Here is a 103774-nt window from a genome sequence, read left to right as displayed (position 1 = left end):
GATTGCCCTATACAGGGCATAGACCTAACTGCCCGTGAATGCCCGTGATTGCCCTATACAGGGCATAGACCTAACTGCCCGTGAATGCCCGTGATTGCCCTATACAGGGCATAGACCTAACTGCCCGGTAGAGACGGCCAGTGTGTTAACATGTTGGCTTGCTGCGCTCTGGTGCAGCACACAAACACTTTCCAAAGTGATTTTATGCCGCTCTTTCAGGCGGCTTTTTTTTGTCTGAAATTTGACTAAAAATAATGAGGGTATAAAATAATAGAAACAATAATGAAAAAAGGAAATTATGAAACAAGAACATTTGCTTAACGAAATTTATTCTTACACACTCATGATAGAAGGCGTGAAAGAAACCAATTACGAACGTGAAACGGAAGTTGAGTATTTAGAAGAAATAAAGAACAAGGCTCTAGAATTAATTCTGAGAAACAAACAAACGACAATTGATAATTCAATTAGGGTCATAGAAGCTGATAATGACCTAATTGCAATAATGTACACGTCAGAATTTTTAGGCGCGATTGTAGTTTACGAAAAAGGCAAGCGCGAAAAAGAAGCTTTGTTTTCGATTGTTGACGATTCTGCATATCGAAAAGTTTTCGACCTAATCAGCAGATATGAAAAAAGCCCCTTCTGAGGGCTTTTTATTTTGTAGAACTTCACTTGTTTTTTGCGCCTCGCACCTTCATTTTTTCCATAGCTTCTTTTTGAATCTGTGCTGTCTTCTCTTTTTCCTCTGCGGTTGGTTCTGGTTTAGAAAGACTTTCAGATTTAACAGCGGCTGTAACTTCGTTCTTAATGCTGTTGATAGTATCAAGAATTTCTTTACATGGTTTCTCTGTCTGCTTCAACAAAGCTCTATCTGAACTCACTACAGCAGTTTGAAAAGTAGATTTTATCTGGTCTTTTAGTTTTGGGTCGTCTGCAATGAATTGATTAACAGCCATGAGAATAGAAGCTTTATCTAATTTCGATTTCCCGGTGATTGCGTATAGGCTGTATTCTTTTTCGCCGTTTGGGCCACGTTTTTGATTCTCAAGTAAAAACATGTCGTTCGGCAATTTCCTAATTTCCTGCTCTGCTTTAACCTTGATTTCCTCTTTGTCTTTAACAGCTTTTGGTTCTGGTTTTGGTGTTGCAAAGTCAAGAACATTGCTCTTAGGATTTGCTTTAACCGCTTCAATCGTTTTTTCAATAACGTCTTCGACTGGTGCAACAGAGCTAATTGAACCGCCCTTAAGCTGGTCTACAAGGTGCGCGTATTTTTTCGGTATCACAATATCATTAGCAGGTATGCCCGCTGCTTCAAGGGCTTTATGCATTTTGATAATGTAGTTTTCGCCTCTAGCTAATGGTTCTGGAACACTATTGAAATAAGCTTTTTTTGCCCCGGACATTTTAAACGCCAGTGCTTGAGCTTCATAAGCAACAGTATTGTTTTCTTGTTTCGGCGGCATTGAATAAACATTAGAAATAGGGTTGAAATGACCTATTATATTTTCTTGCTGCTTTCCATTTTCCAACTTAACTATCTGTCTAATTTCTTCACCAATGAAAAGTTCAGAAGCTGTACCAAACCCACGGCCTGTTGACATTTGCTTAGACTTATTATTACCGGCAATAATATTATTTTCGTTAATAAACTCTAGATACTTTTGCTGTGCCTTAAGCCTTATGTTGTATTCTTCTTGCGTAATTTTTGGCTTGATACCATTTTCAGAATCAATCTTAATTTCTCTTGCTGATTTGAATACTTCAACATAGTTGTTATTTCTGTTGTAGTATCTATCAAGAATTTTCAATTTGCTTTCTAGCGCTTGCGGCTTTTCGTTTCCGATAACTGCATTTGCATTTGTATATTCAGGCTCAACGGTCGGGTTTGAAGAGATTGAACCTACTAGTTTAGGCTCTGGGTTATTAGTGATAAATCCTGCAATCTGAAATATTGGTGTGCCAGTAAATGCGTCGTTTTTATCGAACTTAATTACGTCATTTAGCAGCGCTTCTCTAGATTCTGTATCTTTGAAACTGTCTCTATATTTACCTAAAGAATCTTTACCAAATGTAATGTGCTGTGCTGACTTTTCAACCGCGTCTATCAATCCATTCTTGTATTTGTCTTTGTTGAATATTGCAAACTCAGGCTTGTTAAGATTCTGTGTTATGTACACAGAAGCAACTGCTGTATCTGATACGTGGTTTGGGATTGAAAACGGTGTATTTAACGCTTCTGAGGATTTTGCTAGATTTAGATATTGCTTGATTAACTGCTTTGCCGCTGGCTTCAATCTGTTGTCTTTTTCAAAATCGAATTGCTCTCTTAGTATTGCCATATTTCTCCTTGTTTTTATTACTTAGATTTGAGAAATCAAAAGATTTCTCTAATATTATTGTATCATTGCTACAGAATTAATCAAATCTTCGCCTTGGATTTTTGGTCAAAACCTTTAGCATTTGTTCGTTTCTCAAGATAATCTTTTTTCTCTTCTGTTGTCATATTATCAAGTTTAAATATTCCATTGAGGTATTTGATTACGCTTTCATTTGTCGCGTATCTATTCAGCAAATAATCTTTCTTTTCTGCGAAGTGCTTAATATCCAAATCTTTGATTTCAACGCCATATTCTGCAAGGTAAGGAAGCATTGCATAGATATTCTCATACGTGAAAACCTTCTGATTAGTCGTCATGAATGGTTTGATATTTATGAGCTTGCTATTTTTATCAACGCATTGCTTATTAAAGCGGTCTAGTTCGTGGGCGTGAGTGCTCATTGCTGTTTCAATCTTGTAGCGCTCTAATTCATGCTTGTGTTCTTCTGTTACAAGCGGGCCAGTGACTTCTATCCCAGCTTTAGCGAAAATGTTTAGTATGCTTTGTAGGTGTTGAGGATTGTCACAGCCTCCCAGTTCTACGCTCTCTATGCCTCTGCTGACGAACAAATCAGCAAGAGCTTTGATAGTGAAGTCATTCGGCTTATAAAGCGTTGCTGTGCCGCGCTGGAAGTCGATTACGAAGGCTTCTATATCACCGTCCTTATAATAGTAGCTGTTGCCTGACTTTCTCATTAGGTTTGAAAATCTGCTGTCGTATTGCTTGAGCCTTTCAAGCCATTGTTCTACTGTTTCGCCGGGTCTTAATTGAAGCTTTGAAGAACTGATTTCAGCATATGCAGCATTAGATTTAATCGCTTGATTTAAGAGTAAATCAAAGTCTTCTTTGTTAGCAAAATCAAGCCCAAAGTGTTTTTTTATTTCAATATCAAAGAATGTTGCATTGGTCTCAAACTTCTTAAAACCTTTGTGTGAGATTTTGAAAGTCTGAAACTTACCGCTTTTGCTGAAGAATTTTGGTTGAACGTCGAAGCCCTTTTCTAAAAGCTTTTCACTGAAATCTTTGTAGTCTGTTGCGTTAGCGTGAATTGCTTTAATGTGATTCTTCATGTCATACAAATCAATACCAAAAAGCTCTGAAATCTTGTCAGCTTCTCTAATAAATTTTAGCTTCCTTTCGGCTTCTATATCTAACAAAGATTGGTCGAACTCAAGCCCCTTATACATTATTTTAAGCTCTTTGATATACGACTTTTTTAAACTGTACTTTCTATTGTCGTAGTCGTCTGCGCCGTATTTGTTCTTTCTAACGTATCTAAACGAAATGTCAGGGTGAGAGAAATCTTTTATTGATTTAAAGTCTGTTGAATTAACCACTGAGGATATAAAATCAAAATCTTTTTTTGATAACTTCCTTTCAGCAAGATTATTGTCAAATTTACCAACCTTAAGATTCTCTGAGATTATCAGGCCGGGAAATTTCTTTCCCGTAACTTTTTGATTATTTTGCCAGCGTTGAGCGTTATTTACATTTTCTAAAAACTCGCCTGTTTTTGAGAATCTTGAAACAAATACATGAACGTCTGTTGTTTTGTCTTTATAGGCGTGTGGCATTATTATAATTTTATAATCTGGCCCAAGCTGCCATTTAACAGAAGCATGAATTATCTTCTCAACTGCTTTCCTCCTTTCGTCAAAAGTATGAGCCTCCATAGACTTTTCAAGTTCTTCATTCGTGAATGAATAGTTGTATTCAATAATCCCAACATTATCGTATCTATCCATGCCGTTATCTATACAATATTTAATTTCAGTCATAATCATTAACTTTGCAAGTTCTTCAGCATACGGCTTACATTTTTCTTGGTAATCCTTGAAGTTTACACCGTCAAATTTTGGAGGTTCTTTACCGAAAGGAATGTTATGACTAAACCCTTTACAGCGATTTTTCAGTATTGATAAGTCTATGTCTTCACCAACTTTCTTTGTAAGAACATACATAATTTTGTCTCTGAATTGACAATAAGCTTTATGTTCTCTGCTTGCGTTTCCCATATCCACGATTTCTTGATTTACGCCCTTTGAAATTTTGTTTTTCTTATATTTCTGCGGCACTGGTATTATTAGCATTACTCTCCTTTTTTTTGTTTTTGTCTTCACACGTTCTGTAAATTTCTATCGTCTTATTTCTGAGCAATGACAAAGCCTCTGTAGTGTCTTGACCGATTTTCAGATTTGTAGAATAAAGCTCTAGAGTGTTGTTGACACTCATGAACAAAACACTAATTTTATCTAAAAATAAATCGTCTTCTTTGAGAATGATTGTTTCAACAGATAAATGTAAAAGACGCCTGCAAAAATATTGGTGAAGCTTCAAATCTCGGACACTTTCTAAAGCTATGCGGTCTAGCTTGAAATCAGCTTTGAACTGCTCAAACGAATTGTAGTCAGAGCCAATATATTTAACTCTTGTATAGTCGCTTTTTTCATATACTGAAACTTGAAATTGCGCGTACAAATCAGCGAACTCATTGCTATATTCAAGCGCTGAAAATGTTTTGCTGAATTTCTGCGCACTGGTCAACAGTTCTTTTCTCAACGTCTTGTCGATTTCGTCTAGCATAACAACAAGCTTTTCGTAGTTTGCGTGCGCCTTTACTTTTGACTCAAATATCTTTCTGAGCTGGCTTCTGTTAGAAGCGGAGTTGCTTACCACAACGCCTATACGAGTTTTCTTCGCTTCACTATCATTGATAGGGATTACTTTGTCAGTAATAGCAAAAGCCACGAAACGGCTTGAGTTAATAAAGCCAAGCGCTTTTGCCATACCGTCAATAAGACGTTTGCTTTTTTGATTCATTCTAAAATCAACACGTCCTTGTTTTTTCATTTAAACAACCTCAACGTCTGTATCGTTAGGGTCAAACTTATAAAGCTCATGAACTGCTAAGAAATGTTCTGCTCCTAAAGACTTAATCAACGCCATGACATGATTAGTCGTCGCTTTGTTTTCAAGCGCTGAAATGTCCTTTTTCAGTGCTGAAATTTCAGACTCAATCTTTTGAAACTTCGGTTCCATTTTTGCAAGTTCTTTTGAAAACAATTCTCTATGATTTTTTCCACCTGCTATCAAAGCTTTTGACTTTTCAGCAAGCTCTTTATTCATTGAAACTATTGCTTCTTCTCTCTTTTCGATTCTGTCAATAAAGCTCTGATACTGAACTGAGCTTCTTACTTCTTTGAGAGCTTCTGCTACAACTTTATCTTTCGCTTTTAAATATTCTTCACTGTTATATCTTATAGCCATTTTTATTTCTCCTATATTTATTATTTTCAAGATTACAAATAATTTATAAACCTGATATTTATCAAATTACTACAAAATACTTTTATGTCAAATATGAGAGATTTTAAAAACAGATAACAATGAAAAAATGAAAAAAGAAAACTAAATATTTAAGCAGAACGGCAGTTTTGCTGGGGAAATGGCGACGCCACTTTTCTCATATCTTGCGTTATAAAGTTATCTCTTATTTAAAGCTTCGTTTTTTAGGCTTTCTGAAAAAAATATTGTGACGTCGATTCGGTGGCGTCGTGGGTGTGGCGTCGTGGTGGCGTCGAATGAAGGGCGTCACAGTGGCGTCGGTGATTTGAGATATGACCTTGAGAGAGCTTCTAGGGGCTTCTCTGGTGTTGTTTAAGAGCGTTAGAGGCTGAGAATATTCAAAGTATTTATTGCCAAATAAATATGCATTTGATTTATTATTTTTTTACATTACAATAATATTAACTAACAATAATAATTATTATGAAATCAAAAATATTGGACTTTCTGTTGCTTAGAAACAATCTAGACGAAAAGATAAAAAAAGAAAAAGAAAACGGTATTTATTACGTTAAGCAAAAAATTCTATTCTTGTGCCTCTTGCCTTCTTCCTTACTAGTAATGATATTGCCTATGCTTGGATTTCCTCAAGCGTTCTCATTTGTCCTTTCTCTTGTGTTTTACGCGCTTATGAGAGCGATTCTAGCTCAAAGAAAACTAAAGGCTAAAAACAAGCTAAAGGCTGTGAATTTAGAGCTAGCAGCCAACGGCGAGATAGAATCTGTTGGCACAACAGAAGAACCTAACGAGCTAAAGGTTTCAGAAAATGAAAAATTTGAATTAGAAGAAGAAAGCATAGCTAAAACAATCTCAACAACTGAGAGTGAAGAAGAATTAGAAAGAAGGGAGCTAATTAGACGAATAAAAGAAAAACAAAAAATGAAAGCTGGTGAATTATGATTAGAAAGACAATACTTTTAATCTTCGGGTTTCTATTCCTTTATTTTTCTGCCACTGCATATGCTAATGACGTGACATTAAATTGCGCTCAAGTTTCCGAAACCATTGGTGATAAAAATTATGCTGTGACTGGTGCAAGCCCGAAGATATGCCCAAAAGACTTTTCAGACAGAATGAAGAACTATCTGTTCTCAATTGGAGATTTTTCTGTAGATAAAGAGAACAATGCTCTAGTAATGCTTGGTGAGTATATAGGAATTATTTTGTGGTATGTGATTGCGCTTACATTAGGACTATACGCTTTATACTGGTTGATTGAGAGCGCAAGGCAAGAAAACGAAAACGCAATCAGGAATCTAATAATTACGTTAGCCGCAATCATTGCAAGCGCAATAATTGCTTATCAACCAATTTCAATGGCAATAAGCAATTACGCCTACAGGGCCTTCATATCTTCTGCAAACTACTCTTTTAGAGAGTCAATACACAATCAAGAAATGTTAACGCTTGCTCCAAAGATTGACACAACAGACAACGTTGTAAACGCTAACGTATTCGCTAACAGATTGATTCAAGTTGCATTAAGAAATGAATTTACTGAAAGATACATAAGCCAAGCAGCCTATGGAAAATTAGATAATGATTATGAATCTGATTGCATATTAATTTGCAGTAGAAAAGAAATCAGTGTGACTGAATACTTCAAGAGAGTTTATTCATGTAACAAGATTCAGCCGTTTTACTTGGTTGAAACAATGAACAACACAGAAAACTCATTGTTAGATTGGAGTCGAACACAACAAAACACAGAGATTCAATTCAATCACATTGAAGAATGTGTAGACAATTATAAGTATCAAAAAGAAATTTATGGACACGCTTACAGCAATGCGAAGATTTTGTATCCAGCTTTGAATCCGATAGGTAAGAGCTATGCTAACAGCGACATAATAGACAACGTACCTGCTGTTGTTCAAATGCTAAATAAAGTGGTTGATACACCAGAAGGCACAGTTAAATCACAGTACGGCGGCTATAAGGGGACTACAGAATCAGAAAGAATGAGTATGGTGAACTCTGGATATGTTGCAGACTATAACAAAGTAAAACCCACAGCAGCAGTTCAAGCCGCTGCTGACTATATGCTCAAGTGCGCAACTGACCTTATCGATTCAAATTCTGGAAGCTCCATTTGGACAACAACATTAAAAGATATTCCCGGCGCTGAGCCGACATTAGGGCTTCAAGCTATCAATAAATGTAGAGATTCTTTACTTGGTTCAAGTAGAACAAGCAAAACTGAGATTCTTCCGATTTATGAAGACGCCTTGAAAGCCGCGAATGAAATTCTAAAGTTGAAATGTAATCTTCCTACAGAATCATTGACAAGACAGACAGCAATTATTAATTCAAACGGTGAAGTACCGTACATGAATTCATACGCTACAAAAGCAACGAATGCTTTTACTTCACTACAAACTAGCTGTGTTTCAATAAATGAAAATGGAATCTTTCCGACTACAAGTTACACAGAAGAAGAAAGAGAGACTTCATTTAAGATTGTACAAGAAATGAAGATAGCTATAACTGGTTGGGTAATGACAGTTTATGACGCTAGAAATTTGGCAGTTGGTATGTTTTATGAAAGATATAAATCAAAATTCATGGCGTCTCAATTTTCTGAATATGGCTACACGTTTCAGTCACTACAATTTTTAGAAAGCCTAAAAGCGAGCGACGGAACTAGTTTACTAGAAGCAAATAGCACGATAATTCCTGAAATAGTTATCGAAGGCGATTTAGATTTTAACACTGCTTCGTCATATCTCAATGAGAAGATTGTTGCTGCCAAAAAAGGAACAGAATAATCTAATCAAGCAATATCTGACGAAAAAATTAACCTGTCTGATTATCTAGATAACGGCATTGCCACAATTCAAAAATCAAAATATAAAATTATCGACCAAACCATGCCAAAAAATACACAAGGCGACATGAACATGGTTAAGCAGAAAATTAGAGAAATAATATTTAGCGTATCTACAACAAAGTTAAATATTGGACTTGGTTTTGATTATGCTGGAAACCTCTTAGACTTAGTTGAAAAATGCAAAGCTTCTTCTGGTAATGATTGTAGCAATCACAAGCAAAATCTAGGTCATGCCGTTTTAGGAAATTTTGAAATGGCTAAGTTAAATTTCACAATTGGCGTGTCATTGAAGATTGTTGAAAAATTAGGCTCAGAAGCGTTAGGCAAATCTAATGAGGTTGTTGGTTCGATTACAGGAAGCTCAAGTTTTGCGGCGCTTACCAATATCATGGCGGCATTACCTAAGTACGTTATTTTAGGAATATTGGCTGCGCTAGGTATCTTGGGAACATATCTACTCTGGGTATCTGGACTTCAAGCATTAATAACTGTAGTTTTCTATGGCCTAGCAATTAAGATTTTTACTACAGCAGCAGAAATGCTAATTAAATGTTTTGTACTACCATTTATTCTAATTGCAAGAATAATAATGTCAGGTCTTTTCTTCAACCTCGACGTTTTCAAATTCTTAGTAGTTGAAACAGTTCTGTTAGTAGTTAAAGGATATATTTTAGGTAAATACATAATTCTAATATCTGAATTCTATTCAACATTTATCACAATATTGATTTCAAGCTTATTTGAAATTGTGTCAAACACTAGAGCAAATGACGGTTTCTTTATTTCATTAGCTGTTGACGCAAGTGTTTTTCCAATCGCGTCAGCAATGCAAGTGGTTTGCGTTCTTTTCGCTGCATACACTGTTGCGCTAATATTGAAATCTTTAATGCAAATATCTGATTTCAAATTTGGTAAAAATCACGACAATGGATTAGCAGCAGCGGCATTATTAGCTGTAAATGCAAACACAGTTAATAGGTCAGCAGATAAAGTTGCTGGCGCAATAAAGACAGCTAAAGGAATAAAATAAATTTAATATAAATAGTGGCCTAGCAAGCCACTTATATTAGTTTAATGATATTGTATTATGCAATAATTGTATTATAATAATAAGATAACAATGAGAATTAAATGTTTAGATTTTTAATTGCAATGACTTTCACGCTTTTCGCAAGCTTTTGTTATTCAGACGAACAGCCTGTTAGCTTTAGCCTTAGCGGCTCTGTTTCTGAACAGTGTGAGCAATTAAGAAACGAAACTAAGCAAATTATAAATTCTCAAAAGAAATCTTTGAGCTGGGCTACAGTTTCTGAGTGTATCGCAAAATTATCTAAAGACGCTTTACCTAAGCGTTATTTAGATAGCCTTCTTTACAAACCTGCGATTGATTTTCCGATTGAATTTATCACAGACCATAAAATCCCTGAAATTGAAAATCCAAGCGAACTATACAAAAACGCAAAAACAATGTTCACCGGCTTGAACTTTATTACTTTTTTTGTGCTATGCGCAATGTTCGTTATTTCGCTAATTTTCTTTATCATGGGTTGGCTTTTTAACTCGCACACAAAGCCAAACGGCGAAGTTATTGAAGACGCAATGCCAACTTTTTTCATATTTATAGCTGCAATTGTCTACATGCCATTTATTAGTGATAATTCTATAAGCCTAGCAATAATTGGAATCTCTGCAATTATGGGCGTTGTCTATCTTTTGGTTTCAATGACTTCAATTTACATGACAACCAATATTTCAACTAGCATATATTCAAATAACTATGAAAAATCACTTTCAAGCGCTCTTATAGAAAGCTCAGACGCAATAATTGAAAATGCGATAAACAACTATCTGGATATAGAAGCAGCTAAAACAAATAGAAAGAATTTAAATATAGAGTTTAATATCGTCAAAGGTCTCAACGGAAGGCCGACAATTGAAAGCGTTCAAAACACTCTAGATTGCTACTCAAAAACCAACGTTAATGTTAACTATAACAACATGCTTTTATCAGCAGATACAATGCAAAACAATAGGTGCTACGGGGAGTGGACTAAATTATCTTCAATGCAAAGTTTTGGCTTTGTTGAAAGCTCTGAGAAAGACATAGTAAGACAAGAAATTGCAAGAATGCTGATAGGATTTGAAAGCGAAATAGCAGCACTACAAGAAGAAGTAAGAAGAAATCAGTGCGTGTACACATTCGACTCAAGAAACAAAGAAAAGAAAGATACGAACTGCTTGGATTATCGAAACAACCAAGCAGTTAATGAAGGCGGCTATGCTGCATTCATTTCAGAATCTATTTCAAATGAAGAATTGAAAAGCAGAAAGAAGATACTAGTTCAAAAAATCAGAATGGCTATTAGCGAGTTAGCCAAGAAAGAAGAAGAAAAAAGTCTAGACGACTACATAAACAGAAATATTATGTTTGCAAAGAATATGATATTACTTGCACCATTCTTGACCTATGTTAATTCGATTTATCAAAATATTGGCTATAGCGATTATTTAGACTACTTCAAAAAAGCGGTAGTAGTGTTCAAAGGATACGAAATCAGCGGCACTAAGACACAGCTTCACTTGCTTGGCGAAACCAGTATGGCAAAGCTTACAATACCTGTAGAAATTGAGGCGTTCAATTTACTGTCTAAGACTTCAATATTCAAACAAACAGATTATTTCAAGCTCATGCTAGTTAAGAACAATAAAGAGTGTTTAGATTCATTCAACGCTTGCGACACATTGAAAATCTCAAATTTCGGTGAGTTTGAAAAGAACGCTAAAGAATCTGTGAGCTATCTTAGCAAGATATTTTTTGTAATGTCTGCGTTTGAAGGAAAGTCAAACAACAACCAAGCGCTTAGCTTTGCGACTATGTTAGTAAAATACAGCTTAATAGGTAGCTTGATTATGATTCTTGCCACTTTTATAGTTCCGTTTTATCACCATTCCAAAAAGCTACTTTACTTTTTTGTACTTATCTTATATTCAATCATTCAGCTAATATTTGTTATACCTTTTAGCGCCGCTCTAAAATGGTGCTTTGGTGGTGAATACGACATAATGCACGAAGTCAAACAACTTGTATTCAACACAGCAATAGAGCCTATTGTCTACCTTTCGTCATATGTTATTTACATAAATCTATGCTTCACATTCTTAGCAATCTTTAGCATAGATTTCACTGCAAGCAGTTCAACTATATCAAGTATTTTTAGTTTTGATATTTCCGCATGGCTAAATACAATAATGTCATTCGCGTTAATGATATATGTATTTGGAAAAGCGCATTCAAAATGTGAAGAAATCACAGAAAACGTATGCACACTATTTGAAGTTGCAAAATACAAAGATATTGAAAGCGAGCTATATGCATATTCAGATAAAGCAGCAAGCAAAGCTAAGAAAATATTATTAAAATAAATCTTGCACCTATTGAATTAAACATGATAAGTGCTATTATGTATAAAGAGCATTATAAAAGAGGTGTAGAAAATGAATAATGAAGTGTTTAAACATAGCTGGGCTTCTGGACTTTTCGTAGTCCTTACGCCGCTTTACTTCTTTGAAAAGTTTGCAGAATTTTTCACTAGTCATGATTTTGGCGTGAATCTTTCTATCGCCTTTTCTACTGTTCTTTGCCTTCTGGCGTCTCTGGCTCTGTTTGCGGCTATCATAGCTATAAGGACGTTCAACTATGCAGGGTTCTTTAAAGCGGTCGGAAACAGGCTTATAAGCGTCATAAAAATCAAAAACTAAACATGGAGATAGGTAAATGAAAACAGGATTATTGACAGCACTTGGCTTTTGCTTAATAAGCACGTCATTTCTTGCAAGCGCAGATACAGTTAAGAAACTCAACCCGGCAGAAGCTATTCCAGAACTTTTAGGAACGTACAAGATTTTTCTTGATAACGATTTTGTTAAAAATGGAACAATCACAAAATACGGCATATCTTTCGGCTTCCCCCTAGATTTATATGCTCATGAAGAAAAAGGCAATATTATCAATCTGTACACTACAAAATCTGGATTAGAGCCTAAACAAGAAGGAAATTGTAAAGAACCTGAAATTGCAAAAGACGGATATTGCTTTAGAGTGATACAAATGTTGAAAACTGGAAATGGTCAATACAACCTAAAAGAAGGTAGAAATGAGATTAAAATTGAAAAAATCTAACCCTGTGAGAAACTGAGAGCCGCTTTGATAGCGGCTTTTTTTCGCCTCAGATTTACCCTCGGGCCGGGGATTTTTAGGGTTCATGACGCGAAGCATAATGAGCGCTGAAAAGACGTGGCAATCATGCACCGAACCACTGACCGAAACCCTTATCCAACAAAACTATAAAAAATACTTTTAAATCAGCAAAATATATTAAATATTATTTTCACCATTTACCAAAAATTACAATTATCAAAAATCATATTTTGCGCCTTATCCATTAAAACATTAAAAAACCCGTCCAAAACAAAATAAATTGAAAATATAGACCTTCACGGATTTACTTTTCATAAATATAATGATATTATGTAATTGAGCTTGTAATTATTCAAGCCAATCATAAACAACAAGAGGATAATTATGAAAAAAGAAAACACTGATTTGGAAAAAGAAGCACAGGAAATATCAGACGCTGATTTTAGAGAGCTGTCAAAACCTAACGCTGAGCCACCAAAGCCAAAAGAAATACCAGCACCAAAAGCAATAATTGGGATTTTAAGAAACTTTCCAATACCACTGACGCTATTTATGTTCCTTCCGCTATGCATTATTGCAAGCATGCAACTAGACAATCTTAATATTGTGAATATCTTCACTATAAATTTAGTTGTGCTATTAATGTTTGGCACATATGCAGCAACAGCAAAATTCTATAAATATATTAATCACTATCATTTCTCACAGCTTATAGCCGCTGTTTTAATGTTTGTGTTTAATTACTGTTTTGTACCAACAGACAAAATAAACGCCGCCTTCGCTGCTACATTCTTCATAGCAATTGCAGTGCCCTTTTTGACATTTAAGCTTTTCTTATACGCAACAAATAAAGCAGAACAGTCAATCAACAAAGCGATAGAAAATAATAAATCGAGAGGGAACCTAATTTTCTTTAGCTTTTTTGCTTGTTGCTTATCAGTAATAGGCTCGTACATATATTTTACAAGCTGATTAAAAATACGCTGATAAAACGTCATTACCTGCTCATGCAGGTTTTGTTGTTTCTGAATCTTTGTTTCTGATTTATATCTACTACAATATTATAGTATTTGTTCTGGGCGGCATTCTGCCGTTGGTGGTTATTTCTTTTGAGACAGAAATAGGGTTTTCAGGCTGTTATTTTTCTCGCTCATGCAATTTAACGTCAGAAAAGATTTAAGAGCTGTAAACGCTCCTTAGAACGTCAAACCTGACGTTCTGCCTTTCATTGCTTCACCAAAAAGCGAAGCTTCCCAGAGGGAGTAATGCTTTATGCTCTAAAATTTCTTTAGCTGCTTTTTTCCTTAAATCAAAAAACAAAAAAACATTTTTCCTTATTCCTCTTATTTGTTTTTATCTTATTAATATATATATAGGGTTTCGGCTGCAACTCAGTTGGATTTCGGCTGCAACTCAGTTGGGTTTCGGCTGCAACTCAGTTGATAATATTTTGTTAGTATTTTCAATATTTCGGCTGGTAATGCATTTGACTTTTAAAAAATACATGCAACAATGATACTAACCTAATAAATTAAGGAAATTATGGAAACTCAAAAAACTACAGATAATATTCAATATCGTAAAGAACATGGCTTAACAACAATAAAAACTGCTGAAAACGTGGTGCCAGTTTTTAAACTGTTCATGCTAGTGTCAATGTTTGGCAAAAGCGCGGGAACGAAGAGAGAACCAAAGGTTTACGGCTCTTTAGGCGAGTTTTCAAATGTTGAAATAGATATGATTAAACTATCTTTCTTTGATATGAAATTCCTTCTTGCGCTATTAAAAGAGATAGACAGTAGGCTAGAAGTAAATTCAAAGCTTAGCTCTGACGCACACCTAAAAATCGAATTCGACAAAATATACACAAGAATGGGCTTAAACCCTGTGATTTATAGGTCTATTGAAAAACGCAAAAGAACTCACGAAACACTTAAAAGACTTGTGAAAATATCTATGCAATATGGATATGACAACAAGCTATACATTTTTAACATATTCTCAGATATTGAAATTGATAACTTCAACGTAAGAGAAGGCTATTCAAAGTCATTTGAAACAATGAGCGTGAATGTCAGTAAAAAGTTTATTGATTCTTCTAGAGAGTCCACGCAAAAATTTATAGGAATGATTGAAATACCATTTTTAGAAAAACTTGGCCCCGTTGCCTCAAATCTGTACATGTACATAATGGCAAATACAGGCTTTAATTTCATACCTAGAAGCGTGTTAATTGATAGGCTTGATTTGTATTCATACGCCGACGAAAAGAATCAGAATTTAGAGATAAAGCGTGCATTTGAGAAACTTCAGATTGAAGGCGTAATATCAAATTCAAAATTTGTTTACGATAAGTTGCATAAAAGACAAATGAGCCACGTTTCTTTCACATACAAAAAACAAAGCAAATTAAGCACAAAAGAAAAATCAAGAGCCAACAACAATCAAGCTCACAGCGATTACTTCACAAAAAGACTAAACCAAGTAAACGAAACAATCGACTCAAACAAAAAGTTTGACATGTTAGAATTTTTATTTGACAAAGATTCAAAGTAGTGTAATTTGAATTAAGTGTTATTTCATATGCACGTTTTTATTATTGTTAGATACAAGCTTTACAGACCGCCTAAACGGCGGTTTTTTTGTGCCTTTAAGGTTGGTTTATGAGTATCGTTTGATAGAGCTTGTGCGCGGCAATAACTCAAGCAATACGGGGGCTTTAAAGCTTCTGAGTGGTACAAGCTTTCTAAAGAGCATGTGACATTTTTAGGGCATAAAAAAAGCCCTGCAATGCCCGCTAGTGCCCGTGAAAGGGCACTGAGAGGCACTACAAGGCTTTATACGTCTAGTATTGAATCAACATAGCTTTCAATCGTGTAGCCGTGCTCCAAGAGATTGATAGGCTCATTTATGAGCGGTGCAGCTTCTTTCAACTTGGTGAAATGTTCGTTGAACGAAAGCACATAACCATTCTTGAAAATTACCGTGAAATGGTCTACTTCTTCAAAATAGACTTTCTTGTTTCTGAAATAAATTGCATGAATGTAGTCATGCAAATGGCTGTATGTCTTCAATCTCAAATCTATGTCGTTTGTTAACTGCTCGATAAAATCAACGTCCACTTTGATAAAGTCTTTAGCCTTTCTATTTTCAGACATGATTTTGAATTCAAGCTTGTCTTTTTCGTCCTTCAACGATTTTATTTTAGCTTCGACTTCAACGATTTTCTTTGTGTAAAGCGCCGGTAGCATTTCACCAGACTCTAACAAGCTGCTTATAGTTTCCTGCAAGCCATTGTAAATACGTTCTTCCTTTTCAAGCTTAATCATAAGCTCTTTTTTGCTTTCTAAATGAACATTTGAAAATGATTCATTGTCATTGTTAAGCAATGAATTAAAGTCAAAGTGGTCACTTGCTTTGAAGAAGTTTCTAATGAACTCGTCATATCTTGTAGTGACAGTTGTAGCAGTGATACACGTTCCAATTTGGCTGGCTGAACAGCTTAAATAGAAGTATTTTTTGCCCCTGCTGGTCAACTGGTGTTGACGTAGTGGGCTTCCGCAAAAACCACATTTTGCTAAGCCTGTAAAAATATTATTTTGCTGCTGCGATTTCTTCCCTCCACGTTTTCCAAGGCGTTCTTTGAACGCCCCACGAACTGCTAAAATTTCTTCTTCTGTGAAGACTGCGGGGAAAACATTTTCAAATTTTTCGCCATTGAATTTGTAAGAGACGCCCCCGGTTGTCTCGCTGTGGCTTGTCTCATATGGGCGGTGGTGCCCAAACAAACAATCTTCGTGAATTAATTTTGTAATGTAGTCGCGATTCCATACCCGTAAAGAATTTTGTGAATTGACTAACTGACAGGCTCTTTTAATCCCGAAACCCTTTGTCGTCATTAAATCTACAATATATTTTATTTCTGCGACTCTTTCCGGGACTGGCTGATAATTCCCTTTTTCGTCAACGCGAAGCCACCACGGGGCACGCTTGGACATAGCAGGGTAAATACCAGTAGCAAGGCGTTCTTCTTTACCAGATACAAAACCTCGCCTTTTTCCAGAAAAATAGGCTTTTTGACGATTGGATTTTTCAAGACTTTCATTGTGTGCGCGCTCATTTATCACAGTAATCATAATGATTTGTTCTAAATGATTTTGAGCTTCAATATCGTAAAGTCTTTTATCTGAAAGCGTGAAAATTTTAATATGCTTATGCAAAATATCAGTAATGATTTTTACTGTATTTAAACCCTTCTGACGTGAAATCCTGTCGAAACCCTCAACGATTAGGTAAGAACCTTTTTCAATTTCACCGTTTTCTACTTTCTGCAAAAATTTCGCGAATTCGGCGGTTTTTAAGTTTTTTGCGTTTTTACCGCGAAAGCTTGAAATCCCTAAGTCTTCAAATGACTTAACAATTTCTGCGTTATGAGTGTCTAGAAAATTCTGAATCAGGTCATTCTGGCGGCGTACAGAATCGCCCCCAAACTGCTCGCCTTGCGCGGCAGACGAATAGCGTAGGTAGCTATATGTTTTGACCTTTCCGCTAGCGGTGAGGTTGTCTGTGTAGATTGTCTTTGCCATGCTGAAAACCCTCAGAGTCAGCGGATTTGCTGACTGTAGCTGTGTTTTGAGAGTTTTACTATGAGGCCGGTTTCAGCGGTTCAACATCGTGCATCAGCAGGCACATTGCCGAGCGCGCTTCTACCTGCGGCCGCCAGGCACACAGGCAATATTCGGGAATCACCCGGCAGCCCGGGCAACGCTCGGCGCGCGAACCACGGTTGAGGAATGGGCGCACGGCCCGCGCCAGCCGTTGGGTACGCAAACGGGAAACGGCATGGCTCATCGGGCGTAACCCGTAGAAGGGAAAATCGACACTGGGGGAACTCGAGACAGGCTTAAGTGGCGGCAGTTTAGCAGAGCCGCCGGCACTTCTGAGCGATACGCCTGGCTGTAGTGGCAGGCGCTCACCTATAATTGCGCGCCACTGAACGCACAGCGCAGTGGCTGGTCTATGCACCAGTAACCGAATCAGGAGATTTTCATGCTGCGTTCCATGCTGCGTCTTGTTGCCCCATCCGTCGCCCTTGCGCTGGTATTGCCCATGGGCGCCCACGCGGCCTCGCTGCTGGAGGCCCAAATGAACAGGAAGCTGCAAAGCGTCGCGGCCGAAAGCAACAAGGACCTACCCCGGGAAATCGACGAAAAAACCCTGGAAGTGGCCTACACCGTTGAAGGCATGCAGCTGATCGATCACCTCAGCGTGCAACCTGACCGGGCCGAACAGATGCGCGCCAACCCCAAGGCCGTGTATTTCCAGCTGGGTCAAAGCGTGTGCCTGAACAAGGGTTACCGCGAGTTGATGGCCAAAGGCGCTGTGATGCGCTATGACATCTCCGAGAACAAGACCAACCGCCCGGTGGCGTCGGTCAAGTTTGTCGAGGCCGATTGCCCGGCACCTGCCGCAGCGAAGAAGAAAAAGTAACGATTGCTCCACCGTCGCGCGCTGCTGTCCTGTGGCGCGCACATCCCTCGCTGTCTTTGCTTGCCAACAACTAAACTGCTTGATGTGCGGCCAATAACCGGTTGCCAGCCAAGGGTTTTTCGGCTCATGATCAAGTCATCCCGACAGCCTGCTCCGCGCATTTTCCAAGCCGTTCTGTAACATTTTCAGGGCAAAAGAGGGTTGCCCTCCTGCGACTTGCAGTGCAAAGGTTTCCAAATCACAAGGAACATACAGAGCCCGCTTTGCCGCTCGGTGCACACCGTGCAATGCCCCTGGCGTGCAGCGACACATGCAGTGTCGTGGCCGCGGACGAATACCTCGCCGAGGGCCCAGGTTCTGTGAAGAAGGAGAAGTTGAATGCCTTACGAATCGAATGACCGCCTGCTCCGTCATTTTGAAGAACACGGGACCGACCTCACTCAGCAGGTCGACGCGCAACTCCAGCTGGTCGCGCCCAGCAGCCCGAACATTCCCCTTTATCGCGACATGATCCTCACCGTTCTGCGCATGGCCCAGGACGACCGCAACCGTTGGAACGCCAAAATCACCTTGCAGGCGATCCGCGAGCTGGACAATGCCTTCCGCGTGCTCGAACAGTTCAAGGACCGCCGCAAGGTGACCGTGTTCGGCTCGGCGCGCACACCGGTTGAAAGCCCTTTGTATGCCTTGGCCCGGGAAGTCGGCGCCCAGCTGGCGCAATCGGACCTGATGGTGATCACCGGCGGTGGCGGCGGCATCATGGCGGCAGCCCACGAAGGCGCCGGCCTGGAGCACAGCCTGGGGTTCAACATTACCCTGCCGTTTGAGCAGCACGCCAACCCGACCATCGATGGCACCGAGAACCTGCTGTCCTTCCACTTCTTCTTCACCCGCAAGCTGTTTTTCGTCAAGGAAGCCGATGCGCTGGTGTTGTGCCCTGGCGGGTTCGGCACCCTGGATGAAGCGCTTGAAGTGCTCACCCTGATCCAGACCGGCAAAAGCCCACTGGTGCCAGTGGTACTGCTGGATGCTCCAGGCGGCGGCTTTTGGCAAGGGGCTCTGGACTTTATCCGCAGCCAACTGGAAGCCAATCGCTATATCCTGCCCACCGACCTCAAGCTGGTCCGACTGGTACACAGTGCTGAAGCAGCAGTGGACGAAATTAACCAGTTCTATGCCAACTTCCACTCCACGCGCTGGTTGAAGCGTGAGTTCGTGGTGCGCATGAACCATCCGCTCAGTGAACGGGCGCTGGCCCATTTGCAAAGCGAGTTTGCCAGCCTGCGGCTGAGTGGTGAATTCCAGCAGCTTGCCTATACCGGCGAGGAGCACGATGAGCCGAGGTTCAGCCATTTAACGCGCTTGGTGTTCAACTTCAATGGCCGCGATCAAGGCCGACTACGAGAGTTGGTGGATTACATCAACTTGCCGGAAAACTGGGCACAGGCTCAGGGGAAAGCGCAGCAGCGCGTAACGCCCGAGCCAGCATGATTTTTTGAAGGCAAAAAAAAAAGGCCCACTATTTTCATAGTGGGCCTTTTTAATTTACCGAGTTCGATGAGGTACAGCAGATTCGATGTGGGAGCTGGCTTGCCTGCGATGGCGTCACCGCGATCCACTGGAAACCGAAGTGTCCGCGTCGCAGTCAAGCCAGCGCCTACATTCTAAATTTCAGCAGCTCGAAAGCTCAGTCTTCCATGTCTCGGCCGCTTAGCAGGCGGCTGATCATGTCCATCGAAAACCCGCGATAACTCAGAAAGCGACCTTGCTTCGCACGCTCCCTGGCATCAATCGGAAGATGGCCGGCAAACTTGCGGCGCCAAGTATCTTCCAACTGCGACTGCCAACTGATACCGCACTCACGCAGGGCGAGGTCGATATCAGCGCGTTGCAGACCGCGCTGGCTCAGCTCTTCGCGAATTCGCGCCGGGCCGTAGCCGGAGCGCGCGCGGTAGGAGACAAAGCTTTCCAGGTAACGCGCTTCCGACAGAAGCCCTTCTTCCGTTAAGCGGTCGAGGGCAGTTTCGATCATCTCGGGCTCTGCGCCACGCTGACGCAGTTTACGCGTCAGCTCGACTCGACCATGCTCGCGTCGAGCGAGCAGGTCCATCGCAGTGCGCCGAACGGCGACGAGTGTATCCAGTACAACAGTCATCGTTTGCTTCAGATGTCAGTATCAGCTTCTTCGACTTCTTCCACCGGCTCGCGATTGGCAGCAGCTTTCACGTCTGGCGCTGCGGTCAGCAACTTGTCGCGAATCTGCTTCTCGAGCGTGGCGGCGATATCCGGGTTGTCTGCCAGGAACTTGGCCGAGTTGGCCTTGCCCTGACCAATCTTGCTGCCGTTGTAGGCATACCAGGCGCCGGACTTCTCGACGAAACCGTGCAACACGCCCAGGTCGATCATCTCGCCGTTCAGGTAGATACCCTTGCCGTAGAGAATCTGGAACTCAGCCTGACGGAAAGGCGGAGCCACTTTGTTCTTCACGACTTTAACGCGGGTTTCACTGCCGACAACCTCGTCACCTTCCTTCACCGCGCCAGTACGACGGATGTCCAGACGGACCGAAGCGTAGAACTTCAACGCGTTACCACCAGTGGTGGTTTCCGGGCTGCCGAACATCACGCCGATCTTCATACGGATCTGGTTGATGAAGATCACCAGGCAGTTGGCGTTCTTGATGTTACCGGTGATTTTACGCAGCGCCTGGGACATCAAGCGGGCTTGCAGGCCCACGTGCATGTCGCCCATTTCGCCTTCGATTTCAGCTTTCGGTACCAGGGCTGCCACGGAGTCGACCACGATCACGTCGATGGCGTTGGAGCGCACCAGCATGTCGGTGATTTCCAGGGCTTGCTCACCGGTGTCTGGCTGGGAAACCAACAGGTCGTCTACGTTGACGCCCAGTTTGCCGGCGTATTCAGGATCCAGGGCGTGCTCGGCGTCGACGAACGCACAGGTGGCGCCCATTTTTTGCGCCTGGGCAATCACCGACAGGGTCAGGGTGGTTTTACCGGAAGATTCAGGGCCGTAGATTTCAACGATACGGCCTTTTGGCAGGCCGCCAATGCCGAGTGCGATGTCCAGACCCAGAGAGCCAGTGGAAATAGCCGGGATCGCCTGACGGTCGTGATCGCCCATACGCATTACGGCACCCTTGCCGAATTGACGTTCGATCTGACCCAGGGCCGCAGCCAAGGCTTTCTTCTTGTTGTCGTCCATTAAAGTCCTCACGTAATCAATAAGGCCTGACGGCCAACACCTGTATAAGTAGACAGTATTGTTCCACAAAGATCGAAGATCGCCTACCCCTGTTTTTCTATTTCTAGTGCAGCTCGTCGCAACAAGCCCTCAAGCGCGGCCTTTACCGTTTGTCGGCGGACCTCGTCGCGGTTGCCGGGGAAGTGCGCAAGCTCGGCCGTCACCTCTTCGCCAACGCCAAAAGCCAGCCAAACGGTGCCGACCGGTTTGTCCGGCGAACCGCCGTCAGGCCCGGCAACACCGCTGACCGCCACGGCAAAGCGCGACAGGCTTTTTTCCTGTGCACCACGGACCATCGCCTCCACCACTTCCTGGCTGACAGCGCCGACTTTGCCGAACAGCTTCTCCGGTACGCCCAGCTGCCGGGTCTTCTGCCGGTTGGAATAGGTGACATATCCCGCCTCGAACCAGGCCGAACTGCCCGGAATCCGCGTGATGGCTTCGGCGATACCGCCGCCGGTGCACGACTCGGCAGTGGTGACGTGGGCGTTAAGCACCTGCAAACGGCGACCCAGTTCAGCGGCCAGTTGAGTGATTTCCTTCACGGTCGACTCCAGAAGTAGGCGGGGATTTGCCTACCCTACAGGAGCAAATCGCACACGCAAGCGACAGACTGGATCAAGATGCTAACGCCCGACGGCGCGCACGTACGCTTGGCAGGCACGTAAGGCGATCAGGGCGTTATCGCCGTCGTCGGTGATGGCGATAATTCGCTGAGCATGCGCCGGGTCAAGTTGGGCTCGCGGGGTTGCATGAACCACGCCGCTGGCGGTGGCGGCGGTTGGCACTGAGCAATTGAGGCTGCGGTCGGTGGCGTCGAGAAGGACTGACAACCGCACATCAGCAGTGGCCAGGCGGTCGCGCAGAGCAGCTTGGTTATGTTGGGCATCGTTCAACTCCTGTACGTGTTGCTGATCGTTGGCGCTGAGCTGCTTCTCCAACGCCAACCGTTCTTTTTGCTCAGCCAGGTGTTGAAGCAAAACCGCCTGTGCCTGTACATCCGCCTGGCGCTCGAGCTGCGAGCCATAACGCCACGCCTGCACTTGCCAGGTCACGACCACCAGCAGGCAAACGCCGATCAGCCGTAATGCGCCTAAGAAACGCATAACACCGCCTTAGCCCGCGCCCACACTTGCAAACGGTCCTCCAGCCCGTTCAGGCCGCCATTGATGCGGCGGGTAATGGTGGTGAACTGGTCTTTGTCGGCCAGCTCATTCAAGCCGTTGCTCTGCCAAAACCACGCCGCGGACTCACATGCCCACTGTGGCTGTTCCAACAGCTGCGGCTGTCCGAGCAGGCGATCGTCGCCGAACAATGCCTGGCTGCACGCCAGGTAGTTACGCCGCCCGGTGATCTGGATCAGTCCCCTGCCCCGATACTTCTGGCCATCGCCGTCCGCTTCGGGGGTGTTGCCAAGGCGCGCGGCCAAAATGCCGGTGTCGTATTTGCTGAGGTATTGGTCGCTGCCCAGTTCGCGCACGTAGCGCAGCTCACCGGATTCGTGGCCGACCTGCGCGAGGAACGCAGCGATGCGCTTGGGTTGGCCGATCTGGAACCTGGACATTGCAGTGTTCAATGCGGACAAAAAAAGGCCCGCAACAGGGCGGGCTCCGGGCAGGATTTGAACCAGTTGAGAAAGCGTTATAGCCATGGGTCCTCACTCGGCCGCGGATAAACCGTTGGCCATAATCGTGCATCGATAACTCTCGCTGCGCTTGCCACTGGAGGTCACCGTCTTGATCGACCAACGGCCGCGCATGAAGTCGGGCCACGATTCGTCCAGCAGCAACAGGCCTTCAGCGCCGAACAAGGGGTTTCCGGGGCAGATCACATTAACTTGCATCCCTTCGCGGCCCACTCGGCGCATCTCGCCCTCCGCAGCGGTTCTGGCTTCGGCCTCGTTCTGGTAGCGCTGCGTCACCACCTTGAACGGCGCGATGCCCACCTGCACCACCCGTTGTTTACCGGCTGCCGCGTCCCACCAGGACGTTTGTGCGCCCAGGTAAGTAGCGCGGCTGGTTTGGGTAAAGCTGGCGGTGATAAACGCGCGATCACCCGGACGATTGTCGCGGGTGATCGACAACGGCACGACCGGCAAGACCTTGCCCGACAGCGATTTTGTCTGCCCTTTGCGGCCCAGCACATACAGCTCGTCGACAGGCTTGGCCACGGCATCGAGGCGATTGGCCAGACGCGTGAGAAACGCCATGTCACTTTCATTGGTCTGGTCGATGTGCGGGATATGCTCGCCTTCCAGATCAGGCGCCACGCGCGGTGAAAAACCGTAGCGCGTGGTCAATTGGCGAAACAGCGCACCCAGGCTGATCGGCCCGTGACTGGCGGTGCGCCGCTTCTTGAATTCGGGCTCATCAAAGGGCGCCGCCGTCGCCACCAGCACCAGACGCAGCGGGAACAGTGACGGTGTGCGCTGGGTGATTTTGAAGCGGCCCTTGTCCACCAGGCCCGACTCCCGATACCCGATGCGCAGGCCGATACGCCCGCCCAGGCTGGGCAGCCCTTCAAGGCCCTCGATGTCGAGTGTCAGCTTGAGCTGGTCGGACGTAAAGCCGGCCATGTCGGTATGCTCCCACTCCAATAGCCGCTCATTGAGGAGTGCGGCATTGGCACCGTAAATCTCCACCACGGGTGTAAATCCAAGTGTCATGGTTGCTCCTTAATCCCAGGCCGTAACCGGCTGCCTGGCCACGGGCTGGGTATCCAGCTCAGGCACAATCACATTGACGCCTGCCGGCAATACCGCGCCCTGTTCGGCCAACTGCGGATTCAAGCGCCACAGCACCTCTTCGGCGGCATCATCACAGCGACGGAGCTCGCGATAGAGCAACAGGTTGACCGAGTCACCGGCAATACTTCGAACCTTACGCATTGACGAATTCCTCCAGTACCAACACCCAATTGACCACCATGGCCGTGCCGTCATCGATCACACAGGACTGTTTTTCGTCCACCGATTTGATGGTCCACAGCCCCCAGTTCAGGCCTACGCCATCGACCAGCGGCAACGGCACACGCTGGGCTTGCAGCGCACGCAATTCGTCCATCCGCGCCATGCCCAGCGCGCGTGCAGCCTTGCCGCCGAATGACAGCGTTTCGAGCGCCTGGCCAACTTGGGTGGATTTGGGCTTGCCGGAAACGATATCCAGGCTGCCCCACCCCCCACTGCTCAAACGGTCCAGGGTGTCGTAGGCAAACCCACGGGACAGCCCGAAAATAAACGGGCCCAACGCCATTTGTTGTCGCATCACACCACTCCTGTATCGGTCAGGGCCGAGTCACGTCGCGTCGCCAGCAGGCTGTCCATCGACAGCGGCGAGAATTGCGCCTCGATCTGTTGCACCACGATCGCGGCCAGTTGTTGTGGGTTGGCCTGCTCGGGTGCGTTGATGGTGATTTGCGGCGCGAAGTTGACTTGGCGGTTGTCGGCTTGAGCGCTACTGAGTTTTTTGCTGGTCTCGCCGGGTGATGGCAGACGGTCATCGGAGCCCATCAGTTTTTCACTCAGCCAGGCGCCGATATCACTGCCGGCAAACGTACCCAGCGCGCCGCCGACCACTTTGCCGATGGCACCGCCAGCGACACCGCCCATGACCCCGCCCAGCACTGTGCCAGCCCCCGGCACCACCGAGCCGATCGCCGCCCCGGCGAGCGTGCCGAGCGCGCGGCCAACGGCCATGCCCGCAAATTCGCCAGCAACGCCACCGGCAACGCCGCCGCCGACTGACCCTACCGTGGTGCCGACGGCTTTACCCAGGTTCCCCGACATCGCGCCCTGGACAAGGTCAATGCCAGCACCCGCCAGCACCACGCCAAGGGAGCCTCTTCGTGCGACCTTACTGGCTCTCGCAGTTCGTGAAGGCTTGTCTGCGGAGTGATCACCGCGCGGCGTTTCGTTGCCTTTAGGTGTGTTCTGGCTGGCTGGCGCGCTCACCTTGCCTGGTGTGGTATCGCCGCCTCCGAGAACCTTGCCGGCGACCTTCTCGAACACCTTGTCCTTCACCGCATCGAACACACCAGAAAACACCGGCCCCAGCGCCGCGCCAGCCAGCGTTACAGCGGCCGTGGTCTTGGGCAGCGCCTCGGCCAACCAGCCCACGCCCGTCACCAGCCCGGTCATCGCGGTCAACGAGGTGTCCACGATCGGCGCCAGCGCGGCATCCTTGGCGGTATCCAGCCGCGTGGTGCTGGCCTCGAAGGCTTGACGACGTGCCTGTGTGGAGTCTGCGCGAACCGCTGCCGAACGCAGGACCGAGCCTTGTTCGCCAAGTGTCGACGTCGCGTACACCGACTTGTCGGCCACCAGCGTAAACGCCTGCTTTACCGTGTCGATGGCGGGCACCAGGCTCAGAATCGACTGGTTGCCATCGAACAATTGAGTGGCCAACGCCGCTTGTTTCTCAGCCGGTTGCGCCTTGAGCGCTTCAAGCACCGTGAGCAGGGTCTGGGGCGCATCCTGCTGCATCCCGCCAGCGAGCAACGTGGGATCAAGCTTGAGCGTCGCCCACGCGTTGCGCTGGCTTTCAGAAGCGCTGTCGCCTTTGGCCAGGGTGCTGCTGATTTTTTCCAGCCCGACACCCGCTGCACTCTTGCTGTTGCCGGCACTGAGCAATGCCGCCGAAAGCGCCGCTGCCTGCTCGGGGCTCATGCCCGCGGCGGTGGCCGTACCCCCTGCGCGCTGCACAATCGCGCCGATATCCGCCGCTTCTGCCTTGAGCGAAACATGGGTGCCCAACACATTGGTCGCGTCAGCCAGGTCCCGGGTTTGCTCGCGGTCGATTTTCATCGACTCGCGCCAGCCGCCCATCATGTCGCCGGCATTTTTGACGTCGACCTTGAAGGCCGTCGCCATGATGGCTGCGTCGCGGGCGAACTGGGTCAGGTCGTCCTGACGAGCCGCGCGGTCGATATTGCCCGAGGCATCCTTGCGGTCGCTGCCGATGCCGGACCGGGCGGCCACATACTCGACCTGTGCCAGGTCCACGGCGCTTGCACCGCTCGCCGCTACCATCGGTTCCGACGCCATGGCCAAGTTGGTTTCGCGCAGTTGTTTGCGCTGGCGGCCGACAAACATCAACAACTGATCCAGGTCAGTCATCGCGGCATCCAGTGCGTGCGAGGGTTTGCGCGCCTCAGCGGGGGCTGCAGCTTTTGCTGCTCCCGCGCCTTCGCCAGCTTCAACTTGCCGGGCGTCCATCATCTTGAGCAGTGAGGCGTTGAACAGCTCGAGGGTATTCACCAGCCGATCCTGCCCCGCCGCCAGGAGATTGATCTCAAGGCTGGCAGTCGCCAGGGCCAACCCCAGACTCGCGGCCTCTACCGGCATCGCGCCCGAGGGCCCGGCGAGTGTTGACGCAATGGGTTTGATACTGGCCTGCGCCACTGCGGTGTCACGTGAGCCCAGCGTCAGCTCGCCTTCCGTGGCGATGGCTGACGGGCTTGCATGGTTATTGCCTGCCATACCGCTCTACTCCTGTTTGACGCCAAGGCGAGTGATCGCGATGTCGTAGCGGCGCAATGCTTTTCCGGCGTCCCAGTCGAGGATCTCCGCCTCATTGACCGAGTAAATCAGTGGCACCACATCGAGGATCACTTCGATGTCGCGCTCCGAAAGAAGTCCGCCGGTTTGTTTAAAAAATCGTCGATGCGCTCCTGCAGTTCCGTCCAGTCGGGAACGGTCAGCCCGGCCAGATCGGGGATCATCAGGCCGGTGCAGTGAGCGGTGATGAATTCGGCGCGTTCTTTGTTGGTGGCGAGTTTCTTCATGGCCTTGGTAGCGCGCAGGGCGGGCATTTCCAGGCTCAGTGCGGTCAGGTTGCGGCCGGCGGCATCAAGAGGCAGCAGCAGGTGCACCTGTTCATGCTGCGACGGTTCATCGCGTTCGCCGAGGAAGAACGACGCAGGCCGCGTCGACATTTCATGTACGTGTTGAGCAATGCTCACGTAGTCCGGGCGCTTGAGCTGATCGAGTTCTTTTTCCGACAGGCCGGTGGCGAGTTTCGCCAGTTCAAAAAACTGGTCGTCCTCGTCATCACCGGCCCGGGCCAGCGCGGTTTTTTGCGCGGCGTAGAACAGCGGCTTGAGTTGAATCTGCTGGATCGTCGCGCCGGTGTCGGCGGTGATCGGAGACAGCAGAATGTGCAGCGGTGGCATCCAGGCCATGGGGCAATTCCTTGTTTAAGCGTTGTTGAAAGCAGCGCGAATCTAAAGCTGAGCGCGGTCGATGTGGGAGCTGGCTTGCCTGCGATGGCATCAGCTCGGTACACCAGGCACACCGAGTCGCCTGCATCGCGGGCAAGCCCGGCTCCCACATTGACTGTGCTCACTTCAGGTCACGGTAGCCCTTAAGGCATCAGCACCGCGCGGCGCGCATCGCCGAGAATGTCGACACCGTTGAGCATGAACTTCTGGGTGCGCACGTCGATGTCGATCACCGAAATGCCGTTTTCCAGACGATTGTAGGTACGGCAGGACAGTTCCAAAGTGGTGGTGACCTTGTCGCCCATCTTCAGCTTCGCCTCCTCCAGGGATTTGAGTTTGCCGCCGACGGTGTGGTAGGTGAAATAGGTCTTGCCATCCTGGTCCTGACCGGCTTCACGCACGTTCAGCAGAATGTCGTCGCCCATACGCACGCCCAGGGCCAGCATGATTTCCGGCCCGGCACCTTGCAGAACCAACTTGGCATTGAGCACCTTGCCGCTCTTGGCCATCTCTTCGGCGATGAAGCGCCCGCCGGACATGGATTCCATGTCGAACTCGATCTTTGGCGGGGTGAACTCCTCCACCGTCGCGGACAACGGCAGGCCTTGAAGGGTGGCCGCAATGGCCTGTCTTACACGGTTGGTAAACATTAGAGAACGTCCTCCAGGAACTGCTCGATGATTTCATCGCGGGCATTGAGTTGGTAAATCATGTGTTCGTTCGGCGCGTAGCGGCCGTAGTCGATGACGATGAACCAGGTGCCGTTCTTGTACTTCTCGACACTGTTGAGCTCCGGGTGCAGGTACACGCTGCCGCCGGGGATGGTTTCGTCGGCGACCAGGGTTTGCAGCCAGTCGTTGATGCGCTTGACCTCCTGGTCCATGAACGACTTGGTGAGGTTCTTGGCCATGGCTTTCTGGCCGGCCTTGACCAGCTTGCGGCTGATGGCATCTTCCAGGCCGACGTAGCTGATGAACTTGCCGGTGATGGAGCGGTTACCCAGCAGCGAGAAGCCGCCGAGGATGGTGCGCGCGTAGTAGCTCACGCCATAGCGGTTGAGCAGGTCGCCTTCGGTGGAGGTGTCGAGGATGTTGTACTCGACCACGCGGGAAACGTCCTCGGCGAAGGTCACCTGGTTGCCCGGGCTTTCCCATTGCTTGACCTTGGCCAGTGCAGCGATGGCCAGCGAGGACGGCGACAGGAACACGTTCTTTTTCGCCGCTTTGGAGTATACCGACGGCATGTTGTGCACCAGCAGGCAACGGTCGAAACCGAGGTCGGCACCGCCCAGCTCGCCGCTGTAGGTCACTTGGTCAGCAACCGAAGCATCCTTGCCATCCAGCACCACACGGGCCTTGATGCGTTTGCCGAAAGAGGCGAACTCACCGGCCACGGCTTTGGTGCCGGTGAAGCCCGGGGCGCCGATGATGGTCAGGTCTTCAGGGACGCTGCTCAGGGCAGCCAGGCCCAGTTTGCGTCCAGTGGTCGGCTCGTTGCCACCGATCACATTGTTGAGGGTGTCGGCCGGGGTTGCGCCCTCCTCCACGATCACCACGTAAACCGGCACCTTCACCACTTTGAGGATCTGGTAGACGGCCTGGAACAGCGTGCCCGACTCGGCGCCGGTGGGGTCCAGCAACGCCTGGGTGGTGAAGCTGTTGATGCGAAACGGCGCGTTTTTCGGGATCGACGCGTGGGCATTCGGCGCAGTGCCGACCAGGCCGATCACGTTATCGCCAAGGCCACCCATGGCCTCGGGAGATTCAGTGGCATTCACGGTGATGCCGTTGTGCTCGAAGTTAAGAACCTCAGCCATGGTTAGTCAGCCTTCTTGGGGGTGGAATTGAGGACGCTGGTCAGTTCCAGGCGGCCGGCGGTGCGCAGGGCGGATGCTTCAACGTCCAGCAGTTCCAGTTCTTCGCCGGCGGTGGACCAGTGGCCACCTCCGAGGGGGAATGGGATGAGGACGGTGTATTTCTGGCGATTAGACGTAGCCATTTTTTTGAATCTCCAGGCATAAAAAAAACCGCAACGCGGCTCTCGGGGGATGTTTCAGATATCGGGTTAAGCATTACGCGCCAAGGCGCGAGGTTATTTCTTCGGAAGTTCGGAGGGATCGACGCCCTGAAATGCCTTCACTTCAGGCTCGGATGGCGGTGTGTAAATGAAAGGGCTCGCGGGCTGTTCCGGCCAGATCACTGCCTGTGGAAAATCAGGTTGGCCCTCCATCTGTGCAAGATGCACGCGGTACAGGCGCCAAGCCGCCACCTCAGCTTGCCTGGCGGGCAATTCGTCCGCCTCCTCTCCCGCCAAACCAGCTGCGATGGTGTCCTGCAATACCTCAACAGCCGTCAGCAATTCGTTGATTTTCTGGGTAGCGGATGCAGCCTTATCCGTACGCATGCACATCACCAGCGCGAGGATCATTTCACGCGTAGGCTCTTGAACCTCTCCAAACTCGCCAGCCTTCGCACGCTCGAAAAGCTCAACACCGTGAGGCTCAGCGTCATTAGGAGATGCCGCGAAGGGCTGTTCCCCAATGGTCTCTTTGGTTTGTTCAAAAACCACGTTCAGCACTATTGCGCTATGCGCCTGGTCGGTCCAACGTGGATTGTTTGCACTTAGAACGGTAAACATTTGATCACCTTATATTTTAGTTAAGAAACACGTTGCCACAACGAAGCGTTGTAGCCAGTCAAAGCGCCATGCAAGCGCCACTGCCCTACGTTGAGCAGGCCTGAATTATTGCCTGCACCGTCACTTACAGTGAGCGATGTATAGAGCAACTGACTGCCCGCCAATATCGTGCCTTGGTTAGAGGCAGGCTGCGCAACCAGCGGACGCGCAAATGCATATTGTCCGACTGCACTTAGGCCAAGGGCAGCCACTTTTGCACCATGATTTGCGTCACTGATCAAATCGCCAAAATCTGTTGCATCTACCGTTAAACGCAGACTCCCTGCCGAGTTAAAGCCCAGTTTGATTTTGTTATTAACCTGCCCCACGCCACCGCCCTGTTGTATCGGCGTGTAGCCCAAACGCGGCTGAATGTAATAAACGACACCGTCTGTCAAACGGCGCATGTACATGAATTCAGGGTTATCGGACGCCATTCCCACCGTGGTGATGGCATCGCGAATTGGCCTGGACAAAACATACTCTTCGCACTTGGCAATTGTTTCGTCTTTTGTATACGCGTTGGTAATGCCATAGGCGGCAAGCGTAGAGCCCCAATTTGCCTTGGTGTCAGGCGAAAAGTTTCCGGAATACCAAAAATTGCCAAGATCCGTTGTATCCACCGTCGCCTTCAAGCCGACAGGGGACCAGCCAATGTTAACCCTTGATCCCGTCTGTCCCACCCCGGTGCCTTGCGCGACGGGTGTGTAATCCAGTTTTCTCTGGATAAAGTACAACGCGTTATCCGATTCACGGCGCATGTACATAAGCGCTGGATCATTACCGGCCATGCCGATGTTGGTAATACCATCGCGCATGACGCGTTGTGCAACCAAGTATCCTGTTTCATCTTTGGTATAAGCGTTGGTAATGCCATAGGCGGCAAGCGTCGACCCCCAATTTGCCTTGGCGTCGGGAGAGAAGTTTCCGGAATACCAAAAATTCCCCAGGTCTGTTGTATCAACCGTTACTTTCAAACCAGCGCTGGACCATCCAATGTTTACTCTTGAGTTATTTTGGCCTACGCCGGTCCCTTGCGAGACGGGTGTGTAATCCAATTTCTTCTGTATGAAATACACCAGGTTATCTGTTTCACGGCGCATATACATAAGTGATGGGTCATTACTGGCCATGCCTATGTTAGTAACACCGTCGCGCAAAGCACGTTGCCCGACCAGATAATTGGTTTCGTCCTTGGTAAATGCGTTAGTCACTCCATAAGCGGCAAGCGTCGACCCCCAATTAGCCTTGGTATCGGGAGAGAAATCAGAAGACGTCCAGATTTTTCCGAGATCGGAATTATCGATGGTCAACTTCAGATTATTACCTGACCACCCCAGCTTTACCGTGTTTTGGAGCTGGCCAATACCCGTGCCTTGCTGAACAGGGAGGTAGGTCAATTTTGACTGAAAGCGCACGTCGCTCTCGGTTTTTGTGAAAGCATCCACAATACCGAAACCCGCGAGACTGGTTGGGTTGGTGCCACCGATCACAAAACCTCGACGGTCAACCGAGACACTCCGATACGTGCCAGGAATGACCCCACTCGGGCCATAAATCTGCTCGAATTCGAGCGCTGTAGTGCCCAGGATAATCGGTGCGTTCGTGGTCAGTTGCCACAGCGTGTCAGCGTACTTCGTGCCCTCCTCAACACTGACTATCAAGTTAGGTGTTACTTCACCACTGACATCTGCATCAGTACGGCGAAACCAAGTGCCATTGGCAACAGTGTAAATACCATTATTGGCCGCAATCGCCTGGAACGTTACCAGTACGCTGTCGCCCGCAACAACGGCAACGCCGTCGAGCATTTGAGCACCGCTCAACACAATTGGCCCAGTTGCAGCGGCTCGCACGGACTTTTTAGTGTCCAGTTTCGCCAGCTCGCCTGCCACGTAATCGGCCACCCAGGCACGCGTGGCCTTGACGATCGAGTCATCGATCGACAGCACCACATTCGACGCGTTGCTTGTTTGAAAAATAGCACGCAGATAAAACTCTTTGCCTGCGCCTTGATCGGCCATTACCGGTTTGAATGACTCTGGATACTTAATGACCGCATAGAGGATACCGGTGTCAGTCCATATGGCGGCTTCACGCACATACCAGCCACCCACCTCATTAGGAATCGTCACCTCAGCCAGTAACCAGCTTAAGTTTTTTTGATCCTGCATCAATGCGTTGATGCTGCCTCGCCATACCTCACGGCGCAAAGCGACCGCGGTCGCGTCGGGGTTATAAACAGAACCGCCGCCATCGCCGACCGACATATGCGTCAACTTGATAGGCGTCCCGCTTGCCTTGCAAGCGGTCTCGTGCGCGATCCCTGCGTTTGTTAACAGTGTGTAGTAATCAGCCATTTTTACTCCAACGGGTAAAGGGTCATGGTCTCGACGGTGTAAATACCCGCCGCCATATAAAGCGGCGAAATGGATGAGAGGCCTTCCAACTTGAAGGGGTAAATCGTGGTCAGTTCCCCACACACAGTGACCGCACTGATGCAGTGATTGCCTGATGCGGATAACCCGACACTCACCGCCAACGTGTCACGCTCGCTTTTTGCATCCGCGAGGCGCTTGTCGAGCCGAGTGTTTATCTCTTCGCTGTAAGGCCGATCAGTGAAAGCTCTAACGGTGAAACTGTATGGCGCACCCGTAGGAGACTTCTCATGCCACGCCTGTATCTGAGGCGATAATTCAAGCCCCCGGACCGCATTTTCGAGCGCAAGGCGCGTGCCTGCCTGGCGTTTTGTTGGCCAAGAAAACCCGACGGTAAGACGCTTTTCAGACTCCGCAGCGTTAGCACTCCATTCCGCCACACCGCGATCCGCAGCCAGGTAGGGTAGAAACTCCGTAGGCGTTTCATTAGGGTTCATCAGACTCGGAAAAGGCGGCGTAATACGGTTGACCAGCTTTGCGAAGCCGAGATCCAGCGCCCTCTCCAGTGCCGAGCTATTCGTTGGCAGGAGGCTATGATCGATTTGCTCTTCACTCATAAGATTCGCACCTCAATCTCGATATCGGTGCAATAGGGAGCCTGAAAGGCCGTTGCCTGAATCGGAGAAACGGGCTCAAGGATTTGCAGTTGCGCAGCGCCGGCGCTGTGAATCGCATAATCAATCCAGCTCGGGTCCACCCTCCCTTCCAGCCGGTGACAAGACTCCGCGTAGTCCTGCAGCAGCTTTTGAGCGGCGACTTGTGTAAGCCCCGAATCCGGGCCAGCGTTGATCTTGGCGACCACGCGGATTTTGTACGGCAGGATTTGCGCGCCTTGCACACTGACCAGATCCGTCTCCGGCCGTACATCCGGCCGTGCGAAATGGCGACGAACGCCGTCAAGCAAATCGGCAGAAGGCGTGCCGTCGCCCTCACGGGAAAGCACGGTGACCATGACTTCGCCGGGCGCTGTTCGACGCCCATTGCCGTCTTTGACCTGGGCCGCATAGCCGTCCGGGTCAAAGGTGTAGCTGACGGTTACCACACCTGGCGTAGCGCTTTGCACCTTCACCGACGGCCGTTCGCCTAGAGTGAAAACCTCACGCCGATACTGCATTCGCGAACCTGCGGCCGGGGCATGTGGCGCCAGGTAGTAACGCAGGCGAGCGTCGTCATCGCTCTCCAATGTTGGCGGCACAGGCGGAAATGCCGCCGGGTCGCCAGGGTCGAGCACTTGGCGTTCCAGGCCCATATCCGCCAGACGTGCATCCAGGTTGCTGCCGGTGGCCCACCACGCCAGCATCTGCTTGATGCGTGCATTGTATTTGCGCTCGTGGGTTTGCAGCCGCACACAAAACGCTTCCAGCGCCAGGGTCAGTAGCTCGCTTTCATTGTCGAGGCTGACCTTGAGTTTGGCCGCGCTTTGCGGCGCTCGGGTGGCGACGTAGTCAACGACAAACGCCTTGAATTCGGCCAGCAACGGTTCGAACTCATCCACCGCGATGATGGCCGGTTCAGCCAGTTGGTTCTGGCCGGGGATCAGCATGCTCATGTCACGACCTCAAAGGATTGTTGGCGGTTTTTCCAGGTGCCGGCAAAGCGCAGCAACAGGCCGGCGCCCTGGCGGGTCGCGACGATGACCTGGGGTTGGAAATCGCCGATGCCGTTCTGCGCGTTATAGAACGCTTGGGCGGCATGGCTTTGGGCGAGAATCAGCAGGTCGTCGCCGAGGTTCTGGCCGAGCAGTTGCGGGATCTGCGAGCCGTACAGCGGGCGTTTTTGGCGAGTGCCCACGGGGGTGGTCAGCGCTCGGGTGGCGCGCTGCACGAATTGCAGCCAGTCATCAACGGCTGCGCCGGTGTTCCTGTCGATTCCGATCATGCGGTGTCCTTATCGGGGGCTGATGACGCGTCCTTGGTGGTCCACTACGGGGCCGCTGAAGTGTGCGCCGCCGGCATCGAGCAACAGGCGGGTGCCGCCGATTTGCAGGGTGATGCCCTGGGCGCTCATGGTCAGGCTGGCGGCGCCGACCTTGACGTCGACCTGTTCGCGGGAGCCGGTAAAGGTGGTGGGGCCGTTGACCCAGTTGAACGTGTGGCTGGCGTCGTCGTAGTCGCTTTGAGTGCCGTCCTGATGGCGGCGCCGGGTCAAGCTGGCAACGCTGGAGACCGGCGGAAACTGACTAGTGTTCAGGCCGAACAAGGCCACAGACTGGCCGCCGCCTTCGCCGCCGCCGTAGTTGAGCAACAGGCATTGTTCGCCCACGGACGGAATGCGCGTTTCAGTCTGTGCACCGGCGCTGGGGTTGAAAAAACGGATGGCCGGCGTGAGCAACTCACCGTGGCTGACCTTGCAGGTATTGCTGGCGGCGTCGACCTCCTGACACACGCCAATGCGGCAGAAGCTTTCGGCACGCCGGTAAAGGTCTTCAAGCTGGGTTTCCATTTCCACCAGGCGCTCTACGATCGGCCCCAGTTGCATGCGTAACAGCGCGTCGAACATGGGCTACTCCGCCAGGGGTTTGTATTGATCGGGGTCGTTGATGTTCGAGACTTCCCAGGTGCGAGCGAACAGCGGTTGGCCTGTGGGATCGGTGAGTAATACAGGTCCCAAGTAAAGGGTTTGGGTGAAGGAAACGGTCCAGGTGTCGTAGTCCGTTTCCGCCGTGGTGCGCACAGACGGCGCGGCGACGATATTCATCGGCAAATCACACTGTGACTGCGGCAGGTTCCAGCGGTTATCCAGCACCAGGTCCATCAGTTGGCTAGCCAGGTCGCAGGCATCAAATGGCAATGCCCCGGGCGCAACCATGGCCTTGAGCGAAAGGGTCAACGCGTGAGCCTTGCGCCCTTCTCGGGAGCGAATGCCGGGGCCATTGCCCTCGACCGTGATCAATACGCCGGTGTTATCCCCGGTGCCGTTAAAGTCCTGGTGATTGCCGATTTTCAGGTCCGGGAAGGCCGCTTGCAGCGCCTCGCCAATGGCGAGGGGCAGTTGAGAGGGCTTTTCGATGAGCATCATTTTAAGTAGCGTCCTTGCAACAGTTACTGCGGGTCCTGACGGGAGTTTTCGTTGATTCCGATGCGCTTGGCCGCCCACCGCTCATAAAGGCCGATGGCCACATCGGCACCCGCCATCGCGGTCAGGCAGCCGATGGCGCCGGCCGTCCAGATCGACATGCCGGCGGCGTAGCACAGCATCAGCGCTGAAACGCCGCACACCATGCAGGCCCCGGAGCGCAGGGCCAGACGGCGGATCAGCGACCAACCCCGTGCGCCCTCTTTGTCGGCGCGCCACATTTCGCCGGATACCCCGCCGATCACTGCCAATACGATGACCAGCCAGATAGGCATTTCCGCTAACGCTTGCTGTTCATTTGTCATGTCACGCCTCCTGGCTGAGCAATAGATAGTCCGTTTTTCATTTACAAATGCTTCGATAGGTAGGCATTCCAAAAAGCCCGGTCGCCCGGGCTTTTCAGTAATGCGGTCCAGATTCGGTCTTTCGGCGCTACTGGCGCGGTACGGACCTTTCCTAAGATGTTTTTCCGACCACGATCCCTGTCTGCCGGATAACTGCTTCTGGTGCTTTACGCTGCACACCCGGGTCAGTTGCCAACCCTCTGAACCGTTATTAGGCCGGTTCATCGCTGCCTGTTTTTGAAGCGTTGAAACTAAAGAGCGTCGGCATCCTTGCCGGTGTTGCCTGGCATCCCTGCCATCGCTTGGATGGCGTCCTTGCCGATGTTGCGTGCCGTCCTTGTCACTTTCCTTGGCAGCATCCTTGCCGCCTCCACCACCTTGTTGGCTGGCTTGAGACAAATAATATGCACGTATGCATATACAGTCAATGCACAAATGCATTTATTTTTGCCGTGGAAATGCATGCGTGCATTCGCGGCCTTGCGGGCAGAGGGCTTGGTGGTTTTCTGCAGGCGAAAAAAAGCCCGCGCAATGGCGGGCGTTGTCTTACGTAAGGAGGTTAACGGGCGTACATGCCCCACCAGAACACATGACCGAGGATGCTGATCTGCTCATCCTGGATATCCTGGAAACTGTAGTCCTCGTCCGGGTGTTCATCGCGATTGAAGCTGCGCAAGCGAATCCCGGTAGGCAGGCGGTAGAGCTGTTTCACCCGTAACTGGCCATTGTGGTTGATGGCATACAAATCGCCATCGACGATATCGCCAATGCCACTCTTGCCTGCGTTCACCCCGACCGTGGCGCCGTCGCGCAGCACCGGCAACATACTGTTGCCGCGCACCGTCACACACTTGGCCTGGTCGAACTGCACGCCGTTATGCCGCAAGCTGCGCTTGCCGAACCGCAGGCTGGCCTTCTCGCTTTCCTCGATGACGAATCTTCCTGATCCAGCAGCCAATTCAACCTCGCGCAGAAAGGGGATCGACACCTCGTCATCATTAACGGGCGTGTCGTCGTCCCACAGGCTTATGTCCTTGAGTTCCGAATGCATCGGGTCGCGCCCGTCATCGCGCAAAGCCCCCGCCGCCGCGCGCCCGCGCAGGTGGTCGGTGCTGACGCGAAAGTACTCGGCGATGCGCGAGATGTGCTTGTCCGACGGGTCAACGATCTTGCCGCTGAGGATCCGCGAGAGTGTGGATTGAGGCACGCCGGTACGCCGGTGAAGCTCCGTGGGGGAGATCCGGTCGCGGCCCAGCAGTTCTCTTAAGACGATAGAAACGTTGCGTTTTTGCATAACGCGGATAGTGCCGGGAGTTTTAGGGGTTGGCAAATGCTAATTTGCATAATTTATGCAAATCAGAAAGCGACAGCCAAAAGCAGTCATTCATCTGATCTTCAAACAAGAGGTATTTATACGGAGAACGACAATCGAGAAATTATGAGGCACCGGCGGTCGGACTCGTCTCAAGCACCGCTCTGGAAGGCCGATACCACAGGTGTTAATTTGCGCGGCTCCGGCCACGAACCGGAACCGCAGACAGGGATGTTTGGACGTCTTTCACGCCCAACCAGGCGTGCCTAATTTCTGTCATGAGTATCATCCGATGCTGCAAAGATCCCTAAGAACCCAAATTCTCGCGCTGCTGAGCGGCAGCCTGTTGGCGATGTTGCTGATTGCTTTGGCATGCTTTCATTTCCTGTCCAGCGGGGTGCAAAACTACGCCAACCTAATCGAAGGTCCGCTGCACACGTCGCAATTGATCGACGAGGCCAACCTGCAATTCAAGGTGCAGGTGCAGGAATGGAAAAACGTATTACTACGGGGCAAGCAGCCGGCAGACCTGGATAAATACTGGAAGCAATTCGAAGAACGTCAGCGCGACGTACAGGGGATCCTCGGCGAACTGGCTAACCAAAATGGCCTGGACGGCCAACTCAAGGCCCGCATCGAACGCCTGCGTGACGAACACCGCCAGCTGGGCAGCGCATACCAGAAAGGTCGCGATGCCTATATCGCCGCGGGTGCAGACCCCACCGCAGGCGACGCCGCCGTTAAAGGCGTCGACCGTGCTACCAGCGACCAGATGAGCGAACTTGTCGGCGAACTGCGCAAACAGGGCACCGAGCAATCGACGCTGATCAGCGCTGCTGCAAAACGCACGGTGATGCTGGGGATTATCGTAATGCTCGGCTCGGGTCTGTTGATCGGCCTGTTGAGCCTGTGGCTCATCAACCGCAACTTGGTTGACCCCATTCGCAAGCTGATCGACTACGTGGCGCAACTGAGCCAAGGCAAATTGACCGAACGCGTGGTCAGTAGCCGTGAAGATGAGTTGGGCAAACTGGCCATGGCCGCCAACACCTTGCGCGACTTTCTCGCCGAAACCTTCAACCGCTTGCAGCGCAGCGCCAAGGATCTGGACAGCGCAAGTGGCGAGTTAAATGCCATCGCCGGTCTCATGGCCAGCGGTACCAACGAGCAGTTCAACCGTACCGATCAGGTGGCTACGGCGATGAACGAAATGTCCGCCACCGCCCAGGAAGTGGCTCGTCACGCAGCCGATGCCGCACGCGCTGCCGATGATGCCGACCAATCCGCGCAGCAGGGCGAAAAAGTCATGCGGGGCACCATTCACACCATCACCCAAATGCGTGGCGAGATCGCCAACACAGCCACGGTGATCCGTCGCCTGGAAACCGACAGTGGCCGCATCGGCAAGGTGCTGGAAGTGATACGCGGCATCGCCGAACAGACTAATTTGCTGGCGCTGAACGCGGCGATCGAAGCGGCCCGCGCCGGTGAAGCCGGACGCGGTTTTGCGGTCGTGGCCGACGAAGTGCGAAGCCTGGCCCAGCGCACGGCGGCGTCGATCATCGAAATCAACCAGATCATCCAAACGGTGCAAACCGGCGCGGTGGACGCGGCTCAGGCGATTGAAAGTGGCCAGTCGCGCAGTGAAGAAAGTGTCGCGCAAGTAAATGAGGCCGGCGCCATGCTGGAGCGCATCACCCATGCCGTGGAAGCCATTCGCGACATGAACCGCCAGATTGCCACCGCCGCCGAAGAGCAAACCTCGGTGGCGGAAGACATCTCGCGCAACCTCACCGAAATCACCACGATTGCCAGCACCAACCTGGACAACATGCAGCGCACCGAAGCGGCAAGCCGCAACCTTCACGGGTTGTCAGGGCAGTTGAATGAAGTGACGGCACGCCTGAGTGCGTAGCCGGACCGTTAGCGGTTAGATCGGCTTCAGGCTGAGCAGTGTTGGAAGATCGAGCCCCGTATTTAGTCATAGCCTGACACGGGGCAAATGCTCAGACCAAAGACTCTCAGCATTTGCGTGACCTTGCGGCGGTGATACCTAATCGACGAAACGTAGGCTTTTTTTGCGGGCACGCTGGACAGCTTTTTTGCCAGGCACTTTTGGCAGCAACTGCGTTAGATCCGATAATCGCGTCTCCGCTTTTTCGAGCGCGTTGATTGAGTAGCGCTGCCAAACCTTTTCAACTGGCCGCAGGTCAGGTTCAGTCGAGCTCTCGCGACGGGCATCTTTTGTCCGTTTCCACTTGATCAGTCGATTGATCGGCAGTGGCCTAAAGCTGCTTTCACCTTTAAGCCACTGACCAGGGCTCTTATCTTCAGGTGATCATTGGCGGGGCGTATCCCCCGCATGGGCCCGCTGGCAACTGGCAAAGCAAAGAGGCTTCCCTTTTCCCAGTTGCACCCACCCCAGCACCACGCTACCCTCCTTCCCGTCGCTGCCAATTCAGCGATCGGGCCTGAGAACCCGGCAAGATGCAGGCGCACCAAGCGCCCCCAAAACTCGATTTGCAGGCGTTTTTTTTCGCCTCACAATTCGTGCAATGGCGGCTGTGCGTGGGAGACCTTCGGGTCTGCCGGGTTCCTGTATCTCCGGTTTCTCAGCCTGCGCATAGCTGCCACCCATTCGCCTGAGAACGAACGTGGTAGCTCTCCACTGATATGGGAGTTTTACCGATGACCGCTACAGATCCGTCTGCGTTAACCACCCTCGGCGTCACCCCCTTCTCCTTTCATTCCGACCAACCGCTCTTCCGTGTCAACAGCGGTGTTTCCCTGCACGATGCCTTGCACCATGCCTCCGACCTCCTCCATGTCGCCAAGCAGCTCGCAGAAGATGCGGCGATGACCAGGGAGACGGACCGTTACGCCTGGGCGTCGCATTATTTGCAGGAGATGGTGAAAGCGGTGGTTGATGATGCAGTGAAGGTGTTGGATTCGCCCGGCAACATTCAGTAAGGGGCGACCGTAAAAAAGGGCGGCACTTTATATAAAGGCGCCGCCCTTTTTTGTGTTTTACCTGGCCGTTTGCGACCTGCGAAGGGCCGACTTCACGTGTTAACCTTGCGCCCATCGCAACAAATGCTGGGCCAAGCGCCCAATGCCGTTTAGTTAAGCGCCCCCGATTGGGCACGATGTTGAGCTTTCGAACTTCAGCGATGCAGGGGCTGCGGCCTGCAGGTACAGCGCGGCGATCCCTTCGCAGCCTCGCTAAGGCTCGACAGCTCCCACATTCGGCCTGCGTCGTTTGGAAGCCTGCGCTGCGCAACTGATCGACACTGGACCACGCGCGCCCTTTGCCCCATCACTTTCAACGAATTTGCCTACTATCCAATGAGTAAAAACACCGCCGATCTGTCCTCCCACACGCCGATGATGCAGCAGTACTGGCGTCTGAAAAACCAGCACCCTGATCAGTTGATGTTCTATCGCATGGGCGACTTCTACGAGATCTTCTACGAAGACGCGAAGAAGGCCGCCAAGTTGCTGGACATCACCTTGACCGCGCGCGGGCAGTCGGCGGGGCAGTCGATTCCGATGTGTGGGATTCCTTACCATTCGTTGGAAGGCTACTTGGTCAAGCTGGTGAAGCTGGGCGAGTCGGTGGTGATCTGTGAGCAGATCGGCGACCCGGCGACCAGCAAAGGGCCGGTTGAGCGTCAGGTGGTGCGCATTATTACGCCGGGCACGGTGAGTGATGAGGCGTTGCTGGACGAGCGTCGTGACAACCTGATCGCGGCGGTGTTGGGCGATGAGCGTTTGTTCGGCCTGTCGGTGCTGGACATCACCAGCGGCAATTTCAGCGTGCTGGAGATCAAGGGCTGGGAGAATCTGCTGGCGGAGCTTGAGCGCATCAACCCGGTGGAGTTGTTGATTCCGGATGATTGGCCGAAGGACTTGCCGGCAGAAAAGCGTCGTGGGACCAAGCGTCGTGCGCCGTGGGATTTTGAGCGTGATTCGGCGCTGAAAAGTCTGTGCCAACAGTTCTCGGTGCAAGACCTCAAAGGCTTCGGCTGCGAAACCCTGACCCTGGCCATCGGCGCCGCCGGTTGCCTGCTCGGTTATGCCAAGGAAACCCAGCGCACCGCCCTGCCGCATTTGCGCAGCCTGCGCCACGAGCGCCTGGACGACACCGTGGTGCTCGATGGCGCCAGCCGTCGCAACCTGGAGCTGGACACCAACCTGGCCGGTGGCCGCGATAACACGCTGCAATCGGTGGTGGACCGTTGCCAGACCGCCATGGGCAGCCGCTTGCTGACCCGCTGGCTGAACCGTCCGCTGCGCGACCTGAGCGTGCTGCAAGCGCGCCAAACCTCTATTACCTGCCTGCTGGATGGCTATCGTTTTGAAAAGCTGCAGCCGCAGCTGAAGGAAATCGGCGATATCGAGCGCATCCTGGCGCGGATTGGCCTGCGTAATGCGCGGCCGCGTGACTTGGCGCGTCTGCGCGATGCCTTGAGCGCCCTGCCGCAGCTGCAAGTGGCGATGACCGAGCTGGACACTGCGCACTTGCAACAACTGGCCGTGACCGCCGGCACATACCCGGACCTCGCGGCGCTGCTGGAAAAAGCCATTATCGACAACCCGCCGGCCATCATCCGTGACGGCGGCGTGCTGAAAACCGGTTACGACACCGAGTTGGATGAGCTGCAGTCGCTGAGCGAAAACGCCGGGCAGTTCCTGATTGATCTGGAAGCCCGCGAAAAGGCCCGCACTGGCCTGGCCAACTTGAAGGTCGGTTACAACCGCGTGCACGGCTACTTTATTGAGTTGCCGAGCAAGCAGGCCGAGTCGGCGCCGATCGACTATCAGCGTCGTCAAACCCTTAAAGGTGCTGAGCGTTTCATTACGCCGGAGCTGAAAGCGTTTGAAGACAAGGCGCTGTCGGCCAAAAGTCGCGCTCTGGCGCGCGAGAAAATGCTTTATGAAGCGCTGCTCGAAGACTTGATCAGCCGTCTGGCGCCGCTGCAGGACACCGCCGCCGCCCTGGCGGAGCTGGATGTGTTGAGCAACCTGGCCGAGCGCGCGCTGAACCTTGATTTGAACTGCCCGCGGTTTGTCAGCGAGCCGTGCATGCGCATCGTGCAGGGTCGTCACCCGGTGGTGGAGCAGGTGTTGACCACGCCGTTCGTCGCCAACGACCTGTCGCTGGATGACGACACCCGCATGCTGGTGATCACCGGTCCGAACATGGGCGGTAAATCCACCTACATGCGCCAGACCGCGTTGATCGTGCTGCTGGCGCATATCGGCAGTTTTGTACCGGCAGCCAGTTGCGAGCTGTCGCTGGTCGACCGCATTTTCACGCGGATCGGTTCCAGCGATGACCTGGCCGGTGGCCGTTCGACCTTTATGGTGGAAATGAGCGAAACCGCCAACATCCTCCACAACGCGACCGAGCGCAGTTTGGTGCTGATGGACGAAGTCGGCCGCGGCACCAGCACCTTCGACGGGCTGTCGCTGGCCTGGGCGGCAGCCGAGCGATTGGCGCATCTACGCGCCTATACCCTGTTCGCCACGCACTATTTCGAGCTGACCGTGCTGCCGGAAAGCGAGCCGCTGGTGGCCAACGTGCATCTCAATGCCACTGAGCACAACGAACGTATCGTGTTTCTGCACCACGTGCTGCCAGGGCCGGCGAGCCAGAGTTACGGCCTGGCCGTGGCGCAATTGGCCGGTGTACCGGGCGATGTGATCACCCGCGCTCGCGAGCACCTCAGCCGCCTGGAAACCACGGCCTTGCCCCATGAAACCGTGGTGGCAAGCCCGAAAAAAGCCAGCAGCAAACCCGCTGCGCCACACCAGAGCGACATGTTCGCCAGCCTGCCTCACCCTGTCCTGGATGAGTTGGCCAAGCTGGACCTGGACGACATGACGCCGCGCAAAGCGCTGGAAATGCTCTATGCACTAAAGACACGGGTCTAACGCAGACGCTTGCAAGCTGATAGAATCTCGCGCGGTTTGGGATGCTGCGGGCTTTTAGCCTGGCCTGCAGACTATCGCTCCCGAACCTCGCGAGCCCCACCACAAGGGGTTTCGCTGCCGCCGCCTGAGGAGAGAATTAGAAATGACCTTCGTCGTTACCGACAACTGCATCAAGTGCAAGTACACCGACTGCGTCGAAGTGTGTCCGGTGGACTGCTTCTACGAAGGCCCGAACTTCCTGGTTATCCATCCGGATGAGTGCATCGACTGCGCCCTGTGTGAACCAGAATGCCCGGCCGTCGCTATTTTCTCCGAGGACGAAGTCCCGGCAGAGATGCAGGAATTCATTCAGTTGAACGTCGAATTGGCGGAAATCTGGCCCAATATCACCGAACGCAAGGATCCGATGCCGGATGCAGCGGAGTGGGATGGCAAAAAAGGCAAGATTGCAGACCTCGAGCGCTAAAGCGCCGCCGCCCAATAAAAAAGGCCCCTTGCGGGCCTTTTTGCGTTTCTGCAGGGCAGGTTTCACTTTTCTGCAGGCAAAAAAAAGGGGCGGTATGACCCGCCCACATTTTTTCCCTAGTCCCTGTATTCCTTTTTCATCATCCTGATGAATCGCATCCTGCGACGTTCCTTCAACCATCGTTCCTTGATGGCTGTGTCAATCCGTGGACACAGGGCTGATCTTAGAGAGTTCCAAGGGAAGTTCAACGAGATCCAACGGCTGGGCTGAAGAGCTTCATTGCTAAAACAACAATAAATAATTGTTATATTTCAATAAGATAGAAAAGTCTCTCGCCATTTCGAGATGTCCACGTCTGGTAAAAAACCCAAACACTTACGAAAAAGTAAGTGAATGCTTACACGCGCAAATGCGTAAAAGCGCAACAGCGCCCGGTTGACCTTCCTGAGGACAAGAAAAAGCCCCGACACTGTCGAGGCTTCTTTTCCTTCAGGCTGATCAGTCGTCGCTGACCGTAATCGTCGGCATTGCCGGCGCGGCCGCTTCCTGCAGGACGATGCGCGCGCCTACATGACGGGCCAACTCCTGATAGATCATAGCGATCTGCCCGTCGGGTTCAGCCGCCACGGTCGGCTTGCCGCCATCCGCCTGTTCACGAATCTCCATCGCCAGCGGCAATGAAGCCAGCACTTCAACGCCGTATTGCGTGGCCAGCTTCTCACCGCCGCCTTCGCCGAACAGGTGCTCGGCATGCCCGCAATTGGAGCAAATGTGCACCGCCATGTTTTCCACGACGCCCAGCACCGGGATGTTGACCTTGCGGAACATCTCGACGCCTTTTCTCGCATCAAGCAGCGCCAGATCCTGCGGCGTGGTCACGATCACCGAGCCGGCCACCGGGACTTTCTGCGCCAGGGTCAGCTGAATGTCGCCGGTGCCTGGCGGCATGTCGATCACCAGGTAATCCAGGTCGCCCCAGGCGGTCTGAGTGACCAATTGCAGCAAGGCGCCGGACACCATCGGCCCGCGCCACACCATCGGCGTGTTGTCATCGGTGAGGAAGGCCATGGACATGACCTCGACGCCCATCGATTCAATCGGCACGAACCACTTCTGATCCTTGACCTTGGGACGGGTGCCTTCGGCGATACCAAACATCACACCTTGGCTTGGGCCATAAATGTCGGCGTCGAGAATGCCAACGCGGGCCCCTTCCCGGGCCAGCGCCAGTGCAAGGTTGGCGGCCGTGGTGGATTTGCCCACGCCGCCCTTGCCGGATGCCACGGCGACCACGTTCTTGACGTTGGCCAAACCCGGGATCTGCGCCTGGGCCTTGTGCGCGGCGATCACGCACTGGATGTCGACCTTGGCCGAACGCACACCGTCGAGACCCTCGATGGCCATTTGCAGCATCTGCGCCCAACCGCTCTTGAACAGGCCGGCGGCATAACCCAGCTCCATCTGGACCGAGACCTGGTCGCCCTGGACGTCGATGGCGCGTACACAGCCGGCGCTGACCGGGTCCTGGTTCAAATAGGGGTCGGTGTATTGGCGAAGAACGGCTTCCACCGCTGCGCGATTGACGGCGCTCATGGGCTACTCCCGAAAAAAGACTGACTGAAACAGGCGGCTATCCTAACCGTTCCAGCCGCCAAGCGGCATGCTTTCGCGCCCCGGGAGGATTCAGAAACAGCGCCACGGGGTGAAATATATTTCCCGGCGCTTTATAGTGGCCGACCTCCGTTTCATCAAGTAGCCGAGCCCCATGTCCGAGCCACGCAAGATCCTCGTCACCAGCGCCCTGCCCTATGCCAATGGTTCTATCCATCTTGGCCATATGCTTGAGTACATCCAGACCGATATGTGGGTGCGCTTCCAGAAGCATCGCGGCAATCAATGCATTTATGTCTGCGCAGACGACGCCCACGGATCGGCCATCATGTTGCGCGCCGAAAAGGAAGGGATTACCCCGGAACAACTGATCGCCAATGTGCAGGCTGAACACAGCGCCGACTTTGCCGAGTTCCTGGTTGATTTCGACAATTTCCACTCGACCCACTCCGACGAAAACCGCGAGCTGTCGAGCCTGATCTACACGCGCTTGCGCGACGCCGGGCACATTGCCACGCGTTCGATCACGCAATATTTCGACCCGGAAAAGAAAATGTTCCTGGCCGACCGCTTCATCAAGGGCACCTGCCCGAAATGCGGCACTGAAGACCAGTACGGTGACAACTGCGAGAAGTGCGGTGCCACTTATGCACCGACTGACCTGAAGAACCCGCGCTCGGCCATCTCTGGCGCCATTCCGGTGCTCAAGGATTCCCAGCACTTCTTCTTCAAGCTCCCGGACTTCCAGCAGATGCTGCAAACCTGGACGCGCAGCGGCACCCTGCAAGACGCCGTGGCCAACAAGATCGCCGAATGGCTGGATGCCGGCCTGCAACAGTGGGATATCTCCCGCGATGCGCCGTACTTCGGTTTCGAGATCCCGGACGAGCCAGGCAAGTATTTCTATGTGTGGCTGGACGCGCCGATCGGTTACATGGCCAGCTTCAAGAACCTGTGCGACCGCACGCCGGAGCTGGACTTCGATGCGTTCTGGGCCAAGGATTCCACCGCCGAGCTGTACCACTTCATCGGCAAGGACATCGTCAACTTCCACGCCCTGTTCTGGCCGGCGATGCTTGAAGGGTCGGGCTACCGCAAGCCAACCGGCATCGCCGTGCACGGCTACCTGACGGTCAACGGCCAGAAAATGTCCAAGTCCCGTGGCACCTTTATCAAGGCGCGCACCTACCTGGACCATCTGTCGCCGGAATACCTGCGCTACTACTACGCCTCCAAGCTGGGCCGTGGCGTCGACGACCTCGACCTGAACCTGGAAGACTTCGTACAGAAGGTCAACTCGGACCTGGTGGGCAAAGTCGTCAACATCGCCAGCCGTTGCGCCGGGTTTATCCACAAGGGTAATGGCGGTTTGTTGGTGGCCGAGAACGCCGCACCGGAACTGACCGAGGCCTTCCTGGCCGCCGCGCCAAGCATTGCCGACGCCTATGAAGCGCGCGACTTCGCCCGCGCCATGCGCGAAATCATGGGCCTGGCCGACCGTGCCAACGCGTGGATCGCCGACAAGGCGCCGTGGTCGCTGAACAAGCAGGAAGGCAAGCAAGCTGAAGTCCAGGCGATCTGCGCCACGGGCGTCAACCTGTTCCGCCAGCTGGTGATCTTCCTCAAGCCGGTGTTGCCATTGCTGGCCGCCGACGCCGAGGCGTTCCTCAACGTCGCGCCGCTGACCTGGAATGACCACGCTACCTTGCTCAGCAACCATCAATTGAACGAGTTCAAGCCGCTGATGACCCGTATCGACCCCGTCAAGGTGCAGGCGATGACCGATGCTTCGAAAGAAGACCTGGTCGCCAGCCAGACCGACACCGGCGAATCGGCACCGGCCGGCAATGGCGAGTTGGCCAAAGACCCGCTCTCCCCGGAAATCGACTTCGACGCTTTTGCCGCCGTTGACCTGCGCGTTGCGCTGATCATCAAGGCCGAAGCCGTGGAAGGTGCCGACAAGCTGCTGCGCCTGACGCTGGACATCGGTGATGAGCGACGCAACGTATTCTCCGGAATCAAGAGCGCTTACCCGGACCCGTCCAAGCTCGATGGTCGTCTGACCATGATGATTGCCAACCTCAAGCCACGGAAAATGAAGTTCGGTATTTCCGAAGGCATGGTGATGGCGGCGGGCCCTGGCGGTGAAGAGATCTACCTGTTGAGCCCTGACAGCGGTGCCAAACCGGGTCAACGGATCAAGTAAAACGATGTGGCAAGCAGCCTTGTTGTGGCGAGCGGGCTTGCCCCGCGTTGGGGCGCGTAGCGGCCCCTGAACCAAACACCCGGTTCTACCTTTGGAAACCCGGTGGCCTTGGTGGGGCCGCTTCGCAGCCCAACGCGGGGCAAGCCCGCTCGCCACAACAGCCCGGCTCGCCATAGAAAAGCCGCCCGGGCTCCCCCCTACAGGCCCTGTTTGTCTAACCGGCATGCCAATGATCACCCCATGACTCTGATCCAACGTATCGACGCGCTGCTGCCGCAGACCCAATGCGGCAAATGCGGGCACCCGGGCTGCAAGCCTTACGCCGAGGGCATTGCTCAGGGCGAGGCGATCAACAAGTGCCCGCCCGGTGGGCAGGAAACCATTGCGGGCCTTGCGCAGTTGCTGCGCGTGCCGGTGCTGGAACTGGACACCAGCCGAGGCGAGGCTCCCGCCCAGGTCGCCTATATTCGCGAGGCCGAGTGCATCGGCTGCACCAAATGCATCCAGGCTTGCCCGGTGGATGCGATTGTCGGCGCCGCCAAGTTGATGCACACCGTGATCATTGATGAGTGCACCGGTTGCGACCTGTGTGTGGCGCCCTGCCCTGTCGATTGCATTGAGATGCGCCCAGCGACGAGCGTGCTGCCGATTGTCGGCGGCCTGGCCGCCAATGATCAGCAGCGCCATGCGCGTGCCCTCAAGCGCGACCGGGCGCGGCGGCGCTATGAGCAACGCAACGCGCGGCTGCAACGCGAAGATGCACATAAACTCGCCGAGCGCCTGGCGCGAGCCAAACGTCCGACACCCAGTGTGCCTGTGCACACCGACAGTGCTCAGGTAGCCCAGGATGCAGCGGTCAAGAAAGCCAAAATCACCGTGGCAATGAGTCGTGCCCAGTTGCACAAATCCTTGAAGGCGTTCGGTCATCCGCCGACGTTTGAGCAACAGTCGCAGCTGATCGTCCTGCAGCAGCAGTTCGAAGCGGCAGAGCAGGCGCTCAGCGCACTGGAGGCGAACAGTCCGCCTCCACCGCCGACCGCCAAAGACCCCGAACTCAAGCGCGCGAAAATCCAGCTGGCGATGCGCCGCGCCGAATTGAAGAAGGCCCAGGACCGCAATGCTGACGAACAGCAATTGGCAACCTTGAGTGCCGCGCTGGTCACCGCAGAGCAAACCCTGCATGACGCCGAGGCTGTCAGTGAGCAGCCAAGACCTGAGTTGCAGCGTGTGGAAAAACGACCCATCGACACTCAGCTGCGCCAGCTGAAAACCGCCTTGGCGTACGCGCGCGCAGACGTCAGCAGGTTGCTACGCCAGCCGCAAACCACCGCGGATGAGCTCAAAGCCGCACAACACACGCTCGAGCAAGCGCAGCGCCAAGTGGACGCGCACACCGGCGATTGATCCGCGACAGTCGCTGCCGGGCAGAGTGGCGATGGTTTATCCTGCAACGCCTGCACTTTTGAAACTACGACGACAGCCTGCAAGGAAATACCCGCCCCATGAACGCCGCAAAACGCCTGGAAATTTTCCGCAGGTTTCACGAAGACAATCCGGAGCCCAAAACCGAACTGGCCTACTCGTCGCCATTCGAGTTGCTGATTGCGGTGATTCTGTCGGCCCAATCCACGGACGTTGGCGTCAACAAGGCCACCGCCAAGCTATACCCGGTGGCCAATACGCCAGAGGCTATTTACGCACTGGGTGTGGACGGGTTGTCGGAGTACATCAAGACCATCGGTTTGTACAACAGCAAGGCCAAGAATGTCATCGAGACCTGCCGCCTGCTCGTCGAACTGCATGGCAGCGAAGTGCCCCAAACTCGCGAAGCCCTTGAAGCGCTGCCGGGTGTGGGGCGCAAGACGGCCAATGTGGTGCTCAACACTGCGTTTCGGCAACTGACCATGGCAGTGGACACGCATATTTTTCGTGTCAGCAACCGAACCGGCATCGCTCGCGGCAAAAACGTCGTTGAGGTGGAAAAACAGCTGATGAAGTTCGTGCCCAAGCCCTATCTCCTCGATTCCCACCATTGGTTGATCCTTCATGGACGTTACGTTTGCCAGGCCCGCAAGCCTCGCTGCGGCAGCTGCCGGATCGAAGACCTGTGCGAATACAAGGACAAGACGTCCGACGATTGAGCGATCATTGGTTTCTCGATCAGTCGATTGAAAAAATCTTTTTTACCCGTTCATGGATTATCGTTATAAGGAGCGCCAATGGCAGTCTTAGCCTGGAGTGAACCTTATGAGCACTGGCAAAGAACAACTGGATGTAGAAGACGACCTCGTCGCAGAGTCGGATGACGATGGGGACGCACCTGTTGCAGAGGTGGCCAAGACCAATTTGAGCAAACGCCGCACTATCGATAACCTTCTGGAAGAGCGACGCCTGCAAAAACAACTGGCCGATTACGATTTCGACCTCTGATCAGCCCGTTTACGACCGGAAGCCTCCCTGATGGAGGCTTTTTTTGCCGACTATTTCTGCGCCCCGCTCTAGACCAGACCGTTGCGTTGAGCCAGCTCGATCAGGTCCACAAGGGACCGGGCATTGAGCTTGAGCAACAGGCGAGTCTTGTAGGTACTGACGGTCTTGTTGCTCAGGAACATGCCGTCGGCGATTTCCTTGTTGGTTTTGCCACGGGCCAACTGCTGCAGCACCATCATTTCGCGCCCCGACAAACGCTCGACCATGTCCGCCTCGCTGGCGTTGCCCATGGTTGAACGCACGGAATTGAGCGCCTGGTTGGGGAAATAGCTGTAGCCGGAGAGCACGGCCTTTATCGCGCTCAGCAATTCGGTCAAATCCTGCTGCTTGCACACGTAGCCCGCCGCTCCCGCCTGCATGCAGCGCATCGAAAAATGCCCGGGCGCCTGGGACGTCAGCACCAACACCTTGAAAGGCGCGGGCTGCTTGGCAGACGCCAGGCGGCAAATAACTTCCAGCCCATCGAGTTTGGGAATCCCGATATCCAGTATGACAATGTCCGGTACATGTTCCCGTGCAAGTTGCAACGCATCGACACCGTTATCAGTCTCGGCAACGACTTCATAACCATGACGCTCCATTAGCATGCGCACAGCAAGACGAATGACGGGATGATCATCCACGATCAGCACTTTATTCATGAGAAAGTCCAATTTCGCTGTTCGAATTATTTAGAGCAAGCACAATAGCGTAGTCGTTTCCTAGTTGGCATAGCATTACCCCCCAAGCAACAGCAAGCAGAGACCCACCCCACAGCGATATAGGAATTAACCTACAAAAAAACATTAACTCGGACAGTTTGGGCTTTATGGCGCCTTTCAGACCTTTCCGGGGGCTGACATGTTTTGAGTGAAATAACCGCCGCGCAAGGGGTTCAGGGTAAACGTGCCGCACAGGACTTTCAGGAAATACCCATTGCTCATCACTCACAAGCGAATGAGCAGACGCAAAAAAACCGCCTGTATTAGTTCCTTTGAACATATTCATTTACACCCCTGCTTCCTACAGAACTTTCCATGTCTTACATACCTTTCTTACTTGTGTAGTGAATTTTCTGTAAGACATAGTTCCTAGTCAGGTGTTAAAAATTCATTCAACAACGCAAAACATGAATTCGAACTGAAAAATAAACCCATCAACTTTCCTGACCGACAAAAACTTAAACATCCCCCTGAGTTTTTAAACATTGTGTTCGGTTCAAGCCCCGCGACTTAATCGGCAGGCAAAAAAAATGGCCCCTTAACAGGGGCCATTTCTAACAACGCAGATCACTCAGAACAGCTTGCGACCCTTGTTGGCAGCAATGCGCATGCGCAGTGCGTTCAACTTGATGAAGCCTGCAGCATCCGCCTGGTTGTAGGCGCCGCCGTCTTCTTCGAAGGTAGCAATGTTGGCGTCGAACAGCGATTCATCGGACTTGCGGCCGGTGACGATCACGTTGCCCTTGTACAGCTTCAGGCGCACAACGCCGTTCACGTGGGCCTGGGAGGCGTCGATCATCTGTTGCAGCATCAGACGCTCAGGGCTCCACCAGTAGCCGGTATAGATCAGGCTGGCGTATTTGGGCATCAGCTCGTCTTTGAGGTGAGCCACTTCACGGTCCAGGGTGATGGACTCGATGGCGCGGTGAGCGCGCAGCATGATGGTGCCGCCTGGGGTTTCGTAGCAACCACGGGACTTCATGCCCACGTAACGGTTCTCGACGATGTCGAGACGGCCGATACCGTGTTCGCCACCGATACGGTTCAGGGTCGCCAGCACGGTAGCCGGGGTCATTTCGACGCCGTCCAGCGCGACGATGTCGCCGTTGCGGTAGGTCAGTTCCAGGTATTGTGGCTTGTCAGGAGCGTTCTCCGGGGAGACGGTCCATTTCCACATGTCTTCTTCGTGCTCGGTCCAGGTGTCTTCCAGCACGCCGCCTTCATAGGAGATGTGCAGCAGGTTGGCGTCCATCGAGTACGGGGACTTCTTCTTGCCGTGACGCTCGATCGGGATCGCGTGCTTTTCAGCGTAATCCATCAGCTTTTCACGGGACAAAAGGTCCCACTCACGCCACGGAGCAATCACTTTCACGCCTGGTTTGAGCGCGTAGGCGCCCAGTTCGAAGCGCACCTGATCGTTGCCCTTGCCGGTCGCGCCATGGGAAATGGCGTCGGCGCCGGTTTCGTTGGCAATTTCGATCAGGCGTTTGGCGATCAGCGGACGTGCGATGGAAGTACCCAGCAGGTACTCGCCTTCGTAGACGGTGTTGGCGCGAAACATCGGGTAGACGAAATCGCGGACGAACTCTTCGCGCAGGTCGTCAATGTAGATCTCTTTCACGCCCATGGCTTGCGCCTTGGCACGTGCAGGTTCGACCTCTTCGCCCTGACCCAGGTCAGCGGTGAAGGTCACCACTTCACAGTTATAAGTATCCTGCAGCCACTTGAGGATCACCGAAGTGTCCAGGCCGCCGGAATACGCGAGAACGACCTTGTTTACGTCGGCCATGCCATCACTCCACGGGGTTGTACGGAAAGGCGTCGATTCTACCGACCAAAACCGTGAATTTACAGAGGCGCGACAGCAAATGAAGATAAAGCGACAGATTATGTCGAGCGGGCGACCGAGGGTCGCACCTTAAGACGTGTGTGCCGGGTTGCTCGGTGCAGTGGCCTGCGGCGCCGGTTTCTCGGGGGCTGCCACGCGTTCCAGCTGGATATTCACGCGGCGATTGCGCGCCCGGTTGGCGGCATTGGTGTTGGGCGCCAGTGGGTAGCTCTCGCCGTAAAACCGCATGGAAATCTGCGATTCCGGGATGCCATTGGCCTTTAAGTAGTCCGTGACCGCCAACGCCCGGCGGCGCGAAACATCACGGTTGGTCAGGCGATTTCCGCTGTTGTCCGAATGGCCGTTCAACTCGACATGGTTGACGGTAGGATCGGCTTTCATGAACGCCACAATCACGTCCAGCTTCTTCTTCGCGGCCGCGTCCAGTTCAATGCCGCCACCGGGAAAGCCGACTTCGGTCTGTTTGACCTGGTCGTAATTCATCGGCAACAGCTTGGTGGTGCACAATTGGTAGTCGTTGTAGGCCTTGTTGAACTTGACCGGCAACAGACGAATTTCCGAGTAGCCGCCTTCGCGCCCGTAGTGCCGCACGGTCGGGCTACGTCCTTCCAGCAAACCGGTGAACAGCCGCCCGGCCTGAGCTTGGGAGCTGTTGAACAACACCTCGCCACTGCCGGCACGCACGGCGCCAAGGTTGATGTCCCCGCGGCCCGGCTGCCAGGGCGCAGCGGCGGCCAACAAGGCCGCCGAGCCCGCACCCAGCGCGCCGTTGTAGGCTTTCAGACGAAACGTCGCCTGCTCGCCGGCCCGGCGCACGAACTCACCCGAGCCGAAATCGGTGATCGGTTGGGTCAAGCGGCATTCGAACTGGTCGCCTTCCACCTTCCACTCAATATTCTCCAGACGTGTCTGGAACGTGAGGGCCATCGCAGGCAGGCTGGCGAACACACTGAGCAGGGCTAGATAATGCTGGCGCACGGGAGGCTCCACTGGTTTCTACAACACTTCAAAGCGTCATACGTCGTTAAGGCATACCCAGGGATATCGGTAGCGTCCTGCAAAACTTGATAGCGAGTGCCTGCAAGAGTCTTTTCCGGTAGCATTCCCACCAGATTGACCCGCCTGGAATCCCCAATGTCCGACCGCCTGACCCTGCTGCGTCCCGACGACTGGCATATTCATCTTCGCGATGGTGCTGCGTTACCCCAAACCGTGGCCGATGTAGCGCGCACATTTGGCCGCGCCATCATCATGCCTAACCTCGTTCCTCCGGTGCGTAATGCCGCTGAAGCCGACGCCTATCGCCAGCGCATCCTCGCTGCACGGCCGGCCGGCAGCCGCTTCGAACCGCTGATGGTGCTTTACCTCACTGACCGCACCCAGCCTGACGAGATTCGCCAGGCCAAGGCCACCGGCTTCGTGCACGCCGCCAAGCTGTACCCGGCGGGTGCGACCACCAACTCCGATTCCGGCGTGACCAGTATCGACAAGATCCTGCCGGCCATCGAAGCCATGGCTGAAGTCGGTATGCCGCTGCTGATTCACGGTGAAGTCACGCGTGGCGATGTCGATGTGTTCGATCGCGAGAAGGTCTTCATCGACGAGCATATGCGCCGCGTGGTCGAGCTGTTCCCGACGCTTAAGGTAGTGTTCGAACACATCACCACGGCCGACGCCGTGCAGTTTGTGACCGAGGCTTCGGCCAATGTCGGTGCGACCATCACCGCGCATCACCTGCTCTACAACCGCAACCACATGTTGGTGGGCGGGATTCGGCCGCACTTCTATTGCCTGCCGATCCTCAAGCGCAACACTCACCAAGTGGCCTTGCTGGACGCCGCCACCAGCGGCAGCCCGAAGTTCTTCCTCGGCACCGACTCCGCGCCGCACGCTCAACACGCCAAGGAAGCCGCGTGTGGCTGTGCCGGCTGCTACACCGCTTATGCGGCGATCGAGCTGTACGCCGAAGCGTTTGAACAGCGCAATGCCCTGGACAAGCTCGAAGGCTTCGCCAGCCTCAACGGCCCGCGTTTCTACGGCCTGCCGGCGAACACCGACCGCATTACCCTGGTTCGTGAAGACTGGACCGCCCCTGCCAGCCTGCCGTTTGGCGAGCTGACTGTTATCCCGCTGCGCGCCGGTGAAACACTGCGCTGGCGCCTGCTGGAGGAAAGCAAGTGAGTGAAGACCATTACGATGACGAACACGAGCACAGTGGCGGCGGTTCCCGTCACCCGATGGCCGAGCGGTTTCGCGGCTATCTGCCGGTGGTCATCGATGTAGAAACCGGTGGCTTCAACTGCGCCACCGACGCCTTGCTGGAAATTGCCGCGACCACCATCGGCATGGACGAGCAGGGTTTTGTGTTTCCCGAGCACACCCACTTCTTTCGTGTCGAGCCGTTCGAGGGCGCGAACATTGAAGCAGCCGCTTTGGAATTCACCGGCATCAAGCTCGACCACCCGCTGCGCATGGCGGTGAGTGAAGAAGCGGCGCTGACCGATATCTTCCGTGGTGTGCGCAAGGCGTTGAAGGCCAATGGTTGCAAACGCGCGATCCTGGTCGGCCACAACAGCAGCTTCGACCTGGGCTTCCTGAATGCCGCCGTGACGCGGTTGGACATGAAGCGCAACCCGTTTCACCCGTTCTCCAGCTTCGACACTGCTACCCTCGCGGGCCTGGCGTATGGCCAGACCGTGCTGGCGAAAGCCTGTCAGGCGGCCGGTATCGACTTTGACGGGCGTGAGGCCCACTCGGCTCGCTACGACACCGAGAAGACGGCCGAGTTGTTCTGCGGCATCGTCAACCGCTGGAAGCAGATGGGCGGCTGGGAAGACTTCAACGACTGAGGCCTGCCCGAGCGCTGTTGTGGCGAACGGGCTTGTTGTGGTACGGGCTTGTTGTGGTGAGCGGGCTTGCCCCGCGTTGGGCTGCGAAGCGGCCCCAGAACCAAACAACGCGGTGTGCCAGGTAAATCGTGGCGGTCTAATTGGGGCTGCTTCGCAGCCCAACGCGGGGCAAGCCCGCTCGCCACAACCTACTCACTCACCACAACAAGCCATTTGCCACCACGACCCGCCAGCCGCTGAACACCAGTCGCCACAAGGTCATTTCCCGCGCACAAAAAAACCGGCCTTCTCAGGCCGGTTTTTTTTGCTTCGAACGTGGCTTACAGCTTGCCAGCGTTCTCGGTCAGGTAAGCCGCAACACCTTCGGTGGAAGCGGTCATGCCTTTGTCGCCTTTTTTCCAGTTGGCAGGGCAAACTTCGCCGTGCTCTTCGTGGAATTGCAGCGCGTCGACCAGACGGATCAGCTCTTCCATGTTACGGCCCAGCGGCAGGTCGTTGATGATCTGCGAGCGCACAACGCCCTTGTCGTCGATCAGGAACGCGCCACGGAAAGCCACGCCGCCTTCGGACTCAACGTCGTAGGCCTTGGCGATGTCATGCTTCATGTCAGCAGCCATGGTGTATTTGACTTTGCCGATGCCGCCATCATTGATCGCGGTGTTGCGCCAGGCGTTGTGAGTGAAATGGGAGTCGATGGAAACGGCTACCACTTCAACGTTGCGCGCCTTGAAATCGTCCATGCGGTGGTCCAGAGCGATCAGCTCCGACGGGCAGACGAAGGTGAAGTCCAGCGGGTAGAAGAACACCAGGCCGTATTTGCCTTTGATGGCTTCAGACAGTTTGAAGCTGTCTACGATTTCGCCATTGCCGAGGACGGCAGGTACGTCGAAATCCGGGGCTTGTTTGCCGACGAGTACGCTCATTGGTTATCTCCTGATGCAGGGGTGACGATTGAAGTAAAAGGACCGGCCCAGTCTGACGCGAATAAGCGACAGCCCTGTGACGCGGTCACGCTTCGTGAAGACCGACCATCATACACTGAAAAAACCGTTCGTCAGCGCACGGGCAGTGCCGGGCAATACCCTACGAATCTACTTTGACAATCATTCTCGTTAACATTAAGATCCATCGCACTTAAGCCTTAACCCGCGATGGTTCTCCCTTATGTATGTCTGCCTCTGCACTGGCGTCACCGACGGACAAATCCGCGAAGCAATCTACGAAGGTTGCTGCAGCTACAAGGAAGTACGTGAAACCACCGGCGTTGCCAGCCAGTGCGGTAAATGTGCTTGCCTCGCCAAGCAAGTGGTACGGGAAACCCTGACGCAGCTGCAAACCGCTCAGTCAGCACTCCCCTACTCAGCAGAATTTACACACGCTTAAATAGCGTGTTTTGAAGAACCGGACTTAGTGTCCGGTTTTTTTATGCCCGCAATTCAATTAGTTAGCGTCAAGACGCGGAACACAAACATTCTTATTCCGATTAATTTTCATTTATTATTCAATAACTTAGGTTTGACACTAGGGATTTCGCCGCTCAAACTCCGCCTTATATACAGCTAATACAGGGCAGGACCCCAGTCATGAAAGGCGACATCTCAGTCATCCAGCAACTCAATAAAATCCTTGCCAATGAACTGGTCGCGATCAATCAGTACTTCCTGCATGCGCGCATGTATGACGATTGGGGCCTGGAAAAGCTCGGCAAGCGCGAATACAAAGAATCCATCAAGGCCATGAAAGACGCGGACGCGTTGATCAAGCGCATCCTGTTCCTGGAAGGCCTGCCAAACGTGCAGGACCTGGGCAAGCTGAACATCGGCGAGCACACCCAGGAAATGATCATCAGCGACCTGAAGTTCGAACAGAAGAGCCACAGCGACCTCAAGGCCGCCATTGCGCACTGCGAAACCAAGGGCGATTTCGGCAGCCGTGAACTGCTCGAAGACATTCTGGAAGACCAGGAAGAACACATCGACTGGCTGGAAACCCAACTGGGCCTGATCGACAAAGTCAGCCTGGAAAACTACCTGCAATCGCAGATGGGTGAATAACCCGTAGTCAACAGGCCATAAAAAAGCCCCGCTCTCTTTCGAGAAGCGGGGCTTTTTATTGACTGACGCACTGAAGGCGCCGGCTAGCCGGCGCCTTCAGGGTTACGCGTCGGTCTTGGCGGCGGCGTTTGCCGCTGCTTCTTTGATCAGCGCTTGCAGCGAACCATCCGCAGCCATTTCAGTGATGATGTCACTGCCGCCGACCAGCTCACCGGCGACCCACAGCTGCGGGAACGTTGGCCAGTTGGCGTACTTCGGCAGGTTGGCGCGGATTTCAGGGTTTTGCAGGATATCCACGTAGGCGAATTTCTCGCCGCACTGCATGATGGCTTGGGAAGCCTTCGCGGAGAAACCGCACTGAGGAGCGTTTGGCGCGCCCTTCATGTAAAGCAGAATGGTGTTGTTGGCAATCTGCTCTTTGATCGTTTCGATGATATCCATGGAACACCTCGGCTGGAACTTTGCGACTCACAGGTCGGCACGGTGGCGCATTGTAACGCAAAATTCCAGCCCGGTGGTCGGGCGCCTCAGGCAGCCGCTACCTGCACCGGCACACCGTTGAGCGCAGCATTGCCGGATAATTCGTCCAACTGCCGCTCGTCGGTCAAGTCATTCGCACTCGCCCCCGGCTGCCCGCTGGCAATGCTCATCTGCACGCCTGGGCGTCCATGCCCCCAGCCATGGGGCAGGCTGACCACGCCGGGCATCATGTCCAGGCTGGCCACTACTTCCACTTCGATCATGCCGATGCGCGAACTGACGCGCACCCGCTGACCATCGCTCAATTGTCGACTGGCCAGGTCATCAGGGTGCATATGCAACTGGTGCCGAGGCTTGCCCTTCACCAGACGATGATAGTTATGCATCCACGAGTTATTGCTGCGCACATGACGACGGCCGATCAACAGGAGTTCATCCAACACCGGCACGGGGTGTGCTGCGAACCGCGCCAAGTCAGCCAGGATCACAGCCGGCGCTGCCTGCACCCGGCCGTTGGCGGTCTTCAAGCGCGCGACAAGATTGGGCTTGAGCGGCCCCAAATCCACGCCGTGCGGATGGTCGGCAAGCATCGCCACCGACAACTTGTGATCGGAAGCGTCACCGTAAGCCCCGGCACGCAAACCGAAGTCAATCATCTGCGCCGGCGCCATGGTCGGTTTGAGCGCCACGCCTGTCTGCGCCGCGAAGGCCTTGGCCAGGCCGACAAAAATTTCCCAGTCGTGCAGCGCGCCTGCGGGCTTGGGCAGGATCGCGTGGTTGAACCGAGTGACGTTGCGCACGGCGAACATATTGAACGTGGTGTCGTAGTGATCGTTTTCCAGCGCCGAGGTGGACGGCAGGATGAGGTCAGCGTAACGCGTGGTCTCGTTGATATAGAGGTCGATGCTGACCATGAACTCAAGCCCGTCCAGCGCCTGCTCCAACTGGCGACCGTTTGGCGTCGACAACACCGGGTTGCCGGCCACGGTCACCAGGGCGCGGATCTGGCCTTCGCCTTCGGTGAGCATTTCCTCCGCCAAGGCGGACACCGGCAATTCACCGCCATATTCCGGGCGCCCGGACACGCGACTCTGCCAGCGATTGAAATGCCCGCCACCGGTTGACGCCACCAAGTCCACGGCCGGCGAGGTGCACAAGGCGCCGCCGACACGGTCCAGATTGCCGGTCACCAGATTGATCAATTGCACTAACCAATGGCACAGCGTACCGAAGGCTTGGGTGGACACGCCCATGCGCCCGTAACACACCGCCTTGTCCGCTGCGGCAAAGTCCCGCGCCAGCTGGCGGATCTGTTCGGCAGGCACTGCACATTGGCGGCTCATGGCTTCAGCGGTAAACCCGGCAATCGCGCGACGCACGTCTTCAAGACCGTCGACCGGCAAATGGCTTTCACGCGTCAGGTTCTCGCTAAACAAGGTGTTGAGCAACCCGAACAACAACGCCGCATCGCCTCCGGGCCGCACAAACAGATGCTGATCGGCGATCGCCGCCGTCTCGCTGCGTCGTGGGTCAACCACCACCACGCTGCCGCCCCGCGCCTGAATGGCCTTGAGACGCTTCTCTACGTCAGGCACGGTCATGATGCTGCCGTTGGACGCCAACGGGTTGCCGCCCAGGATCAGCATGAAATCGGTGTGATCGATATCCGGAATCGGCAGCAGCAGGCCGTGGCCGTACATGAGATGACTGGTGAGGTGATGAGGCAGCTGGTCCACCGACGTCGCGGAAAACCGATTGCGCGTCTTGAGCTGGCCAAGGAAGTAATTGCTGTGAGTCATCAGCCCATAGTTGTGCACGCTGGGGTTGCCCTGGTACACCGCCACCGCATTCTGCCCATGCCGGGCTTGGATACCCGCCAGGCGCTCAGCGACCAGCGTGAATGCCTCGTCCCATGGGATCGGCTGCCATTCGCTGCCCACGCGCAACATGGGCTGGTGCAGGCGGTCCGGGTCGTTCTGGATGTCCTGCAATGCCACCGCTTTGGGGCAGATGTGCCCACGGCTGAAGGTGTCCAGCGCGTCACCCTTGATTGAGGTGATCGCCAGGCTGCCGTCGTCGGCCCGGGTGGTTTCCAGGGTCAGGCCGCAGATGGCTTCACACAGATGGCAGGCACGGTGGTGGAGAGTCTTGGTCATGGCCAGTCTCTTTATTGGGCTTTGAGCCAACTATGGCCCGTCACCTGAGCGCGTACCAGTAAGGTTCGCCCCGTGAATCGAGAGGCATCAGGCCAGACCATGAGCAAATGTTTCAAAACCTTGCGAAGAGCCGCCGAAACCGACCCGGCCTAGCCTGCGCCCGCCCCCACGCATTGCAAAAGGTCTCAGCGCCAGTGTACAAATGGCCCGCTGCTGTCAGGAATCAGTCTTCAAAAGCGCTTCAGCGCCCTTCTTGAACACCCTTAAAAACCGTAGCCCTATTGGTAAGACGCGACATTTAATTATAAGATCGCGCCTTCCCCTATTTCGTCGCCCCGTGCGGCTTTCGCCGCAGGTCTCGCCCGTTGTCACAATAAACAAGGCTTTGAGTATCTGCGGTCTGTTGCAAAAAGGTAGTTAATGATGAGCGCAAGGCACTTTCTCTCCCTGATGGATTGCACGCCCGAAGAGCTGGTCAGCGTGATCCGTCGAGGCATTGAGCTTAAAGACCTGCGTAACCGCGGCGTACTGTTCGAGCCTTTGAAAAACCGTGTGCTCGGGATGATTTTCGAGAAGTCGTCGACGCGCACCCGCGTGTCGTTCGAAGCCGGCATGATCCAGCTGGGTGGCCAAGCCATCTTCCTGTCCTCGCGCGATACCCAACTGGGCCGTGGCGAGACAATTGCCGACAGCGCCATCGTGATGTCGAGCATGCTCGATGCGGTGATGATCCGTACCTTTGCCCACAGCACCGTAACCGAATTTTCCGCCAACTCCCGAGTACCGGTGATCAACGGCCTGTCCGATGACCTGCACCCGTGCCAGTTGCTGGCCGACATGCAAACCTTCCTCGAGCATCGCGGTTCGATCCAAGGCAAGACCGTGGCCTGGATCGGCGACGGCAACAACATGTGCAACAGCTATATAGAAGCGGCGATCCAGTTCGACTTCCACCTGCGCATCGCATGCCCGGAAGGCTACGAGCCTGACGCGCGCTTCCTGGAACAGGCCGGCAGTCGCGTCACTGTCGTGCGTGACCCGCGTGACGCGGTGATTGGCGCCCATCTGGTCAGCACCGACGTCTGGACCTCCATGGGCCAGGAAGAAGAAACCGCCAAGCGCCTGGCCCTGTTCGCGCCGTTCCAGGTGACCCGCGCCCTGCTCGACCTGGCCGCGCCGGATGTGCTGTTCATGCACTGTCTGCCCGCCCACCGTGGCGAGGAAATCAGCCTCGACCTGCTCGACGATAAGCGTTCAGTCGCCTGGGACCAGGCTGAAAACCGCTTGCATGCGCAAAAGGCGCTGCTCGAATTCCTCGTCGCGCCTGCGTACCACCACGCATGAGCCAGCCATTACTGCTGAACCTGCGCAATCTGGCATGCGGCTATCAAGATCAACGCGTGGTGCAGAACCTCAACCTGCACCTTAATGCCGGCGACATCGGCTGCCTGCTCGGCTCATCCGGTTGCGGCAAAACCACGACCTTGCGCGCGATCGCCGGGTTTGAACCGGTGCACGAAGGTGAAATCAGCCTGGCCGGCGACGTGATCTCCAGTGCCGGCTTCACCCTCGCGCCGGAGAAACGCCGGATCGGCATGGTGTTTCAGGACTACGCGCTGTTCCCGCACTTGAGCGTGGCCGACAACATCGCCTTTGGCATTCGCAAACACCCGCAAAAAGACCGCGTGGTCGCCGAGTTGCTGGAACTGGTCAACTTGAAGAACCTCGGCAAGCGTTTCCCCCACGAGCTTTCCGGCGGCCAGCAACAACGCGTCGCCCTCGCCCGCGCTTTAGCGCCGGAGCCGCAACTGTTGCTGCTGGATGAACCGTTCTCCAACCTCGACGGCGAACTGCGGCGCAAGCTTAGCCACGAGGTGCGCGACATTCTCAAGGCGCGCGGCACCAGTGCGATTCTGGTCACTCATGATCAGGAAGAAGCCTTTGCGGTGAGTGATCAGGTGGGGGTTTTCAAGGAAGGCCGTCTTGAGCAGTGGGATACGCCCTACAACCTCTATCACGAGCCACAAACGCCTTATGTCGCCAGCTTTATCGGCCAGGGCTATTTCATCCGTGGCCAGTTGAGCTCACCGGAGTCGGTCAGCACCGAACTGGGTGACCTGCGTGGCAACCGCGCCTACACCTGGCCCACAGGTGGCGCGGTGGATGTACTGCTGCGCCCGGATGACATCGTCTACGCGCCGGACAGCGCGTTGAAAGCGCGGATCGTCGGCAAGACCTTCCTCGGCGCCTCGACCTTGTACCGCCTGCAACTGCCGACCGGTGCACAGCTGGAGTCGATTTTCCCCAGCCACGCTGATCATCAGGTGGGTGTGGACGTGGGGATTCGGGTGGCGGCTGAGCATTTGGTGTTGTTTCAGGCTTCGGGCAGCGTTGCGGCGCAGATTCCTAAAGCCGACTCCGGCGTAAGGCGCTACAGCCCCGCCAACTGAGTAACTGACGAAACCAGATCAAAATGTGGGAGCGGGCTTGCTCGCGAATGCGGAGTGTCAGTTAACGAATTTATTACTGAACCACCGTTTTCGCGAGCAAGCCCGCTCCCACATTGGATCTCGTCATATTCAAAATGCGAGTTTCAGGCCCGTCCAATCGGCGCGAATGTGGCCTGGGTATGCTCAGCCAGCACCGCCGCCGGCAGCTCAACTTCCAAACCCCTCCTCCCGGCACTGACAAAAATCGTCGCGAACGGCTGCGCCGTCACGTCGATAAATGTGCGCAAACGCTTCTTCTGTCCCAATGGGCTGATGCCGCCCAACAAGTAACCGGTGGAGCGTTGCGCCGCTGCTGGGTCGGCCATTTCGACCTTTTTCACCCCGGCCGCATGGGCGAGCGCCTTTAAATCCAGACTTCCGACGACCGGCACCACTGCCACCAACAATTCCCCTTTCTCACTGCTGGCCAGCAAGGTCTTGAACACCTGTGCGGGGTCAAGCCCCAACTTTTCCGCAGCCTCCAGCCCATAGGAGGCTGCCTTGGGGTCATGTTCGTAACTGTGGATGTGATGTTCGGCACGAACTTTTTTCAACAGGTCCAGTGCGGGGGTCATGGCTACTCCGGGCATGGCAAACAGAGGGCCAATTCTAGGCCAAGCGTAAGCAAAACGCTCTAGTGCGCCACTCCCGCGAGACGTACCAATCGGCGTAAGCGTGATCATTCACCAGACCAATAGTTCGAAAATGACCGATGGTTCACTTTCGACCTTTGACAGCCGTCATTCTTGTCTATATTTTTTCGTTTCCGAATACTGTAGGAATAGCACCTGCGGTACTCCAGCAATAAGCCATGTCCTGGATGGGGATCCTCGCCACGGTGAAAATCGCGCAACAGCCCGTTGAGGCCGCGCGCCAAACAAGAACAACAATTGAGGTTTTCCATGACAACTGCTCTTCAACAGCCTTCACTTTCGAGCCAATGCATGGCCGAATTCCTGGGGACTGCGCTTCTGATCTTCTTCGGTACAGGATGTGTCGCTGCGCTCAAGGTCGCGGGTGCCAGCTTTGGGTTGTGGGAAATCAGTATCATCTGGGGGATCGGCGTCAGCATGGCGATCTACCTGAGCGCCGGTATTTCCGGGGCTCACCTCAATCCGGCGGTGAGCATCGCCCTGTGCATTTTTGCCGATTTCGAAAAACGCAAACTGCCCTTCTATATCCTCGCCCAGGTCGCCGGCGCCTTTTGCTCCGCCGCGCTGGTGTACACGCTCTACAGCAATCTCTTTTTCGATTACGAACAAACCCACCACATGGTTCGCGGCTCCCAGGCCAGCCTGGAGCTGGCGTCGGTGTTCTCCACCTACCCGCATGCCCTGCTGAGCACAGCCCAGGCGTTTCTGGTGGAAATGGTCATCACCGCCATCCTGATGGGCGTGATCATGGCCCTTACCGACGACAACAACGGCCTGCCACGCGGCCCGTTGGCCCCGCTGCTGATCGGCCTGTTGATCGCGGTGATTGGCAGTGCCATGGGCCCATTGACGGGCTTTGCGATGAACCCGGCGCGGGATTTCGGGCCCAAGCTGATGACCTTTTTCGCCGGCTGGGGTGAAATGGCCTTTACCGGTGGCCGCGATATTCCTTACTTCCTGATTCCGATTTTCGCGCCGATTGTCGGCGCCTGCCTCGGTGCTGCGGCCTATCGCGGGCTGATTGCCCGTCATCTGCCGAGCGCCGCACCTGCTATAGATGAAACACCTGACACGGCTGTCAACGGCAAGACGCGTATTTCCTGATAGCGCCAGCCTGGTCCCTCTGCCCCTTTGCGGCCCAGGCTGATTCCTTACTCTCTTATTTTCCGTCCAAGGCAATCGACATGACCGACATTCAGAATAAGAACTACATCATTGCCCTTGATCAGGGCACCACCAGTTCGCGGGCGATCATCTTTGACCGTGACGCCAACGTGGTCTGCACCGCCCAGCGCGAATTCACTCAGCATTACCCGCAAGCCGGCTGGGTCGAGCATGACCCGATGGAAATCTTCGCCACCCAAAGCGCGGTGATGGTCGAGGCCCTGGCACAAGCCGGCCTGCACCATGACCAGGTCGCCGCCATCGGTATCACCAACCAGCGTGAAACCACCGTGGTCTGGGACAAGATCACTGGCCGTCCGATCTACAACGCGATCGTCTGGCAATGCCGACGCAGCACCGAGATCTGCCAGCAGCTCAAGCGTGATGGTCACGAGCAGTACATCAATGACACCACCGGGCTGGTCACCGACCCGTACTTCTCCGGCACCAAGCTCAAGTGGATCCTCGACAACGTCGAAGGCAGCCGTGAGCGTGCGCGCAACGGCGAGCTGCTGTTCGGCACCATCGACAGCTGGCTGATCTGGAAATTTACCGGCGGCAAAACCCACGTTACCGATTACACCAACGCCTCGCGCACCATGCTCTTCAACATCCACACCCTGGAGTGGGATGCGAAGATGCTGGAGATTCTCGACGTGCCGCGCGAAATGCTGCCGCAAGTCAAATCGTCTTCGGAAATCTACGGCCGTACCAAAAGCGGTATCGCCATCGGCGGCATCGCCGGTGACCAGCAAGCGGCCCTGTTCGGCCAGATGTGCGTAGAAGCGGGTCAGGCCAAGAACACTTACGGCACCGGCTGCTTCCTGCTGATGAACACCGGCGACAAGGCCGTCAAATCCCAACACGGCATGCTCACCACCATCGCTTGCGGCCCCCGCGGCGAAGTGGCCTACGCCCTGGAAGGCGCGGTATTCAACGGTGGTTCCACCGTACAGTGGCTGCGTGACGAGCTGAAGATCATTGCCGATGCAACCGACACCGAATACTTCGCCGGCAAGGTCAAAGACAGCAACGGCGTATACCTGGTCCCGGCCTTCACCGGCCTGGGCGCGCCTTACTGGGACCCGTATGCGCGTGGCGCGCTGTTCGGCCTGACCCGTGGCGTACGGGTTGATCACATCATTCGTGCAGCCCTGGAGTCGATTGCCTACCAGACCCGCGACGTATTGGACGCCATGCAACAGGACTCCGGCGAACGCCTCAAAGCCCTGCGTGTGGACGGTGGCGCAGTCGCCAACAACTTCTTGATGCAGTTCCAGGCCGACATCCTCGGCACTCGGGTCGAGCGCCCGCAAATGCGCGAGACCACCGCGCTGGGCGCCGCTTACCTGGCCGGCCTGGCCTGTGGTTTCTGGGGCAGCCTGGACGAGCTGCGCGGCAAGGCCGTGATCGAGCGTGAATTCGAACCCACGCTGGACGAAGCCGCCAAAGAAAAACTCTACGCCGGCTGGCAGAAAGCGGTAAGCCGTACCCGCGATTGGGAACCGCACGAAGGCGCTGAATAAGCCAAGCGCCGGACCCACATAGGGTTGTAACTGGCGGGGAGCGGCGTGCTGCGTCATCATGGGCCACTTTTGTATGGCAGCCCAAAGGACGCCCCATGAATCTGCCTCCCCGCCAGCAACAAATCCTCGAACTGGTCCGCGAACGCGGCTATGTCAGTATCGAGGAGATGGCGCAGCTATTCGTTGTCACCCCGCAAACCATCCGCCGCGATATCAATCAGCTGGCGGACGCCAATCTGCTGCGCCGCTACCACGGCGGCGCGGCCTATGACTCCAGTGTCGAGAACACCGCGTACGCCATGCGTGCCGACCAGATGCGCGATGAGAAACAACGCATCGGCGAAGCCATTGCCGCACAAATTCCTGATCATGCCTCGCTGTTCATCAATATCGGCACCACCACCGAATCGATCGCGCGTGCGCTGCTCAATCACAATCACCTGAAAATCATCACCAACAACCTCAACGTCGCCACCATGCTCAGTGCCAAGGACGACTTCGACGTACTGTTGACCGGCGGCAATGTGCGCCGTGACGGTGGTGTAGTCGGTCAGGCGAGCGTCGATTTCATCAACCAGTTCAAGGTCGACTTCGCCCTGGTGGGCATCAGCGGTATTGACGAAGACGGCAGCCTGCTCGACTTCGATTACCAGGAAGTGCGGGTTTCCCAGGCGATCATTGCCAATGCGCGCCAGGTGATCCTGGCGGCCGACTCAAGCAAATTCGGGCGCAATGCCATGATTCGTTTGGGGCCGATCAGCCTGGTGGACTGCTTGGTGACCGATCAGCAGCCGGTGCCGGCGCTGGTGCAGTTGTTGAACCAGCACAAGGTTCGGCTGGAAGTCGTTTAGCGCCGTTACTGGCGCTATCGAGGGCAAGCCTCTCCCACACTGGAATGCGATCAATCTGTGGGAGGGGGCTTGCCCCCGATGGCGATCTATCTGCCACACTCATGTTCACAAATTTTCCCTTTGCCCCCCTTCGATGAGTTTTTTCAATCGAAGTCGGCTGGCTGTGCGCGCGTTTATCAGCTACCATTTTCGTAAATGAACATTAATGTTCGAATTCCAAGACGAAAAGATCGCGAGGCTAGCCGATGAACCCTTCCACCTTGCCTGCTCCACCGCTTGCCGAAGTCTATGACGTTGCCGTAATTGGTGGCGGGATCAACGGCGTCGGCATCGCAGCAGACGCAGCCGGTCGCGGTTTGTCGGTATTCCTTTGCGAAAAAGACGACTTGGCCAGCCATACATCCTCGGCCAGCAGCAAGCTGATCCACGGTGGCCTGCGTTACCTCGAACATTACGAATTCCGCCTGGTGCGCGAAGCCCTGGCCGAACGTGAAGTGCTGCTGGCCAAGGCCCCGCATATCGTCAAGCAAATGCGTTTTGTGTTGCCACACCGCCCGCACCTGCGCCCGGCGTGGATGATTCGTGCTGGCCTGTTCCTGTACGACCACCTGGGCAAGCGTGAAAAACTCGCCGGTTCCAAGAGCCTCAAGTTCGGCCCTGACAGCCCGCTGAAAAGCGAAATCACCAAAGGTTTCGAATACTCCGACTGCTGGGTCGATGACGCCCGCCTGGTGGTGTTGAACGCCATGGCCGCTCGCGAAAAAGGCGCGCATATCCACACCCAGACCCGTTGCATCAGCGCGCACCGCAACAACGGCATGTGGGAAATGCACATGGAACGCGCCGATGGCAGCCTGTTCTCGATCCGTGCCCGCGCCCTCGTGAACGCCGCCGGCCCATGGGTCGCCAAGTTCATCAAGGAAGACCTGAAGCTGGATTCGCCTTACGGTATCCGCTTGATCCAGGGCAGCCACCTGATCGTGCCGAAACTGTATGAGGGTGCCCACGCACACATCCTGCAGAACGAAGACCAGCGCATTGTCTTCACCATTCCGTACCTGAACCACCTGACCATCATCGGCACCACCGACCGCGAATACACCGGCGACCCGGCGAAAGTAGCGATTACCGAAGGTGAAACCGACTACATGCTTAAAGTGGTAAATGCCCACTTCAAGAAGCAGTTGAGCCGCGACGACATCGTCCACACCTACTCCGGCGTGCGCCCGTTGTGCAACGACGAGTCGGATAACCCGTCGGCCATCACCCGCGATTACACCCTGTCGCTGTCTGGCGGCACTGGCGAGGCGCCAATCCTGTCGGTGTTCGGCGGCAAGCTGACCACCTACCGCAAACTCGCCGAGTCGGCGATGGCGCAGCTGGCGCCGTTCTTCACCCAGATGCGCCCAAGCTGGACGGCCACGGCCAGCCTGCCGGGCGGCGAGAACATGACCACGCCAGAAGCGCTGGCCGAGGCAATTCGCGCCAAGTTCAACTGGGTCCCGGCCGAGATCGCGCGTCGTTGGTCCACCACCTATGGCAGCCGCACCTGGCGCTTGCTCGAAGGTGTGCAGTCGCTGGCTGACCTGGGCGATCACCTGGGTGGCGGCCTGTACACCCGCGAAGTCGATTACCTGTGCGCCGAAGAATGGGCAACGCAACCGCAGGACGTGTTGTGGCGCCGTACCAAACTTGGGCTGTTCACCACCCCAGAGGAACAGGCCAACGTGCAGCGTTACCTGTCCAAGGTCGAGCAGAACCGCGCGAAGATCGAAGCAGCCTGATCAAACCGTCGTGAAAAGCCCCTGTGCCGAAAGGCCAGGGGCTTTTTTTATGCCTGCTGCGCCTGGCGCTGATACCGCAGGCCCATGTCACGAATGCCGCTGAGGGCGGAGCCCAGCAACACCGGATAAGCCGCCTGCAAAAACCCGGGTGTTGCCGTTGCCAGCGCGCGCTCCAGCCACAGGCAGGCCTGCGACTCATCGCCGGTTTCGGCCAGCTCGGCAGCGTGGTTGTATTGCCCGCGAAAATCGCCCGCCTCGGCTGAGCGCTGATACCACTGCCGCGCCAGTTGCACATCCTTGGGCACCACGACGCCTTCATGGTGGAACCGCCCCAGCAGGTTCATCGATTTGGCATGCCCTTTGGCCGCCGCCTGCTCGAACAACACATACGCGGCGACAAGGTCGCGCTCGACACCGCGACCGCGCGTCAGCAACTGGCCGTGGTTATACAGCCCCCAATCCAGCCCAAGGTCGCCCGCTTTGCGGTAATGCTCGGCGGCGTCCGGCAGGTCGATTTCGCAGCCCCAGCCGTTTTCAAGGCAGCGCCCGATCATGTTGATCGCCATCGGGTGGTCCTGACGTGCGCTGATGCGAAACCAGCTCAGCGCCAACGCTTCGTCCTTTTGTATGCCCCGACCCTCCAGCAACAACTGACCCAAGGTCGCCTGCGCATCGGTATCACCCAATTGCGCAGCGTGCATCACCCATCGCGCATACGCGCGCGGGTTATCACCGATTTCACCCGATTCATTGCCTGGCCGCGCGCTCTGCATGCTCGTCTGCACTCTCTCAAGCTGACAAAAATTTCATGAATGATCCTGTTACAAACTATTACATTTGAGATCGTTTATCAATTACGATCACCTCTCAATTCCAACAACACGAGACTATTCAATGGCTACCGGGATCAGTTCTGCCCCCCATTCATCGCGGCATTTGCTCGCGTCGGCGGTGGGTTTGGCAGTGGCTGCGCAAGGAGGATTCAGCTATGCAGCGGAGACTGCAGATGACGGCACAGGGGTAATTCAGCTCGGCGCGACCAGTATCGAAGGTCAGGCCCCAAGCCAGAGCGTTTACAACCCCGTAGCGCCTTCCTCCCCCAAGTACACCGAGGCGCTGCGTGATACACCGCAGACGATTACCGTGGTGCCCAAGGAAGTCATTCACGATCAAAACCTGCTGACCCTGCGCGACGTGCTCAGCACCGTGCCAGGCATTACCTTCGGCGCCGGCGAAGGCGGCAGCGGTTACGGCGACAGCATCAACCTGCGCGGTTTCTCGGCCAGCGGCGACATCTACGTCGACGGCGTGCGCGACAGCGCGCAGTACAGCCGCACCGACCCGTTCAACCTGGAACAGGTCGAAGTCGTCAGCGGCGCGAGTTCGGTGTACTCAGGTTCCGGCGCGGTCGGCGGCACCATCAACCTGGTGTCCAAGCAGCCGGAATTACGCGACAAAACCACGATCAGCGCCGGCATCGGCACCGATAACTACAAGCGCACCACGCTGGATACCAATCAGCAACTCAACGACACCACGGCGTTCCGGCTCAACCTGATGGCGCATGGTAACGATGTGCCGGGCCGCGATTATGAAGATTACTCGCGCTGGGGCATTGCGCCCTCCATCGCCTTTGGCCTGGGCACGCCGACCCGCGTTACCGTCAGTTATGAACACCAGAAAGATGACAACACGCCGCAGTACGGCATCCCCATCTACAACGGCAAGCCAATGCCGGGTGTGGGTTGGAGCGACTATTACGGTTACCACAACATCAATGACCAGCAAATCACCTCGGACGCGTTCAGCCTGAAACTCGAACACGACTTCAACGACGCCGTGTCAGTGCGCAACTTCACCCGCGTCGAGCGCGTGCGCCAGGATTTGCGCGCCTCCGGCCCCGAAGGTGCCCAGGCCGGCTGCCTGGCCAGCGGCACCCAGATAACGGGCGCGCCTTGCGCCGCCGGCCTCAAGCCAGGCTATTTCCAGCCAAGCGGCGGTTCGCTGGGCAACGAGCGCAACACCCAGAACAAAATGTTCACCAACCAGACTGACGTAACCAGTCACTTCAGCACGGGCTTTATCGACCACACACTGGTGACCGGCATCGCCATCAGCCGCGAGGAATACGAGGCGGATACCGGAAAATGGCTGACTAACAGCAACGGCAGCACGATCGTTCCACCGCCGGTCAGCTTCAGCGACCCCAACTCGGACTGGACCGGCCCCGTCAACTTCACCCGCGCAGCCCACGTTGACGGTGCGCTGAACAACCGCGCCGCCTACGCCTTCGACACGCTCAAACTTAATCCGCAATGGGAAATCAACGGCGGTTTGCGTTACGAGCACAATGCCGGCAGTTCGGTCACCAATGCCTACTCCAGCACCGGCGTGGAAACGCCCGGCGTTCGCTACGGCCAAGCGGATGACCTGACGTCCTATCGCCTGGCGCTGGTGTACAAACCGGTGGAAAACGGCAGTTTTTATATCGCCTACGGCAACAGCAAGACGCCGTCGCAAGCCAGCGTCAATGGTGGCTGCTTTACCCCGGCGAAAACGTCCAGCGCGCCCACCAACAACTGCAACGTTGCCCCGGAAACCGCCGTCAGCTATGAGATCGGCACCAAATGGGACTTCCTCGACAATACCTTGTCGGTCACCGGCGCGATCTTTCGCAATGACCGCACCAACTACAAAGTCGCCGATCCCGACCCGACCAACCTGAGCGGCACGCAATCGCTCGACGGCAAAGCACGCGCAGACGGCGTGGCGCTCGGCCTGAGCGGTGCGATCACGGATAAGTGGAAGGTCTTTGCCAACTACACCTACCTGGATACCCGCGTGTTACGCAGCGCCAGCGACTTCACCCTGGCCACCACCGGCTTCGACGCCCAGAAAGGCGAGCCGCTGCCGTTTACGCCGAAACATGCGGCCAGCCTTTGGACGGTGTACGACCTGCCCTACGACTTTCAGGTGGGCTACGGCATCACGGCGCAATCCAAGCAGTACCTGGTCAGCGCCGCCGGGGCACCGACTGCGCCGGGCTACGCCGTGCAGCGCGCGATGCTCGGCTACAAGGTCAACAAACAGTTGAACCTGCAGTTGAACGTTAACAATCTGTTCGACAAGGAATACCTGACGCGCATCCGTAACAACGGTTGGGCGGTGCCGGGTGATGGGCGTGCGGCGGTTGTTTCGGCTGACTATACGTTCTGATTGTGGGGGGTGTTTTGGGGGGCATATCCGGTGCTTGGGTGATGGCGGGTATGGGTTCCGCCCTTACGGCGGGTCACTTTGGAAAAGCCCCAAAGTAACCAAAGGGCTCTTGCCCCACCACTCGGCACCTCGCTTGGGCTCGGTGTGCCTTCACTCCGGCTTGAATCCGTGGGCCGCCGTGACGGGCCATCCATGGCCCAACACGGCTAACCCGGCGTCCTGCCGGGTTACCCACGGATTCAAGCCTGCGTTCGGCCAGCGTGGTTTAACGGGGCGCCTAAGATCAAGATCAAGATCTACATCACGGCGGCCTAGTAGCCGACCTGAGTGGTTAGATCAAAAACGAAGGCGAGGCGGCGTGACAGCCGACCTGATTTTAGAAGCTGAACTCAATCAAATGTGGGAGCTGGCTTGCCTGCGATGGCATCGACTGGTTATGCCTGATAGACCGAGTTGTCTGCATCGCAGGCAAGCCAGCTCCCACAGAAAAGCAAAAGCAGTGCGGTGCTGGAGGCTTAACTCGGTCAGCTTGTGGGAGCGGGCTTGCTCGCGAAGGCGGTGGGTCAGTCAACTCATGTGTAGCTGACACACCGCCTTCGCGAGCAAGCCCGCTCCCACATTTGGATCGCAGTGCATCAGATAGAGATGTGTTGCTGTGCTCTTGATCTGCTTCTGCTTCAACCACTCAGGTCGGCTACTAGGCCGCCGTGCTCTGCTTTTGATCTTGATCTGACAGGCCCCGTCAACCACGCTGGCCGAACGCAGGCTTGAATCCGTGGGTAACCCGGCAGGACGCCGGGTTAGCCGCGTTGGGCCATGGATGGCCCGTCGCGGCGGCCCACGGATTCAAGCCGGAGTGAGGGCACACCGAGCCTAAGCGAGGTGCCGAGTGGTGGGGCAAAGACCTTTTGGTTACTTTTGGGGCGTTTGCCAAAAGTGACCCGCTGTAAGAGCGGAACCCCAAGTCGCCGTTACCGCAGCAACGGATATACCCCCCCTCCCACCGCAGCCATTCGGTTTTCCGAACACCACACCCCAAACCATTCGGTTTGCCGGACCAAACCGCCAAACCCCTCCCGTCATACAAACTTAATACCCATATAAATCAACCAGATAACCTTTTACCCCTGGTATGGCACGACTCATGCTCTACACTCCCTGACGATTGCCTGCGACGCTTCAGGAGCCGTCACGGGCATTCGCTGTACAAAAGAGAGCCGTCTAGCCGGCTTCATAAAAAAAACAAATGTCGAGGAAGTATTGATGCGCATCGTTCCCCATATCCTGGGCGCAGCTATCGCTGCTGCTCTGATCAGCACTCCAGTTTTCGCCGCCGAACTTACCGGCACACTGAAGAAAATCAACGACTCCGGCACCATCACTCTCGCTCACCGCGACAGCTCCATTCCGTTTTCCTACATCGCGGACGGCTCGGGCAAACCCGTGGGCTACTCCCACGACATTCAACTGGCCATCGTTGAAGCCCTGAAAAAAGACCTGAACAAACCCGATTTGAAGGTCAAGTACAACCTGGTCACCTCGCAAACCCGTATCCCGCTGATCCAGAACGGCACCGCGGATATCGAATGCGGCTCCACCACCAACAACGCCGAACGCGCTCAACAAGTTGATTTCACCGTCAACATGTTCGAAATCGGCACCCGCCTGCTGGTCAAGAAAGACAAGGATGGCAAGCCGTCCTACGCTGACTTTGCCGACCTGAAAGGCAAAAACGTCGTGACCACCGCTGGCACCACGTCCGAGCGCATCATCAAAGCGATGAACGCCGATAAGCAAATGAGCATGAACGTCATCTCCGCCAAAGACCACGGCGAATCCTTCCAGATGCTGGAAAGCGGCCGCGCCGTCGCCTTCATGATGGACGACGCCCTGCTCGCAGGCGAAGAAGCCAAGGCCAAGAAGCCGGACGACTGGGTCATCACCGGTACGCCACAGTCTTTCGAAGCCTACGCGTGCATGGTGCGTAAAGACGATCCAGCCTTCAAAAAAGCTGTCGATGACGCCATCGTCGGTCTGTACAAATCCGGCGAAATCAACAAGATCTACAGCAAGTGGTTCGAGAGCCCGATTCCTCCAAAAGGCCTGAACCTGAACTTCCCGATGAGCGACAAGGTTAAGGAGCTGATCGCTAACCCAAGCGACAAACCAGCCCCTGACGTAAAAATCTGATACCTGACTAAGCTTATCTCCTGAGGGAGCCAACCCTCCCTCAGGCGTCTGTTACTACCTGCTGGCTTTAATTTGGAACACTCGACCTGGCGGTTTTCGAGCCGATCGCGTGTGCCTGACGTTCAACGTCGGGCGGGAAAGGATCTTCCCCAAGCGGGTGCTTGTACATCGATCGATCTCGAGGGGAGACCCTAATGAATTACAACTGGGACTGGGGCGTGTTCTTCAAGTCCACTGGCGTGGGCAGCGAGACTTATCTCGACTGGTACATCGCCGGCTTGGGCTGGACCATAGCCATCGCTGTCGTGGCATGGATTATCGCCTTGTTGCTGGGGTCCATTCTGGGCGTCATGCGCACCGTGCCAAACCGCATCGTATCGGGCATCGCGACCTGCTACGTGGAACTGTTTCGTAACGTGCCGCTGCTGGTTCAGCTGTTTATCTGGTACTTCCTGATACCCGATCTGCTGCCGCAAAACCTGCAGGACTGGTACAAACAAGACCTCAACCCGACCACCTCGGCCTACCTGAGCGTCGTCGTGTGCCTGGGCCTGTTCACCGCCGCCCGTGTGTGTGAACAAGTGCGTACCGGCATCCAGGCGCTGCCACGCGGCCAGGAATCTGCCGCACGCGCCATGGGCTTCAAGCTGCCGCAGATCTACTGGAACGTGCTGCTGCCTCAGGCTTACCGCATCATCATTCCGCCGCTTACCTCGGAATTCCTCAACGTGTTCAAGAACTCCTCCGTGGCGTCCTTGATCGGCTTGATGGAACTGCTGGCGCAAACCAAACAGACTGCCGAGTTCTCGGCCAACCTGTTTGAAGCCTTCACCCTGGCCACGCTGATCTACTTCACCCTGAACATGAGCCTGATGCTGCTGATGCGCGTGGTCGAGAAGAAAGTCGCGGTGCCCGGCCTGATCTCCGTGGGGGGTAAATAATGGACTTCGATTTCAGCGGCATCATCCCCGCCATTCCTGGCTTGTGGAACGGCATGGTCATGACCTTGCAGTTGATGGTCATGGGTGTGATCGGCGGTATCGCGCTGGGTACGATGCTGGCGCTGATGCGCTTGTCGTCCAGCAAACTGCTGTCGCGTCTGGCCGGCGCCTACGTGAACTACTTCCGCTCGATCCCGCTGCTGTTGGTGATCACCTGGTTCTACCTGGCGGTACCGTTCGTGTTGCGCTGGATCACCGGCGAAGACACCCCGATTGGTGCGTTCACCTCCTGCGTCGTGGCCTTCATGATGTTCGAAGCCGCGTACTTCTGTGAAATCGTGCGGGCCGGCGTGCAGTCGATCCCCAAGGGCCAGATGGCCGCCGCACAGGCGATGGGCATGACCTATGGCCAGACCATGCGTCTGATCATCCTGCCCCAGGCGTTCCGCAAGATGACCCCGTTGCTGCTGCAACAGTCGATCATCCTGTTCCAGGACACCTCGCTGGTTTACACCGTGGGCCTGGTGGACTTCCTCAACTCCGCCCGCTCCAACGGCGACATCATTGGCCGCTCCAATGAGTTCCTGATCTTCGCCGGTGTCGTCTACTTCATCATCAGCTTTTCCGCCTCGCTGCTGGTCAAGCGTCTGCAAAAAAGGTTTGCCGTATGATCTCTATCAAGAACATCAACAAGTGGTATGGCGACTTCCAGGTGCTGACCGATTGCAGCACCGAGGTTAAAAAAGGCGAAGTGATCGTGGTGTGCGGGCCGTCCGGCTCGGGTAAATCCACCCTGATCAAGTGCGTCAACGCACTGGAACCGTTCCAGAAAGGCGACGTGGTGGTGGACGGCACGTCCATCGCCGACCCGAAGACCAACCTGCCGCAACTGCGCTCGCGCGTGGGCATGGTGTTCCAGCACTTCGAACTGTTCCCGCACCTGACCATCACCGAAAACCTGACCATCGCGCAGATCAAGGTGCTTGGCCGCAGCAAGGAAGAAGCCACCAAAAAGGGCCTGCAACTGCTTGAGCGCGTCGGCCTTTCGGCACACGCGCACAAGCACCCGGGCCAGCTTTCCGGCGGCCAGCAACAACGGGTGGCGATTGCCCGCGCCCTGGCCATGGACCCGATCGTCATGTTGTTCGACGAACCGACCTCGGCGCTGGACCCTGAGATGGTCAACGAAGTGCTCGACGTGATGGTGCAACTGGCCCACGAAGGCATGACCATGATGTGCGTAACCCACGAAATGGGGTTTGCGCGCAAAGTGGCCGACCGTGTGATCTTCATGGACGCCGGCAAGATCATCGAAGACTGCCCGAAGGAGGAGTTCTTCGGCGACATCAGCGCCCGCTCCGAACGCGCGCAGCACTTCCTTGAGAAAATCCTGCAGCACTAAGCCCTACAGAGCTTCCACTGCAAAAAACCGAGCCCATGTGACTGTGGGCTTGTGTGGGAGCGGGCTTGCTCGCGAAGGCGTAGTGTCAGTCGGTACATTTTTCATTGACCCACCGCATTCGCGAGCAAGTCCGCTCCCACACTGGACTGAGCAGGCCGACAAGCTCTGGTTGACCCAAGGCAACTGTGATGAAATGCGACCCCAACCAATTTCGCGCCGCACCGCCATCACTTGCCGTGAAACCTCGTCTGATTCGCCAACTGTTCCTGCCGCCGTTGATCATCGCCCTGATGATCGGCTTGGGTTATATCGGCTTCTGGGTCAGTGAGTACTATGGCATTCGCACCCTCAGCGACAACGGCGAACGCCAGTTGGAGCTGCACGCACGCACCGTCGAAAGTGAACTGAGCAAATACACCTACCTGCCCAGTCTGCTGGAGCTCGAATCCAGCGTCTCCACGCTGCTGGCCGACCCGAACCAGGAAACCCGGCAGACGGTCAATGATTACCTCGAAGGCCTGAACCGACGCAGTCGCAGTCGGGCCATCTACGTGATGGACACCACCGGCCGTGTGCTGGCCACCAGTAACTGGCGCGATGCCGACAGCTACCAGGGTGAAGACCTGTCCTTTCGCGCCTATTTCCAGAATGCCGTGCGCGGCCAGCCGGGCCGCTTCTATGGCATCGGCAGCACCAACGGCGAGCCCGGCTACTACCTGGCCCACGGCCTGGAAGAGCACGGCAAGATCATCGGCGTCGCCGTGGTCAAAGTGCGCCTCGAAGCCCTCGAAGAGCGCTGGCAGCGTGCGCGCCTCGAAGCGTTCGTGAGCGACGAGAACGGCATCATCATCCTCTCCAGCGACCCCGCCCGCCGGCTCAAGGCCGTGCGCCCGCTGAGCGACGACACCAAAGAACGCCTGGCCCACAGCCTGCAATATTACTGGGCGACGCTAAACGAACTGGAGCCGCTGGCCCGTGAGCGACTCAATGAGGGCACCGAAAAACTGACCTTCCCGGCCAACAGCGAAGTGGTCAACGACGAGCACGAGGTCAGCTACCTCGCCCAAACCCGCCCGCTCAACGACACGCCGTGGAATTTCACCCTGCTGACCCCACTCAATGACCTGCGCCGCGCGGCGATCAACCAGGGCATTCTGGTCGCTGTCGCATTCGGCCTGGTGGCGTTTTTGCTGATCGCCTGGAACGAGCGCCGCAAGGTGATCGCCACCCGCCTCGCCGCGCGGGAAGCCTTGCAGGAAGCCAACAGCCAGCTGGAGCGTCGGATTGCCGAACGCACCGCCGACCTGCGTGCCAGCAACGAACGGCTCAAGGGCCAGATTCGCGAACGGCGCCAGGCCGAAGAAACCTTGCGCCGCGCCCAGGACGAACTGGTGCAAGCGGGAAAACTCGCTGCCATCGGCCAGATGTCCACCAGCATCGCCCACGAGTTGAACCAGCCGCTGGCGGCGCTGCGCACGCTGTCGGGCAACACGGTACGCTTCCTCGAACGTGGCGCCCTCGACACTGCCAGCGCCAACCTCAAAACCATCAATGAACTGATCGACCGCATGGGCCGCATCACCGCTAGCCTGCGCTCCTTTGCCCGGCGCGGCGATGACCAGGGCGAAGCCAACCTCGGTAAAGCCGTGGACGCCGCGTTCCAGGTGCTCGGCGCTCGTCTCGACGGCCTGCCGTTGACCGTGCACCGCGACTTCGCCAACGCTCAATTGCAAATCGACCAGACGCGCCTGGAGCAGATCCTGGTCAACCTGATCGGCAATGCCCTGGACGCGATGCAGGCGCAACCTGCGCCCGAACTGTGGTTGGATGGCCACGTGTTTGAGGGCAAGTACCGCCTGCACGTGCGCGACAACGGGCATGGTATCGACCCCGAAACGCGCAAGCATTTATTCGAACCGTTCTTCACCACCAAACCCGGCGAACAAGGCCTGGGCCTGGGCCTGACCCTTTCCGCCAGCCTCGCGGCGGCCACCGGCGGCAACCTTGCCGTGGAACACCCGGCCAGCGGTGGTACTGCCTTTGTCTTGTGCCTGCCGCTGGTGGGCACTCAAAAAGCTGAGTCGACATGAATACAGACACCACAGCCGCAAAAGACGAACTCACCGTTCTGATCGTCGAGGACGATCCCCATGTGCTGCTCGGCTGCCAACAGGCCCTGGCGCTGGAAGACATTCCCAGCGTGGGCGTGGGCAGTGCTGAAGAAGCCCTCAAGCGCATTGGCGAGAACTTTGCCGGCATCGTCATCAGCGACATTCGCCTGCCGGGCATCGACGGTCTGGAGCTGCTGACCCGCCTCAAAGCGCTGGATAAAAGCCTGCCGGTGGTGCTGATCACCGGGCACGGCGATATTTCGATGGCCGTCGGGGCCATGCGCAATGGCGCCTACGACTTCATGGAAAAGCCCTTCTCCCCCGAACGCCTGGTTGACGTCGCGCGCCGCGCCCTGGAGCAACGCGGGCTGGCGCGAGAAGTGTGGTCGCTGCGCCGCCAACTGGCCGAACGTGATTCGCTGGAGGGCCGCATCATCGGCCGCTCGCCGGCGATGCAGAACCTGCGCGAATTGATCGCCAACATCGCCGACACGTCGGCCAACGTGTTGATCGAAGGCGAGACCGGCACCGGCAAGGAACTGGTCGCGCGCTGCCTGCATGATTTCAGCCGGCGCCATTCCCATCAGTTCGTTGCCCTGAACTGCGGCGGCTTGCCGGAAAACCTGTTCGAAAGCGAGATTTTCGGCCACGAAGCCAACGCCTTTACCGGCGCCGGCAAGCGTCGCATCGGCAAGATCGAGCACGCCCACGAAGGCACGCTGTTTCTCGACGAAGTGGAAAGCATGCCGATCAACCTGCAGATAAAACTGCTGCGGGTGTTGCAGGAACGCACCCTTGAGCGGCTGGGCTCGAACCAGAGCGTGGCCGTGGATTGCCGGGTGATCGCCGCCACCAAATCCGACCTCGATGAGCTGAGCCGCGCCAGCCAATTTCGCAGCGACCTTTACTACCGCCTCAATGTGGTGACCCTGGAACTGCCGCCGTTGCGCGAACGTCGCGAAGACATCCTGCAGTTGTTCGAGCACTTCCTGCAGCAATCCTCCCTGCGCTTTGATCGCACCGCGCCTGAGCTGGACAACCAGACCGTGTCGACACTGATGAGCCACGACTGGCCAGGCAACGTGCGCGAACTGCGCAACGTCGCCGAGCGCTTTGCCCTGGGCTTGCCCGCCTTCAAGAAAAGCGGCAACGGCAACAGTAACCACGGCCTGGCCTTCACCGAAGCGGTGGAAGCCTTCGAGCGCAACCTGCTCAACGATGCCCTGCAGCGCAGCGGCGGCAACCTGACCCAGGCCAGCCTGGAACTGGGAATGGCCAAGACCACCCTGTTCGACAAGGTCAAGAAATACGGGTTGAGCCACTGATGGATCTATTCTTGAAGGCCGCCATTGGCGCGGCGGTGGTGTTGGTCCTGGCGGCGTTGGCCAAGACCAAAAACTATTACATCGCGGGGCTGGTGCCGCTGTTCCCGACCTTTGCGTTGATTGCGCACTACATCGTCGGCAAGGGCCGCTCGGTGGAGGACCTGAAGACCACCATCGTGTTTGGGATGTGGTCGATCATTCCGTATTTTGTGTATTTGGCGACGCTGTATGTGATGGTCGACCGCCTGCGCCTGGAGGCGTCACTCGCCGTGGCGGCGGTGGCATGGTTAATGGCAGCGACGGTGTTGGTGAGCGTGTGGGTGCGCCTGCATAGCTGACAACCGCGGTCAAAAACGGGCAAGGGTGACCTGACACACCTCAATCAAAAATGTGGGAGCGGGCTTGCTCGCGAAGGCGGCGTGTCAGTCGATATATCCGCTGACTGAATCACCGCTTTCGCGAGCAAGCCCGCTCCCACATTCAGAGGTGCGAATCACCCGAATCTCAGCGGACGATCTTGTCGACCTGAATCCCCAGCTTTTTCAACCGATACCAGAAGCTCCTTTCTGAAATCCCGATTTTCGCCGCCGCGGCAGCCTGCACGCCGTTGCTCTCGTGCAACGCCGCCAGGATGTAGGTTTTCTCGACGTCCGCCAGCGCCGCGTCCAGGTCCGCAGGCACGCCAGGGTTGTCCCCAAGCAACGCCGTGACGCCGTCCTCTGCCGGTTTTGAAGCAAACAGGTAGGCCGGCAGGTCGATGTCTTCGATCACCGGTTTGGCGGCGACGATGGTTGCGCGCTCCACGCAGTTTTGCAGCTCGCGGATATTCCCCGGCCAGCTGTACGCGGCCATGGCCTGCAAGGCCTCCGGGCTGAACCCGGTGATGCGTTTGCCGGCGGTGGCGCTCAGGGTCTGGGCGAAGTGCCGGGCCAGGGGCACGATGTCCTCGGCGCGTTCGCGCAGGGCCGGCAGCGGGATCGGGAACACATTCAGGCGGTAATACAGGTCTTCGCGAAACTCTTTATTGGCCACCGCGTCCAGCAGGTTTTTGTTGGTGGCGGCGATCACCCGCACATCCACCTTGCGCTCGCGCGGGTCGCCCACCGGCTCGATCACCCGCTCCTGCAACGCGCGCAGAATCTTGGCCTGCAACGCCAGGGGCATGTCGCCCACCTCATCCAGAAACAGCGTCCCCTTGTCAGCCTGCATAAAGCGCCCGACCCGATCCGCCACGGCGCCGGTGAAGGCGCCCTTGCGATGGCCAAACATTTCGCTTTCCAGCAAGCCTTCCGGAATCGCCGCGCAGTTGACCGCTACAAATGGCTTGTCGGCACGGCTGCCGTGCTTGTGGATCGCGCGCGCGACCATTTCCTTGCCGGTGCCGCTTTCGCCAGTCAGCAGGATAGTGGCGTTGCTGTCACGCACCGAATCGATTGCATGCAGCACCTGGCGAAACGCCGGGCTGTCACCCACCAGGCTGTCAAACTGCGCATGGTGATCGAGTTCGGCGCGCAGCCGCGCGTTGTCGCGCATGATGTCGCGAAACTGCAAGGCCTTGGCTACGGTGATGTCCAGTTCGTCGATGTCGAACGGCTTGGCAATGTAGTCATAGGCGCCGTTGCGCATCGATTGCACGGCGTTTTTCACCGTGCTGTAGGCGGTCATCACGATCACCGGCAAATCCGGGAAACGCACCTTGATCTCGGCCAGCAGCGCCGGGCCGTCCATGCCGGGCATGCGCCAGTCACTGATCACCAGGTCGATGTCTTCCTGTTCCAGCACCTTAAGCGCGTGCAGGCCGTTGCTTGCGGTAAATACCTGAATGCCGTTCTGGCTCAGGGCCGACGACAGCAAGTCGCAGAGCTTGGGCTCGTCGTCGACTACCAATACGTTATGCGTCATGACCATCCTCATCGTCGCCGTCGTCAGCACCCTGGGCCGGAATGTACAGGCTGAAGGTGGCGCCGGCATCTTTCTCACTGGCACATTCAATGCTGCCGTCGTGACTTTCCATGATCGAATAGACTTTTGCCAGGCCCAGGCCCGTGCCCGAGGCCTTGGTGGTGACGAACGGTGTGAAGATCCGCTCGATCATATCCGCCGGGATGCCCTGGCCGGTGTCGGCGATGCTGATCACCGTATTGCCGTCGACACTGCGGATGCCCAGGGTCAGACGCCCGCCTTCGGGCATCGCGTCGATGGCGTTGAGAATCAGGTTGAGGCACGCCTGCTTGAGTTGTTTGGCATCGGCATAGATCGTCGCACCGGGTGCCTGGTCGTCAATCTGCGCGTCAATGTTATGCGTGGACAGTTCCGGGCTGCAGAAACCGAGAATCTCTTCCACCAGCGCACGCGCCGGCTGCAGCACGCGCAGCGGCGGGTTGGGTTTGGCGAAATCGAGGAATTCGGTGATCAGGTCGTTGATGCGGCTGACCTCGCTGATCACGTATTCCAGGTGGCGCTTGTCGGTTTCCGCCAGGTCGGCGCGACGGTGCAACAATTGGGTCGCGGTTTTGATGATGCCCAGCGGGTTGCGGATCTCGTGAGCCAGGCCCATGGCGACTTCGCCCAGGGCGTGCAGCCGATCGCGGCGGCGTAACTGGGCTTCAAGGTGATGCAGTTCGCCCAGGCGCTCGGTCATGTGGTTGAAGGTGCTGCTCAACTGCGCCAGCTCATCGCCGCCAGTGACCAATACGCGGTGTTCGTAATGACCCGAGATCACCGCGTCCACGCCTTGGGACAAATCGCGCAACGGTTTGGTCAGGCGCCGCGACACCAGCACCCCGGCGCCAAGGGATAGCGCCGAGCTGAGCAGGAAAATCAGCACGAACAGGTTGCTCTGATTCACCAGCCCGACCAGGCTGGTATGGCGTAGCAGACCGCTGAAGATCACCCCTTGCAGGTCGCCGGCATCATTGAAGATTGGCCAATACAGACCGCTGTAATTGTTGGTGAACTGCTCGCTCGGCTGCTTGGTGGCGCGCATGGCCGTTTCGACGTCCTTGGGAATGCGCGAGGGGTGGTTTTCGAAACGCTGGGTCGAGAAGATTTCGTTAAAGCCCGACGGATTGGCCAGGTACAGGCGCAGGTCGAGTGAATGCACATCGGCCACGCTGGTGAGGAAACTGCTGTCCAGGTACGTCGCCACCAACAGCAGGTAGTCGACGCCTTCCTGGGTGGTTTCGAAGGTCGAGACCACGAGGCCCGTACTCACGCCCGCCACCTGCACGGTTTGCAGCACCGCGTTGCTGGTCAGGTCGATCTGCTTGACCACATCGTCGGAGGCCGTGCTGAACACGACCTTGTGATCACTCACGCGAATCAGCGCGACCACGTCGATGTCCGTGGCGTCGGCAATGTCGGCGGTCAGCCGGTCGTGCTTGGCGGCCTGCTTGGTCGAAGGCGGGCTGGTGTAGCGCAGGAACAGCTTGGCCATGCGCGCGTTGTCATGAAGGATGTCGCCGATTTCGTCCTTGACGATCTTGGTCGACTCTTGCAGCCAGATACGCACGTTACTGTCGAAAATCTGCGACAGCGTGGTCGCTGCCAGCTCGGCGGCGATCATGGTGGGAATAACGCTGACCAGCCAGAACGCCAGCACCAGCTTGCGCTGGACGCTCCAGCGCGAAATGGCAAAGGGGCGGGCTTTCTGGCGGGTTTTGGTGATCATCAGGTTTCGCTTATCGCAGCAGCCATGGCAGGGTCGGAACGGTCCGGTCTCAGGTACATTTTCACGAGCTTGAGCAGGCTGTTGACCAGCCGGTTACGGTGACGGAAGAACATGCTGTTGCCTTGGAACTCGCACCCCAGGCGCAGCTTACTGGCATACCCTTCCTGACCGCACTCGTACACAGGGATTTTGTGCTGAATACAGTAGTCGACGTTGGTCAGCCAACTGCGAAAGTACAGGTTGTATTCGCGGCTGAATGCCATGTCGTGCCCAAAGAACTTGTCGATCAGGCGGTGCTGGTCCAGCAGGATCAGATTGAACGCCACCAAATGCTCGTCCACCCAATAAAGAACACAGACCGCGCGCCCTTCAAGCCGTTCGAGGATGCCGGTGAAGTAACGCGCCGGCAAACGTTCGAACTGCAGCTGCGAGCGCGCGAGCGTGGCCTCGTACAAGCGCATGACCTGCGGCAACACATCATCAATATTGCGCCGCCACTCCACGCGCGGGCCCGGCGCACGCAGTTTACGGCGCAGGTCCTTGCGCGTCGATTTGCACAACGAGCCAAGGTAGGCGTCTACCGAACCGTAGGGCACCGTCAGCAGACCGCTGGGCAAGCTCGGCATGCTCTGGAAACCTGCGCTGCGGCAACTGGTCGCCCAGTGCGGGTCGTCGGTCGGTACATCTTTGACCGCCACCAGGCCAATCCCGAAGGCATTGGCATCCTGTCGCGCGGCTTGCAGCAACTGCTTGAGCAACACTGGGCGCCGCGCCTGGGGTATGGCGCTTGCAATACCAGCGTCGCAACGCTCGGCTATCGGCGAGCCAATGGCATACAGCGGCAACCGCAAAACACCCGGCCACAGTCGCTCCAGGCGTTCGGTAAAACGCTTGCCGGCACCCGACACCGTGGTGTCGAGGCGATAATGGGTGATGAACGCAGCGGCCACTGCCACCAGTGTTTCATCTTCGTAAACGGCCAGGTAACGCCATTTGAAGTCATCAATGGCCGCGTTTTCCACGGCGACGTAAAAATCCCAATCCTCCAGGGCACCGGGAAAACAGTCGTTCCAGGCACTGCGCTGGATGGCCCGGATAGTCGAGAAGGCTTGAGCGGTGATCACGGGTTTCCCTTTTTTTCTATTTCTTGTGGCGAGCGGGCTTGCTCCGCGGTGGGCGGAGCAGCCCCAAACCCAGGCACCTCGGTTCTAACTGGAAGCATGCAGTGTCAGTGATGGGGCGGCGGCGCCACCCACCGCGGGGCAAGCCCGCTCGCCACTGGCCGCGCGCGTGCGACTGACGCAGGCATGTTGCTCGACAAACTCGGCGCTCAACTCGATCACGCGTCGGTATTGCAGGTCGACGGTGATCATGTGGTAGCAGTTGTCCAACAGGATCTTGGTCACGGGGCCGCCCAAATGGCGCTCCACGTAATCGGCGTTCCAGCGGCTGGTGATGTCGTCCTCGATGGAGTGCAAAACCAGCGCCGGTACCTTGACCTCGGGCATGCGTTTCTTGACCACGGCGTTCATGCGGTGCAACTCGCGCACCGTAATGCCTTCCATGGTCAGCAAACCGGCTTCGCTGCTCTCCCCTTCCTTCATCTGACGTTCGACGATGGCCCGCAGGCGCTCGTTCTTGATGCCGTAAGGCGGCTTCTCTTCGAAGCGACAGATGTGTACGCCGAACGGAATCTTCATCAGCAGTGGCGTGAGAAACGCCAGCTTATGAATACTCCAGCCGTCATATTTCAAGGTCGTGGAATACATCAACAGCCCGGCGACTTGCCCAGGGTGTTCGGCGGCCACGTACATCGACATCACCGCCCCCATAGACAAGCCACCGACAAATACCTGCTCGTGGCGTTGCTTGACCTGCACGAAGGTATTGCGCACGCCTTCGTACCAGTCCAGCCAGCCGGTGGCTTGCAGGTCGCTGTTGTCGCCGCAATGCCCAGCCAGGGTGGGCACGTACACCGTGCAGTTACCCGCCTTGGCCAAGCCTTTGGCGACTTGACGCAATTCCGTCGGGGTGCCGGTCAGGCCGTGGATCAACAGGATCCCGACCGGACCTTCACCGAGAACGAAGCCGGCATCACCTTCACCGAGGTCGATCCCGGAAGTGCTCACCGTTTAGTCGCTCGCACCAGCAGTTGCTCGAGCAGCTTCAGGCCCAGGTCGATTTCCGGGTAGCTGATTTCCAGCGACGGCGCCAGGGTGATCACGTTTTTGTAGTAGCCGCCCACATCGAGGATCAAGCCGAGTTTCTGGCCATCGACGACCATGTCGCCCTTCATGCCTTCTTCAACCATGTAGTCCAGGGTCGCCTTGTCTGGCGTGAAGCCATCCGGGCCACAGATTTCGCAGCGCAGGGCCAGGCCCAGGCCATCGACGTCGCCGATGATCGGGAAACGTTTCTGCAGGTCCTGCAGGCCTTCCAGGAAGTATTTGCCCTTGGCCATGACCATCGCGCCGTAGTCGACTTCGCTGGTCATCTTGAACATTTCCAGGCCAACCGCCGTCCCCAGTGGGTTGGAGGCGAAGGTGGAGTGCGTCGAACCTGGTGGGAAGATCTTCGGGTTGATCAACTCTTCACGCGCCCAGATGCCGCCCAGCGGGTTCAAGCCGTTGGTCAGTGCCTTGCCGAAGACGATCACGTCCGGCTGCACGTCGAAGTGCTCGATCGACCACAGCTTGCCGGTACGGTAGAAGCCCATCTGGATTTCATCGGACACCATCAGGATGCCGTGCTGGTCCAGTACATGCTTGAGTTCGCGGTAGAAGTTCATCGGCGGGATCACGTAGCCGCCGGTGCCCTGGATCGGCTCGACGTAAAACGCTGCGTATTCGCTCTGGCCGACTTTCGGGTCCCACACGCCGTTGTATTCGGTCTCGAACAGACGGGCGAATTGCTGCACGCAGTGGCTGCCGTACTCTTCCTTGGTCATGCCTTTGGGGCCACGGAAGTGGTACGGGAACGGGATGAACTGCGCGCGCTCGCCGAAGTGGCCGTAGCGGCGACGGTAGCGGTAGCTGGAAGTGATCGACGACGCGCCGAGGGTACGGCCGTGGTAGCCGCCTTCGAAGGCGAACATCAGGCTTTTGCCGTTGGTGGCGTTACGCACAACCTTCAGAGAGTCTTCGATGGACTGCGAACCGCCGACGTTGAAATGCACGCGACCGTCGAGGCCGAACTTCTTCTTGGCATCGACCGCGATCATTTCCGACAGCTCGATCTTGCCTTTGTGCAGGTACTGGCTGGCGATTTGCGGCAGGGTGTCGATCTGCTGTTTCAGCGCGTTGTTCAGGCGCGGGTTGGCGTAGCCGAAGTTGACGGCCGAGTACCACATTTGCAGGTCGAGGTAGGCCTGGTCTTCGGTGTCCCACACGTAGGAGCCTTCGCAACGGCTGAAAATACGCGGCGGCTCGATGTAGTGAACAGTGTCGCCGTAGGAGCAGTACTTGGCTTCTTTATCCAGAAGGATCTGGTCTTCGGCAGTGGCGATACGGATATCAGACATGGTGGAAGAGTTCCTGGTTGTCAGCAGTAAAGGTGGTAGCGTTGGCCGCGATGCCCTGAGGCAGCTTGGCCAGCAATGCGCTCACTTCGGCGAAGGTGTCGAAGCGCGCGTGAGGAATATCGTTGGCCTGGCAATAGTCGGCCAGGCTGCCCTTGGCGAAGACGAAGTCGGCGGTGGAGGCCACGCACATGTCGGACTTGCCGTCGCCGATCACCAGCACGCGCTTGTTGCGCGGGGTGGATTTGCACTTGCAGTTGCCGGAAGCGGCACGGCAGGCATCGCTGGAATACGGGAAGTCGATGCGCCAGCTGTTCTGGTCGACCTGGCGCAGGCGGTTGGCGAGGATCGGCAGCAAGGTCACGTAGTTGCGCGACAGGATGCGCGCGATGCCTTGTTCGATGCCGTCGCTGACCACTTCGATGGTCGCGCCCAGGCCCATGACGTGATCGACGAAGTCCGGAAAGTCCGGGTCGATCTCGACGCTGTCGAAGTACGCCAGCAGTTCAGCCGGGGTTGCTTTGATCAGCGCCAGTTGACGGCTCAGGCATTCGCGGGAACCGATATGCCCATCCAGCCATTCCTGTTCGATGGTTTCCCACTCGGGGCCGGCGAAGCGTTGGAGGACGTTGTCGATGACGTCGGTTGGGGTGATGGTCCCGTCGAAGTCACACACGATATGCCAGTGGATCATTGCCTTTCCTTGAGTTGGAGGGCTTGAAGAAAATCGCGCTCTTTGCGCTTGCAGGAGGGGTAGAGCAGAGATTGTGCCAACTGGCTAAAAGCCCGCAGGGCTGGGGTTTTGGCCGAAAGCCCGGGTGTTTTGTGTCGCAGGAGCTACAATTTTTGTAGCTTGCTACAAACAAGATGAGTGCTTGCGTCAGGGATGCCCTTCGCGCGTGAATGCGCGCATGTTCAGATAAGGAAATGGCTCCATGTTCAAGGTTACTTCTGCTGTATTCGCCGGTTTGCTGGGGCTGTGGGGCTTTTCCAGCACGGTATGGGCCGACGGCATTACCGGCGAAGTGGGTGCGGGTGTCAGCTATCAACCCCACGACCCTACCGGCAGCCGCTACGAAACCCGGCCGATTCCCTACTTCGATCTGGACTGGGGCAGTGTCAGCCTGGGCACCGACGACGGCCTGACCTGGAGCGCGCTGAACACCAACGGCATTACTGCCGGCCCTTACATCAATTACCTGTCGGGCCGCACGGCCAATGGCTCACTGCGCGGTTTGCGCGATGTGTCGGACATGGCGGAAGTGGGCGGTTTCATCCAATACGCTCCGGCCGAGTTCTGGCGCGTGTACGCGCAGGTCGGCCAGGCCGTGGGCGGCGGGCGTGATCAGAGTGGCGTGTTGGGCAAGCTCGGCGGTGAGCTGGGTTACCCGTTGGGCGGCGGCATCATCGGCAGCACCGGCCTGATGGCGCACTTTGCCGATGCGCGCCAGACGCAGACTTTTTTTGGTGTGGATGACAAGGAGTCGGCGGCTTCGGGCATTCGGGCCTATAACGCCAGCGCGGGTTTCCAGAACCTGACGCTGACCCAGAGTTTTGAATTTCCGCTGGATACGCATTGGTCGTTATTGACCAGCGCCAGTTGGACGCACCTGGTGGGGTCGGCGGCCAACAGCACGATCGTCAAGCAGACGGGTGATGTGAACCAGGGGCAGGTGCAGACGGCGATCAGTTACAAGTTTGAGTGATGGGTTGGTTCTGGGTGGCTGGCGGCCGTCCCGCCGCCTTCGCGAGCGAGCCCGCTCCCACACTTGAAGCTCAGTGCATCAGGTGTACTCGGTCAAATGTGGGAGCTGGCTTGCCTGCGATAGCATCAACTGGGTGCGCCTGATGTACCGAGGTGCCTGCATCGCAGGCAAGCCAGCTCCCACAGAAAGCAGATCTGCTGTTGCTGCAATCACTCAGGATAGGTACACAAGGCCCCGAAGACCTATCAGCCCTTGGCCTCACTGATGATCTGACGAATCGCCCCAACAAAAGCCTCAGCCGGCTGCCCCCCACTGACCGCATACTGGTCGTTAAACACAATAGTTGGCACCGAAGTCACCCCTCGGGAAATCCACAGTTGCTCTTGCTCACGCACCTCTGCGGCGTATTCATCAGAGGCCAGAATCTGCGCAGCACGCGTGACATCCAACCCAACACTTTCAGCAATAATCGCCAAGGTCGCAGGGTCGGACGGGTCTTGCCCATCACTGAAATAAGCCTTGAACAGTGCTTCCTTCAGGTTGTACTGCAACCCTTCCAACCCAGCCCAATGCAGCAAGCGATGCGCATCAAACGTGTTGTAGATACGACTCTGCCCGTCAGTGCGAAACGCAAAGCCCAACGCCGCACCCAAGTCACGAATACGCGCACGGTTAGCCTGCGATTCCTCTGCCGTGGAGCCGTATTTTTCAGTGATGTGCTCAACGATGTTCTGCCCGATAGCCGGCATATTCGGGTTCAGCTCAAACGGCTGGAAATGAATCTCGGCCTGCACCTCAGCGCCCAGCTGGTCCAACGCCTCAGTCAGCCCACGCAGGCCGATAATGCACCAGGGGCACGACACGTCGCTGACGAAATCGATTTTCAGGGGAGTACTCATGGTAGGCAACCTCGCTGGCATTGATGCGCCGTAAAAGTTGCACGATACACCAACTTCACAACACCTTCGAAGGCTGCCCCAAATCAATCTGCGCCCAGTGCGCGGCATCTTCGCGATGGGCTTGCAGGTACGGCAACACCGCCGCCAGCAACGGCGCCTTGAACGCCTCCTGAAAACGATGCGCCAGGCCGGGAATCAACTTCAACTGGCTGCCCTGGATATGCGCGGCCAAATGCACACCGTGCATCACCGGCAGCAACGGGTCGGCAGTGCCATGCACCACCAGCGTTGGCACACGCAATTGATTGAGCAGCGGCACACGACTGGGCTCGGCGAGGATCGCCATGATCTGGCGCTTGACCCCGTCCGGGTTGAAGGCGCGGTCGTAGGACAGCGCGGCCTGATGCAGCAATACCTGGCGATCGTCCTTCACATTCGGGCTGCCCAACGCCGCCAGCAAGTCGGCCTGTTGCTCCAGCGCCACTTCACGGTTGGGCGCGCTGCGCCGCGACAGCAACTGCACCAACGCCGCACTCGGCGCCGGCAAGCCTTCGGCGCCGGAGCTGGTCATGATCAACGTCAGGCTCTCGACCCGTTGCGGCGCCATGGCCGCCAGGTGCTGGGCGATCATGCCGCCCATGCTCGCACCCAGCACGTGGAATTGGCGGATCTGCAATGCGTCCATCAAGCCCAGGGCGTCGTCGGCCATGTCGGTCAGCGTGTAAGGCGCCGCCACCGGCAGGCCGAGTTTGTAGCGCAGCACTTCGAAGGTCAGGTTGGCACTGGCCGGTGCCTGGCGCCACGTGGACAGGCCGACGTCACGGTTGTCGTAGCGAATCACCCGAAACCCTTGTTCGCACAGCGCCACGACAACTTCGTCCGGCCAGTGGATCAACTGCCCGCCCAGGCCCATGACCAGCAGCAATGCAGGGTCGGACGCACGGCCGATGCTCTGGTAGGCAATGCTCACCTGAGCCAGGTCGACCGTTTGCGTCGGGACATTGACGTCACATCGAGAAGCCGCAAAAGACGGCAGGCCGAACAATAGAGCGGCCAGTAAACACAACACGCGCATGAAAAACACCGAAACACAGAACCCCAGTAGAGCGCGAGTCTGATGAAGTTTGTTCAAGCGCGCTGCCACAGTTGCGTGACAGTTTGATGAACGGCGCCCAGCGGTCATGATCGACACGCCTTGCAACATGAGACAAACTCACGCCATTGCTGTTTTTCACAAATCGTCTTCATGGAGAGCCCGTGCTCGAAATCCGTCACCTCAAGACCCTGCACGCCTTGCGCGAAGCCGACAGCCTGGTCGAAGCCGCCGAGCGCCTGCACCTGACGCAGTCGGCACTGTCCCATCAGTTCAAGGAGCTGGAAGAGCGCTTGGGCATGCAGCTGTTCGTGCGCAAGACCAAGCCACTGCGCTTTACCAGCGCCGGTCTGCGTTTGCTGCAACTGGCCGACGCCACCCTGCCCTTGCTGCGCGGCGCCGAGCGCGATATTGCGCGTCTCGCCGGCGGCACCGCCGGGCGTTTGCACATGGCCATTGAGTGCCACAGTTGCTTCCAGTGGCTGATGCCGACCATCGACCAGTTCCGCGATGCCTGGCCGGAAGTCGAGCTGGACCTGGCCTCCGGTTTCGCCTTCGCGCCACTGCCGGCGCTGGCGCGGGGCGACCTGGACCTGGTGGTGACTTCCGACCCGCTGGAATTGCCGGGCATCACCTACGTGCCGCTGTTCACTTACGAAGCCATGCTGGCCGTGGCCAACCAGCACGCACTGGCGAACAAATCGTACATCGTGCCCGAAGATTTGCTCACCGAGACCCTGATCACCTACCCGGTGGAACGCGATCGGCTGGACATTTTCACGCGCTTTTTAGAGCCGGCCGACGTGGAACCGGCCCAGGTGCGCACCTCGGAACTCACCGTCATGATGATGCAGCTGGTGGCCAGCGGCCGTGGTGTGTGCGGCATGCCGCATTGGGCGCTGCATGAGTACAGCTCGCGCGGTTACGTGAAGGCCAAACGGTTGGGCGAGAAAGGGCTGTTCGCAACGTTGTATGCGGGGATTCGTGCAGACATGCTGGACGCGCCGTACATGCGCGACTTTTTGCTGACGGCCAAGGACACGTCGTTTTCCACGCTCGATGGCGTCAGCGCCGTTCGCTAAACGACACAGATTAAAAATGTGGAAGCTGGCTTGCCTGCGATGCAGACGACGCGGTCTGACTGCAGCACCGAGGCGATGTTATCGCAGGCAAGCCAGCTCCCACATGGGATTGAGTTCCCACCTGGGACTTCAGTCGACCTTGAGTTCACGCCACATGTGGATCTTGTCGAAATAATCCTCGCCCACCCGCACCGCCAGTGGCTCCAGGCCGTACTGGATGAAGCCGCAGCGCTGGTACAACGCGAACGCGGCATCGTTGCCAGCGGTCACCGTCAGCTGAATCAACTTGAGGCGTGAGTGGCGGCGCGCCTCGCTGAGCGCCGCTTCTACCAGCTGGCGGCCCACGCCCTTCTGCTGATAAGCCTCGTTCACGTACATACCGAACAAGGTCACCTTGTGCCGAGCTTTCTCACGCGGCTCGAACGCCAGGCCGACAATGCCCACCAATGCGTCCCCCTCAAAAGCCCCGAGCAGCCGATCCAGCGGGCTGTCGACGCGCTTTTCCCACCAGCTCAAGGGCATCAGCGCGCGCTCCGCCACGCTGGAGGTGAACGCCTGCGGATAAGCGCCGTACGCCTCAAGCATCAACGCCCGATAAGCCTCGGCGTCGTTGGCGCCAAGTGAACGAATCATCATGCGTCGCAGGTCAGCGATGCGCGGTAAAACGGCAGGATCACATCGCGCGTCAACGGCGCCAGTTGCAGGCCACCGTCACCAGCAGGGTCGATCCAGCGCACTTCTTCGATTTCGGCCGCGGGCGTCACCGCTACGTCGATGTGCACCTGGAACAGCTCGGCGTCCACGGTGAACCCAGGCTCATTGGCGGCGGGGGCCGAGAAGTGGCCAAGATAGACAGCCTGACTTGGCTCGATGCGCAGGTTGAGTTCCTCAAACAGCTCACGGGCCAGGGCTTGGGCCGGTTGTTCGCCGGCGTCAATCTTGCCGCCCGGTTGCATGAACGCCTGGGTGCCGCGCTTGCGCACCAGCAGGGTTCGGCCGTCGCTGCCAATCAACAGCGCAGCGGCGATGCGGATAGTGGATGTCATGTAAAAACTTCCTTCAATGCAAAGGCGCAAGGATCACAGATAGCGCGTTATTCGCAAAGCAATCCTTCATGCCGCTCTTTGATAAACACGCTGTACCTGGCGCCTTCCATGGTCTCAAAGGCGATCAACTTGTCCACCAGCGGCAGGTTCAGCACCTTGCCGGCGTTGAGCAACAACATGCCGTTATCGGCGTTGAGGTTGCGCGCCAGCACCATGCCCTCCTCCAGCTCGCGGGTGCCCAGCACCCTGACACTGGGGTCGCCCAGGGTCACGTCATTGAGGTACGTGGCGCAGACTGAAACAAAACTTTCCACCATGTCGGGGTCGTAAAGGCGACCGGCGTATTTGCGGATATAGAGCAGCGCTTCGTCGCTGTTCATCTGGCGTTCGAGGATCAGGCCTTTTTGCAGCTCGATAAAATCCACCGCCAGTTTCAACAGGCGCGAACCTGCGGGAATCGCGTCACCCTTGAGGTGATCGGGAAAACCGCTGCCGTCCCAGCGTTCCTGATGATGGCGGATAAGCCGCGCTGCGTCTTTCATCGGTTCCAGGGTCATCAGCAACGATTCGCTTTGGGTGGCGTAAGCGCGATAACGCTCACGGTCGCTGCTGTGCAACAGGTCTGAAGGCGAGGCCATCATGCTGTCGCTCCAGCTCAATTTGCCGATGTTGTAGAGCGCGGCAGCCATGGTCAGGTCGCGGTTACTGGCCTCATCTACGCCATGGGCCACACACCAGGTGCGCACCAATTCGATGATTTGCCGGTTGGTTTGCTTGGCGCGCGGTAAGCGCAGGTTGGCCAACAACGAGAACACCTCGGTGCCCGTGGCGTAGCTGTGTTTGAGCTCTTCGTAGGCCAGGTCGAGCATATCGGCGGTTTGCTGCAATTCACTGGTGCGAGAGGCAACACGTTTTTCCAATGTGGCGTTGAGCTGCTTGAGTTCATCGTTCTGCGCCTGGATCAACAGCTCCAGGCGCCCACGTTCGCGCTCCGAATGCTGATGGGCCAAGGATTGACGCAGGGCCAGCAGCAGTTCTTCATCGTTCCAGGGTTTGCTCAGGTAACGGTAGATCTGGCCTTCGTTAATGGCTTTGACGATCAGCGTCAGGTCGGTCTCGCCGGTCAGCAGAATGCGCACCGTGTGCGGGTGGTGTTGGTGGATGTGCGCCAGCAACGAGGCACCATCCATGTCCGGCAGACGCGCGGCGCTCATCACCAGGTCAATGGGTTGAGTGGCGAGAATGCCCAGGGCATCAGCGGCGCAAGTGGCGCTGTGCAGTTCGAAGGGCTCCAGGCTGAGCAATCGCTTGAGGCTGTGCAAAACGTCCGGGTGGGCGTCGATCAACAGCAGCACTGGACGGTTGGCATCGATAAAGGTCACTGACTCTCCCATGGGACACCTCGGATCGTCGATCTGCGTTCCTTACGGTCTGGGACAATGCCTCCTGGCGATTAACAAGGAGTTTAGTTGGTTTTTACCAGATGATGGCCTTGCGATATCAACGCATAAAAAAAGCCGCTCCAAATGCTGGAGCGGCCTTTGAGGTGAAACGTGAATCCCTCACGCCTCGGCGTTTTTTGGGCTGGTGCCAAACGAAGCAAAACGCTTGTTGAACCCGGCAATCCGGCCTTCGACCTGAGTCTTGCGTTGCTGGCCGGTGTAGATCGGGTGCGAGGCGCTGGAGACGTCCAACGGGATGTAAGGGTACGCGTTGCCATCGCTGTGTGTGTGGGTGCGATCACTGTCGGCCGTGGAGCCGATCAGGAAGAACACGTCAGCGGCGGTGTCGTGGAACAGCACGGTGCGATAGTCGGGATGGATACCAGTTTTCATAGTGCCTCCGGGGCGTTTGAGCGCGATCAATGTGTTACACAGTAACACAATTCATGCACCCAAACGAGAACCGATTGCAATAAGGATAGACCTGTTGCGTCTATGCAGCTTCCTGAAAGTCCATTTCCGGCGGCTGTTGCGAGAAGCCGCGCGTCAGGAACCCCAGGTAAACCAGGCCGATCGCCAACCACACCACGCCCAGGTAAATTGCCAGATGATCGAGGCTGACCATCAGCCACACGTCCGCCGCGAGGCCGATGGCCGGGAACAGCAGGAACAACATCAACTCACGCACGCCACGCGCTTTCGCGCCGATCCAGTAGTGAAAGATCACCGACAGGTTCACCAGGCTGAACGCCAGGAATGCACCGAAGTTGATGAACGAGGTGGAGGTGGTCACATCCAGCTTCAATGCCAGCAACGCCACAACCGCACACAACAGGATGCTTTTGACCGGCGTGCCGAAGCGCGCATGCAAGGTGCCAAAGAACGACTTGGGCAACACGCCGTCGCGCCCCATCGCGAACAACAAGCGCGAACCGCTGGCCTGGGCCGACAGCCCCGAGGCGAACTGGCCGACGATCAAGCCGATCAGGAAGATCGACACAAACAGGTCACCGCCGACATTGCGCGCAATTTCATAGGCCGCCGAATCCACATCGGCAAACTCGAACGAGGGATGCGCGATCTGCACAAAATACGACACGCCAACGAAGATCAACCCGCCGATCAAGGTGATCAGCATGATCGCCCGCGGAATGGTCCGGCGTGGGTCGCGGGTTTCTTCAGTCAAGGTACTGACCGCGTCAAAGCCCAGGAACGAATAGCAGGCAATCGCCGCCCCGCTCATGATCAGCGGCATGTGCATCTGGCCGTTGAAGAACGGCGCGACGGTCCACAGCGGCTTGCTCGCGTCGCCCCCGATGTAATGGATGCACAGCGCGACAAACGCAATCAGCACCAGAAACTGCACCAACATCAGCAGCGCATTAATGCCGTTGGCCAGTTTCAGACCGATGATATTGATCGCCGTGGTGACGCCGATAAACGCCAGCACCCAGATCCATTGCGGCACCGCAGGGAATGCCGAATGCAGGTACGCCGCCCCGATCAACCAGATGGCCATGGGCAAGAACAGGTAGTCGAGCAACACCGCCCAACCGGCGATAAAGCCCAGTTTCGGGCTGATCGCCTTGCGCACGTAGCTGTAGGCGGAACCGGCCACCGGAAAGGCCGACGCCATGCGCCCGTAACTCATGGCGGTAAAGAACATCGCCACCAGGGCGGCCAGGTAAGCGGCCGGCACCATGCCGCCAGTGGATTGCGCGAGGATGCCGAAGGTGCCGAGCACAATGATCGGCGTCATATAGGCGATGCCAAACAGCACCACCGACCCTAACGACAGGGTGCGTTGCAAACGAGCCATGAGCGATTCTCCGCTGATTTATTAGATTTATGGCAGAACTGAAGTCGGTGAAGCGGATGTCATTTTTCTTATGATCAAGCGTATTTACTGTGGCGAGCGATGCTTGATGTAGCGAGCGGGCTTGATGTGGCGAGCGGGCTTGCCCCGCGTTGGGCTGCGAAGCGGCCCCATTACATTCGCTGTATTTCTCCAGACGAACTGCGGTTGCAGGTTTTAGGGCCGCTGCGCAGCCCAACGCGGGGCAAGCCCGCTCGCCACAAAGGGTCAGCCTTAATTGTGTGGAATCAGCAGTTCACGCGTCCCATCCGTGCGCTCGATCACCTCACCCGGCAATTTCAAGCGCTGGTCGTCGAGGTAGCGGTAGTCCTTGCGAGCCGCCACCAGTTGGTCGAGGTCCAGCTCGACGGTAAATTGTCCTTCCTCGCGCCCGGCTTCGAACAGCAGCGTGCCGATCGGGTCGACCAGCGCACTACCGCCGGCGAACAACAGGCCGCCATCGCCTTCTTCCACCCGATTGACCATCAGTGCAAACGCCTGGTTTTCCTGGGCGCGCGCCATGATCGCGGTGCGGTGCGTGGGACCGTAAGGGTCCATGTTGCCGTTGGTGACAATCAGCAGTTCGGCGCCCAGTTGCGCGTTGGCGCGGGCGGTTTCCGGGAACTCGATGTCGTAGCAGATCAACAGGCCGACACGCACACCGTTCCACAAGCAAGTGGCATAGCGGTCACCGGGCGTGAACACGCCGCGATCCGAGGCCCACAGGTGGGTCTTGCGATACCGCAGGGCGATGCCTTCGGGGGTGATCAGCAACGTGGTGTTATAGAATTGGCCGGCGTCGCTCTCGGCCATGCCGATCACCACGGCGATATTGCCTGCGCGAGCCGCCTCGACAACGGCCTGCACGGTCGGGCCATCCACCGGCTCGGCGATGTCGGCGACGGTCTCGGCTGACGGGAAGCCCATCAGGTGGGTTTCCGGAAATACGATCAGTTGCGTGTCGGCGGCGCAGGCAGCAATTGCCGCCAAGGCGCGCTCAAGGTTGTAAGCTGTGCCGTTATCACGACCTGCCAACTGGGCAAATTCGACCTTCATGGGAAGTCCTGTTGTTTTATCTGTGGCGCAGTATGCGCAGCCGCACCCGTCGGGGAAATCACGCCGCCGGGGTAACCCTATGGGGGTAGACGAATGACAGTCTCGCTACAAGACATCGCCTGGCACCGTTCGGTGGGGCAAATGATAGACGCCCTCGACCAGGCCAACTTCTGGACCCAGCTCGTGCGCTTGCTGGACAACTACGTGCCGTTCGACAGCTGGGTGGTATTGCTGTTCAGCAGCGCGCACCGCCCGCTGGTGTTCGCCGAATGCCCGGGCGTCGATGGCACGCCGGACCAGTTGTTCCAGGACTACCTCAACGGCCTGTACCTGCTCGACCCCTTCTATATCGCCAGCCGCGAACACTCGCGCACCGGCCTGTTTCGCCTGGCCGAAGTCGCGCCGGAGCACTTTGAACTCACCGAGTACTACCAGCGCTACTTCCGCCTGAACGTGGTGGCCGATGAAATCCAATTTAATTGCCAGTTGGCGGATGGGCGTACCCTGTGCCTGTCCCTGGGCTCGAAACAGCGTTTTGACCCGCAGCAGATCGCTTTGCTGTCGCTGATCCAGCCTTGGGTGCTGAGCCTGCTGCGCCAGCGCCTGCCCTTTGAACTCAAGCAGGTCAGCGCGCCGCAGCCGCCGATTCAGAATGATGACTGGGGCGCGCAACTCACCGCCCGCGAGCTGGATGTGGGCCGCTTGATGCTCAGCGGTTGCTCCAGCAAGGAAATCGCTCGTAAGCTGGAAATCTCTGTTGAAACCGTGAAAGTCCATAAGAAACACATGTACAGCAAGCTAGGGATCAAATCCCAGTCGGAGCTGTTCTCGATCTTTCTACAGGCGCAAAACGCCTAGCCGATGAGTGAACCCAAGGAAAACCGTATGAGCCTGTCGTTACTAAGCCGTTACGCCTTCTTTGCCGTGTGCGTCATTTTTACCCTCGCCAGCCTCCCCTTTATCGAACATGAATGGCTGTGGCCAATCACCGTGGTCACCGGCGTGCTCAGCTTGATCGGTCTGTTCGACCTGCTGCAAAGCCCCCACGCGGTGCGCCGCAACTACCCGATCCTGGGCAATATCCGTTACCTGGTGGAGGCCATCCGCCCGGAAATCCGCCAGTACCTGCTCGAATCCGACAGCGACGCGCTGCCCTTCTCACGCGCGCAACGCTCACTGGTTTACTCGCGCGCCAAGAACGAAACCGCCGACAAACCCTTCGGCACCCTGATCGACGTGTATCAATCGGGCTTCGAATTCATCGGCCACTCCATGCGCCCTGCGCCGTTGAGTGACCCGAGCGCGTTTCGCGTGATGGTCGGCGGCCCGCAGTGCAAGCAGCCGTACTCGGCGTCGGTGTTCAATATCTCGGCCATGAGCTTCGGCTCGTTGAGCGCCAACGCCATTCGCGCGTTGAACCAGGGCGCCAAGCTCGGCAACTTTGCCCACGACACCGGCGAAGGCAGCATCAGCCCTTACCACCGCGAAAACGGCGGCGACCTGACCTGGGAACTGGGCAGTGGCTACTTCGGCTGCCGCACCAGCGACGGCCGCTTCGACCCGGAACGCTTCGCCGCGCAGGCGCAGAACCCGCAAGTACGCATGATCGAAATCAAGATGAGCCAGGGCGCAAAACCCGGCCATGGCGGGATCCTGCCCAAGCACAAGGTCACCAAGGAAATTGCCGAGACGCGCGGCATCATGATGGGCGAAGACTGCATCTCGCCGTCGCGCCACAGCGCGTTTTCCACGCCGATTGAAATGATGCAGTTCATCGCCCAACTGCGCGAACTGTCCGGCGGCAAACCGGTGGGCTTCAAGTTTTGCCTGGGCCACCCGTGGGAGTTCATGGGCATCGCCAAGGCCATGCTCGAAACCGGCATCCTCCCGGACTTTATCGTGGTCGACGGCAAGGAAGGCGGCACCGGCGCCGCGCCGGTGGAGTTCACCGACCATATCGGTGTGCCGCTGCGTGAAGGTCTGCTGTTTGTGCACAACACGCTGGTGGGCCTCAATCTGCGCGACAAGATCAAGCTCGGCGCCAGCGGCAAGATCGTCAGCGCGTTCGATATCGCCAGCGTCCTGGCCATTGGCGCCGACTGGGCCAACTCCGCGCGCGGCTTCATGTTTGCCATCGGCTGCATCCAGTCGCAGAGCTGCCACACCAACAAATGCCCGACCGGCGTCGCCACCCAGGACCCGCTGCGCCAACGTGCGCTGGTGGTCCCGGACAAAGCCCAGCGCGTGTTCAACTTCCACCGCAACACCCTCAAGGCCCTGGCGGAAATGCTCGCCGCAGCCGGTCTGGATCATCCCTCGCAGCTGTCGGCCAAGCACCTGGTGCGACGCATGTCGGCGACTGAAATCAAACTGTTCTCGCAACTGCATGTGTTCCTCAAGCCCGGTGAGCTGCTCACCGGTGAAGTGAACGGCGAGTTCTATTCGCGCATGTGGCAGATGGCACGCGCGGACAGTTTTGAGCCGAATGAGCTGGTAGCCGCGTAACCCGATGAAAACTATTCACTGCTGAACCGGACCACCGACGGCATCGTTGAAACCAGGAGATTCACATGCCGTTACTCGACTTCGCCGCCCTCGCCGGGCAACTGCCTGACAGCTGGAAATCCACGCGCCTGGGCCAGGTAGGCCCGGCGCGGATCAAGGTGTTGCGCATGGATGAGCAGGCCTACGAGGCAGAAACCCACGCTTACAACGAAGGCCTGCTGGTGATCAGCGGCCTGCTGCGATTGAGCATCGGTGACGAGGAAATCCGCGTGGAAGCCGGCCAGATGTACCTCGTCCAAGCCGGTATCGCCCACGCGGTCCTTGCCGGTAGCCAAGGCACGTTGGTGATCATTGATGTCTAGAGACATTCAGTAATACCCAGCCTTTGCAATTGCTTATAAATACCGCCAACCTGCGCCCGCCCGACGTGCGGCGTGCGACAACGTTGCCGTGCACCTGTCATTACTAAACTATTTGTTCAAGAGCCCGCTGCCATGCTGAACGGACGCGACCCGCGCATCGATTTTTTTCGGGGCCTGGCGTTGATCTTCATTTTCTGGGATCACGTCCCCCACAATCCCCTCGGCCAGATCACCCTGCGCAATATCGGGTTCAGCGACGCAGCTGAAGTCTTCGTGTTCCTTGCCGGCTACGCCTCGGTGCTGGCGTACGGCAAGGTCCTGCAGCGCGAAGGCTACTGGATGGCCTGCTTGAAGATCCTGCGGCGCACGTGGGTGCTGTACGTGGTGCACATCTTCCTGCTGGCAATGCTGATGGGCATTGTGTTCTTCGCCAACAGCCATGTCGAAACCCGCGACCTGGTCGAAGAGATGGGCCTGACGCATTTTGTCACCCATCCTCAGCAAGCGCTGGTGGACGAATTGCTGTTGCGCTTCAAGCCGAACCTGATGGACCCGCTGCCCCTGTATATCGTGCTGTTGGCGGGCTTGCCGCTGGTACTGCCACTGCTGCTGCGCAAGACCTGGGCGGTGGTCGCGGTGTCGATGGCGGTGTACCTGCTGGCGCCGTACCAGGGCTGGAACCTGGCCGCCATTGCTGACGGCGTGTGGTACTTCAACCCGGTCACCTGGCAGTTTCTGTTTGTCCTGGGTGGCGCGGCGGCCATTCACGGGCAACAACCCCGCGCACAGGATAATCGGCCATTGCTGCGCCAGCCTTTGTTCGTCACGGCGGCGGTCTACGCGCTGGCGGCGGGTGTGCTCACCCTCGCCTGGCGTTGGCCTGAGGTGCACGACGCATTGATGCCAGCGGCCTTGAGCGAACTGCTCTACCCGATCAGCAAGACCGACTTGTCACCGGTGCGACTGTTGCACTTCCTGGCGCTGGCCTACGTCACCGCCAAACTGTTGCCTGGGCGTGCCTGGACACAAAATTGGCTGGCCCGGCAGACCTGCCGGATGGGGCGTTATTCTTTGGAAGTCTTCTGCCTGGGCGTCTTACTGGCGCCGTTGGCGGATATGCTCAACGCCCTGGCTGGCGATGCCTTGACCATGCAAATCGTCACCGCACTGGTTGGCGCCGCCCTGATGGCCGCGCTGGGCGCCTGGCTGGAATTCAACCAACGCCTGAGCCAATCGCCTCGCGTGGCCACCGCCTGAAAAACAAAAAGCCCCGATCCCGGGGCTTTTTGTTGTGCGCCTGAACGTCAGGCTTGAGCACGCGCCGCAGCCTGGGTGGGCTGCAACTTGAACACGTAGAACAGCACTGTCAGCAGCACCAGGAACACCGGGCCGACATACAGCGCGACACGCGTGTCCGGGAAGTACGCCATCAGCCCTACCACCAGCACCAGGAACGCCAGCGCCAGGTACGAACTGACCGGGTACAGCCACATGCGGTACTTGAGGCCGGCTGCCTCGGCCGGGCTCAGGCTTTTACGGAACTTGAGCTGAGCCAGCAGGATCATCAGCCAGGTCCAGATCGCGCCGAAGGTGGCGATGGACGTCACCCAGACGAAGACTTTCTCGGGGACCATGTAGTTGAGCAACACGCCCAGCAGCAGCACGAAAATCGACAGCAGCAGCGCCTTGCGCGGCACGCCATTGCTTGAGGTGGTGCCGAAGGCGGCCGGGGCCTGACCGTTCTGCGCCAGGCTGTAGAGCATGCGGCCGGTGCTGAAGATGCCGCCGTTGCAGGAGGACAACGCAGCCGTGATCACCACAAAGTTGATGATGCCGGCGGCGGTCTTGATGCCCAGTCGCTCGAAGGTCATCACGAACGGGCTGCCCTGGGTGCCGATTTCATTCCATGGGTAGATCGACAGAATCACGAACAGCGCGCCCACGTAGAACAGCAGGATGCGCCAGAACACCGAGCCGATGGCGCTCGGGATAGTCTTCTGCGGGTTCTTCGCTTCACCGGCGGTAAGGCCGATCATTTCCACGCCCAGGTACGCGAACATCACCATTTGCAAGGACATCAACACACCGGTCACGCCATTGGGCATGAAGCCGCCGTGGGCCCACAGGTTGGAAATCCCCAGTGCCACGCCGTCGTTGCCAAAGCCGAACGCGATGATGCCGACGCCACCGATCACCATGGCAATGATCGTGACGATCTTGATCAGCGCGAACCAGAACTCGAACTCACCGAATGCCTTGACCGCAATCAGGTTGATCGTGCCCATGCTGACCAGCGCCGCCAGCGCCCAGATCCAGCGCGGCACATCGGGAAACCAGACACCCATGTAGACGGCAACGGCGGTGATTTCTGCCACGCAGGTCACCAACCACAGGAACCAGTAATTCCAGCCAGTAAGAAAGCCCGCCAGCGGGCCGAGGTAATCCTGGGCGTAACGGCTGAACGAACCGGCGACGGGGTTATGCACCGCCATTTCGCCGAGCGCGCGCATGATCACCAGGATCGCCAGGCCGCCAATGATGTAGGAGAGCATGATCGCCGGACCGGCCATTTCGATGGCCTTGGCGGAACCCAGGAACAGGCCCACACCGATACAGGCGCCGAGGGCCATCAGGCGAATATGCCGTTCGCCCAGTTCACGTTTCAGCGGGCCGCCCTGAGCGGTCTCGCCATGGGGCAGGTGATTGCCAACTGGCATAGGGGTACAACCTCGTCTTGTTATTGGATATGAACCACCGAGCGTTGCGCACGCCAAGCCGGTAAGCCGGGGGCGCACTTCAACCAGGCCTGTTTCGTGGACAGGCACGTCCGGCAGCGCACAGCCTGCGGGATCGGCGGGGGTGCAGTATAAAAAGCCGACACTAGGGTCTTTCACTCTAAAAATGACTAAATTCAGCGATAAGTCTGGGTAAATAAGCCTTTTACAAGGAAGCATTACCTGCCTTTACGCATTTATCAGGTCATCGCGAGGGCCGTGAGTATTGCACAGTGATGGTGCAGCGTCATGCCTGGGCCGACGCCCTCCGCCCGTCAACGAAGGCTCTGGCCCAAGGCTTCGAGCTCGGCCACAGGTAAATCGGAACCGTCATGATCCCCCTGCCAGCGGCACTCCCTCAGGATGAGGGAACAGCCTCCATGCACAGGGAAAATCAATGGACACGCCTACCGAACGACTCGAGCAGGGCCGCACCCGACGCCAGGAGGGTGATCAGCACATGGTCACTGCCCTGATCAATCATTTGAATGGCACCAGCGCCGCGCCGCTGCTGATACCGCCCCATTCTTCGCCAGGTTGCTGGCTGCAACTCTGGCGCCAGGCCATTAACCGCCCGCGCTTCATCGCCTGGGCCCGGCAACGGAACATCGACCTCGCCAGCCTGACCCTGGCCAATGGCAGCCTGACAGACCAGACCCAAAAAACCTGGACCCTGTGGGACGACGCGCAAGGGTGCGCCCTGGCCCTTCCCCTCCTGACCATCGCCGACATCCTGGACCCAGCGGC

The 103774-nt window shown here is 55.7% G+C and carries 98 protein-coding genes and 1 pseudogene (1 of these 99 only partly in view); 44 read left to right on the top strand and 55 right to left on the bottom strand.

Features of this window, described 5'->3' with window-relative positions:
- The first annotated feature begins 298 nt into the window (after positions 1 to 298).
- Positions 299 to 649 carry a hypothetical protein gene (locus AACW30_RS07485; protein WP_200624615.1) on the top strand — a complete coding sequence of 117 codons (351 nt, stop codon included), beginning with the start codon at positions 299 to 301 and terminating at the stop codon, positions 647 to 649.
- A gap of 22 nt (positions 650 to 671) precedes the next feature.
- Here AACW30_RS07485 and AACW30_RS07480 read toward each other — a convergent pair whose 3' ends face one another.
- The 4 genes from AACW30_RS07480 to AACW30_RS07465 form a co-directional block, all read right to left on the bottom strand.
- Complete coding sequence (locus AACW30_RS07480; protein ID WP_200624614.1) at positions 672 to 2345, bottom strand: hypothetical protein; 1674 nt, start codon at positions 2343 to 2345, stop codon at positions 672 to 674.
- An 80-nt stretch (positions 2346 to 2425) separates the two neighbouring features.
- Positions 2426 to 4474 carry a hypothetical protein gene (locus AACW30_RS07475; protein WP_200624613.1) on the bottom strand — a complete coding sequence of 683 codons (2049 nt, stop codon included), beginning with the start codon at positions 4472 to 4474 and terminating at the stop codon, positions 2426 to 2428.
- Positions 4443 to 5234 carry a hypothetical protein gene (locus AACW30_RS07470; protein WP_200624612.1) on the bottom strand — a complete coding sequence of 264 codons (792 nt, stop codon included), beginning with the start codon at positions 5232 to 5234 and terminating at the stop codon, positions 4443 to 4445. Before AACW30_RS07470 ends, AACW30_RS07475 begins: the two co-directional genes overlap by 32 nt.
- Positions 5235 to 5651, bottom strand: coding sequence for a hypothetical protein (locus AACW30_RS07465; RefSeq protein WP_200624611.1), 417 nt, complete (start codon positions 5649 to 5651; stop codon positions 5235 to 5237). It abuts the gene before it with no gap.
- Between the two features lie 501 nt (positions 5652 to 6152).
- On the opposite strand from AACW30_RS07465, the gene AACW30_RS07460 reads away from it, so the two are divergent.
- The 8 genes from AACW30_RS07460 to AACW30_RS07425 all read left to right on the top strand — a co-directional run bounded on the left by AACW30_RS07460 (position 6153) and on the right by AACW30_RS07425 (position 15313).
- Positions 6153 to 6629 carry a hypothetical protein gene (locus tag AACW30_RS07460; RefSeq protein WP_200624610.1) on the top strand — a complete coding sequence of 159 codons (477 nt, stop codon included), beginning with the start codon at positions 6153 to 6155 and terminating at the stop codon, positions 6627 to 6629.
- A complete protein-coding gene (locus AACW30_RS07455) occupies positions 6626 to 8497 on the top strand; it encodes a hypothetical protein (RefSeq protein ID WP_200624609.1) in 1872 nt (623 codons plus the stop codon). The genes AACW30_RS07460 and AACW30_RS07455 overlap by 4 nt, the downstream gene beginning before the upstream one ends.
- Before the next feature lie 132 nt (positions 8498 to 8629).
- Entirely contained in the window at positions 8630 to 9589 is a 960-nt protein-coding gene (locus AACW30_RS07450) for a hypothetical protein (RefSeq protein WP_200624608.1), read from the top strand.
- Between the two features lie 101 nt (positions 9590 to 9690).
- On the top strand, positions 9691 to 11982 hold the full coding sequence (locus AACW30_RS07445) for a hypothetical protein (RefSeq protein WP_200624607.1): 2292 nt from the start codon (positions 9691 to 9693) through the stop codon (positions 11980 to 11982).
- A gap of 72 nt (positions 11983 to 12054) precedes the next feature.
- Positions 12055 to 12318: a hypothetical protein gene (locus AACW30_RS07440; protein WP_200624606.1), complete on the top strand. Its 264-nt coding sequence runs from the start codon at positions 12055 to 12057 to the stop codon at positions 12316 to 12318.
- 16 nt (positions 12319 to 12334) lie between these two features.
- On the top strand, positions 12335 to 12739 hold the full coding sequence (locus AACW30_RS07435; protein WP_200624605.1) for a hypothetical protein: 405 nt from the start codon (positions 12335 to 12337) through the stop codon (positions 12737 to 12739).
- Between the two features lie 402 nt (positions 12740 to 13141).
- Positions 13142 to 13729 (top strand): hypothetical protein, encoded by a 588-nt coding sequence (locus AACW30_RS07430; RefSeq protein ID WP_200624604.1) that lies wholly within the window; start codon positions 13142 to 13144, stop codon positions 13727 to 13729.
- Positions 13730 to 14299: 570 nt separating this feature from the next.
- The gene (locus tag AACW30_RS07425) at positions 14300 to 15313 is read left to right on the top strand and encodes a hypothetical protein (protein ID WP_200624603.1); all 1014 of its coding nucleotides are present in this window, start codon (positions 14300 to 14302) and stop codon (positions 15311 to 15313) included.
- A gap of 281 nt (positions 15314 to 15594) precedes the next feature.
- On the opposite strand, the gene AACW30_RS07420 is transcribed toward AACW30_RS07425, so the two are convergent.
- A complete protein-coding gene (locus tag AACW30_RS07420) occupies positions 15595 to 17343 on the bottom strand; it encodes a recombinase family protein (protein WP_200624602.1) in 1749 nt (582 codons plus the stop codon).
- A 61-nt stretch (positions 17344 to 17404) separates the two neighbouring features.
- A pseudogene (locus AACW30_RS07415) lies at positions 17405 to 17608 on the bottom strand (DTW domain-containing protein); the annotation flags it as partial.
- 198 nt (positions 17609 to 17806) lie between these two features.
- On the opposite strand from AACW30_RS07415, the gene AACW30_RS07410 reads away from it, so the two are divergent.
- Together AACW30_RS07410 and AACW30_RS07405 are read left to right on the top strand one after the other, a co-directional pair.
- Positions 17807 to 18247 (top strand): PA3611 family quorum-sensing-regulated virulence factor, encoded by a 441-nt coding sequence (locus tag AACW30_RS07410; RefSeq protein ID WP_106577233.1) that lies wholly within the window; start codon positions 17807 to 17809, stop codon positions 18245 to 18247.
- 378 nt (positions 18248 to 18625) lie between these two features.
- Positions 18626 to 19738: an LOG family protein gene (locus AACW30_RS07405; protein ID WP_106577234.1), complete on the top strand. Its 1113-nt coding sequence runs from the start codon at positions 18626 to 18628 to the stop codon at positions 19736 to 19738.
- Positions 19739 to 19934: 196 nt separating this feature from the next.
- On the opposite strand, the gene recX is transcribed toward AACW30_RS07405, so the two are convergent.
- The 24 genes from recX to AACW30_RS07285 all read right to left on the bottom strand — a co-directional run bounded on the left by recX (position 19935) and on the right by AACW30_RS07285 (position 37560).
- Positions 19935 to 20402, bottom strand: coding sequence for a recombination regulator RecX (gene recX, locus AACW30_RS07400; RefSeq protein ID WP_017137076.1), 468 nt, complete (start codon positions 20400 to 20402; stop codon positions 19935 to 19937).
- An 8-nt stretch (positions 20403 to 20410) separates the two neighbouring features.
- Positions 20411 to 21469 carry a recombinase RecA gene (recA, locus tag AACW30_RS07395; RefSeq protein ID WP_003189042.1) on the bottom strand — a complete coding sequence of 353 codons (1059 nt, stop codon included), beginning with the start codon at positions 21467 to 21469 and terminating at the stop codon, positions 20411 to 20413.
- An 83-nt stretch (positions 21470 to 21552) separates the two neighbouring features.
- Positions 21553 to 22053 (bottom strand): CinA family protein, encoded by a 501-nt coding sequence (locus AACW30_RS07390; RefSeq protein ID WP_106577235.1) that lies wholly within the window; start codon positions 22051 to 22053, stop codon positions 21553 to 21555.
- Positions 22054 to 22134: 81 nt separating this feature from the next.
- Entirely contained in the window at positions 22135 to 22614 is a 480-nt protein-coding gene (locus AACW30_RS07385; RefSeq protein ID WP_200624601.1) for a lysis system i-spanin subunit Rz, read from the bottom strand.
- Positions 22602 to 23159 carry a glycoside hydrolase family 19 protein gene (locus tag AACW30_RS07380; RefSeq protein WP_179678119.1) on the bottom strand — a complete coding sequence of 186 codons (558 nt, stop codon included), beginning with the start codon at positions 23157 to 23159 and terminating at the stop codon, positions 22602 to 22604. The genes AACW30_RS07385 and AACW30_RS07380 overlap by 13 nt, the downstream gene beginning before the upstream one ends.
- A gap of 6 nt (positions 23160 to 23165) precedes the next feature.
- Positions 23166 to 24173: a contractile injection system protein, VgrG/Pvc8 family gene (locus AACW30_RS07375; protein ID WP_200624600.1), complete on the bottom strand. Its 1008-nt coding sequence runs from the start codon at positions 24171 to 24173 to the stop codon at positions 23166 to 23168.
- Between the two features lie 9 nt (positions 24174 to 24182).
- Complete coding sequence (locus AACW30_RS07370) at positions 24183 to 24395, bottom strand: tail protein X (RefSeq protein ID WP_200624599.1); 213 nt, start codon at positions 24393 to 24395, stop codon at positions 24183 to 24185.
- Entirely contained in the window at positions 24388 to 24771 is a 384-nt protein-coding gene (locus AACW30_RS07365) for a phage tail protein (RefSeq protein WP_145161628.1), read from the bottom strand. The genes AACW30_RS07370 and AACW30_RS07365 overlap by 8 nt, the downstream gene beginning before the upstream one ends.
- On the bottom strand, positions 24771 to 26984 hold the full coding sequence (locus tag AACW30_RS07360; RefSeq protein WP_200624598.1) for a phage tail tape measure protein: 2214 nt from the start codon (positions 26982 to 26984) through the stop codon (positions 24771 to 24773). The genes AACW30_RS07365 and AACW30_RS07360 overlap by 1 nt, the downstream gene beginning before the upstream one ends.
- 6 nt (positions 26985 to 26990) lie before the next feature.
- The gene (locus tag AACW30_RS07355; RefSeq protein ID WP_017844653.1) at positions 26991 to 27116 is read right to left on the bottom strand and encodes a hypothetical protein; all 126 of its coding nucleotides are present in this window, start codon (positions 27114 to 27116) and stop codon (positions 26991 to 26993) included.
- The gene (locus tag AACW30_RS07350) at positions 27113 to 27685 is read right to left on the bottom strand and encodes a phage tail assembly protein (protein ID WP_200624597.1); all 573 of its coding nucleotides are present in this window, start codon (positions 27683 to 27685) and stop codon (positions 27113 to 27115) included. Before AACW30_RS07350 ends, AACW30_RS07355 begins: the two co-directional genes overlap by 4 nt.
- 182 nt (positions 27686 to 27867) lie before the next feature.
- Positions 27868 to 28374, bottom strand: coding sequence for a phage major tail tube protein (locus AACW30_RS07345; RefSeq protein ID WP_119738655.1), 507 nt, complete (start codon positions 28372 to 28374; stop codon positions 27868 to 27870).
- Positions 28374 to 29540 (bottom strand): phage tail protein, encoded by a 1167-nt coding sequence (locus tag AACW30_RS07340; protein WP_106577244.1) that lies wholly within the window; start codon positions 29538 to 29540, stop codon positions 28374 to 28376. The genes AACW30_RS07345 and AACW30_RS07340 overlap by 1 nt, the downstream gene beginning before the upstream one ends.
- 2 nt (positions 29541 to 29542) lie before the next feature.
- Positions 29543 to 29722: a hypothetical protein gene (locus AACW30_RS07335; protein ID WP_200624596.1), complete on the bottom strand. Its 180-nt coding sequence runs from the start codon at positions 29720 to 29722 to the stop codon at positions 29543 to 29545.
- 93 nt (positions 29723 to 29815) lie between these two features.
- Entirely contained in the window at positions 29816 to 30361 is a 546-nt protein-coding gene (locus tag AACW30_RS07330) for a phage tail assembly chaperone (protein WP_119738648.1), read from the bottom strand.
- A gap of 20 nt (positions 30362 to 30381) precedes the next feature.
- Complete coding sequence (locus tag AACW30_RS07325) at positions 30382 to 32760, bottom strand: phage tail protein (RefSeq protein WP_200624595.1); 2379 nt, start codon at positions 32758 to 32760, stop codon at positions 30382 to 30384.
- 2 nt (positions 32761 to 32762) lie between these two features.
- Positions 32763 to 33395, bottom strand: a complete 633-nt coding sequence (locus AACW30_RS07320; RefSeq protein WP_200624594.1) for a phage tail protein I — start codon at positions 33393 to 33395, stop codon at positions 32763 to 32765.
- Positions 33392 to 34387 (bottom strand): baseplate J/gp47 family protein, encoded by a 996-nt coding sequence (locus AACW30_RS07315; protein ID WP_200624593.1) that lies wholly within the window; start codon positions 34385 to 34387, stop codon positions 33392 to 33394. Before AACW30_RS07315 ends, AACW30_RS07320 begins: the two co-directional genes overlap by 4 nt.
- Positions 34384 to 34716: a phage baseplate protein gene (locus AACW30_RS07310; RefSeq protein WP_106577249.1), complete on the bottom strand. Its 333-nt coding sequence runs from the start codon at positions 34714 to 34716 to the stop codon at positions 34384 to 34386. The genes AACW30_RS07315 and AACW30_RS07310 overlap by 4 nt, the downstream gene beginning before the upstream one ends.
- Positions 34717 to 34725: 9 nt before the next feature.
- Positions 34726 to 35337 (bottom strand): phage baseplate assembly protein V, encoded by a 612-nt coding sequence (locus AACW30_RS07305; RefSeq protein ID WP_124416550.1) that lies wholly within the window; start codon positions 35335 to 35337, stop codon positions 34726 to 34728.
- A gap of 3 nt (positions 35338 to 35340) precedes the next feature.
- Positions 35341 to 35856, bottom strand: a complete 516-nt coding sequence (locus AACW30_RS07300) for a hypothetical protein (protein WP_169368319.1) — start codon at positions 35854 to 35856, stop codon at positions 35341 to 35343.
- A gap of 23 nt (positions 35857 to 35879) precedes the next feature.
- Complete coding sequence (locus AACW30_RS07295) at positions 35880 to 36218, bottom strand: phage holin family protein (protein WP_106577252.1); 339 nt, start codon at positions 36216 to 36218, stop codon at positions 35880 to 35882.
- Positions 36219 to 36508: 290 nt separating this feature from the next.
- A complete protein-coding gene (locus tag AACW30_RS07290) occupies positions 36509 to 36838 on the bottom strand; it encodes a hypothetical protein (protein ID WP_200624620.1) in 330 nt (109 codons plus the stop codon).
- The gene (locus AACW30_RS07285; RefSeq protein ID WP_200624619.1) at positions 36817 to 37560 is read right to left on the bottom strand and encodes a LexA family transcriptional regulator; all 744 of its coding nucleotides are present in this window, start codon (positions 37558 to 37560) and stop codon (positions 36817 to 36819) included. The genes AACW30_RS07290 and AACW30_RS07285 overlap by 22 nt, the downstream gene beginning before the upstream one ends.
- Positions 37561 to 37861: 301 nt before the next feature.
- Here AACW30_RS07285 and AACW30_RS07280 point away from each other — a divergent pair, with 301 nt between their 5' ends.
- The 4 genes from AACW30_RS07280 (at position 37862) to fdxA (ending at position 43972) form a co-directional block, all read left to right on the top strand.
- Positions 37862 to 39484 carry a methyl-accepting chemotaxis protein gene (locus tag AACW30_RS07280; protein ID WP_200624592.1) on the top strand — a complete coding sequence of 541 codons (1623 nt, stop codon included), beginning with the start codon at positions 37862 to 37864 and terminating at the stop codon, positions 39482 to 39484.
- 773 nt (positions 39485 to 40257) lie between these two features.
- The gene (locus AACW30_RS07275) at positions 40258 to 40539 is read left to right on the top strand and encodes a DUF3077 domain-containing protein (RefSeq protein ID WP_200624591.1); all 282 of its coding nucleotides are present in this window, start codon (positions 40258 to 40260) and stop codon (positions 40537 to 40539) included.
- 375 nt (positions 40540 to 40914) lie between these two features.
- Positions 40915 to 43506 carry a DNA mismatch repair protein MutS gene (gene mutS, locus AACW30_RS07270; protein ID WP_169368316.1) on the top strand — a complete coding sequence of 864 codons (2592 nt, stop codon included), beginning with the start codon at positions 40915 to 40917 and terminating at the stop codon, positions 43504 to 43506.
- A 142-nt stretch (positions 43507 to 43648) separates the two neighbouring features.
- Positions 43649 to 43972, top strand: coding sequence for a ferredoxin FdxA (fdxA, locus tag AACW30_RS07265; RefSeq protein WP_003208688.1), 324 nt, complete (start codon positions 43649 to 43651; stop codon positions 43970 to 43972).
- A 498-nt stretch (positions 43973 to 44470) separates the two neighbouring features.
- Here fdxA and apbC read toward each other — a convergent pair whose 3' ends face one another.
- Positions 44471 to 45565: an iron-sulfur cluster carrier protein ApbC gene (gene apbC, locus AACW30_RS07260; RefSeq protein WP_145161584.1), complete on the bottom strand. Its 1095-nt coding sequence runs from the start codon at positions 45563 to 45565 to the stop codon at positions 44471 to 44473.
- A 172-nt stretch (positions 45566 to 45737) separates the two neighbouring features.
- Between apbC and metG the strand changes: the two genes are divergently transcribed.
- From metG to AACW30_RS07240, 4 genes are all read left to right on the top strand, one after another.
- On the top strand, positions 45738 to 47789 hold the full coding sequence (gene metG, locus AACW30_RS07255) for a methionine--tRNA ligase (RefSeq protein WP_179678125.1): 2052 nt from the start codon (positions 45738 to 45740) through the stop codon (positions 47787 to 47789).
- Between the two features lie 240 nt (positions 47790 to 48029).
- A complete protein-coding gene (gene rsxB / locus AACW30_RS07250) occupies positions 48030 to 49193 on the top strand; it encodes an electron transport complex subunit RsxB (protein ID WP_200624590.1) in 1164 nt (387 codons plus the stop codon).
- Between the two features lie 98 nt (positions 49194 to 49291).
- Positions 49292 to 49930 carry an endonuclease III gene (gene nth / locus AACW30_RS07245; protein ID WP_106577263.1) on the top strand — a complete coding sequence of 213 codons (639 nt, stop codon included), beginning with the start codon at positions 49292 to 49294 and terminating at the stop codon, positions 49928 to 49930.
- Between the two features lie 106 nt (positions 49931 to 50036).
- On the top strand, positions 50037 to 50219 hold the full coding sequence (locus tag AACW30_RS07240; protein WP_106577264.1) for a PA3496 family putative envelope integrity protein: 183 nt from the start codon (positions 50037 to 50039) through the stop codon (positions 50217 to 50219).
- A 68-nt stretch (positions 50220 to 50287) separates the two neighbouring features.
- Here the strand turns inward: AACW30_RS07240 and AACW30_RS07235 are convergent, their stop codons facing one another.
- The 4 genes from AACW30_RS07235 to AACW30_RS07220 form a co-directional block, all read right to left on the bottom strand.
- Complete coding sequence (locus AACW30_RS07235; protein ID WP_106577265.1) at positions 50288 to 50920, bottom strand: response regulator transcription factor; 633 nt, start codon at positions 50918 to 50920, stop codon at positions 50288 to 50290.
- A complete protein-coding gene (locus AACW30_RS07230) occupies positions 50913 to 51266 on the bottom strand; it encodes a hypothetical protein (RefSeq protein ID WP_200624589.1) in 354 nt (117 codons plus the stop codon). Before AACW30_RS07230 ends, AACW30_RS07235 begins: the two co-directional genes overlap by 8 nt.
- 285 nt (positions 51267 to 51551) lie before the next feature.
- The gene (locus tag AACW30_RS07225; protein WP_065886002.1) at positions 51552 to 52769 is read right to left on the bottom strand and encodes an argininosuccinate synthase; all 1218 of its coding nucleotides are present in this window, start codon (positions 52767 to 52769) and stop codon (positions 51552 to 51554) included.
- 129 nt (positions 52770 to 52898) lie between these two features.
- Positions 52899 to 53807: an OmpA family protein gene (locus tag AACW30_RS07220; RefSeq protein WP_200624588.1), complete on the bottom strand. Its 909-nt coding sequence runs from the start codon at positions 53805 to 53807 to the stop codon at positions 52899 to 52901.
- Positions 53808 to 53963: 156 nt separating this feature from the next.
- On the opposite strand from AACW30_RS07220, the gene pyrC reads away from it, so the two are divergent.
- Together pyrC and rnt are read left to right on the top strand one after the other, a co-directional pair.
- Positions 53964 to 55010, top strand: coding sequence for a dihydroorotase (gene pyrC / locus AACW30_RS07215; protein ID WP_106577267.1), 1047 nt, complete (start codon positions 53964 to 53966; stop codon positions 55008 to 55010).
- Entirely contained in the window at positions 55007 to 55678 is a 672-nt protein-coding gene (rnt, locus tag AACW30_RS07210) for a ribonuclease T (RefSeq protein WP_017137041.1), read from the top strand. Before pyrC ends, rnt begins: the two co-directional genes overlap by 4 nt.
- A 320-nt stretch (positions 55679 to 55998) precedes the next feature.
- Here the strand turns inward: rnt and AACW30_RS07205 are convergent, their stop codons facing one another.
- Positions 55999 to 56601: a peroxiredoxin gene (locus AACW30_RS07205; RefSeq protein ID WP_057724790.1), complete on the bottom strand. Its 603-nt coding sequence runs from the start codon at positions 56599 to 56601 to the stop codon at positions 55999 to 56001.
- A gap of 241 nt (positions 56602 to 56842) precedes the next feature.
- Between AACW30_RS07205 and AACW30_RS07200 the strand changes: the two genes are divergently transcribed.
- Positions 56843 to 57061: a bacterioferritin-associated ferredoxin gene (locus AACW30_RS07200; RefSeq protein ID WP_078047118.1), complete on the top strand. Its 219-nt coding sequence runs from the start codon at positions 56843 to 56845 to the stop codon at positions 57059 to 57061.
- Between the two features lie 200 nt (positions 57062 to 57261).
- Positions 57262 to 57732, top strand: a complete 471-nt coding sequence (bfr, locus tag AACW30_RS07195; protein ID WP_106577268.1) for a bacterioferritin — start codon at positions 57262 to 57264, stop codon at positions 57730 to 57732.
- A gap of 102 nt (positions 57733 to 57834) precedes the next feature.
- Here the strand turns inward: bfr and grxD are convergent, their stop codons facing one another.
- A complete protein-coding gene (grxD, locus tag AACW30_RS07190) occupies positions 57835 to 58173 on the bottom strand; it encodes a Grx4 family monothiol glutaredoxin (RefSeq protein WP_106577269.1) in 339 nt (112 codons plus the stop codon).
- Positions 58174 to 58259: 86 nt separating this feature from the next.
- The gene (locus AACW30_RS07185) at positions 58260 to 60368 is read right to left on the bottom strand and encodes a molybdopterin oxidoreductase family protein (RefSeq protein ID WP_200624587.1); all 2109 of its coding nucleotides are present in this window, start codon (positions 60366 to 60368) and stop codon (positions 58260 to 58262) included.
- A 423-nt stretch (positions 60369 to 60791) separates the two neighbouring features.
- On the opposite strand from AACW30_RS07185, the gene argF reads away from it, so the two are divergent.
- Complete coding sequence (argF, locus tag AACW30_RS07180; RefSeq protein WP_200624586.1) at positions 60792 to 61712, top strand: ornithine carbamoyltransferase; 921 nt, start codon at positions 60792 to 60794, stop codon at positions 61710 to 61712.
- A complete protein-coding gene (locus AACW30_RS07175; protein WP_119738613.1) occupies positions 61709 to 62818 on the top strand; it encodes an ABC transporter ATP-binding protein in 1110 nt (369 codons plus the stop codon). The genes argF and AACW30_RS07175 overlap by 4 nt, the downstream gene beginning before the upstream one ends.
- 143 nt (positions 62819 to 62961) lie before the next feature.
- Here AACW30_RS07175 and ybaK read toward each other — a convergent pair whose 3' ends face one another.
- Complete coding sequence (gene ybaK / locus AACW30_RS07170; RefSeq protein ID WP_124416540.1) at positions 62962 to 63432, bottom strand: Cys-tRNA(Pro) deacylase; 471 nt, start codon at positions 63430 to 63432, stop codon at positions 62962 to 62964.
- A gap of 327 nt (positions 63433 to 63759) precedes the next feature.
- Here ybaK and AACW30_RS07165 point away from each other — a divergent pair, with 327 nt between their 5' ends.
- From AACW30_RS07165 to glpD, 4 genes are all read left to right on the top strand, one after another.
- Positions 63760 to 64614 (top strand): MIP/aquaporin family protein, encoded by an 855-nt coding sequence (locus AACW30_RS07165; RefSeq protein WP_106577273.1) that lies wholly within the window; start codon positions 63760 to 63762, stop codon positions 64612 to 64614.
- Positions 64615 to 64694: 80 nt separating this feature from the next.
- Entirely contained in the window at positions 64695 to 66200 is a 1506-nt protein-coding gene (gene glpK, locus AACW30_RS07160; RefSeq protein WP_106577274.1) for a glycerol kinase GlpK, read from the top strand.
- Between the two features lie 95 nt (positions 66201 to 66295).
- Complete coding sequence (locus tag AACW30_RS07155) at positions 66296 to 67051, top strand: DeoR/GlpR family transcriptional regulator (RefSeq protein ID WP_010212755.1); 756 nt, start codon at positions 66296 to 66298, stop codon at positions 67049 to 67051.
- 245 nt (positions 67052 to 67296) lie between these two features.
- Positions 67297 to 68835 (top strand): glycerol-3-phosphate dehydrogenase, encoded by a 1539-nt coding sequence (gene glpD / locus AACW30_RS07150; protein WP_200624585.1) that lies wholly within the window; start codon positions 67297 to 67299, stop codon positions 68833 to 68835.
- A 47-nt stretch (positions 68836 to 68882) separates the two neighbouring features.
- On the opposite strand, the gene AACW30_RS07145 is transcribed toward glpD, so the two are convergent.
- A complete protein-coding gene (locus AACW30_RS07145) occupies positions 68883 to 69608 on the bottom strand; it encodes a tetratricopeptide repeat protein (protein ID WP_200624584.1) in 726 nt (241 codons plus the stop codon).
- Between the two features lie 121 nt (positions 69609 to 69729).
- Between AACW30_RS07145 and AACW30_RS07140 the strand changes: the two genes are divergently transcribed.
- The 8 genes from AACW30_RS07140 to AACW30_RS07105 all read left to right on the top strand — a co-directional run bounded on the left by AACW30_RS07140 (position 69730) and on the right by AACW30_RS07105 (position 80358).
- Entirely contained in the window at positions 69730 to 72051 is a 2322-nt protein-coding gene (locus tag AACW30_RS07140) for a TonB-dependent receptor (protein WP_200624583.1), read from the top strand.
- A 1263-nt stretch (positions 72052 to 73314) separates the two neighbouring features.
- A complete protein-coding gene (locus tag AACW30_RS07135; protein ID WP_106579409.1) occupies positions 73315 to 74241 on the top strand; it encodes a glutamate/aspartate ABC transporter substrate-binding protein in 927 nt (308 codons plus the stop codon).
- 194 nt (positions 74242 to 74435) lie between these two features.
- Entirely contained in the window at positions 74436 to 75182 is a 747-nt protein-coding gene (locus AACW30_RS07130) for an amino acid ABC transporter permease (RefSeq protein WP_003208731.1), read from the top strand.
- On the top strand, positions 75182 to 75853 hold the full coding sequence (locus AACW30_RS07125) for an amino acid ABC transporter permease (RefSeq protein WP_106579410.1): 672 nt from the start codon (positions 75182 to 75184) through the stop codon (positions 75851 to 75853). The genes AACW30_RS07130 and AACW30_RS07125 overlap by 1 nt, the downstream gene beginning before the upstream one ends.
- Complete coding sequence (locus AACW30_RS07120) at positions 75850 to 76584, top strand: amino acid ABC transporter ATP-binding protein (RefSeq protein WP_012722475.1); 735 nt, start codon at positions 75850 to 75852, stop codon at positions 76582 to 76584. Before AACW30_RS07125 ends, AACW30_RS07120 begins: the two co-directional genes overlap by 4 nt.
- A 188-nt stretch (positions 76585 to 76772) precedes the next feature.
- Positions 76773 to 78674, top strand: coding sequence for a sensor histidine kinase (locus AACW30_RS07115; RefSeq protein WP_124416537.1), 1902 nt, complete (start codon positions 76773 to 76775; stop codon positions 78672 to 78674).
- Positions 78671 to 80020: a sigma-54-dependent transcriptional regulator gene (locus tag AACW30_RS07110; protein WP_267911441.1), complete on the top strand. Its 1350-nt coding sequence runs from the start codon at positions 78671 to 78673 to the stop codon at positions 80018 to 80020. The genes AACW30_RS07115 and AACW30_RS07110 overlap by 4 nt, the downstream gene beginning before the upstream one ends.
- Positions 80020 to 80358, top strand: a complete 339-nt coding sequence (locus AACW30_RS07105) for a GlpM family protein (protein ID WP_106579413.1) — start codon at positions 80020 to 80022, stop codon at positions 80356 to 80358. The genes AACW30_RS07110 and AACW30_RS07105 overlap by 1 nt, the downstream gene beginning before the upstream one ends.
- Before the next feature lie 166 nt (positions 80359 to 80524).
- Here the strand turns inward: AACW30_RS07105 and AACW30_RS07100 are convergent, their stop codons facing one another.
- The 6 genes from AACW30_RS07100 to AACW30_RS07075 all read right to left on the bottom strand — a co-directional run bounded on the left by AACW30_RS07100 (position 80525) and on the right by AACW30_RS07075 (position 87901).
- Positions 80525 to 81922, bottom strand: coding sequence for a sigma-54-dependent transcriptional regulator (locus AACW30_RS07100; protein ID WP_106579414.1), 1398 nt, complete (start codon positions 81920 to 81922; stop codon positions 80525 to 80527).
- Positions 81912 to 83690, bottom strand: coding sequence for a sensor histidine kinase (locus AACW30_RS07095; RefSeq protein ID WP_200624582.1), 1779 nt, complete (start codon positions 83688 to 83690; stop codon positions 81912 to 81914). The genes AACW30_RS07100 and AACW30_RS07095 overlap by 11 nt, the downstream gene beginning before the upstream one ends.
- Entirely contained in the window at positions 83690 to 84814 is a 1125-nt protein-coding gene (locus tag AACW30_RS07090; RefSeq protein WP_119738596.1) for a GNAT family N-acetyltransferase, read from the bottom strand. Before AACW30_RS07090 ends, AACW30_RS07095 begins: the two co-directional genes overlap by 1 nt.
- An 84-nt stretch (positions 84815 to 84898) precedes the next feature.
- Complete coding sequence (locus AACW30_RS07085; RefSeq protein ID WP_106579417.1) at positions 84899 to 85819, bottom strand: alpha/beta hydrolase; 921 nt, start codon at positions 85817 to 85819, stop codon at positions 84899 to 84901.
- Complete coding sequence (locus AACW30_RS07080; RefSeq protein ID WP_106579418.1) at positions 85816 to 87210, bottom strand: aspartate aminotransferase family protein; 1395 nt, start codon at positions 87208 to 87210, stop codon at positions 85816 to 85818. The genes AACW30_RS07085 and AACW30_RS07080 overlap by 4 nt, the downstream gene beginning before the upstream one ends.
- Positions 87203 to 87901 carry an MtnX-like HAD-IB family phosphatase gene (locus AACW30_RS07075; protein ID WP_179606498.1) on the bottom strand — a complete coding sequence of 233 codons (699 nt, stop codon included), beginning with the start codon at positions 87899 to 87901 and terminating at the stop codon, positions 87203 to 87205. Before AACW30_RS07075 ends, AACW30_RS07080 begins: the two co-directional genes overlap by 8 nt.
- A gap of 241 nt (positions 87902 to 88142) precedes the next feature.
- On the opposite strand from AACW30_RS07075, the gene AACW30_RS07070 reads away from it, so the two are divergent.
- Positions 88143 to 88913, top strand: coding sequence for a MipA/OmpV family protein (locus tag AACW30_RS07070; protein WP_169368308.1), 771 nt, complete (start codon positions 88143 to 88145; stop codon positions 88911 to 88913).
- A gap of 245 nt (positions 88914 to 89158) precedes the next feature.
- Here AACW30_RS07070 and AACW30_RS07065 read toward each other — a convergent pair whose 3' ends face one another.
- Entirely contained in the window at positions 89159 to 89812 is a 654-nt protein-coding gene (locus AACW30_RS07065; protein WP_106579421.1) for a DsbA family oxidoreductase, read from the bottom strand.
- A 55-nt stretch (positions 89813 to 89867) separates the two neighbouring features.
- Entirely contained in the window at positions 89868 to 90887 is a 1020-nt protein-coding gene (locus AACW30_RS07060; protein ID WP_106579422.1) for an alpha/beta fold hydrolase, read from the bottom strand.
- A 182-nt stretch (positions 90888 to 91069) separates the two neighbouring features.
- On the opposite strand from AACW30_RS07060, the gene metR reads away from it, so the two are divergent.
- Positions 91070 to 91987: a transcriptional regulator MetR gene (metR, locus tag AACW30_RS07055; RefSeq protein WP_057012200.1), complete on the top strand. Its 918-nt coding sequence runs from the start codon at positions 91070 to 91072 to the stop codon at positions 91985 to 91987.
- A gap of 129 nt (positions 91988 to 92116) precedes the next feature.
- On the opposite strand, the gene AACW30_RS07050 is transcribed toward metR, so the two are convergent.
- From AACW30_RS07050 to AACW30_RS07025, 6 genes are all read right to left on the bottom strand, one after another.
- A complete protein-coding gene (locus AACW30_RS07050; RefSeq protein ID WP_200624581.1) occupies positions 92117 to 92623 on the bottom strand; it encodes a GNAT family N-acetyltransferase in 507 nt (168 codons plus the stop codon).
- The gene (locus tag AACW30_RS07045; protein WP_119738588.1) at positions 92620 to 93033 is read right to left on the bottom strand and encodes an NUDIX hydrolase; all 414 of its coding nucleotides are present in this window, start codon (positions 93031 to 93033) and stop codon (positions 92620 to 92622) included. The genes AACW30_RS07050 and AACW30_RS07045 overlap by 4 nt, the downstream gene beginning before the upstream one ends.
- Positions 93034 to 93080: 47 nt before the next feature.
- Positions 93081 to 94427 carry an HD domain-containing phosphohydrolase gene (locus AACW30_RS07040; protein WP_106579425.1) on the bottom strand — a complete coding sequence of 449 codons (1347 nt, stop codon included), beginning with the start codon at positions 94425 to 94427 and terminating at the stop codon, positions 93081 to 93083.
- A gap of 168 nt (positions 94428 to 94595) precedes the next feature.
- Positions 94596 to 94868 (bottom strand): type B 50S ribosomal protein L31, encoded by a 273-nt coding sequence (locus AACW30_RS07035; protein WP_200624580.1) that lies wholly within the window; start codon positions 94866 to 94868, stop codon positions 94596 to 94598.
- Positions 94869 to 94968: 100 nt separating this feature from the next.
- On the bottom strand, positions 94969 to 96294 hold the full coding sequence (locus AACW30_RS07030) for an APC family permease (RefSeq protein WP_200624579.1): 1326 nt from the start codon (positions 96292 to 96294) through the stop codon (positions 94969 to 94971).
- A 270-nt stretch (positions 96295 to 96564) separates the two neighbouring features.
- Positions 96565 to 97386: a carbon-nitrogen hydrolase family protein gene (locus AACW30_RS07025; RefSeq protein WP_200624578.1), complete on the bottom strand. Its 822-nt coding sequence runs from the start codon at positions 97384 to 97386 to the stop codon at positions 96565 to 96567.
- Positions 97387 to 97479: 93 nt separating this feature from the next.
- Between AACW30_RS07025 and AACW30_RS07020 the strand changes: the two genes are divergently transcribed.
- From AACW30_RS07020 to AACW30_RS07005, 4 genes are all read left to right on the top strand, one after another.
- A complete protein-coding gene (locus AACW30_RS07020) occupies positions 97480 to 98244 on the top strand; it encodes a helix-turn-helix transcriptional regulator (RefSeq protein WP_106579429.1) in 765 nt (254 codons plus the stop codon).
- A gap of 27 nt (positions 98245 to 98271) precedes the next feature.
- Positions 98272 to 99891: an FMN-binding glutamate synthase family protein gene (locus AACW30_RS07015; RefSeq protein WP_106579430.1), complete on the top strand. Its 1620-nt coding sequence runs from the start codon at positions 98272 to 98274 to the stop codon at positions 99889 to 99891.
- Between the two features lie 65 nt (positions 99892 to 99956).
- Positions 99957 to 100253, top strand: a complete 297-nt coding sequence (locus AACW30_RS07010) for a cupin domain-containing protein (protein WP_106579431.1) — start codon at positions 99957 to 99959, stop codon at positions 100251 to 100253.
- Between the two features lie 132 nt (positions 100254 to 100385).
- Positions 100386 to 101510, top strand: a complete 1125-nt coding sequence (locus AACW30_RS07005) for an OpgC family protein (protein WP_200624577.1) — start codon at positions 100386 to 100388, stop codon at positions 101508 to 101510.
- Positions 101511 to 101557: 47 nt separating this feature from the next.
- Here AACW30_RS07005 and AACW30_RS07000 read toward each other — a convergent pair whose 3' ends face one another.
- A complete protein-coding gene (locus tag AACW30_RS07000) occupies positions 101558 to 102970 on the bottom strand; it encodes an amino acid permease (protein ID WP_106579433.1) in 1413 nt (470 codons plus the stop codon).
- Positions 102971 to 103424: 454 nt separating this feature from the next.
- Between AACW30_RS07000 and AACW30_RS06995 the strand changes: the two genes are divergently transcribed.
- Positions 103425 to 103774 carry the start of a hypothetical protein gene (locus tag AACW30_RS06995; protein WP_200624576.1) on the top strand. Its footprint extends 4984 nt past the window's final position, so the window shows 350 of its 5334 coding nt (coding positions 1-350); it begins with the start codon at positions 103425 to 103427; the stop codon falls past the right edge of the window.

The organism is Pseudomonas sp. MF6747 (genome assembly GCF_963890955.1).
Classification (GTDB): domain Bacteria; phylum Pseudomonadota; class Gammaproteobacteria; order Pseudomonadales; family Pseudomonadaceae; genus Aquipseudomonas.
Note: the sequence above shows the minus strand (reverse complement) of the source record. Positions and strands in the feature narration are given on the sequence as shown.

Excerpts from the sequence above, each read along its gene's own strand:
- AACW30_RS07485 (WP_200624615.1), top strand. The coding sequence starts at position 299 with ATGAAACAAGAACATTTGCTTAACGAAATTTATTCTTACACACTCATG.
- AACW30_RS07480 (WP_200624614.1), bottom strand. The coding sequence starts at position 2,345 with ATGGCAATACTAAGAGAGCAATTCGATTTTGAAAAAGACAACAGATTG.
- AACW30_RS07475 (WP_200624613.1), bottom strand. The coding sequence starts at position 4,474 with ATGCTAATAATACCAGTGCCGCAGAAATATAAGAAAAACAAAATTTCA.
- AACW30_RS07470 (WP_200624612.1), bottom strand. The coding sequence starts at position 5,234 with ATGAAAAAACAAGGACGTGTTGATTTTAGAATGAATCAAAAAAGCAAA.
- AACW30_RS07465 (WP_200624611.1), bottom strand. The coding sequence starts at position 5,651 with ATGGCTATAAGATATAACAGTGAAGAATATTTAAAAGCGAAAGATAAA.
- AACW30_RS07460 (WP_200624610.1), top strand. The coding sequence starts at position 6,153 with ATGAAATCAAAAATATTGGACTTTCTGTTGCTTAGAAACAATCTAGAC.
- AACW30_RS07455 (WP_200624609.1), top strand. The coding sequence starts at position 6,626 with ATGATTAGAAAGACAATACTTTTAATCTTCGGGTTTCTATTCCTTTAT.
- AACW30_RS07450 (WP_200624608.1), top strand. The coding sequence starts at position 8,630 with ATGGTTAAGCAGAAAATTAGAGAAATAATATTTAGCGTATCTACAACA.
- AACW30_RS07445 (WP_200624607.1), top strand. The coding sequence starts at position 9,691 with ATGTTTAGATTTTTAATTGCAATGACTTTCACGCTTTTCGCAAGCTTT.
- AACW30_RS07440 (WP_200624606.1), top strand. The coding sequence starts at position 12,055 with ATGAATAATGAAGTGTTTAAACATAGCTGGGCTTCTGGACTTTTCGTA.
- AACW30_RS07435 (WP_200624605.1), top strand. The coding sequence starts at position 12,335 with ATGAAAACAGGATTATTGACAGCACTTGGCTTTTGCTTAATAAGCACG.
- AACW30_RS07430 (WP_200624604.1), top strand. The coding sequence starts at position 13,142 with ATGAAAAAAGAAAACACTGATTTGGAAAAAGAAGCACAGGAAATATCA.
- AACW30_RS07425 (WP_200624603.1), top strand. The coding sequence starts at position 14,300 with ATGGAAACTCAAAAAACTACAGATAATATTCAATATCGTAAAGAACAT.
- AACW30_RS07420 (WP_200624602.1), bottom strand. The coding sequence starts at position 17,343 with ATGGCAAAGACAATCTACACAGACAACCTCACCGCTAGCGGAAAGGTC.
- AACW30_RS07410 (WP_106577233.1), top strand. The coding sequence starts at position 17,807 with ATGCTGCGTTCCATGCTGCGTCTTGTTGCCCCATCCGTCGCCCTTGCG.
- AACW30_RS07405 (WP_106577234.1), top strand. The coding sequence starts at position 18,626 with ATGCCTTACGAATCGAATGACCGCCTGCTCCGTCATTTTGAAGAACAC.
- recX (WP_017137076.1), bottom strand. The coding sequence starts at position 20,402 with ATGACTGTTGTACTGGATACACTCGTCGCCGTTCGGCGCACTGCGATG.
- recA (WP_003189042.1), bottom strand. The coding sequence starts at position 21,469 with ATGGACGACAACAAGAAGAAAGCCTTGGCTGCGGCCCTGGGTCAGATC.
- AACW30_RS07385 (WP_200624601.1), bottom strand. The coding sequence starts at position 22,614 with ATGCGTTTCTTAGGCGCATTACGGCTGATCGGCGTTTGCCTGCTGGTG.
- AACW30_RS07380 (WP_179678119.1), bottom strand. The coding sequence starts at position 23,159 with ATGGCTATAACGCTTTCTCAACTGGTTCAAATCCTGCCCGGAGCCCGC.
- AACW30_RS07375 (WP_200624600.1), bottom strand. The coding sequence starts at position 24,173 with ATGACACTTGGATTTACACCCGTGGTGGAGATTTACGGTGCCAATGCC.
- AACW30_RS07370 (WP_200624599.1), bottom strand. The coding sequence starts at position 24,395 with ATGCGTAAGGTTCGAAGTATTGCCGGTGACTCGGTCAACCTGTTGCTC.
- AACW30_RS07365 (WP_145161628.1), bottom strand. The coding sequence starts at position 24,771 with ATGCGACAACAAATGGCGTTGGGCCCGTTTATTTTCGGGCTGTCCCGT.
- AACW30_RS07360 (WP_200624598.1), bottom strand. The coding sequence starts at position 26,984 with ATGGCAGGCAATAACCATGCAAGCCCGTCAGCCATCGCCACGGAAGGC.
- AACW30_RS07350 (WP_200624597.1), bottom strand. The coding sequence starts at position 27,685 with ATGGCCTGGATGCCACCGCTGCACATTCTGCTGTCTCCGATCACCGCC.
- AACW30_RS07345 (WP_119738655.1), bottom strand. The coding sequence starts at position 28,374 with ATGTTTACCAACCGTGTAAGACAGGCCATTGCGGCCACCCTTCAAGGC.
- AACW30_RS07340 (WP_106577244.1), bottom strand. The coding sequence starts at position 29,540 with ATGGCTGAGGTTCTTAACTTCGAGCACAACGGCATCACCGTGAATGCC.
- AACW30_RS07335 (WP_200624596.1), bottom strand. The coding sequence starts at position 29,722 with ATGGCTACGTCTAATCGCCAGAAATACACCGTCCTCATCCCATTCCCC.
- AACW30_RS07330 (WP_119738648.1), bottom strand. The coding sequence starts at position 30,361 with ATGTTTACCGTTCTAAGTGCAAACAATCCACGTTGGACCGACCAGGCG.
- AACW30_RS07325 (WP_200624595.1), bottom strand. The coding sequence starts at position 32,760 with ATGGCTGATTACTACACACTGTTAACAAACGCAGGGATCGCGCACGAG.
- AACW30_RS07320 (WP_200624594.1), bottom strand. The coding sequence starts at position 33,395 with ATGAGTGAAGAGCAAATCGATCATAGCCTCCTGCCAACGAATAGCTCG.
- AACW30_RS07315 (WP_200624593.1), bottom strand. The coding sequence starts at position 34,387 with ATGAGCATGCTGATCCCCGGCCAGAACCAACTGGCTGAACCGGCCATC.
- AACW30_RS07310 (WP_106577249.1), bottom strand. The coding sequence starts at position 34,716 with ATGATCGGAATCGACAGGAACACCGGCGCAGCCGTTGATGACTGGCTG.
- AACW30_RS07305 (WP_124416550.1), bottom strand. The coding sequence starts at position 35,337 with ATGTTCGACGCGCTGTTACGCATGCAACTGGGGCCGATCGTAGAGCGC.
- AACW30_RS07300 (WP_169368319.1), bottom strand. The coding sequence starts at position 35,856 with ATGATGCTCATCGAAAAGCCCTCTCAACTGCCCCTCGCCATTGGCGAG.
- AACW30_RS07295 (WP_106577252.1), bottom strand. The coding sequence starts at position 36,218 with ATGACAAATGAACAGCAAGCGTTAGCGGAAATGCCTATCTGGCTGGTC.
- AACW30_RS07280 (WP_200624592.1), top strand. The coding sequence starts at position 37,862 with ATGCTGCAAAGATCCCTAAGAACCCAAATTCTCGCGCTGCTGAGCGGC.
- AACW30_RS07275 (WP_200624591.1), top strand. The coding sequence starts at position 40,258 with ATGACCGCTACAGATCCGTCTGCGTTAACCACCCTCGGCGTCACCCCC.
- mutS (WP_169368316.1), top strand. The coding sequence starts at position 40,915 with ATGAGTAAAAACACCGCCGATCTGTCCTCCCACACGCCGATGATGCAG.
- fdxA (WP_003208688.1), top strand. The coding sequence starts at position 43,649 with ATGACCTTCGTCGTTACCGACAACTGCATCAAGTGCAAGTACACCGAC.
- apbC (WP_145161584.1), bottom strand. The coding sequence starts at position 45,565 with ATGAGCGCCGTCAATCGCGCAGCGGTGGAAGCCGTTCTTCGCCAATAC.
- metG (WP_179678125.1), top strand. The coding sequence starts at position 45,738 with ATGTCCGAGCCACGCAAGATCCTCGTCACCAGCGCCCTGCCCTATGCC.
- rsxB (WP_200624590.1), top strand. The coding sequence starts at position 48,030 with ATGACTCTGATCCAACGTATCGACGCGCTGCTGCCGCAGACCCAATGC.
- nth (WP_106577263.1), top strand. The coding sequence starts at position 49,292 with ATGAACGCCGCAAAACGCCTGGAAATTTTCCGCAGGTTTCACGAAGAC.
- AACW30_RS07240 (WP_106577264.1), top strand. The coding sequence starts at position 50,037 with ATGAGCACTGGCAAAGAACAACTGGATGTAGAAGACGACCTCGTCGCA.
- AACW30_RS07235 (WP_106577265.1), bottom strand. The coding sequence starts at position 50,920 with ATGAATAAAGTGCTGATCGTGGATGATCATCCCGTCATTCGTCTTGCT.
- AACW30_RS07230 (WP_200624589.1), bottom strand. The coding sequence starts at position 51,266 with ATGAATATGTTCAAAGGAACTAATACAGGCGGTTTTTTTGCGTCTGCT.
- AACW30_RS07225 (WP_065886002.1), bottom strand. The coding sequence starts at position 52,769 with ATGGCCGACGTAAACAAGGTCGTTCTCGCGTATTCCGGCGGCCTGGAC.
- pyrC (WP_106577267.1), top strand. The coding sequence starts at position 53,964 with ATGTCCGACCGCCTGACCCTGCTGCGTCCCGACGACTGGCATATTCAT.
- AACW30_RS07205 (WP_057724790.1), bottom strand. The coding sequence starts at position 56,601 with ATGAGCGTACTCGTCGGCAAACAAGCCCCGGATTTCGACGTACCTGCC.
- AACW30_RS07200 (WP_078047118.1), top strand. The coding sequence starts at position 56,843 with ATGTATGTCTGCCTCTGCACTGGCGTCACCGACGGACAAATCCGCGAA.
- bfr (WP_106577268.1), top strand. The coding sequence starts at position 57,262 with ATGAAAGGCGACATCTCAGTCATCCAGCAACTCAATAAAATCCTTGCC.
- grxD (WP_106577269.1), bottom strand. The coding sequence starts at position 58,173 with ATGGATATCATCGAAACGATCAAAGAGCAGATTGCCAACAACACCATT.
- AACW30_RS07185 (WP_200624587.1), bottom strand. The coding sequence starts at position 60,368 with ATGACCAAGACTCTCCACCACCGTGCCTGCCATCTGTGTGAAGCCATC.
- argF (WP_200624586.1), top strand. The coding sequence starts at position 60,792 with ATGAGCGCAAGGCACTTTCTCTCCCTGATGGATTGCACGCCCGAAGAG.
- AACW30_RS07175 (WP_119738613.1), top strand. The coding sequence starts at position 61,709 with ATGAGCCAGCCATTACTGCTGAACCTGCGCAATCTGGCATGCGGCTAT.
- ybaK (WP_124416540.1), bottom strand. The coding sequence starts at position 63,432 with ATGACCCCCGCACTGGACCTGTTGAAAAAAGTTCGTGCCGAACATCAC.
- AACW30_RS07165 (WP_106577273.1), top strand. The coding sequence starts at position 63,760 with ATGACAACTGCTCTTCAACAGCCTTCACTTTCGAGCCAATGCATGGCC.
- glpK (WP_106577274.1), top strand. The coding sequence starts at position 64,695 with ATGACCGACATTCAGAATAAGAACTACATCATTGCCCTTGATCAGGGC.
- AACW30_RS07155 (WP_010212755.1), top strand. The coding sequence starts at position 66,296 with ATGAATCTGCCTCCCCGCCAGCAACAAATCCTCGAACTGGTCCGCGAA.
- glpD (WP_200624585.1), top strand. The coding sequence starts at position 67,297 with ATGAACCCTTCCACCTTGCCTGCTCCACCGCTTGCCGAAGTCTATGAC.
- AACW30_RS07145 (WP_200624584.1), bottom strand. The coding sequence starts at position 69,608 with ATGCAGAGCGCGCGGCCAGGCAATGAATCGGGTGAAATCGGTGATAAC.
- AACW30_RS07140 (WP_200624583.1), top strand. The coding sequence starts at position 69,730 with ATGGCTACCGGGATCAGTTCTGCCCCCCATTCATCGCGGCATTTGCTC.
- AACW30_RS07135 (WP_106579409.1), top strand. The coding sequence starts at position 73,315 with ATGCGCATCGTTCCCCATATCCTGGGCGCAGCTATCGCTGCTGCTCTG.
- AACW30_RS07130 (WP_003208731.1), top strand. The coding sequence starts at position 74,436 with ATGAATTACAACTGGGACTGGGGCGTGTTCTTCAAGTCCACTGGCGTG.
- AACW30_RS07125 (WP_106579410.1), top strand. The coding sequence starts at position 75,182 with ATGGACTTCGATTTCAGCGGCATCATCCCCGCCATTCCTGGCTTGTGG.
- AACW30_RS07120 (WP_012722475.1), top strand. The coding sequence starts at position 75,850 with ATGATCTCTATCAAGAACATCAACAAGTGGTATGGCGACTTCCAGGTG.
- AACW30_RS07115 (WP_124416537.1), top strand. The coding sequence starts at position 76,773 with ATGAAATGCGACCCCAACCAATTTCGCGCCGCACCGCCATCACTTGCC.
- AACW30_RS07110 (WP_267911441.1), top strand. The coding sequence starts at position 78,671 with ATGAATACAGACACCACAGCCGCAAAAGACGAACTCACCGTTCTGATC.
- AACW30_RS07105 (WP_106579413.1), top strand. The coding sequence starts at position 80,020 with ATGGATCTATTCTTGAAGGCCGCCATTGGCGCGGCGGTGGTGTTGGTC.
- AACW30_RS07100 (WP_106579414.1), bottom strand. The coding sequence starts at position 81,922 with ATGACGCATAACGTATTGGTAGTCGACGACGAGCCCAAGCTCTGCGAC.
- AACW30_RS07095 (WP_200624582.1), bottom strand. The coding sequence starts at position 83,690 with ATGATCACCAAAACCCGCCAGAAAGCCCGCCCCTTTGCCATTTCGCGC.
- AACW30_RS07080 (WP_106579418.1), bottom strand. The coding sequence starts at position 87,210 with ATGTCTGATATCCGTATCGCCACTGCCGAAGACCAGATCCTTCTGGAT.
- AACW30_RS07075 (WP_179606498.1), bottom strand. The coding sequence starts at position 87,901 with ATGATCCACTGGCATATCGTGTGTGACTTCGACGGGACCATCACCCCA.
- AACW30_RS07070 (WP_169368308.1), top strand. The coding sequence starts at position 88,143 with ATGTTCAAGGTTACTTCTGCTGTATTCGCCGGTTTGCTGGGGCTGTGG.
- AACW30_RS07065 (WP_106579421.1), bottom strand. The coding sequence starts at position 89,812 with ATGAGTACTCCCCTGAAAATCGATTTCGTCAGCGACGTGTCGTGCCCC.
- AACW30_RS07060 (WP_106579422.1), bottom strand. The coding sequence starts at position 90,887 with ATGCGCGTGTTGTGTTTACTGGCCGCTCTATTGTTCGGCCTGCCGTCT.
- AACW30_RS07050 (WP_200624581.1), bottom strand. The coding sequence starts at position 92,623 with ATGATGATTCGTTCACTTGGCGCCAACGACGCCGAGGCTTATCGGGCG.
- AACW30_RS07045 (WP_119738588.1), bottom strand. The coding sequence starts at position 93,033 with ATGACATCCACTATCCGCATCGCCGCTGCGCTGTTGATTGGCAGCGAC.
- AACW30_RS07040 (WP_106579425.1), bottom strand. The coding sequence starts at position 94,427 with ATGGGAGAGTCAGTGACCTTTATCGATGCCAACCGTCCAGTGCTGCTG.
- AACW30_RS07035 (WP_200624580.1), bottom strand. The coding sequence starts at position 94,868 with ATGAAAACTGGTATCCATCCCGACTATCGCACCGTGCTGTTCCACGAC.
- AACW30_RS07030 (WP_200624579.1), bottom strand. The coding sequence starts at position 96,294 with ATGGCTCGTTTGCAACGCACCCTGTCGTTAGGGTCGGTGGTGCTGTTT.
- AACW30_RS07025 (WP_200624578.1), bottom strand. The coding sequence starts at position 97,386 with ATGAAGGTCGAATTTGCCCAGTTGGCAGGTCGTGATAACGGCACAGCT.
- AACW30_RS07020 (WP_106579429.1), top strand. The coding sequence starts at position 97,480 with ATGACAGTCTCGCTACAAGACATCGCCTGGCACCGTTCGGTGGGGCAA.
- AACW30_RS07015 (WP_106579430.1), top strand. The coding sequence starts at position 98,272 with ATGAGCCTGTCGTTACTAAGCCGTTACGCCTTCTTTGCCGTGTGCGTC.
- AACW30_RS07010 (WP_106579431.1), top strand. The coding sequence starts at position 99,957 with ATGCCGTTACTCGACTTCGCCGCCCTCGCCGGGCAACTGCCTGACAGC.
- AACW30_RS07005 (WP_200624577.1), top strand. The coding sequence starts at position 100,386 with ATGCTGAACGGACGCGACCCGCGCATCGATTTTTTTCGGGGCCTGGCG.
- AACW30_RS07000 (WP_106579433.1), bottom strand. The coding sequence starts at position 102,970 with ATGCCAGTTGGCAATCACCTGCCCCATGGCGAGACCGCTCAGGGCGGC.